This window comes from Lentzea pudingi, assembly GCF_014646255.1.
GTDB classification, from domain to species: domain Bacteria; phylum Actinomycetota; class Actinomycetes; order Mycobacteriales; family Pseudonocardiaceae; genus Lentzea; species Lentzea pudingi.
Window position 1 is genome coordinate 55,625 of record NZ_BMNC01000005.1, and the last position, 112,421, is coordinate 168,045.

112 protein-coding genes, 1 pseudogene and 2 riboswitches are annotated in these 112,421 nt (G+C 69.1%); of the genes and pseudogenes, 51 read left to right on the forward strand and 62 right to left on the reverse strand.

Annotated elements, in window-relative coordinates:
• Window positions 1-77 precede the first annotated feature (77 nt).
• The 4 genes from IEY88_RS19100 to IEY88_RS19115 form a co-directional block, all read right to left on the reverse strand.
• Window positions 78-1,676, reverse strand: coding sequence for an AMP-binding protein (locus tag IEY88_RS19100; RefSeq protein ID WP_189156149.1), 1,599 nt, complete (start codon window positions 1,674-1,676; stop codon window positions 78-80).
• Window positions 1,677-1,690: 14 nt separating this feature from the next.
• Window positions 1,691-2,476: a metallophosphoesterase gene (locus tag IEY88_RS19105; protein WP_189156628.1), complete on the reverse strand. Its 786-nt coding sequence runs from the start codon at window positions 2,474-2,476 to the stop codon at window positions 1,691-1,693.
• Window positions 2,477-2,546: 70 nt separating this feature from the next.
• On the reverse strand, window positions 2,547-3,110 hold the full coding sequence (locus tag IEY88_RS19110; protein ID WP_189156150.1) for an HD domain-containing protein: 564 nt from the start codon (window positions 3,108-3,110) through the stop codon (window positions 2,547-2,549).
• Window positions 3,111-3,126: 16 nt separating this feature from the next.
• A complete protein-coding gene (locus tag IEY88_RS19115) occupies window positions 3,127-4,188 on the reverse strand; it encodes a helix-turn-helix domain-containing protein (RefSeq protein ID WP_189156151.1) in 1,062 nt (353 codons plus the stop codon).
• 174 nt (window positions 4,189-4,362) lie between these two features.
• On the opposite strand from IEY88_RS19115, the gene IEY88_RS19120 reads away from it, so the two are divergent.
• Window positions 4,363-4,959: a hypothetical protein gene (locus IEY88_RS19120; RefSeq protein ID WP_189156152.1), complete on the forward strand. Its 597-nt coding sequence runs from the start codon at window positions 4,363-4,365 to the stop codon at window positions 4,957-4,959.
• On the opposite strand, the gene IEY88_RS19125 is transcribed toward IEY88_RS19120, so the two are convergent.
• Entirely contained in the window at window positions 4,956-5,747 is a 792-nt protein-coding gene (locus IEY88_RS19125; protein WP_229693543.1) for an HAD-IIA family hydrolase, read from the reverse strand. The two genes, IEY88_RS19120 and IEY88_RS19125, sit on opposite strands and share 4 nt — an antisense overlap.
• A 4-nt stretch (window positions 5,748-5,751) precedes the next feature.
• The gene (locus IEY88_RS19130) at window positions 5,752-6,198 is read right to left on the reverse strand and encodes a MarR family winged helix-turn-helix transcriptional regulator (protein WP_189156153.1); all 447 of its coding nucleotides are present in this window, start codon (window positions 6,196-6,198) and stop codon (window positions 5,752-5,754) included.
• Window positions 6,199-6,313: 115 nt separating this feature from the next.
• On the opposite strand from IEY88_RS19130, the gene moaA reads away from it, so the two are divergent.
• Complete coding sequence (gene moaA / locus IEY88_RS19135) at window positions 6,314-7,372, forward strand: GTP 3',8-cyclase MoaA (protein ID WP_229693546.1); 1,059 nt, start codon at window positions 6,314-6,316, stop codon at window positions 7,370-7,372.
• The gene (locus tag IEY88_RS19140) at window positions 7,369-7,635 is read left to right on the forward strand and encodes a MoaD/ThiS family protein (protein WP_189156155.1); all 267 of its coding nucleotides are present in this window, start codon (window positions 7,369-7,371) and stop codon (window positions 7,633-7,635) included. The genes moaA and IEY88_RS19140 overlap by 4 nt, the downstream gene beginning before the upstream one ends.
• On the opposite strand, the gene IEY88_RS19145 is transcribed toward IEY88_RS19140, so the two are convergent.
• Window positions 7,599-9,932, reverse strand: coding sequence for an ATP-binding protein (locus IEY88_RS19145; RefSeq protein WP_189156156.1), 2,334 nt, complete (start codon window positions 9,930-9,932; stop codon window positions 7,599-7,601). The two genes, IEY88_RS19140 and IEY88_RS19145, sit on opposite strands and share 37 nt — an antisense overlap.
• 608 nt (window positions 9,933-10,540) lie before the next feature.
• Here IEY88_RS19145 and IEY88_RS19150 point away from each other — a divergent pair.
• Window positions 10,541-11,188 (forward strand): transglycosylase family protein, encoded by a 648-nt coding sequence (locus tag IEY88_RS19150; RefSeq protein ID WP_189156157.1) that lies wholly within the window; start codon window positions 10,541-10,543, stop codon window positions 11,186-11,188.
• 609 nt (window positions 11,189-11,797) lie between these two features.
• On the opposite strand, the pseudogene IEY88_RS45530 reads toward IEY88_RS19150, so the two are convergent.
• The 4 genes and pseudogenes from IEY88_RS45530 to IEY88_RS19175 form a co-directional block, all read right to left on the reverse strand.
• Window positions 11,798-12,690 (reverse strand): annotated as a pseudogene (locus IEY88_RS45530) (molybdenum cofactor biosynthesis protein MoaE).
• Window positions 12,687-13,160 (reverse strand): cyclic pyranopterin monophosphate synthase MoaC, encoded by a 474-nt coding sequence (gene moaC / locus IEY88_RS19165; protein ID WP_189156159.1) that lies wholly within the window; start codon window positions 13,158-13,160, stop codon window positions 12,687-12,689. Before moaC ends, IEY88_RS45530 begins: the two are co-directional and overlap by 4 nt.
• A gap of 47 nt (window positions 13,161-13,207) precedes the next feature.
• Window positions 13,208-14,590: an NAD-dependent malic enzyme gene (locus tag IEY88_RS19170; protein WP_189156160.1), complete on the reverse strand. Its 1,383-nt coding sequence runs from the start codon at window positions 14,588-14,590 to the stop codon at window positions 13,208-13,210.
• 102 nt (window positions 14,591-14,692) lie between these two features.
• Entirely contained in the window at window positions 14,693-14,878 is a 186-nt protein-coding gene (locus IEY88_RS19175; RefSeq protein ID WP_090065798.1) for a hypothetical protein, read from the reverse strand.
• Window positions 14,879-14,964: 86 nt separating this feature from the next.
• On the opposite strand from IEY88_RS19175, the gene IEY88_RS19180 reads away from it, so the two are divergent.
• Entirely contained in the window at window positions 14,965-17,211 is a 2,247-nt protein-coding gene (locus IEY88_RS19180; protein WP_189156161.1) for a helicase-associated domain-containing protein, read from the forward strand.
• 169 nt (window positions 17,212-17,380) lie between these two features.
• Entirely contained in the window at window positions 17,381-17,647 is a 267-nt protein-coding gene (locus IEY88_RS19185) for a hypothetical protein (RefSeq protein ID WP_189156162.1), read from the forward strand.
• Between the two features lie 94 nt (window positions 17,648-17,741).
• Here IEY88_RS19185 and IEY88_RS19190 read toward each other — a convergent pair whose 3' ends face one another.
• The 4 genes from IEY88_RS19190 to IEY88_RS19205 all read right to left on the reverse strand — a co-directional run bounded on the left by IEY88_RS19190 (window position 17,742) and on the right by IEY88_RS19205 (window position 22,910).
• On the reverse strand, window positions 17,742-18,347 hold the full coding sequence (locus IEY88_RS19190) for a GTP-binding protein (RefSeq protein ID WP_030470877.1): 606 nt from the start codon (window positions 18,345-18,347) through the stop codon (window positions 17,742-17,744).
• Window positions 18,328-18,951: a DUF742 domain-containing protein gene (locus tag IEY88_RS19195; RefSeq protein WP_373294138.1), complete on the reverse strand. Its 624-nt coding sequence runs from the start codon at window positions 18,949-18,951 to the stop codon at window positions 18,328-18,330. The genes IEY88_RS19190 and IEY88_RS19195 overlap by 20 nt, the downstream gene beginning before the upstream one ends.
• Before the next feature lie 201 nt (window positions 18,952-19,152).
• Window positions 19,153-19,572 (reverse strand): roadblock/LC7 domain-containing protein, encoded by a 420-nt coding sequence (locus IEY88_RS19200; RefSeq protein ID WP_030470879.1) that lies wholly within the window; start codon window positions 19,570-19,572, stop codon window positions 19,153-19,155.
• A complete protein-coding gene (locus tag IEY88_RS19205; protein WP_229693552.1) occupies window positions 19,569-22,910 on the reverse strand; it encodes a sensor histidine kinase in 3,342 nt (1,113 codons plus the stop codon). Before IEY88_RS19205 ends, IEY88_RS19200 begins: the two co-directional genes overlap by 4 nt.
• Before the next feature lie 484 nt (window positions 22,911-23,394).
• On the opposite strand from IEY88_RS19205, the gene IEY88_RS19210 reads away from it, so the two are divergent.
• On the forward strand, window positions 23,395-24,372 hold the full coding sequence (locus IEY88_RS19210; protein ID WP_189156165.1) for an ABC transporter substrate-binding protein: 978 nt from the start codon (window positions 23,395-23,397) through the stop codon (window positions 24,370-24,372).
• 67 nt (window positions 24,373-24,439) lie between these two features.
• Here IEY88_RS19210 and IEY88_RS19215 read toward each other — a convergent pair whose 3' ends face one another.
• The 4 genes from IEY88_RS19215 to IEY88_RS19230 form a co-directional block, all read right to left on the reverse strand.
• On the reverse strand, window positions 24,440-25,264 hold the full coding sequence (locus tag IEY88_RS19215; RefSeq protein ID WP_189156166.1) for an LppU/SCO3897 family protein: 825 nt from the start codon (window positions 25,262-25,264) through the stop codon (window positions 24,440-24,442).
• Window positions 25,265-25,346: 82 nt separating this feature from the next.
• Entirely contained in the window at window positions 25,347-25,904 is a 558-nt protein-coding gene (locus tag IEY88_RS19220) for an LppU/SCO3897 family protein (protein WP_189156167.1), read from the reverse strand.
• Window positions 25,905-26,162: 258 nt separating this feature from the next.
• Complete coding sequence (locus IEY88_RS19225; RefSeq protein WP_189156168.1) at window positions 26,163-26,645, reverse strand: LppU/SCO3897 family protein; 483 nt, start codon at window positions 26,643-26,645, stop codon at window positions 26,163-26,165.
• 50 nt (window positions 26,646-26,695) lie between these two features.
• A complete protein-coding gene (locus tag IEY88_RS19230) occupies window positions 26,696-27,283 on the reverse strand; it encodes an LppU/SCO3897 family protein (RefSeq protein WP_189156169.1) in 588 nt (195 codons plus the stop codon).
• Window positions 27,284-27,392: 109 nt separating this feature from the next.
• Here IEY88_RS19230 and IEY88_RS19235 point away from each other — a divergent pair, with 109 nt between their 5' ends.
• The 6 genes from IEY88_RS19235 (at window position 27,393) to IEY88_RS19260 (ending at window position 33,401) form a co-directional block, all read left to right on the forward strand.
• Window positions 27,393-29,033, forward strand: a complete 1,641-nt coding sequence (locus IEY88_RS19235) for a DNA repair helicase XPB (protein WP_189156170.1) — start codon at window positions 27,393-27,395, stop codon at window positions 29,031-29,033.
• Window positions 29,030-29,458: a hypothetical protein gene (locus IEY88_RS19240; RefSeq protein WP_189156171.1), complete on the forward strand. Its 429-nt coding sequence runs from the start codon at window positions 29,030-29,032 to the stop codon at window positions 29,456-29,458. Before IEY88_RS19235 ends, IEY88_RS19240 begins: the two co-directional genes overlap by 4 nt.
• Window positions 29,459-29,534: 76 nt before the next feature.
• Window positions 29,535-30,215: a response regulator gene (locus IEY88_RS19245; RefSeq protein ID WP_189156172.1), complete on the forward strand. Its 681-nt coding sequence runs from the start codon at window positions 29,535-29,537 to the stop codon at window positions 30,213-30,215.
• On the forward strand, window positions 30,212-31,588 hold the full coding sequence (locus tag IEY88_RS19250; protein ID WP_189156173.1) for an ATP-binding protein: 1,377 nt from the start codon (window positions 30,212-30,214) through the stop codon (window positions 31,586-31,588). The genes IEY88_RS19245 and IEY88_RS19250 overlap by 4 nt, the downstream gene beginning before the upstream one ends.
• A gap of 446 nt (window positions 31,589-32,034) precedes the next feature.
• Complete coding sequence (locus tag IEY88_RS19255; RefSeq protein WP_189156174.1) at window positions 32,035-32,472, forward strand: GerMN domain-containing protein; 438 nt, start codon at window positions 32,035-32,037, stop codon at window positions 32,470-32,472.
• 8 nt (window positions 32,473-32,480) lie between these two features.
• The gene (locus tag IEY88_RS19260; protein WP_189156631.1) at window positions 32,481-33,401 is read left to right on the forward strand and encodes an o-succinylbenzoate synthase; all 921 of its coding nucleotides are present in this window, start codon (window positions 32,481-32,483) and stop codon (window positions 33,399-33,401) included.
• Here the strand turns inward: IEY88_RS19260 and IEY88_RS19265 are convergent.
• The 9 genes from IEY88_RS19265 to IEY88_RS19305 all read right to left on the reverse strand — a co-directional run bounded on the left by IEY88_RS19265 (window position 33,391) and on the right by IEY88_RS19305 (window position 42,402).
• The gene (locus IEY88_RS19265; RefSeq protein ID WP_189156175.1) at window positions 33,391-33,921 is read right to left on the reverse strand and encodes a Uma2 family endonuclease; all 531 of its coding nucleotides are present in this window, start codon (window positions 33,919-33,921) and stop codon (window positions 33,391-33,393) included. The genes IEY88_RS19260 and IEY88_RS19265 overlap by 11 nt on opposite strands.
• Before the next feature lie 28 nt (window positions 33,922-33,949).
• On the reverse strand, window positions 33,950-35,062 hold the full coding sequence (locus tag IEY88_RS19270) for a CapA family protein (RefSeq protein WP_189156176.1): 1,113 nt from the start codon (window positions 35,060-35,062) through the stop codon (window positions 33,950-33,952).
• Window positions 35,063-35,067: 5 nt separating this feature from the next.
• Window positions 35,068-35,664 (reverse strand): SRPBCC family protein, encoded by a 597-nt coding sequence (locus IEY88_RS19275; RefSeq protein ID WP_189156177.1) that lies wholly within the window; start codon window positions 35,662-35,664, stop codon window positions 35,068-35,070.
• Window positions 35,661-36,482 carry an FAD binding domain-containing protein gene (locus IEY88_RS19280; RefSeq protein WP_189156178.1) on the reverse strand — a complete coding sequence of 274 codons (822 nt, stop codon included), beginning with the start codon at window positions 36,480-36,482 and terminating at the stop codon, window positions 35,661-35,663. The genes IEY88_RS19275 and IEY88_RS19280 overlap by 4 nt, the downstream gene beginning before the upstream one ends.
• Window positions 36,479-38,905, reverse strand: coding sequence for a xanthine dehydrogenase family protein molybdopterin-binding subunit (locus IEY88_RS19285; RefSeq protein WP_189156179.1), 2,427 nt, complete (start codon window positions 38,903-38,905; stop codon window positions 36,479-36,481). Before IEY88_RS19285 ends, IEY88_RS19280 begins: the two co-directional genes overlap by 4 nt.
• A complete protein-coding gene (locus IEY88_RS19290; RefSeq protein WP_189156180.1) occupies window positions 38,902-39,435 on the reverse strand; it encodes a (2Fe-2S)-binding protein in 534 nt (177 codons plus the stop codon). The genes IEY88_RS19285 and IEY88_RS19290 overlap by 4 nt, the downstream gene beginning before the upstream one ends.
• Window positions 39,436-39,516: 81 nt before the next feature.
• Entirely contained in the window at window positions 39,517-40,608 is a 1,092-nt protein-coding gene (locus IEY88_RS19295; RefSeq protein WP_189156181.1) for an XdhC family protein, read from the reverse strand.
• Window positions 40,601-41,575 (reverse strand): vWA domain-containing protein, encoded by a 975-nt coding sequence (locus IEY88_RS19300; protein WP_189156182.1) that lies wholly within the window; start codon window positions 41,573-41,575, stop codon window positions 40,601-40,603. Before IEY88_RS19300 ends, IEY88_RS19295 begins: the two co-directional genes overlap by 8 nt.
• Window positions 41,572-42,402: an AAA family ATPase gene (locus IEY88_RS19305; RefSeq protein WP_189156183.1), complete on the reverse strand. Its 831-nt coding sequence runs from the start codon at window positions 42,400-42,402 to the stop codon at window positions 41,572-41,574. Before IEY88_RS19305 ends, IEY88_RS19300 begins: the two co-directional genes overlap by 4 nt.
• A gap of 29 nt (window positions 42,403-42,431) precedes the next feature.
• Between IEY88_RS19305 and IEY88_RS19310 the strand changes: the two genes are divergently transcribed.
• Together IEY88_RS19310 and IEY88_RS19315 are read left to right on the forward strand one after the other, a co-directional pair.
• Complete coding sequence (locus IEY88_RS19310; protein WP_189156184.1) at window positions 42,432-42,815, forward strand: VOC family protein; 384 nt, start codon at window positions 42,432-42,434, stop codon at window positions 42,813-42,815.
• 85 nt (window positions 42,816-42,900) lie between these two features.
• Window positions 42,901-43,131: a PspC domain-containing protein gene (locus IEY88_RS19315; protein ID WP_189156185.1), complete on the forward strand. Its 231-nt coding sequence runs from the start codon at window positions 42,901-42,903 to the stop codon at window positions 43,129-43,131.
• On the opposite strand, the gene IEY88_RS19320 is transcribed toward IEY88_RS19315, so the two are convergent.
• The 5 genes from IEY88_RS19320 to IEY88_RS19340 form a co-directional block, all read right to left on the reverse strand.
• Window positions 43,132-44,502 (reverse strand): beta-N-acetylhexosaminidase, encoded by a 1,371-nt coding sequence (locus tag IEY88_RS19320; RefSeq protein ID WP_189156186.1) that lies wholly within the window; start codon window positions 44,500-44,502, stop codon window positions 43,132-43,134.
• Window positions 44,499-45,332: a carbohydrate ABC transporter permease gene (locus tag IEY88_RS19325; RefSeq protein WP_229693554.1), complete on the reverse strand. Its 834-nt coding sequence runs from the start codon at window positions 45,330-45,332 to the stop codon at window positions 44,499-44,501. The genes IEY88_RS19320 and IEY88_RS19325 overlap by 4 nt, the downstream gene beginning before the upstream one ends.
• The gene (locus IEY88_RS19330) at window positions 45,329-46,213 is read right to left on the reverse strand and encodes a carbohydrate ABC transporter permease (RefSeq protein ID WP_189156187.1); all 885 of its coding nucleotides are present in this window, start codon (window positions 46,211-46,213) and stop codon (window positions 45,329-45,331) included. Before IEY88_RS19330 ends, IEY88_RS19325 begins: the two co-directional genes overlap by 4 nt.
• 2 nt (window positions 46,214-46,215) lie before the next feature.
• Window positions 46,216-47,493 (reverse strand): extracellular solute-binding protein, encoded by a 1,278-nt coding sequence (locus IEY88_RS19335; protein WP_189156633.1) that lies wholly within the window; start codon window positions 47,491-47,493, stop codon window positions 46,216-46,218.
• Between the two features lie 82 nt (window positions 47,494-47,575).
• Window positions 47,576-48,235 (reverse strand): copper homeostasis protein CutC, encoded by a 660-nt coding sequence (locus IEY88_RS19340; protein ID WP_189156188.1) that lies wholly within the window; start codon window positions 48,233-48,235, stop codon window positions 47,576-47,578.
• Between the two features lie 354 nt (window positions 48,236-48,589).
• Between IEY88_RS19340 and IEY88_RS19345 the strand changes: the two genes are divergently transcribed.
• On the forward strand, window positions 48,590-49,195 hold the full coding sequence (locus tag IEY88_RS19345) for an RNA polymerase sigma factor (RefSeq protein ID WP_189156189.1): 606 nt from the start codon (window positions 48,590-48,592) through the stop codon (window positions 49,193-49,195).
• A gap of 5 nt (window positions 49,196-49,200) precedes the next feature.
• Complete coding sequence (locus IEY88_RS19350; protein ID WP_169746023.1) at window positions 49,201-49,677, forward strand: carboxypeptidase regulatory-like domain-containing protein; 477 nt, start codon at window positions 49,201-49,203, stop codon at window positions 49,675-49,677.
• A gap of 809 nt (window positions 49,678-50,486) precedes the next feature.
• On the opposite strand, the gene groL is transcribed toward IEY88_RS19350, so the two are convergent.
• The 4 genes from groL to IEY88_RS19370 all read right to left on the reverse strand — a co-directional run bounded on the left by groL (window position 50,487) and on the right by IEY88_RS19370 (window position 54,564).
• A complete protein-coding gene (gene groL, locus IEY88_RS19355; protein WP_189156190.1) occupies window positions 50,487-52,106 on the reverse strand; it encodes a chaperonin GroEL in 1,620 nt (539 codons plus the stop codon).
• Window positions 52,107-52,331: 225 nt separating this feature from the next.
• Entirely contained in the window at window positions 52,332-53,558 is a 1,227-nt protein-coding gene (locus tag IEY88_RS19360; protein ID WP_189156191.1) for a serine/threonine-protein kinase, read from the reverse strand.
• A gap of 69 nt (window positions 53,559-53,627) precedes the next feature.
• Window positions 53,628-53,834 carry a cold-shock protein gene (locus tag IEY88_RS19365; protein WP_189156192.1) on the reverse strand — a complete coding sequence of 69 codons (207 nt, stop codon included), beginning with the start codon at window positions 53,832-53,834 and terminating at the stop codon, window positions 53,628-53,630.
• Window positions 53,835-53,922: 88 nt separating this feature from the next.
• Complete coding sequence (locus IEY88_RS19370) at window positions 53,923-54,564, reverse strand: AIM24 family protein (protein WP_189156193.1); 642 nt, start codon at window positions 54,562-54,564, stop codon at window positions 53,923-53,925.
• Between the two features lie 70 nt (window positions 54,565-54,634).
• Between IEY88_RS19370 and moeA the strand changes: the two genes are divergently transcribed.
• The 6 genes from moeA to IEY88_RS19400 all read left to right on the forward strand — a co-directional run bounded on the left by moeA (window position 54,635) and on the right by IEY88_RS19400 (window position 62,081).
• Window positions 54,635-55,831: a molybdopterin molybdotransferase MoeA gene (moeA, locus tag IEY88_RS19375; protein WP_268241251.1), complete on the forward strand. Its 1,197-nt coding sequence runs from the start codon at window positions 54,635-54,637 to the stop codon at window positions 55,829-55,831.
• A gap of 25 nt (window positions 55,832-55,856) precedes the next feature.
• Complete coding sequence (locus tag IEY88_RS19380; protein WP_189156195.1) at window positions 55,857-57,281, forward strand: M48 family metallopeptidase; 1,425 nt, start codon at window positions 55,857-55,859, stop codon at window positions 57,279-57,281.
• Between the two features lie 204 nt (window positions 57,282-57,485).
• Window positions 57,486-58,181 (forward strand): phosphatidylserine decarboxylase, encoded by a 696-nt coding sequence (locus tag IEY88_RS19385; protein ID WP_189156196.1) that lies wholly within the window; start codon window positions 57,486-57,488, stop codon window positions 58,179-58,181.
• A complete protein-coding gene (gene pssA, locus IEY88_RS19390; RefSeq protein WP_189156197.1) occupies window positions 58,181-59,149 on the forward strand; it encodes a CDP-diacylglycerol--serine O-phosphatidyltransferase in 969 nt (322 codons plus the stop codon). The genes IEY88_RS19385 and pssA overlap by 1 nt, the downstream gene beginning before the upstream one ends.
• A gap of 80 nt (window positions 59,150-59,229) precedes the next feature.
• Complete coding sequence (locus IEY88_RS19395) at window positions 59,230-59,850, forward strand: hypothetical protein (protein ID WP_189156198.1); 621 nt, start codon at window positions 59,230-59,232, stop codon at window positions 59,848-59,850.
• A gap of 71 nt (window positions 59,851-59,921) precedes the next feature.
• Window positions 59,922-62,081: an AAA family ATPase gene (locus IEY88_RS19400; protein ID WP_189156199.1), complete on the forward strand. Its 2,160-nt coding sequence runs from the start codon at window positions 59,922-59,924 to the stop codon at window positions 62,079-62,081.
• A gap of 363 nt (window positions 62,082-62,444) precedes the next feature.
• On the opposite strand, the gene IEY88_RS19405 is transcribed toward IEY88_RS19400, so the two are convergent.
• On the reverse strand, window positions 62,445-63,065 hold the full coding sequence (locus tag IEY88_RS19405) for a LytR C-terminal domain-containing protein (RefSeq protein WP_189156200.1): 621 nt from the start codon (window positions 63,063-63,065) through the stop codon (window positions 62,445-62,447).
• Window positions 63,065-63,343: a DUF3263 domain-containing protein gene (locus tag IEY88_RS19410; RefSeq protein ID WP_089910320.1), complete on the reverse strand. Its 279-nt coding sequence runs from the start codon at window positions 63,341-63,343 to the stop codon at window positions 63,065-63,067. Before IEY88_RS19410 ends, IEY88_RS19405 begins: the two co-directional genes overlap by 1 nt.
• 108 nt (window positions 63,344-63,451) lie before the next feature.
• On the opposite strand from IEY88_RS19410, the gene IEY88_RS19415 reads away from it, so the two are divergent.
• The gene (locus tag IEY88_RS19415) at window positions 63,452-64,033 is read left to right on the forward strand and encodes a peptide deformylase (protein WP_189156201.1); all 582 of its coding nucleotides are present in this window, start codon (window positions 63,452-63,454) and stop codon (window positions 64,031-64,033) included.
• On the opposite strand, the gene IEY88_RS19420 is transcribed toward IEY88_RS19415, so the two are convergent.
• Window positions 64,030-64,974, reverse strand: a complete 945-nt coding sequence (locus IEY88_RS19420) for an aldo/keto reductase (RefSeq protein WP_229693555.1) — start codon at window positions 64,972-64,974, stop codon at window positions 64,030-64,032. The two genes, IEY88_RS19415 and IEY88_RS19420, sit on opposite strands and share 4 nt — an antisense overlap.
• 72 nt (window positions 64,975-65,046) lie before the next feature.
• On the opposite strand from IEY88_RS19420, the gene IEY88_RS19425 reads away from it, so the two are divergent.
• The 4 genes from IEY88_RS19425 to thiD all read left to right on the forward strand — a co-directional run bounded on the left by IEY88_RS19425 (window position 65,047) and on the right by thiD (window position 68,940).
• Window positions 65,047-65,649: a LysE family translocator gene (locus IEY88_RS19425; RefSeq protein WP_189156203.1), complete on the forward strand. Its 603-nt coding sequence runs from the start codon at window positions 65,047-65,049 to the stop codon at window positions 65,647-65,649.
• A 96-nt stretch (window positions 65,650-65,745) separates the two neighbouring features.
• Window positions 65,746-66,111: a hypothetical protein gene (locus tag IEY88_RS19430; protein WP_189156204.1), complete on the forward strand. Its 366-nt coding sequence runs from the start codon at window positions 65,746-65,748 to the stop codon at window positions 66,109-66,111.
• Between the two features lie 247 nt (window positions 66,112-66,358).
• A riboswitch (TPP riboswitch) is annotated at window positions 66,359-66,481 on the forward strand.
• Complete coding sequence (gene thiC / locus IEY88_RS19435; RefSeq protein WP_189156205.1) at window positions 66,473-68,128, forward strand: phosphomethylpyrimidine synthase ThiC; 1,656 nt, start codon at window positions 66,473-66,475, stop codon at window positions 68,126-68,128. Its footprint overlaps the riboswitch before it by 9 nt.
• A complete protein-coding gene (gene thiD, locus IEY88_RS19440) occupies window positions 68,125-68,940 on the forward strand; it encodes a bifunctional hydroxymethylpyrimidine kinase/phosphomethylpyrimidine kinase (RefSeq protein WP_189156206.1) in 816 nt (271 codons plus the stop codon). Before thiC ends, thiD begins: the two co-directional genes overlap by 4 nt.
• A gap of 61 nt (window positions 68,941-69,001) precedes the next feature.
• Here thiD and IEY88_RS19445 read toward each other — a convergent pair whose 3' ends face one another.
• From IEY88_RS19445 to IEY88_RS19460, 4 genes are all read right to left on the reverse strand, one after another.
• Window positions 69,002-69,445: a MarR family winged helix-turn-helix transcriptional regulator gene (locus tag IEY88_RS19445; RefSeq protein WP_229693556.1), complete on the reverse strand. Its 444-nt coding sequence runs from the start codon at window positions 69,443-69,445 to the stop codon at window positions 69,002-69,004.
• A gap of 76 nt (window positions 69,446-69,521) precedes the next feature.
• Window positions 69,522-70,277: a thiazole synthase gene (locus IEY88_RS19450; protein WP_189156207.1), complete on the reverse strand. Its 756-nt coding sequence runs from the start codon at window positions 70,275-70,277 to the stop codon at window positions 69,522-69,524.
• A 1-nt stretch (window position 70,278) separates the two neighbouring features.
• A complete protein-coding gene (gene thiS / locus IEY88_RS19455; RefSeq protein WP_189156208.1) occupies window positions 70,279-70,479 on the reverse strand; it encodes a sulfur carrier protein ThiS in 201 nt (66 codons plus the stop codon).
• Window positions 70,476-71,594 carry an FAD-dependent oxidoreductase gene (locus IEY88_RS19460; RefSeq protein WP_189156209.1) on the reverse strand — a complete coding sequence of 373 codons (1,119 nt, stop codon included), beginning with the start codon at window positions 71,592-71,594 and terminating at the stop codon, window positions 70,476-70,478. Before IEY88_RS19460 ends, thiS begins: the two co-directional genes overlap by 4 nt.
• A riboswitch (TPP riboswitch) is annotated at window positions 71,589-71,700 on the reverse strand. Its footprint overlaps the gene before it by 6 nt.
• Window positions 71,701-71,726: 26 nt before the next feature.
• On the opposite strand from IEY88_RS19460, the gene thiE reads away from it, so the two are divergent.
• Window positions 71,727-72,365 carry a thiamine phosphate synthase gene (gene thiE / locus IEY88_RS19465; RefSeq protein ID WP_189156210.1) on the forward strand — a complete coding sequence of 213 codons (639 nt, stop codon included), beginning with the start codon at window positions 71,727-71,729 and terminating at the stop codon, window positions 72,363-72,365.
• Between the two features lie 31 nt (window positions 72,366-72,396).
• The gene (locus tag IEY88_RS19470) at window positions 72,397-73,158 is read left to right on the forward strand and encodes a dioxygenase family protein (RefSeq protein WP_189156211.1); all 762 of its coding nucleotides are present in this window, start codon (window positions 72,397-72,399) and stop codon (window positions 73,156-73,158) included.
• Here the strand turns inward: IEY88_RS19470 and IEY88_RS19475 are convergent.
• Window positions 73,141-73,704, reverse strand: coding sequence for a TetR/AcrR family transcriptional regulator (locus IEY88_RS19475; RefSeq protein WP_229693557.1), 564 nt, complete (start codon window positions 73,702-73,704; stop codon window positions 73,141-73,143). The genes IEY88_RS19470 and IEY88_RS19475 overlap by 18 nt on opposite strands.
• Window positions 73,705-73,753: 49 nt before the next feature.
• Here IEY88_RS19475 and IEY88_RS19480 point away from each other — a divergent pair, with 49 nt between their 5' ends.
• A complete protein-coding gene (locus tag IEY88_RS19480) occupies window positions 73,754-74,653 on the forward strand; it encodes an NADP-dependent oxidoreductase (RefSeq protein ID WP_189156213.1) in 900 nt (299 codons plus the stop codon).
• 53 nt (window positions 74,654-74,706) lie between these two features.
• On the opposite strand, the gene IEY88_RS19485 is transcribed toward IEY88_RS19480, so the two are convergent.
• Both IEY88_RS19485 and IEY88_RS19490 read right to left on the reverse strand, forming a co-directional pair.
• Window positions 74,707-75,858: a S1 family peptidase gene (locus tag IEY88_RS19485; protein WP_189156214.1), complete on the reverse strand. Its 1,152-nt coding sequence runs from the start codon at window positions 75,856-75,858 to the stop codon at window positions 74,707-74,709.
• 360 nt (window positions 75,859-76,218) lie between these two features.
• Window positions 76,219-76,701, reverse strand: coding sequence for a hypothetical protein (locus IEY88_RS19490; RefSeq protein WP_189156215.1), 483 nt, complete (start codon window positions 76,699-76,701; stop codon window positions 76,219-76,221).
• Between the two features lie 63 nt (window positions 76,702-76,764).
• Here IEY88_RS19490 and IEY88_RS19495 point away from each other — a divergent pair, with 63 nt between their 5' ends.
• Both IEY88_RS19495 and IEY88_RS19500 read left to right on the forward strand, forming a co-directional pair.
• Window positions 76,765-77,694: a threonine ammonia-lyase gene (locus IEY88_RS19495; protein WP_189156216.1), complete on the forward strand. Its 930-nt coding sequence runs from the start codon at window positions 76,765-76,767 to the stop codon at window positions 77,692-77,694.
• Window positions 77,691-78,599: a threonine ammonia-lyase gene (locus IEY88_RS19500; protein WP_189156217.1), complete on the forward strand. Its 909-nt coding sequence runs from the start codon at window positions 77,691-77,693 to the stop codon at window positions 78,597-78,599. The genes IEY88_RS19495 and IEY88_RS19500 overlap by 4 nt, the downstream gene beginning before the upstream one ends.
• Here IEY88_RS19500 and IEY88_RS19505 read toward each other — a convergent pair.
• Both IEY88_RS19505 and IEY88_RS19510 read right to left on the reverse strand, forming a co-directional pair.
• The gene (locus tag IEY88_RS19505) at window positions 78,573-80,033 is read right to left on the reverse strand and encodes an MFS transporter (protein ID WP_268241252.1); all 1,461 of its coding nucleotides are present in this window, start codon (window positions 80,031-80,033) and stop codon (window positions 78,573-78,575) included. The two genes, IEY88_RS19500 and IEY88_RS19505, sit on opposite strands and share 27 nt — an antisense overlap.
• Complete coding sequence (locus tag IEY88_RS19510) at window positions 80,030-80,785, reverse strand: GntR family transcriptional regulator (RefSeq protein ID WP_030480591.1); 756 nt, start codon at window positions 80,783-80,785, stop codon at window positions 80,030-80,032. Before IEY88_RS19510 ends, IEY88_RS19505 begins: the two co-directional genes overlap by 4 nt.
• 224 nt (window positions 80,786-81,009) lie before the next feature.
• On the opposite strand from IEY88_RS19510, the gene IEY88_RS19515 reads away from it, so the two are divergent.
• Genes IEY88_RS19515 through IEY88_RS19535 form a run of 5 tightly spaced genes read left to right on the forward strand, consistent with a single transcriptional unit; the run spans window position 81,010 to window position 86,573 of the window.
• A complete protein-coding gene (locus tag IEY88_RS19515; RefSeq protein WP_189156218.1) occupies window positions 81,010-82,284 on the forward strand; it encodes an extracellular solute-binding protein in 1,275 nt (424 codons plus the stop codon).
• A 10-nt stretch (window positions 82,285-82,294) separates the two neighbouring features.
• The gene (locus IEY88_RS19520; RefSeq protein ID WP_189156219.1) at window positions 82,295-83,293 is read left to right on the forward strand and encodes a carbohydrate ABC transporter permease; all 999 of its coding nucleotides are present in this window, start codon (window positions 82,295-82,297) and stop codon (window positions 83,291-83,293) included.
• Window positions 83,293-84,111: a carbohydrate ABC transporter permease gene (locus IEY88_RS19525; RefSeq protein WP_189156220.1), complete on the forward strand. Its 819-nt coding sequence runs from the start codon at window positions 83,293-83,295 to the stop codon at window positions 84,109-84,111. Before IEY88_RS19520 ends, IEY88_RS19525 begins: the two co-directional genes overlap by 1 nt.
• Before the next feature lie 3 nt (window positions 84,112-84,114).
• Window positions 84,115-85,533 (forward strand): glycoside hydrolase family 3 protein, encoded by a 1,419-nt coding sequence (locus IEY88_RS19530; RefSeq protein WP_189156221.1) that lies wholly within the window; start codon window positions 84,115-84,117, stop codon window positions 85,531-85,533.
• The gene (locus IEY88_RS19535) at window positions 85,530-86,573 is read left to right on the forward strand and encodes an SIS domain-containing protein (RefSeq protein ID WP_189156222.1); all 1,044 of its coding nucleotides are present in this window, start codon (window positions 85,530-85,532) and stop codon (window positions 86,571-86,573) included. The genes IEY88_RS19530 and IEY88_RS19535 overlap by 4 nt, the downstream gene beginning before the upstream one ends.
• Window positions 86,574-86,703: 130 nt before the next feature.
• Here the strand turns inward: IEY88_RS19535 and nagA are convergent, their stop codons facing one another.
• Window positions 86,704-87,915 (reverse strand): N-acetylglucosamine-6-phosphate deacetylase, encoded by a 1,212-nt coding sequence (gene nagA / locus IEY88_RS19540; RefSeq protein ID WP_189156223.1) that lies wholly within the window; start codon window positions 87,913-87,915, stop codon window positions 86,704-86,706.
• A gap of 188 nt (window positions 87,916-88,103) precedes the next feature.
• On the opposite strand from nagA, the gene IEY88_RS19545 reads away from it, so the two are divergent.
• The gene (locus tag IEY88_RS19545; RefSeq protein ID WP_189156224.1) at window positions 88,104-88,778 is read left to right on the forward strand and encodes a FadR/GntR family transcriptional regulator; all 675 of its coding nucleotides are present in this window, start codon (window positions 88,104-88,106) and stop codon (window positions 88,776-88,778) included.
• On the opposite strand, the gene IEY88_RS19550 is transcribed toward IEY88_RS19545, so the two are convergent.
• Window positions 88,764-89,618: a LysR family transcriptional regulator gene (locus IEY88_RS19550; protein ID WP_229693558.1), complete on the reverse strand. Its 855-nt coding sequence runs from the start codon at window positions 89,616-89,618 to the stop codon at window positions 88,764-88,766. The genes IEY88_RS19545 and IEY88_RS19550 overlap by 15 nt on opposite strands.
• Before the next feature lie 95 nt (window positions 89,619-89,713).
• Between IEY88_RS19550 and dapA the strand changes: the two genes are divergently transcribed.
• Window positions 89,714-90,571: a 4-hydroxy-tetrahydrodipicolinate synthase gene (gene dapA, locus IEY88_RS19555; protein WP_189156226.1), complete on the forward strand. Its 858-nt coding sequence runs from the start codon at window positions 89,714-89,716 to the stop codon at window positions 90,569-90,571.
• Here dapA and IEY88_RS19560 read toward each other — a convergent pair.
• Genes IEY88_RS19560 through IEY88_RS19600 form a run of 9 tightly spaced genes read right to left on the reverse strand, consistent with a single transcriptional unit; the run spans window position 90,568 to window position 99,116 of the window.
• Window positions 90,568-91,398: an amidohydrolase family protein gene (locus IEY88_RS19560; RefSeq protein WP_189156227.1), complete on the reverse strand. Its 831-nt coding sequence runs from the start codon at window positions 91,396-91,398 to the stop codon at window positions 90,568-90,570. The two genes, dapA and IEY88_RS19560, sit on opposite strands and share 4 nt — an antisense overlap.
• Window positions 91,395-92,354: an aldo/keto reductase gene (locus IEY88_RS19565; RefSeq protein WP_189156228.1), complete on the reverse strand. Its 960-nt coding sequence runs from the start codon at window positions 92,352-92,354 to the stop codon at window positions 91,395-91,397. The genes IEY88_RS19560 and IEY88_RS19565 overlap by 4 nt, the downstream gene beginning before the upstream one ends.
• Window positions 92,351-92,662: an L-rhamnose mutarotase gene (locus IEY88_RS19570; protein WP_189156229.1), complete on the reverse strand. Its 312-nt coding sequence runs from the start codon at window positions 92,660-92,662 to the stop codon at window positions 92,351-92,353. Before IEY88_RS19570 ends, IEY88_RS19565 begins: the two co-directional genes overlap by 4 nt.
• A gap of 3 nt (window positions 92,663-92,665) precedes the next feature.
• Complete coding sequence (locus tag IEY88_RS19575; RefSeq protein ID WP_229693559.1) at window positions 92,666-93,682, reverse strand: ABC transporter permease; 1,017 nt, start codon at window positions 93,680-93,682, stop codon at window positions 92,666-92,668.
• Entirely contained in the window at window positions 93,679-95,154 is a 1,476-nt protein-coding gene (locus IEY88_RS19580) for a sugar ABC transporter ATP-binding protein (protein ID WP_189156230.1), read from the reverse strand. Before IEY88_RS19580 ends, IEY88_RS19575 begins: the two co-directional genes overlap by 4 nt.
• Window positions 95,154-96,188 (reverse strand): sugar ABC transporter substrate-binding protein, encoded by a 1,035-nt coding sequence (locus IEY88_RS19585; RefSeq protein WP_189156231.1) that lies wholly within the window; start codon window positions 96,186-96,188, stop codon window positions 95,154-95,156. The genes IEY88_RS19580 and IEY88_RS19585 overlap by 1 nt, the downstream gene beginning before the upstream one ends.
• A 14-nt stretch (window positions 96,189-96,202) precedes the next feature.
• Entirely contained in the window at window positions 96,203-96,955 is a 753-nt protein-coding gene (locus IEY88_RS19590; RefSeq protein WP_189156232.1) for an SDR family NAD(P)-dependent oxidoreductase, read from the reverse strand.
• Window positions 96,948-98,258, reverse strand: coding sequence for an enolase C-terminal domain-like protein (locus IEY88_RS19595; RefSeq protein ID WP_189156233.1), 1,311 nt, complete (start codon window positions 98,256-98,258; stop codon window positions 96,948-96,950). Before IEY88_RS19595 ends, IEY88_RS19590 begins: the two co-directional genes overlap by 8 nt.
• Window positions 98,259-98,261: 3 nt before the next feature.
• Window positions 98,262-99,116 carry a fumarylacetoacetate hydrolase family protein gene (locus IEY88_RS19600; protein ID WP_189156234.1) on the reverse strand — a complete coding sequence of 285 codons (855 nt, stop codon included), beginning with the start codon at window positions 99,114-99,116 and terminating at the stop codon, window positions 98,262-98,264.
• Between the two features lie 112 nt (window positions 99,117-99,228).
• Here IEY88_RS19600 and IEY88_RS19605 point away from each other — a divergent pair, with 112 nt between their 5' ends.
• Together IEY88_RS19605 and IEY88_RS19610 are read left to right on the forward strand one after the other, a co-directional pair.
• A complete protein-coding gene (locus IEY88_RS19605) occupies window positions 99,229-102,045 on the forward strand; it encodes a S8 family serine peptidase (RefSeq protein ID WP_189156235.1) in 2,817 nt (938 codons plus the stop codon).
• A 63-nt stretch (window positions 102,046-102,108) separates the two neighbouring features.
• Entirely contained in the window at window positions 102,109-103,020 is a 912-nt protein-coding gene (locus tag IEY88_RS19610; RefSeq protein WP_308426000.1) for an N-acetylglucosamine kinase, read from the forward strand.
• On the opposite strand, the gene IEY88_RS19615 is transcribed toward IEY88_RS19610, so the two are convergent.
• Window positions 103,015-103,923, reverse strand: coding sequence for a LysR family transcriptional regulator (locus tag IEY88_RS19615; RefSeq protein WP_229693617.1), 909 nt, complete (start codon window positions 103,921-103,923; stop codon window positions 103,015-103,017). The genes IEY88_RS19610 and IEY88_RS19615 overlap by 6 nt on opposite strands.
• 205 nt (window positions 103,924-104,128) lie before the next feature.
• Here IEY88_RS19615 and IEY88_RS19620 point away from each other — a divergent pair, with 205 nt between their 5' ends.
• Genes IEY88_RS19620 through IEY88_RS19660 form a run of 9 tightly spaced genes read left to right on the forward strand, consistent with a single transcriptional unit; the run spans window position 104,129 to window position 111,711 of the window.
• A complete protein-coding gene (locus IEY88_RS19620) occupies window positions 104,129-104,923 on the forward strand; it encodes a 2-amino-3,7-dideoxy-D-threo-hept-6-ulosonate synthase (protein ID WP_189156238.1) in 795 nt (264 codons plus the stop codon).
• Window positions 104,920-105,984: a 3-dehydroquinate synthase II family protein gene (locus tag IEY88_RS19625; RefSeq protein WP_189156239.1), complete on the forward strand. Its 1,065-nt coding sequence runs from the start codon at window positions 104,920-104,922 to the stop codon at window positions 105,982-105,984. The genes IEY88_RS19620 and IEY88_RS19625 overlap by 4 nt, the downstream gene beginning before the upstream one ends.
• Window position 105,985: 1 nt before the next feature.
• Window positions 105,986-107,368 carry a class I adenylate-forming enzyme family protein gene (locus IEY88_RS19630; protein ID WP_189156240.1) on the forward strand — a complete coding sequence of 461 codons (1,383 nt, stop codon included), beginning with the start codon at window positions 105,986-105,988 and terminating at the stop codon, window positions 107,366-107,368.
• A 24-nt stretch (window positions 107,369-107,392) separates the two neighbouring features.
• Window positions 107,393-108,229 (forward strand): helix-turn-helix domain-containing protein, encoded by an 837-nt coding sequence (locus tag IEY88_RS19635; RefSeq protein ID WP_189156241.1) that lies wholly within the window; start codon window positions 107,393-107,395, stop codon window positions 108,227-108,229.
• Window positions 108,226-108,399, forward strand: a complete 174-nt coding sequence (locus tag IEY88_RS19640; protein WP_189156242.1) for a DUF397 domain-containing protein — start codon at window positions 108,226-108,228, stop codon at window positions 108,397-108,399. Before IEY88_RS19635 ends, IEY88_RS19640 begins: the two co-directional genes overlap by 4 nt.
• 42 nt (window positions 108,400-108,441) lie before the next feature.
• Window positions 108,442-108,957, forward strand: a complete 516-nt coding sequence (locus IEY88_RS19645; protein ID WP_189156243.1) for a YbaB/EbfC family nucleoid-associated protein — start codon at window positions 108,442-108,444, stop codon at window positions 108,955-108,957.
• Window positions 108,957-109,283 carry an FH2 domain-containing protein gene (locus IEY88_RS19650; protein WP_189156244.1) on the forward strand — a complete coding sequence of 109 codons (327 nt, stop codon included), beginning with the start codon at window positions 108,957-108,959 and terminating at the stop codon, window positions 109,281-109,283. The genes IEY88_RS19645 and IEY88_RS19650 overlap by 1 nt, the downstream gene beginning before the upstream one ends.
• A gap of 53 nt (window positions 109,284-109,336) precedes the next feature.
• Window positions 109,337-110,536 carry a hypothetical protein gene (locus tag IEY88_RS19655; RefSeq protein ID WP_189156245.1) on the forward strand — a complete coding sequence of 400 codons (1,200 nt, stop codon included), beginning with the start codon at window positions 109,337-109,339 and terminating at the stop codon, window positions 110,534-110,536.
• A complete protein-coding gene (locus tag IEY88_RS19660; RefSeq protein ID WP_189156246.1) occupies window positions 110,533-111,711 on the forward strand; it encodes a hypothetical protein in 1,179 nt (392 codons plus the stop codon). Before IEY88_RS19655 ends, IEY88_RS19660 begins: the two co-directional genes overlap by 4 nt.
• Before the next feature lies 1 nt (window position 111,712).
• On the opposite strand, the gene IEY88_RS19665 is transcribed toward IEY88_RS19660, so the two are convergent.
• Window positions 111,713-112,360 (reverse strand): DUF3159 domain-containing protein, encoded by a 648-nt coding sequence (locus tag IEY88_RS19665; protein WP_189156247.1) that lies wholly within the window; start codon window positions 112,358-112,360, stop codon window positions 111,713-111,715.
• Window positions 112,361-112,421: the final 61 nt, after the last annotated feature.

Here is a 112,421-nt window from a genome sequence, read left to right on the forward strand (position 1 = left end):
GCGCCTCCTTCGACGGAATCCATCGATGCTGCGCTCGTCGCACCGCTCTGACAAGGGCTTTTTCGGTCACGCAGGGGTCACTGGGCGTGGCCGGCGCCGTCGTCGAGGCCGAGCAGTTCCACCGACCGCGCCCGCATCTCCACCTTGCGGATCTTGCCGGTGACCGTCATCGGGAACTCCTCCACCACGTGCACGTACCGCGGGATCTTGTAGTGGGCGAGCTTGCCGGCGCAGAACTCGCGGACGGCCTCGGCGGTCAGCCCTTCCACGCCCTCGCGAAGGCGCACCCATGCCATCAGCTCCTCGCCGTACCGGGCGTCGGGCACGCCGATGACCTGGGCGTCGAGCACGTCGGGGTGCGTGTAGAGGAACTCCTCGATCTCGCGCGGGTAGATGTTCTCGCCGCCGCGGATGACCATGTCCTTGATGCGGCCGGTGATGTTGACGTAGTCGTCGTCGTCCATCACCGCCAGGTCGCCGGTGTGCATCCAGCCGGCGCTGTCCACGGCCTCGGCGGTCTTCTCCGGCTCGTTCCAGTAGCCGAGCATCACGGAGTAGCCGCGCGTGCACAGCTCACCCGGTTCGCCGCGCGGCACCGTACGGCCCGTCTCCGGGTCGACGATCTTCACTTCGAGGTGCGGGCCGACCCGCCCAACCGTCCCAACACGACGGTCGAGGGAGTCGTCGGCGCGGGTTTGTGTTGACACCGGGGAGGTTTCGGTCATGCCGTAGCAGATCGAGACCTCACGCATGCCCATGCGGTCGACGACCTGCTTCATCACCTCGACCGGGCACGGCGAGCCCGCCATGATGCCGGTGCGCAGGCTGCTCAGGTCGTAGTCGTCGGCCAGGTCGAGCATCGCGATGAACATCGTCGGCACGCCGTAGAGCGACGTGCACTTCTCTTCCTGAACGGCCGCAAGGGTTTTCGCCGGGTCGAACGCGGGCGCCGGGATCACGACGCACGCGCCGTGGCTGGTGGCGGCCAGGTTGCCCATGACCATGCCGAAGCAGTGGTAGAACGGCGGCACGACGCAGATCCGGTCGTGCTCGGTGTAGTTGATCAGCTCGCCGACGAAGTAGCCGTTGTTGAGGATGTTGTGGTGCGAGAGCGTCGCGCCCTTGGGGAAGCCCGTCGTGCCGGACGTGTACTGGATGTTGATGGGGTCGTCGCGGTCCAGCTCGACGTCCGGCAGCTCGTCCCCGGTCCACTGTGGATCGTCGGTGAAGACGACGTGCTCCAGCCCGGGACAGCGCGGCCGGACCTCGTCGATCATGGCCGCGTAGTCCGACGTCTTGAACGACCGCGCGGACACCAGCGTGTGGACGCCGGCCTGGTTCAGCACGTACTCCAGCTCGTGCACGCGGTACGCCGGGTTGACGTTGACCAGGATCGCGCCGATCCGGGCCGTCGCGTACTGCACGAAGACCCATTCGGCGCAGTTCGGCGCCCAGATCCCGACCCGGTCGCCCTTGCGCACGCCGAGCGCGTGCAGTCCCGCGGCGGCGCGGGAGACCTCCTGCGCGAGCTCCGCGTACGTCCACCGTCGATCTGTGGCTTTGTCGACAAGTGCCTCGCGATCACCGAAGCGCGCGACCGTCGCCGCGAGGTTCGCGTGGATCGTGTCGCCCAGCAGCGGGGCGGCGGACGTGCCCGAGGAGTAGCTGGCGGTCATCCCCCTGACGGTAGTCAGGCCTCGCGGTATGGCAAGGGGACGACCAGGCACGGACCACCGCTGTAGAGGCCCGCGTCGATCGCCAGCACCTTGTCGTCGGCGTAGACGAGGGGCCCGTCGATCTGGTCCGGCGGCACCCCCAGCTGGTCGGCGATGACGCTGTGCCCGTGCACGATCTTGCTGCCGCCGAGGGTCGCGAGCAGCTCATCCGCGATCTCGGGCCCCTGCGGACCCCGGAACGCGTACCGGGTCGTCATCTTGCGCCAGCACTCCCACCAGTCGACGAGGTCGTCGCCCTTGAGCACCTGCCGGACGGACTCGTTGACCTCTTCGATCGAGGCCCCCCATTCGAGGTAGGCCACGGTGTCGGAGTGCATCAGCAGGTGGTCGTCGCGCAGCTTCAGCACCGGCCTCGACGTCAGCCACTCGACGTGCTCGTCGGTCAGCCGGTCCTGGTCGCTGCGCAGCCCGCCGTTGAGCAGCCAGCTCCGCGCGAACGACCGCGGCCCGAGGCTGTCGGGCACCTGCTCGTCCCCGAACCGGTACATGCCGAGCAGCAGCACCTCGTGGTTGCCGATCAACGAGCTGACCGACCCACCGGCCTCCGCCGCCTCGTCGCCGAGGCGCATGACCAGGTCGATCACGCCCACCCCGTCGGGCCCGCGGTCCACGAAGTCGCCGAGGAACCACAGCTCGGCCTCGCCACCGATCCAGTGCCCTTCCTCGTCGCACAGTTCGGCGACGTGCAGGGCTCTGATCAGTTCCGAGAGGTGCCCGTGCACGTCACCCACGACGTACATCGGGCGTCGATCCGTGTCCACCTCCGCGACGATAGGTGATGAACCCTCGCGCGTCAGTGGTCAGTCCAGATCAGCGTTCCCGCCAGGCGAGCGGGGAGATCGTCAACGCGGCCTCGGCGATCTTGCGGGCTGTGTCCGTCTTGACGCCCTTGAGCGCCGAATCGATCCACCCGTCGACCCGGTTCACACCGATGTCCCGGTACTCGACGGCCTGCAACAGCATCTCCAGTTTGTCCGCGTCCTTCGCGCACAACGCCTCGACGGACTCCTGGCTCTCATATTCGTCGACGGCCGCACGAACCACATCACGCGAGGCTTCGGGCAGGTGCGCGGTCTGGTCAGCGGTGATCTGACGTGGATCGGGCTTGGTCACGTACCCGCTGATCGTGTGTGGCAGATCACCCGTTCGCGTCTCCTGGGTGTCGTGCCACAGCGCGAGGAACGACGCACGCGCCGGATCCGCTCCTTCCTCGGCCGCGAGGAGGGCAGCGAGCTGAGCCACTCGCATCGTGTGTTCGGCCACGGACTCAGGGTCACGCACGCCCGCGTGCCACCAGCCGGCTCGCCGGATGCGCTTGAGGATTCCGAGCTCGTAGCCGAAGGCGGCGAGTGCGGCGGCTGCCTGGTCTGACACGTCTGTCGGTCCTCTCTCAGCGGTCGGCGATGCGCGACGCGTACCGCAGTCCTGCCACTTGATCACAGCCTGCGCGGGTCAGGTCGCCGCTCGACGCAAGGCCGTCGAGCACGCCACCGAGCCGTTCGCGGGCACCAGCTCGGTCCGTCAGGAGCACCGGACGTGACGCGACAAGGGCATGCAGAGTGTGGAGGTTGAGCGGCAGATGCGGTGAAGCCGGATCGAGTCGGTCCATGAGGTGGTGCAGCAGGCGAGTCCCGCCCCACGACCGGGTGTCCTCGTTCAACATGAACGCGTCGTTCGTCTGCTCGTCACTCAGATCGCCGATCCAGTACGCCCAGTAGTTCAGGTTCGCGGTCTCGGCACGTGACTCGGTCATCTGACCGACGAAGTCATGTAGCTGCGCGGAGTCCCCCGCCGAAGCAAGCGCGACAGAGGCGGATCTCGCTTCGAGCAGACCGGTGACGTCTCCATCGCGCACCGGTCGGCGCCCTGTGCGCCGCCACTCGTCCCGCAGCCAGTTCACCACTCGAGGCCGGCCGTCGAACCCCAGCAGGTACACCGCCTGCCGCCGTAGCAACGCCTCTTCTGGACGAGTGCTCTGCTCGGAAATCGCGATCAAGTGATCGAAGAAGCGGCCCCGTTGATCCATCGGCAACGACGGGTGCGCAGCGACTGGGCCACGTCGCGGCACTCTGGACACGAACTCCCTCAGCTGGTGAGGCAACGTGCCCGTGATCGGCCAGGTGATCAGGTTCGTGATCGTGCGTCGATGCACTCCGGCGGACAGCGGATGGCGGTCAGCTCTGACCACGGCGCCTCCCGCGGCAACGCCGGTGGCCAGCACCTGATCGGCCTCGATCGCCTCTGTGAGGTGGCGGCGCGTCGATGCCGGAGCGCCCAACCCGGTCAGCCGCGAGGTCAGGCGGAGGAAATCACCCGCGTTCATGGCGGCGATTGGACGCCGGCCCGACTCCCACCCCTGGATCGTCGTCACGTCAACAGGAAGTTCCCGTGCCAGCCGCTCCTGTGTCAGTCCTGCGGACTGCCTGGCGAGCTTGAGCACGAATCCCGACACGACCCCTGTCGAATGCCCACCCTGACCAACGGTCGGTGTTGCTGCTCCTCGGCTCATCGCGCCTCCCTCGTCGGCAGGGCTGCCGACGAGCCCGCACTCGCACTGCTGGTCAGTTCAGCGAAGCCGGATCCAATCGTAGCGTCATGTATCCGAGCGACTACGGAAAGTTGGAACATGAACGACGGGATCCATTCCGCGCTGAACGCACTTCCGCCACAGGGATTGGCACTCAAGCGTCACGTGTTGAGCAAGCTTCTCGACAACTTTCCGAGACAACTGACCGCCGCCGAGGTCGCGGAAGCCGGACCACGTCGAACCGACGCTTCCGTTCGCGGTGCGCTGAAAACGCTCGATCGCATCGGCGTGATCAGGTTCGTCTCGGCGGAGGAGACCGGGAACGTCGCTCGCTGGCACCTCGCGTCAAGCGCGCAAGAGGCGGTCCGCGCTTTCCTGCTGCGACAGGACGAGGACTCGCGCCCCTTGTCGCCACTACCTCCTCGACGGGCATATCAGCAGGTGCTCAGGGCCATGTACGAGGAGCCCGCGCGCACGTTCACCCTCAGGGCGTTGCTCGACAAAGTTTGGGGCGAACGCACGAGCGTGCGAACGCCGTTGGTCGAACTGTTCGAAGCGGGCTATCTACTGCGCAGCCTCACCGACGAGAACTGTCCCGGGCGCCCGCAGTTCGCCTATCGGCTGAACCCGGACGCCCAGGAACACGCGGACGCGCTGCTGTGCGCGCCCACGTGCTCGCCGCAGCGGAGGAACTAGACGGCGGCCCACTCGCCGAACGGGTCCGCGGAGTGACCGACGAGCTCTGCGATCGACTTCAGCACGCGCGTCGGCCGGTACGGGTACATCTCGGCGGTCTCGGCGCTGAAGACCCCGGACAGCACGAGGATGGTCGACAGGCCCGCCTCCAGGCCCGAGCGCACGTCGGTGTCCATGCGGTCGCCGATCATCAGCGCCTGCTCGGAGTGCGAGCCGAGGGCGCGCAGGGCCGAGCGCATCATCAGCGGGTTCGGCTTGCCGACGTAGTAGGGCTCGCGGCCGGTGGCGCGCTCGATCAACGCCGCCACGGCGCCGGTCGCGGGCAGCGAGCCCTCACGCGACGGGCCGGTGGCGTCGGGGTTGGTCGCGATGAACTTCGCGCCCTCCTCGACCAGGCGGATGGCCTTGGTGATGGCGGTGAAGCTGTACGTGCGGGTCTCGCCGAGCACGACGTAGTCCGGGTCGCGGTCGGTCAGCACGTAGCCGATCTCGTGCAGCGCCGTGGTGAGGCCGGCCTCGCCGATGACGAACGCCGAGCCGTTCGGGCGCTGCGAGTCGAGGAACCTGGCCGTGGCCAGCGCGGAGGTCCAGATGGACTTCTCCGGGATGTCGAGGCCGGTGCGCTGCAGACGCGCGCGCAGGTCCCGTGGCGTGTAGATGGAGTTGTTCGTGAGCACGAGGAACGGGGTCTCCGACGCCCGCAGCTCCGCGACGAACTCGTCCGCTCCCGGGATCAGGTGCTCCTCGTGCACGAGGACGCCGTCCATGTCCATCAAGTAGTGCCACATGGGCCTAAGTATCGATCACGCGCTTGCGAAACGTCTCGTTCTGGAGCTGGAGATAACGCTCGATCACCTGGAGCTCGGCGTCGTCGAAGTGCCCGAGCACCTCGACGAGGCTGTCGCGGGCCTTCTCGAACGGCGCGCCGAACTTGTCGACGTCGCCCACCGCGACCTCGACCAGGACCTTGCGGCGGTCGTGCGGGTCGCGGACACGACGGACATATCCGGCGCGTTCGAGGCGGTCGATGACGCCCGTGACGGCACCGGTGGAGAGGCCGGAGAGTTCGGCGATCCGGCCGGCGGTGAGCGGGCCCTCCGCCCGCATGGCGAGATCGAGGCACTTCTCGTCGGTCGCGGACAGGCCCATCTGCTCGGCGACCCGCGCGTGGAACATGACGGTGAGCGCGCTCTGCTCGCGCATGTAGAGCGTGAACCTCTCCAGCACCTCTGGTTCCATGTCGAACATCTTAGCGAGTAAGACAATTCCTTGTCAGAGTGCTCCAAACGGGCGGAACGTGAGAAACCTCGTTTGTGGAGTCACCTACAAGGGGTTGTTCATTAAGCTAAATAAGGTGACAGCAGTGGAGTTGGGACTACCGGTCGTGCGCGGCACACCGGACGCGTCCGCGCGCCCGGACTCGCCCCTGCTCGTCGACAGGTTCGGGCGGGTGGCGAAGGACCTGCGGGTCTCGCTCACCGACCGGTGCAACCTGCGCTGCACCTACTGCATGCCCGCCGAGGGCCTCGACTGGTTGCAGAAGGACGAGCTGCTCACCGATGCCGAGCTGATCCGGCTCATGCGCATCGCCGTGGTCGACCTGGGCGTCACGGACATCAGGTTCACCGGCGGCGAGCCGCTGCTGCGGCGCGGCCTGGAGCAGGTCATCGCCGCGACGGCCGAGCTCGAACCGCGTCCGCGCATGTCGATGACCTCGAACGGCATCGGGCTCGCCCGGCGCGCGCGGTCGTTGAAGGACGCCGGCCTGAACCGGATCAACATCTCGCTCGACACCCTCGACCCGGAGAAGTTCGCGACGCTGACCAGGCGCGACCGCATCACGGACGTGCTCGACGGTCTCGACGCCGCCCGCGAGGCAGGGCTCGAGCCGGTGAAGGTCAACTCGGTGCTGATGCGCGGCATGAACGAGGACGAGGCCGTCCCGCTGCTGCGGTTCTGCGTCGAGAACGGCTACCAGCTGCGGTTCATCGAACAGATGCCGCTGGACGCGCAGCACGGCTGGACGCGCACGAACATGATCACGGCCGACGAGATCCTCACGAAGCTCACGTCCGCCTTCACCCTGACGCCGTCGGAGGTCCCGCGCGGTGGTGCCCCGGCCGAACGCTGGCTGGTCGACGGCGGCCCCGCGGTCGTCGGCGTGATCGCCTCGGTGACCAGGCCGTTCTGCGCCGCCTGCGACCGCACCCGGCTCACCTCGGACGGCCAGATCCGCAACTGCCTGTTCAGCAACGGCGAGACCGACCTGCGCGCGCTGCTGCGCGACGGCTCCCCCGACGCCGCGATCGCCGACGCCTGGCGGGCCACGATGTGGGCCAAGGCGGCCGGTCACGGCATCAACGACGCGGGCTTCTCGCAGCCCGACCGCCCCATGAGCGCCATCGGAGGATGACAGTGAGCACCGCCGTGAACATCCGCTACTTCGCGGGTGCGCGGGCCGCGGCCGGGGTGGCCGACGAGGACCTGCTGCTCGACGCCACCGAGCCCACCGTGGCGCTCGTGGTCAGCACCATCGGCGAACGCCACGGCTCGAAGCTCGGCAAGGTCCTCGCCGCGTCGAGCTTCCTGCTGGACGGCGTCGCGGTGCGCGACACGTCGACGCGCGTGCCCGCCGGGTCTCAGCTGGACGTGCTGCCGCCGTTCGCGGGCGGCTGAGCGGCCAGGAACGCCTCCGCGCGGGCCACCACGGCACCCTGTTCACGCGACCGGGCCAGCTCCAGCGCTTCCCCGGCCAGGACCACGTCGCCGGTCACCTCGGCCAGCACCAGCACTGCCTGGGCCTCCAGCAACAGGTCACCGTTGTCCCGCACGTCCCGCACCAGCTCTTCGGCGAGTTCCCGATCGTGCCTGGCGAGTTTCAGCTGCGCGCTGCGCCGCGCCACCGGGTAGCCGATCCGGTTCGCCAGCTCGACTGCCCCCTGCAGGTCCTCCAGCACGACCAGCGCATCGGCCTCGATCCGGAGCTCGCCGAACTTCCGCGCCGTTTCGAGGCTCCGCAGCGCCAACGCCCTGGCCTGCTCGGGGTCACCCGTTTCCGCGGCCACCACAGCGAGGTTGAAGAGCACGTTCGGCTCGCCTTCCGCCGCCCCGCCGTCCTGGTAGCCGGCCAGCGCGGCCTCCAGGCAGCGCCGTGCCTCGGCGAACTCCCCGAGCTCGCGGTGGGCGATGCCGATGCCCTCGACGGCGGTGGCCAGGTTGATCGTGGAACCGGTCGCCTCCGCGATCTGTCTGGCCTCCTCGAAGTACGTGATGGCCGTGCGGAGCTCGGCGCGGGCACCGTGGATCGTGCCCAGGTTGAACAACATGGCCGCGAGGACGCCGGGCTCGTCGGGGCCCAGGCGCCACAGTCGTACCGCTTCTCCCAGGTCTGCCAGCGCACCGGTGAGATCACCGGTGTCCCGCTTCACCAGCCCCCTGTTGTTGAGCACCGAGGCCCTCGAACGATCCGAGGTGGTCAGCTCGACCGCCTCGCCGAACGACGCCAGCGCCTCGTCGAACTCTCCCAGCATCCACCGGAGGTGGCCGCGTCCGTTGTGCATCGCCGCCTGGCAGACGACATCGCCCGCCGCGCGTGCCGACGCGAGCCCCGTCGCCAGCAACATCTTCAGCTCCGGCCGGTAGCCGCCGTAGTAGAGGTAGCCGCGCAACGAGTCGGTGAGATGACTCGCGAACGGGTGCGGCGCGACCTGCGCCGCCGCCACGAGCACCGCGCGTTTCGCGTCGAGCCACGCTCGTGCTTCGTCGGCAGTGGAGAACGCGAGTCCGTCGACGTCCAGCGGTAGCCGGTCCAGCCGTTTGACCGCGGGGGTGGCGAGGTCGGCGGCGGTGCGCGCGGTGGCCAGGTAGAAGGACAACAGCCGACGCAACGCGGCGGGTCCATCGGCACCGACCTGCTCCGAGGCGAAGAGCCGGATCAGGTCGTGGAGCTGAAATCGCTCTCCCGCCTGCTGCACGAGCCCTGCCCCCACCAGCACGCCCACCTGTCGCGCACTGTCCTCAATGGACAGATTGCCGAGCACGGCAGCGTCCCGCACGTCGAAGTCCACGCCAGGATGCACGCTGAGCAGTCCGAACAACCGGCGCGCGTCGTCCGGCAAAGCGGTGTTGGACAGCTCGAACGCCGCCCGCACCGCCGCATCTCCCTCGATCTCCAGCGCGTCGAGCCTGCCGTCACCGCGCAGTTCGGCCAGATAGTCAGGCAGGTGCCGGTCGACGAGGTGCGCGCCCGCGATGCGCAGCGCGAGCGGCAGATGCGCACACAAGCGGATCAGCTCGGCGCGCTCCTCCGGCGAGCCGTCGACCTCCATCCGGTTGAGCAGCGCCTGCGCCTCCTCCTCGGCCAGCACGTCCAGCCTGACCTGACCCTCAAGGTCGTTTCGGCTGGTCACAACGGCCGCGCAGCCCTCCACCCCCGGTACGAGCGGACTCAGTTCCGTGGCGTTGTCGAGCACCACGAGCACGCGGCGGCCACGCAGCTTCGACCGGTAGAGCTCGATCTGCTCGTCGAGGTCGACCGGTACCCGCTCCGGCGGCACTCCGAGAGCACGCAGGAACCGACCGAGCGCCTGGTCGACGGTCACCTCCGAACCCGTCGAGAACCCGCGCAGATCGACGTGCAGCTGACCGTCCGGGAACCGGTCGCGGACACGGTGCGCGAGCTTGATCGCGAGCGCGGTCTTGCCGACCCCCGGCGGCCCGGTGATCACGACGACCGGCGCGTCCGTCGTGGACAGCGAGGCGAGTTCCGCTTCCCGGCCCACGAAGTCCGGCAGGTCGGCGGGCAGCTGCGACGGACCGGGCGCACGCACCACGAGCCGGTATCCGGTGGCGTCCGTGACGATCTCGTCGTCGACGGACTGCCGCAGCCGGCGCATCAGCGTGCGCAGTGCCGGCAGGGGCTTGCCCGGCGGCTCGTCACCCCAGACCGCCAGGACGAGGTCCCCGAACAGCACAGGTTCTCCCGCACGGGCGGTCAAGGCCCGATGCAATGCCGCCAACCGCGATCCACCGCTCACAGGAGGTGATCGTAGAAGCGGCGCTCCGTCTCCAGCGCGGCTCGGACGGCCTCATCGGACTTCTTGCCCATGACCTCGAGCAGTCCCCGCGCGCACAGATCGCGATCCCGGAGAGGGGTTCATGAGGCCGGTTCCGCCCGCCCGCGAGGCGATCGCCCAACCGTGGACAGCCGCCCCCGATGGCCCGACACGCGTGAGCCACGCCTCACTTTCCGTAATAGATCTCGGCCGATATCGGAATGGAAACGGACCGATAACGAAGCCTTTGAGCTGCTGTTTTGTAGGGTTCCAACAACGTTCCGAACCGTTACTGTGACACGCGTCACAGCTCGAAACATTTGGAGGGGCTGCCGATGGTTACGTACGGTCGCTCCTCGGCTGGCCCGAACCAGCCGCAAGCACTACCGGAGGACCGAACACCGAACCCAGTCCGAGGGTTCTCCGGCACATACCCCGAGCGAGAGAAACCGCCGGACTGGGACGCAGGAACGCACCGGGCCCCGAACCCGAGTTCCTGACCGCAGGTGAGGTGGACCGAGAGGCAAATGGCTTTCAACCGTGGCAGCAAGGGCAAGCAGGGTTCCACCGCCGCTCGCACTATCGCCAAGGTCGCGGCTGTCGGCATCATCGCCGGCGCCCCTCTGGGCCTGGCCGTTGGCACCGCCAACGCCGCCCCTGGAATGAACTGGGACGCACTCGCGCAGTGCGAGGCCAGTGGCAACTGGGCCGCCAACACCGGCAACGGCTACTACGGCGGTCTGCAGTTCAGTCAGCAGACGTGGAACGGCTACGGCGGCGTGGGCAACCCCGCCAACGCGTCCCGCGAGCAGCAGATCGCCGTCGCCGAGCGAGTGCTCGCGGGCCAGGGCCCCAACGCCTGGCCGTCCTGCAGCAAGCGGATCGGCAACTACACGGGCGTGGCCCCGAAGGCCGCTCCGGCCCCGCAGCAGCAGCGCAAGGCCCCCGTGCAGCAGCGCCAGGCCGCTGCCCCGGTGCAGCAGGCGCCGGTCGTGCAGCTCGAGGGCTCGAAGACGAACCCGAACGGCAACTACGAGATCAAGGCAGGCGACACCCTGTCGAAGATCGCGGACGCCAACAAGGTCGAGGGCGGCTACCAGGCCATCGTCGAGAAGAACAAGGGCTTCATCACGAACCCGGACCTGATCTTCCCGGGCCACAAGATCCAGATCTGAGCCTCCCCGGCTCACGCCACGGATCAGCACGACGCATGATGGCCAGCCCCTCTGACGTGGGCTGACACAGGACCAGGGATCTCACCGTCACCCCCCGACGGTGAGGTCCCTGCCTGCGTTGGCGGGTACGGCAGGGCAGGCGGGAGATCCGGCGGGCAGCGCCAACGGGCAAAGTGGGCAGAGCCAGCGGGCGAGTTGGGGCTGGCGAGGAGAGGCGGGCCACGAACGCAGGCCGACCGCTCACGGGTCTCGGGTCTTGGCGTGGGATCGGAGCGAGGCGGGGACCTGACGGACCGGGTTCGCCAGGCAGCCGCGATGCGAAGCGAGCCGTGTGAACCTCGTGCACCCAGGTTCCGGTGAGCGCCTCACATGGCGATTGGGGCTTTACCTTGAGGGGGCGGGATGCCACCCTCACGGGCACGGCCGGGCGCTTCTCAGCCCGGCCTTTCCGGCCGTCACGCATCCCGCCAGAGGCTCAAGGTCAAGCCCCAATCGCAGCCCCTTGATCCGTCATGACCTACGCGCCCACGCACGCAACAGAACTCGCCACCACAGCAAGGCGACCACCCCGCTGGAACAGGAACAGGTCAACGCAACAGCACCCGCACATCAGGGGCAGTTGACCCACTCATCGTCGCCCTCAGCGAAAACCTGCCGCTTCCACACCGGCAACCGAGCCTTGACCTCATCAACCAGGTCAGCACAAAGGGAAAACGCCTCCCCCCGATGCTCAGCGGCGACAGCACAGGCCAACGCCACATCCCCGATCTTCAACGGCCCAACCCGGTGCGACACAGCGATCCCGTGCACCCCGGAGTACTTCTCCGCAAGAGAAGCAACCACCTCAGCCACCACATCGGAAGCAGACGGATGCGAGTGGTACTCCAACTCGAGCACCGACCGCCCACCATCGTGATCCCGGACCACACCGGAAAAGGTGACCACCGCACCGGCCTGGTCAGACGAAACCAGCGCGGCGTGCTCCTCCACCGACAACGGCTCCGAAGTGACGACGGCCCGCAGCACCACGCTCATCGATGGTCACCCCCACGCAGTTGGTCGAGCGCGTGCTCGACAACAGACGACAGCACTTCCAGTCCATCCCGAACCCCACCGGTGGACCCCGGCAGGTTCACGATCAACGTCCGCCCGGCCACCCCGGCCACACCACGGGACAACACGGACCCGGGAACCCGCGGCCACCCGGACATCCGAATGACATCAGCCAGCCCAGGCACCTCGTAGTCCACAACGGCACGGGTGGCCTCGGGCGTCCGATCAGTGGGATTGATCCCGGTACCGCCAGTGGTCAGCACCAGGTCAGCACCACCACTAACGGCAGCGACCAGAGCCTCACGAACCGGCTCACCATCCGGCACGACAACAGGATCAGCGACCGAGAACCCGCGCGCCACGAGCCACTCGACGATCAACGGGCCGCTGCGGTCCGCGTACACCCCGGCCGCGGCGCGGTTGGACGCGGTGATCACCACCGCCTTCACGGGCGTTCCCACAGGCCGGACTTGCCGCCTTCCTTGCGCTCCACCCGCACCGCGTCCAGGGACGCCGCGGGGTCGACCGACTTCACCATGTCGTGCAGCGTCAGGCCGGCCACCGAGACGGCGGTCAGGGCCTCCATCTCCACGCCGGTGCGGTCGGTGGTGCGGACGGTGGCCGTGATCAGGACGGAGTCCGGGGCCAGTGCCAGGTCGACCACCACCGACGACAACGAGATCGGGTGGCACAGGGGTACCAGTTCCCAGGTGCGCTTCGCGGCCATGATGCCCGCGATCCGGGCCGTCGCCAGGGCGTCGCCCTTGGGCAGGCCGTCGGCGCCCAGCAACTCCACCACCTCGGCGGTCGTGTGCAGGACGCCGGTCGCCACGGCGGTCCGGGTGGTCTGCTCCTTGCCGGAGACGTCGACCATCCGGGCCGCGCCGTGGGAGTCCAGGTGGGTGAACTGCTTGGTCATACAGGGATCGTATGCCTGGACCCACCTCTGCTGCCTGTGCGAAAGACCTAGGAAGTGGCGGCCTTGCGGACTGCTTCGGCGACGGCCGGGGCGACGGTGTTGTCGAAGACCGACGGCACGATGAACGACGCGTTCAACCGGTCGCCGTCCACCACGTCGGCGATGGCCTGCGCGGCGGCCAGCAGCATCGCGTCGGTGATCGTCCTGGCGTGCGCGTCCAGCAGGCCGCGGAAGACGCCGGGGAACGCCAGCACGTTGTTGATCTGGTTCGGGAAGTCCGAGCGGCCGGTCGCGACGACGGCGGCGTGCTGCTGGGCCTCCATCGGGTCGATCTCCGGGTCCGGGTTGGCCAGCGCGAACACGATGGCGTCCTTGGCCATCGTGGCGACCTGGTCCGCGCCGAACAGGTTCGGGGCCGAGACGCCGATGAACACGTCCGAGCCGACCAGCGCGTCGTGCAGGCGGCCCGCCTGGTTGTCCTTGTTCGTGGAAGCTGCGATGGACTTCAGGTTCGAGTCCAGGCCCGGACGGTCGCGGTGCACGATGCCGTCGACGTCCACGGCGATGATGTCGCCCGGCGTCTGCGCCTGCAGCAGGCGGATGATCGCCGAACCCGCGGCACCGACGCCGCAGACCGTGATGCGGCAGTCCTTGATGTCCTTGTTCACGACGCGCAGAGCGTTGCGCAGAGCGGCGACGACGACGATGGCCGTGCCGTGCTGGTCGTCGTGGAACACCGGGATGTCGAGCTTCTCGCGCAGGCGGGCCTCGATCTCGAAGCAGCGCGGCGCGGAGATGTCCTCGAGGTTGATGCCGCCGTACACGGGAGCGATGAGCTCGACCGCGCGGATGATCTCCTCGGTGTCCTGGGTGTCCAGGCAGACCGGCCAGGCGTCGACGCCGGCGAACTTCTTGAACAGCGCGGCCTTGCCCTCCATCACGGGCAGGGCGGCGGCGGGGCCGAGGTTGCCGAGACCCAGCACGGCCGAGCCGTCCGTCACGACGGCGACGGTGTTGCGCTTGATGGTCAGGCGGCGCGCGTCGTCCGGGTTCTTGGCGATCGCCTCGCACACGCGGGCGACACCCGGCGTGTACGCGCGGGAGAGGTCGTCACGGTTGCGCAGCGGCACCTTCGACGCGATCTCGATCTTGCCGCCGAGGTGCACTAGGAACGTGCGGTCCGAGACCTTGCGGACGACGATGCCGGGCAACGTCTCCAGCGTGTCGGTGATGTCCTTGGCGTGGTTCGCGGAAAGCGCGTTGCACGTGAGGTCGATGACGACGCGGTCGTTGTGCGACTCCACGACGTCGAACGCCGTGATCACACCACCCGCGCGGCCGACGGCCGAGGTGAGGTCACCCGCGGCGCTCGCTGACGGCGGCGCCTCCAGACGAACGGTGATCGAGTAACCAGGGCCGGGGACCGGCATCGTCGTCCTCCCACGAAGTACAAGCGGGAAACGAGCCTATCCCCGAGCCCTTTGCGGTACGCACGCGACTCGACCAGTCTTAAGACCGGCCTGACAATCCACTCAGGACTTGTTGATCTCGGTCACCGGGTGCTTGTACGGGAGGTCCTCCGACGGCAGCGGGAACGTCACCGTGCCGAACGGGGAGAGCGCACCCTGCAGGTCACTGGTCAGTTCGGTGACGGGATGGCTGCCGTCCGCGCCCTCCGGCCAGTGCGGGTCGACCCGTCCCGGGCGTCCTTTCGCCACGTTCTCCTCCTCAGTGGTGCCTGCTGACGGGCACAAGTGTGACAGAGCACGATGTGTTCTCCAGCGACCCATATACCGTGGTGAGAATGTCCGGCATCACACTCGCCGACTGGCTGCGCGCCCAGGACGACGCTGCTCTCGTCGCGCTGCTGCGTGCGCGACCCGATCTGGCAACGCCCCCACCTGCCGATATGTCCGTGCTCGCGACACGGGTCGGCACGCGGGCGTCGATCGCGCGTGCCTGCGAGGACCTCGACACGTTCACGCTGGCGGTGCTCGAGGCCCTGGTGGTGGAGGGTGCGGACGCCGCGCCCGTGGCGTTGCCCACAAAGCTCCTCGGGCCGGACGTGAAGCCCAGGCCGCTCAAGCAGGCGGTCGCGAGACTGCGGTCCCTCGCACTCGCCTGGGGCGACGACGACGCGCTGTCGGTCCCGCCCGTCACCAGGGAGGCGTTCGGCTCGTACCCCGGCGGGCTCGGCCGGGGCACCGGGCAGACGTACGACCTGAGCGGCATCACCGAGGGCGAGCAGCGGGTGCTGCAGAAGCTCGCCGCCGGGCCGCCCATCGGCGACACCAAGGACGCCTCCCGCGTCGTGCCGCTCGAGAAGGCCGAGACGCCCGTGCAACGACTGCTCGCCCGCGGTCTGCTGCTGCGGCGCGACCCCGGCACCGTCGAGCTGCCGCGCGAGATCGGCGTCGCGCTGCGGGGCGACCGCCCGCTCGGCCCGATCCAGGTCACCGAGCCGAAGCCGAAGACCACCGCGCTCCAGCAGACCAGCGTCGACGCCACCGGCGGCGGCGAGGCCCTGGAGCTCGTCCGGCACGTCGAGAACCTCATCGCGAGCTGGTCGGCCGAGCCCGCGCCGGTGCTGCGGACGGGCGGGCTGGGCGTCCGGGAGCTGCGCAAGGTCGTCAAGGACCTCGACGTCGACGAACGCCGTGCCGCCCTGCTGATCGAGCTCGTGGTCGGCGCCGACCTGGCCGCGAACACCGAGGCCACCGAACCCGAGTGGGTCCCGACGACCAAGGCCGACGTGTGGCTCGCCGCCACCACCGAGGTCCGCTGGGCCACGCTCGCGCACGCCTGGCTGGACCTGCCACGCCTGCCCGCGCTGATCGGGCGCCGCGACGAGAAGGACAGGCTCTTCAACCCGCTCGCGGACGAGATCCGCCGTGCCCAGGCCCCGCGCGACCGCCGATGGGTCCTCGAGACCCTGACCGCGTTCCCCAAGGGCACCGCGATCGCGAACCCCGCCGACCTGGCCGCCCTGCTCGGCTGGCGCGCACCGCGCCGGGGCGGGCGCCAGCGGGACGAGCTCGTGCGCTGGACGGTCGAGGAGGGCACCGCCGTCGGCGTGCTCGCCCTCGGCGCGATCACCAGCGCGGGCCGCGTGCTGCTCGACGAGGGCCCCGGCCACGCCGCGAAGGCCCTCGGCGACGCCCTGCCCGCGCCGCTCGACCACGTGCTGGTGCAGGCCGACCTCACCGTCGTCGCCCCCGGCCGCCTCGAACCCGAGCTCGCGGACGAGCTGGCGCTGGTCGCGAACGTCGAGTCCGCCGGCAGCGCCACGGTCTACCGGGTCAGCGAGGCCACCGTCCGCCGTGCCCTCGATGCCGGACGCACCGCCGAGGAGCTGCAGGAGATGTTCAAGCTCCGGTCGCGCACGCCGGTCCCGCAGTCGCTGACCTACCTCATCGACGACGCCGCGCGCCGCCACGGCCGGTTGCGCGGCGGGGCGGCGGGCTCGTTCCTGCGCTGCGACGACCCGGTGCTGATCAGCGAGGTCCTCGCGCACCCGGAGGCGGGCCGCCTGGAGCTGCGCCGGATCGCACCGACCGTGCTGGTCAGCCCGTTGCCGCTGGCGGACGTGCTGGACGGGCTGCGGTCGGCCGGGTTCGCCCCGGCCGCGGAGGGCCCGGACGGCCAGGTCCTCGACCTGCGGCCGGGCGGTCGCCGGACCACTCCCAGGCAGCGCAGCGCCCGCAAACCGGCGTCACCCGCTGTGCCCGCCGACGAGCGGCTGGGTGAACTCGTTCGACTGGTCCGGGCCGGTGATCGCGCCGCGGCGACACCAAGGGGTGAACGCGTGGCCGTTCCCAGCAACCTCGGCGCGGGCCCGTCCGCGACCTTGTCGCTGCTCCAGCAGGCCGCACGAGCGCGCCGCAAGGTGCTCGTCGGGTTCGTCGACTCCCACGGCACGGCGGCACAGCGAGTGATCGAGCCCCATGTGGTCGGGGGTGGCGTGCTCGAGGGCTACGACCACAGCTACGGAGAGGTGCTGAGGTTCCCTCTTCATCGCGTCACGTCCGCCGCATTGGTGGACGAGGACTGACAGTCGGTCATCCCCCGGTAGGGGATCCGGATCACCCTTGCGTGGGCGTTGCGCGACCTTAGCGTCGATTGACGTGGACGTACCCGAGACACGTCCACATCGACCGAGGAGGACTCCCACAATGGTCAGCTCAAGGCCGGCGCTCCAGACAGCCGGCGTTTTCACAGCCATGGCTTTCGCACTGATGTTCTCGTCCGGCACGGCGTCAGCCGAGCCGATCCAGGACACCGACCGAGCGCAAGCCGAGACCGTCGTCGCCTCCGACGCCACCGGACGGGACATCGGGCTCGGCATCGGGCTCGGCATCGGCGTCGGGCACGGGCACCACTGGAACCACTGGCACGACTGGGACGACGACTGGGACCACTGCCACCACCACGGCCACCACCACGGCGGCCTGTTGATCGGCCTCGGTCTCGGCCTGCACATCGGCTAGCCGCCTGCGGACACGACAACGAGGCGAGCGCCGTCCCCGAAGGTGGCGCTCGCCTCGTTCAGTCGTGTAGCGGTCGTACTCCGGCGGAAGGAGTTCAGCCCGCGCGGACGGACATCCACTGGCGCATCGCGTGCTCCACCAGCGTGATGAGCGTCTGCTTCGTCGACTGCCGGTTGCGCGCGTCGCACGTCACGATCGGCACCGACTCGTCGATCGTCAGCGCTTCGCGGACGTCCTCCAGCCTGTGGTGGAGGAGGCCGTCGAAGCAGTTGACGCCGACGACGTACGGCAGCTGCCGGTCGTCGAAGAAGTCGATCGAGGCGAACGCGTCGGCCAGGCGGCGGGTGTCGACCAGCACGATGGCACCGATGGCGCCGCGTACCAGGTCGTCCCACATGAACCAGAACCGGTGCTGACCCGGTGTACCGAAGAGGTACAGGATCAGGTCGCTGTCGAGCGACACACGGCCGAAGTCCATCGCGACGGTCGTGGTGACCTTGTTGGGCGTGGCGGAGAGGTCGTCCACCCCCGCGCTGGCCTCGGTCATCACCGCCTCGGTGGTCAACGGGACGATCTCGGACACCGAGCCGACGAACGTCGTCTTGCCCACACCGAAGCCACCCGCCACCACGATCTTGGCGGACGTCGTCGGCTTCCGTGCGCCCTCGGCGCCCTGGGGACTAGAGCCTGCGAAGCCCACTGAGCACCCTCTCCAGGAAATCCATGGAAGGCCGGTCCCCCACGACCAGACCGCCCTGGTGAATCAAAACCAAACCCATGCTTGCCATGTCGCCGATCAGCACCCGCACGACGCCAAGTGGCAAGCGTAGGAGTGCCGCGACCTCGGCCACCGACCGCGTGTCCACACACAACCCGCAGATCGACCTGTGCTCGGGAAGCACTGCCGCATCCCGTTCGAGGCCCTTCTCGCTGGTCGAGATCAGCGCCTCGATCGCAAGATCGTAGTCAGGTCGTGTGCGTCCACCGGTGCGTGTGTAAGGCCGCACCAATGAACCCGAGTCCGCGGAAGCATTCTCCTCCGGACGCACTTGAGGCTGCGCACCGGTGCTGTACGCCGGTTGACCACCGGTGTTGTACGCCGGTTGACCGCCGGTGGTGTACACCGGATGCGAACCGGTGGTGTACGGCAGCTGTTCCGGCACCGCGTCCGGCATCTCGTGCTGGCCGAACAGGTCCGCCCCCGGGCCGCCGAACAGCCCGGAACCGTACCCGTCTATGTCGAATCGGTTCGGCACGTCGTCGTACGGATACGACGACGAGTCGTCCACCTCACGCTGAGACATATCGCCTAGCCCTTGCCCTGTAACCCGCTCATCGAGGGGTGCGTCCTCAGCTTCCTCTGGTTCTTGGGGTATCGCGTCAGGCTCTTCGAACTGGAACCCACCAGAAGCCCACTCCTGGTAGTTGAAGTTCCTACCGAAGCCCCGGCCTCTAGCGCCAGATCTACCAGCCATTGGTTCTCACCCCTGAACTCCAGATGAGGTCTAGCGACGGACCACGCCCTGAAGCTGCGCGCGCAGCTCAGGGGTGAGTTGTTGACCGACTCTCTCCACCAACAGCGTCATCTCGTAGGCCACGAGGCCGATGTCGCAGTTGGGCGCCGCCAGGACGGCAAGGCAAGAACCGTCACTGATCGACATGAGGAACAGGTAACCCCGCTCCATCTCGACGACCGTCTGGTTGACCCCGCCTGCCTCGAAGCAGCGGGCAGCACCCTGGGTGAGGCTGACCAGTCCGGACGCGACCGCGGAAAGCTGTTCCGCGCGGTCCCGGGGCAAGCCCTGGGAACCGGCGAGCAACAGCCCGTCCGCGGACACCACAACGGAATGTGCCACTCCGGGCACCCTCCGCACGAAGTCGGTGATAAGCCAACCAAAGCTGCCTGGCTGCGCTGCGGTCGTCACTCCTGCTCCTCGTTCTGCCGGCTCGACTGGTCACCAGCGTATGCCTCGATCAATGCGTGCCGGCCTCGCTTGACACCACTCTGCAGGCTCGACATCCGTCCGCGCACCGCGTCTGCGGTGCGGGGCGGCAGCGGCGGGCGCTGCGCTGTCGACGTCAGGGACTGCGGCTTGGGTGCTGCAGATCCTGGCACGAGCTGAGCCTTCGGTGTCCGTTTCGGCAATCCTGCCGTGGTCTTCGTCTCCGGCGCCTTGTTCAACAACGCCTGAGCCGCGTGCCATCCCTCATCGGCCGGCGATTGCCAAGCCGACTCGGAAGTAGCTGCCGCCGCTGGAGTCTCCTCCACAACGGGCTCGGGTTCCACAACTCGCTCCTGCTCGGCGGGTGCGGGTACTTCCTCGGCCGCCGGCTGGACCTTCGAGCGCGGCGTGCGCACCGGAAGACCAGCGGCCGACGTGGTGGTGGGTGCCACCGCCGGTACAGGCTTGCGCGATCGGGTCGGGAGCTCCGGTTCCGGCCCGTCCGAGAGCGGCGGGACGGTCGGCGGTTCGTCGATGTACTCGACCGAGCCCTTGCCGGTCCCGCCGAGCCTCGACTCGACGTGCCCGTTGGTGGCGGCCGGTGCGTCGTCCTCGGAGCCCGCAGGGACCGGCTGAGCGGTCGAGGCGGACGTCTCGCTGCCCACGGCCTGGAACCACTGCGACAGGACCGCCTCGTAGATCGGCAGGCGTTCCGTCGGTGCGTCCAGGTCGTGCTCGATCTTCTTGCGCGAGGCTTCCGAGGTGCCGTTGCGGTGCCCCATCCCGATGTCGAGCCGGCCCTCGTCGACCGAGGCGCGCGAGACGCCGTTGGACGAGGCGGGCTCGTCCTCGATCGGGGGGATCGGCACGAACTGGGTGGTCTCGTATCCGGGCTCGAACGAGATCTCGCCGGCCTCTTCGTTGCGGTCCTCGTAGGCCGTGAAGAGGGTGGGCTCGCCGAACGAACCCTCCGGCTCGACCGCGGCGAGCTGGTCGCGGCGCCACCGCTCGGACGGCGTCACGTCCTCGATCGGCGGGTCGTTGTAGACCGGGATCGCCGTCGCGCCCGCACCGGTGTCGGTGATCGAGCTGGGCACGAAGTTGACCGGGATGCTCGGGCTCGACTCGTCGATGCGCGGCTGGACACCGGTCGCACCGCCGAAGGCGCCGGCGATGCCGCTGGCCCTCGTCGCGGTGGTGCCGATCTCCGTCGTGTGCTCGGCCGGTGCCATCGGCATCGACACGGGCGGCATCGACGGGACCGACGAGTTCGGCGACATGCCGAACGCGGAGGCGAGACCACCGGAGCCGGACGGCGGGGTCGACATCGGCGCCTGGCCGGGGATCGCGGTGAGCGTCTCCGGCACGATCACCAGTGCCGTCGTGCCGCCCTCGATGTCCTCGTTGCCGCGCAGGCGGACCTTGATGTCGTGGCGCTTGGCGAGCCGCGCGACCACGTACAGGCCCATCCGGCGGGAGACGGCGACGTCGACGTCCGGCGGGTCGGCCAGACGCTCGTTGGCGTCGATGATCTCCTGCTCGCCCATGCCCACGCCGCGGTCCTGGATCTCGATCGCCAGCTCGCCCTTGCGGGTCTTGGCCGTGCGAACGGTGACCTTGGTGACCGGGTCGGAGAACGCCGTGGCGTTGTCCAGCAGCTCGGCGATGAGGTGCACGAGGTCGTTGACCGCGCGGCCCTGGACCGTGAGGTCCGGGGTCTGGCCGACCTGCACGCGGGCGTACTGCTCGACCTCGGAGACCGCGGCGCCGAGGACCTCGGCGGCCGGGACGGGCCGGGTCAGGCGCCGCGAGAGGTCCGTGCCCGAGAGGACCAGCAGGTTCTCCGAGTTGCGGCGCATGCGGGTCGCGAGGTGGTCCAGCTCGAACAGCGAGGCCAGCTGGTCCGGGTCCTGCTCGTCCTGCTCCAGCCGGTCGATCAGGTTCAGCTGGCGCTCGACCAGGGCCTGAGAGCGACGCGACAGGTTGACGAACATCGCGTTGACGTTGTCACGCAGGAGGGCCTGCTGGGCAGCCAGTCGCACCGCTTCACCGTGCACCGCGTCGAACGCGCGCGCCACCTGACCGATCTCTTCCCGCGTGTGCACCGGCACCGGCTCGACGGCGGTCTTCGCCGCGTCCTCCGGGTTGGCGTCCGCGAGGATCCGCTCGACCGCGTCCGGGAGACCGTGGTCGGCGACGTCGAGGGCGGTGCGGCGCAGCGTGCGCAGCGGGTTGAGGATCGAGCGGGCGACGAACAGCGCCATCAGCAACGCGAGCGCGAGGATCGCGAGGACGATGCCGGACTCGACGTACGCCCTGGCGCGCGTGTCGCCTGCCAGGTCGTCCGTCTTGTTCTGCAGCTGCTCGACCAGCAGGTTTTCGACGTCGCGCGTCAGGTTGACCGTCAGCGTGGCGGCGATGTCCCACTTCTCGGGCGTGACCTGCGTGAAGTCCTTCGCGCCCGACTGCTGGTTGATCGCCGATTCCTGCATGTCGTTCGCGTTGTCGACGATGAGGCCGGTGACCGTGTCGTCGTAGATCTTGGCCTGCTCGGGCGTCGCGGCCTTGCGGAAGTCGTTCCGCGCGGCCTCGAGCTCGGCGTCCGCCGCCTGCAGGGACCGCAGCTGGGACGGCGTGAACGCCTTGCGCTGGAAGACGTCCAGGAGGATCGCCCGCTTGAGCGATTCCTGCTCCTTGATGCGCGCGATGGCGTTCGTGGTCAGGTGCAGTCGCACCAGTTCCGGGTCGTTGATCTCGGAGATCGTCTGCTCACCGAGGTTGATGAGCGTCTCGATCGACTCCGAGTAGGTGCGCTGGACGGCCTCGGCGGGGTACTGCGTGTCGCGCACCGAGTTGCGGAGGCTGTTCAGGCGGTTGAGCTGGTTGAACGCGACCTGGAACCGCTCCACGGCAGAGGGGTTCAGGTCGGAGCTGAGCTCGGCGATCCTGTTGCTGAAGGCCTCGCTGGTGTCGTTCACGCGGCGCAGCTGGCGCTCCAGGACGACCCTGTCGACCTTCTTGTTCGACGCGACGTAGCTGACCGACAGGTCGCGCTCGCGCTGCAGCTGCTGCACCAGGTCCGCGACCGCGGTCTCGAGGCGGATCTGGTTCGCGAGGTTGTTGAACTCCGTGGCGTCCTGGAGGTCGGTGCGCACGCGCAGACCACCCAGGGCGAGCGCACAGATCGTCGGGATGAGCAGAACGGCGAGCAGCTTGGTGCGCAACCGCCAGTTCCGCAGGCGCCACCCCGCGGATCGGGTAGATCCTGAACCAGGTCCGGCACCGACCTCGTGCTTCACCGGGTCCGGTGTCACGTTCATCGGTCCGTTACCCAGCGCAGCCAGTCCGTCACCCGATTCGGGCCTTTCGGAGCGTGTGGTGTCACCCACGCCAAACTGGCTGGGACCTCTCTCACGTCGGGCCACTCTGGGCTTCCTCTTCCAGCAGCAGTGTCCCGGTCTCTCCCCAGGACCGAGCATGGACTCGTCAAACGGGCCGAATTGCAGCACAGAGGTTGTTCGCCCGGTGAGGCGCCCTACCCCGTCTGAAGACACGTCGGTCTACTACGACCAGTGCCACCCGAGCCGGAAGGGTAATGGGCACCCCCTGTGTTGGGGAAGTCTCCAGAAGCACTCACCGTATCGAGATGGGGTGTCGTTTCATACGTTCAGGTGGTTAACATCCCCGGTTGTCGGTACACCCCAAGTCCGTCCGAACTCGCAGTTCGGACTGCGGACGCCCTGGTCTGTGGCGACACTCACTGATCAATTCGAAGCTACCCAAGCCCTACCGGCGAGAGGTGCCATGGCTACCCGAGCCACAGCTCTGCGGCTTGTCGCAGTGCTCACAACGTGCGTCCTGACCGCGAGCTGCGGCCTGTTCGGCGGTTCGTCGAACGGCGGCAACGCGGACGTGGAACGCAACGTCATCCGCATCGGCGTGCTGCCGGTCGTCGACGTCGCCCCGCTGCGGATCGCGCTGACCGAGAAGCTGTTCGAGAAGGCCGGCCTGCAGGTCAACCTGGTCACCCAGCCCACCGAGGCAGAGGCCATCAAGCAGCTGGACACCACGCTCGACCTCACGTGGGCGACGCACGTCAGCCTCTTCCGCGCGGTCGCCGAGGGCACCGAGCTGCAGCTGCAGGGCGAGGCCTACCAGGCAGGCCCCAACTCGATGGCGCTGGTGGCGAAGGCCGACTCGGACTACGACGACCCCGGCAAGAAGAACGCGCCGCGCATCGCCGTGAACAGCGAGACCGACATCGGCGCGCTGACCACGCGTGCCGTGCTGGACACCGCCGCGGTCGAGAAGCAGAAGATCAAGTTCACCTCCATGGCGTTCGCCGACATGGAGAACGCGCTGACCTCAGGCACGGTCGACGCGGCGTTCATGATCGAACCGTTCATCACGAAGGCGCAGCGCAAGATCGGTGCGAAGATCGTCACCGACACCGCCCGCGGCCCGACGCTGGACTTCCCGATGTCCGGCTACGCGTCGTCGAAGAAGTTCGCCGAGGCGAACCCGAAGACGCTGAAGGTGTTCCGGGACGTGCTGCGCCAGGCGCAGCAGCGCGCGCAGGCCAACAAGCTCGCCGTGCAGGACTCCCTGACCAGCTACGCGGACGTGGACGCACCTACCGCGGCCCTCGTGTCGGTGGGCACGTTCCCGCTGTCGCTGAACCCGATCCGGCTCCAGCGCGTGGCCGACATGATGGACACCGAGGACGTGCTGTCCGGGCGTCTGGACGTGCAGCAGCTACTGCCGCCGGGTACGACGAATTAGTTGCTCGATCGCATGAGAAATGGCGGGCCGGAAAACCGGCCCGCCTTTCTCGTTCGTCACTGCTTCGTCACTGTCCGCCGATGGCGGAGATGCAGTAGGTGATGCCAGGGGCGGGTTCCGCGTACGAGATCGGAGTCGCCTCACCACACTCCGCGGTGGCCGCCTTGACGACCTTTTCGACCTTCAGGGTCTTCTGGACGGCGAACTCGTTGCCCCCCTTGGCGCAATCGATGATCTTCATGCCCTCCATGTTCATCTTCACGAGTTCTTCCTGGTAGCACTTGCCCTCTTCGAGCTTCTCGACCAGGCAGAGCTTCAGCGACGACGAACGCCGGCCGGACTCGGTGTACTCGGCGTAGTCCTCGCTCGGGCACGCCTCGGACGTGGACTTCATGGCCTTGGCGATGAAGTAGTTCGCCTCGGCGGAGGAGCAGTCGACCTTCTTGTACTTCGGGCTGAACGTGGTGCCCGTGACGCTCGCGCAGTCGCCCGGCTTGGCCGACGGCTCGGTGATGGCGCTCAGGCCGCCGCCGATCAGGACCTTGACCAGGATGCCGACGCCGACGAGCACGACGATGGTGACGATCGAACCGATGACCTTGCCGGCGGCGCTCTTCTTGGGCGGGGGGCCGTAGGGCATCGGCTGACCCAGCGGCTGGCCGGGCACCTGGCCGGGAGGCGGGCCGTACGGGTTCGGCGGCTGCTGGGCGTACGGGTCGCCGGGCTGGCCGTACGGCTGGCCGGGCTGGGCGTACGGGTCCGCGGGCTGACCGGGGTAACCCTGCTGGGGCGGCTGACCGTAGGGGTTCGGCTGGCCGTAGGGCTGCTGCGGCTGTCCACCGGGAGGCGGCCCGTAGGGCCCTGGCTGCTGGGGGTGGTTGGGGTCGGTCACTGGATTCTCCTCGGATGAGTCACGCGGAAGACAGCGAAACCGGAGCCGTGGGACACGACTCCGGTTTCGCGGTTCAAGCCTGTTACGCGGGCGCGCCGACGCAGTAGTGCAGCTTCGCCTCGGGGAAGGACTGCGCTTCCTCACCCTCGGGGCACTGCGGTGCGGCGGAGTCCTTGACGACCTTCGTCACCTTGAAGGCGGCCGACCCGGTGCACTCCACGGCCTTCGCGCCGACACCGCCGACGTTCTCGGCGTAGCACTTGCCCTCGGCGAGAAGCGGCGCGAGGCACAGCTTCGTCTTCGGGCCGCGGCGCTGCGTCTGCGTGTACTCGTCGTACCCGTTGCCGCACACCTCGCTGGTGCCACCGGTCTTGCCGATGGTGTAGTTCGCGTCGGCCGCTCCGCAGTCGGCCGCCTTGTACTCCGGCGCGGTCGAGGTGCCGCTGACGACGGCGCAGTCACCGACCTTGGCCTGCGCGACGTCGCTGCTGAAGTAGTTGAACGCGTAGAACGCGCCGGCCACCACGATCAAGCCGACGATGTAGGTCAGGATCCGCTTGCCGATGCCGGACTTCTTCGGCGCGGGCTCCTGCGCGGGCTCCGGCGCGGACGCGGGCGAAGCGGATTCAGTCGTGCTCATGCTCGTCTCTCATTTCCCAATACCCCAGACGGCCCATGCCCCCCGACACGGCCGGAGCAGACAGTGCCATGTGGAGCGGGAAACTTCTCGGGCTTTACGGAAACGTTACGGCGGCTTGGATCACCTGAGAGGTCGTGGTGCGCAGCGTTCCACGTGGACGGTCGCGAGTGGAGCGCTTGCCGGAGGATCACTCCTGTCAGCCCGGCGAGGACCGGTGAACCCCTTCCCGGTCCGCTGCGAGGCCGGCGCGGCGGCCGGTCACTGCTTCTGGTCGCCGCGCTCCAGGCAGAAGGTGATCGCGGGCTCCGGGAAGACCGCCGCCCGTGAGTTCGGGCAGGCCGCCTGGTCGGCCTTGCCGCTGACCACCTTGGCGACCTTGACCGAGTCCTTCGTGACGCAGTCGACCCTGGCGATGCCGCTGTCGGAGTCCTGGCCGTAGCAGGCGCCCTCGACGAAGTTCGGCATGAGGCACAGCGTGGCGTCACCCGTGTACGTCGAGTAGTCCATGCCACCGGACGGGCAGGTCTTCTCGTTCCAGCCGAGCACCTTCGCGATCTTGACGTTCGCCTGCTCGGAACCGCAGTCGAGCGCCTGGTAGCGCGGGTTGTCGAACGCGCCGGTGATCCGCGCGCAGTCGCCGGCCCGCGCCGCCTTCGCCGCGTCGCCGAGCTGGTTCAGCACGAACCCGCCGAGCAGCACGAGCGCGAGGACAACGGCGATACCCAGGCCGACCTTCTTCATGGCCTGGGTATCGGCGCCGCACCGGGGGCGACTCAACCGAGTTCACCCGATCAGGATCCTTCGTGGACACCCATGCAGTAGACCGAGGCGGGCTCGGCGAACCGCAGCTCGCTGGAGCCCTCGGGACACACCGTGCCCTCCTCGGGCAGGCCGTCGATCTTCTTCACGATCTTGACCGGGGACTCGGTCGTGCACGCTTCCTTCTGGAAGGCGCCGTCGTCGTTCGACGTGTAGCAGTTGCCCTCGGCGAGGTTCGGCATCAGGCACACCGACTCGCTGCCGGACTTGATCTGCTCGTAGATGCCCTCGGTCGGGCACTGGTCCTCGTCGTCGTTCTGCAGCACCTTGACGACCCGGTGGGTGGCGCCGTTGTCGCCGCAGCCCTTCGAGGAGAGGTTCCAGTCGCCGTCGGGCTTGTCCACCTCCTTCGGCGAGGCGCTGACGCAGTCGCCGGCCTTCGTGCCGCCGAGCGACGTGAGCGCCCACACGCCACCGCCGACCAGGACGACCGCCAGCACGCCGACGATGACGAACTTCAGCCAGTTGTTGTTCTTGGGCGACTCGCCGGTCTCGGCCTCTTCTGGAGCCGGTGCCACCGTGGCCGGTGGCTCGACGGGATCAGTCGACTCGGTGCTCATGGGCGAGAAACTACGACACGGGGTGTTGGCTGCGTGTGTCGCCTCACAGTTGTCGTCACCAGTTGACGCAGGTCGAACGCATTTGGCGTCGTCAGGGAGACTTGTAGGCGTGACCGATGGCCCTTTGATCGTCCAGTCGGACAAGACCCTGCTGCTCGAGGTCGACCACCCGCTCGCCGACGACGCGCGCACGTCCATCGCGCCGTTCGCCGAGCTGGAGCGGGCTCCGGAGCACGTGCACACGTACCGCGTGACGCCGCTGGCCCTGTGGAACGCGCGCGCGGCCGGGCACGACGCCGAGCAGGTGGTCGACGCGCTGGTGCGGTTCAGCCGCTACCCGGTGCCGCAGCCGTTGCTGGTGGACGTGGTCGACACGATGAGCCGGTTCGGCCGGCTGGTGCTCGCCAACAACCCGGCGCACGGGCTGGTGCTGCACACCAACGACCGAGCCGTGCTCGAAGAGGTGCTCCGCAACAAGAAGATCGCGCCGATGTTCGGGGCCCGCATCGACGACGACACCGTCATCGTGCACCCGAGCGAGCGCGGGCGGCTCAAGCAGCTGCTGCTCAAGGTCGGCTGGCCGGCCGAGGACGAGGCCGGGTACGTCGACGGCGAGGCGCACGCGATCTCGCTGGAGGAGAACGGCTGGAAGCTGCGCGACTACCAGCGCCTGGCCGCGCAGACGTTCTGGGCGGGCGGTTCCGGCGTGGTCGTGCTGCCCTGCGGCGCGGGCAAGACGCTGGTCGGCGCGGCGGCGATGGCCGAGGCCCAGGCGACCACGCTGATCCTGGTCACGAACACCGTGGCGGGCCGGCAGTGGAAGCGGGAGCTGATCGCGCGCACGTCGCTGACCGAGGAGGAGATCGGCGAGTACTCCGGTGAGCGCAAGGAGATCCGGCCGGTCACGATCGCGACCTACCAGGTGATCACCCGCAAGTCGAAGGGCGAGTACAAGCACCTGGAGCTGTTCGACTCGCGCGACTGGGGCCTGATCGTCTACGACGAGGTCCACCTGCTGCCCGCGCCGGTGTTCCGGATGACCGCCGACCTGCAGTCGCGCCGGCGCCTGGGGCTGACGGCGACGCTGGTCCGCGAGGACGGCCAGGAGGGCGACGTCTTCTCGTTGATCGGCCCGAAGCGCTACGACGTGCCGTGGCGCGACATCGAGGCGCAGGGCTGGATCGCGCCCGCCGAGTGCACCGAGGTCCGGGTGACGCTGACGGACAACGAGCGCCTGCAGTACGCCACGGCCGAACCCGAGGAGCGCTACAAGCTCTGCTCGACGGCCCGGACCAAGATCCCGGTGGTCCGCCGCGTCCTCGAGCGCCATCCCGACGAGCCGACTCTCGTGATCGGTGCTTATCTGGACCAGCTCGACGAGCTTGGCGAGGAACTGGGGGCGCCGGTGATCAAGGGATCCACGAAGAACAAGGAACGTGAGGAACTGTTCGACCGGTTCCGCCGCGGCGAGATCCGCACGCTGGTGGTCTCGAAGGTCGCGAACTTCTCGATCGACCTCCCCGAGGCGTCCGTGGCCATCCAGGTGTCCGGCACGTTCGGCTCCCGGCAGGAGGAGGCCCAGCGCCTCGGCCGGATCCTGCGTCCCAAGGGCGACGGCCGGCAGGCGCACTTCTACTCGGTCGTCTCGCGCGACACCCTGGACACCGACTACGCCGCGCACCGCCAGCGGTTCCTCGCGGAGCAGGGCTACGCCTACAAGATCGTCGACGCCGACGACCTGGTCGGATGACGTCCTGGTGGATGTGGAACCCGGCCGGGACCGTGCCGACGCGGCGGTTCCGGTCGGAGGAGTCGCTCGCGCGCTCCGCTTCCGAGGTGGAGGTCGTGCGGGCCGACGACTTCACGTGCCCGGTGCAGCGGCGGCGCGCCACGGCCGTGCGCGCGGACTTCCTGCGCGTGTCCGGCGACCCGGTGCAGGTGGCGCTGGTCGAGCAGCGGCTGTGGACGTTGCTCGTGGCGTTGCGGCGGGCCCAGCCCCTGCGTGACGCCCTGGCCACCGCGGTGCCCAGGGCCGGCCGGGCGGCGCTGGTGGCCGAGCCCTCGCGCGAGCTGGCCGAGTTCGACCGGCGGTTCGACCAGTTCGCGGACGCGTTGCGGGTGCTGGTGGCGGAGCCGACTCCGGAGCAGCTGCGCCACACCGCCGCTCTCGACTAGCGCGGCTCGGTCGTCGTTACGCAACGATGACGTCGCACGAACGTCCCCATGAGACCCGTCGGGAAGGCTGGAGGGCATGCCGCGCGTACTGCTGATCGAGGACGACGAGGCGGTCCGCGAGGGACTGTCGCTCGCCCTGACCTACCAGGGACACACCGTGGACGCGGTGCGCACGGGTGAGGAAGGCCTCGAACTGCTGGGCAGCGTCACGCCCGACGTCGTCGTGCTGGACCTGATGCTGCCCGGCGTGGACGGGTTCGAGGTGTGCCGCCGCATCCGGGCCGGCGGAGACCTCCCGATCATCATGCTGACCGCGCGCAACGACGACATCGACGTGGTCGCGGGCCTCGAGGCGGGTGCCGACGACTACGTGGCCAAGCCGGCCCAGGCCCGTGTGCTGGAGGCGCGCATCCGGGCGGTGCTGCGCCGCTCGACCGCCTCGGTCGCCGAGGTCGTGGCCGAACGCCACGGCGACCTGACGATCGACCGCGAGGGCCTCGTCGTGACGCGGTTCGGCAGGCCGGTCTCGCTGGCACCGACGGAACTGCGGCTGCTGCTGGAACTCTCCTCGTCGCCCGGCCGCGTGATGTCGCGCCAGCAACTGCTGAGCTCCGTGTGGGACCAGGGCTACCTCGGCGACTCACGGCTGGTCGACGCGTGCGTGCAGCGGCTGCGGTCGAAGATCGAGGACGACCCCGCCGCACCCGTGTACGTCCAGACCGTCCGGGGCTTCGGCTACCGCTTCGGGCCGCTGTGACGCTGCGCCTGCGACTGCTGCTCGCGTTCGCCCTGCTGACCATCGTCACCGCCGCGGCCGTCGCCGGCGCCGGGTACGTGCGGGCGCGCGACGCGATCGTGCAGCGCGCGCAGGACAACGCCGTCATCGAGACCACGAACCGCGTCGAGCAGCTCTACCCGCTGCCGACGCGAGCCGTGGACACCAGCGTCCTGGAACGGGTCGCCGCGCGCGTCTCTGGGCGTGAAGGCTCGGCTTTGGCTTACGGCAACGGGTTCGCTGCGGGCGGTATGCCCCCGTCGGTGATCACGGCGGAGCTGCGCGCGCTCGTGTCCACCGGCCGCGTCGGCTGGCAGCGCGTCTCGTACTCGGACGGCGTGTGGCTCGTCGTCGGCATGCAGCTGCGGACGTCGTCCGGCGGTCCGTCGGGCATCGAGGTCTACGTGCTGCGGCCGTTCACGTCGGAGATCGCGTTCGTGGAGGAACTCGCGCGCAACGCGTGGCTGATCGGCGGCGCCGTGCTGGTCCTGGCTCTGGGACTGGGTTTCCTCGCCGCGCGCGGCGTGCTGCGGCCCGTGCGGGAGCTGCAGCTCGCGGCCTGGCAACTCGGGCAGGGCGACCTGTCCGCACGGGTGCCGGTGCGCGGGCGCGACGAACTGGCTTCCGTCGCGTCGACGTTCAACAGCACGGCGTCCTCCCTGGAACACCACGTCGGTGAGCTGCGACGGATGGAGGCCGACGCACGGCGGTTCGTCGCGGACGTGTCGCACGAACTGCGCACCCCGCTGGCCGCTATGACCGCCGTGACCGATGTGCTGGACGCCGAGACCGCGTCCCTGCCCGGTGTGGCCGGGCAGGCGGCGCGGCTCGTGAACCGGGAGACGCTGAACCTGACGCGCCTGGTGAACGACCTGATCGAGGTGACGCGCTTCGACTCCGGCACGGCGGCGCTCGCGCTGGACGACGTCGACGTGGCCGAGGTGGTGCGGACCTGCCTGCGGATGCGCGGCTTCTCGGACGTGTCCGCGTCGCTGCCGGACGGCGTGCGCGCGCGGCTGGACCCGCGCCGGGTGGACGTGATCGTGGCGAACCTGGTCGGCAACGCGCTGCGCCACGGTGCGCCGCCGGTGTCGCTCGTGCTGTCGGTGACGGGATCTTCGCTGGTGATCGAGGTCGCGGACTCCGGACCGGGTTTGCCGTCCGAGGTGCTGCCGCACGTGTTCGCGCGGTTCTACAAAGCCGATTCGTCGCGGGGGCGGTCGGAGGGGTCCGGGCTCGGGCTGGCGATCGCGTGGGAGAACGCGCGGCTGCACGGGGGCACGCTGGTGGCGGCGAACCGGCCAGGGGGCGGGGCGTTGTTCACGCTCCGGTTGCCGCTGGGGGGTGGGGTGTGAGGCCGAAAACTGTCGGTGCTGCCTGGGAGAATGGAATCAGGGGGACCCCCTGGAGGGGACCCCTGCGCGAGCGTGGGTCGGCAGCGCGAACTCCTCAGCTTGAGCGTGGGCTCGCAGCGCGAGACCCTCAGCGCGAGCGCGCACCGGCAGCGGGAAAACCCCTGCGCGAACGTGCACCCGCAGTGCAACAACCCCTGCGCGAACGCGCACCCGCAGCGCAACAACCCCAGCGCGAACATGCACCCGCAGCGCAACAACCCCAGCGCGAACATGCACCCGCAGCGCAACAACCCCAGCGCGAACATGCACCCGCAGCGCAACAACCCCTGCGCAAGCACGCACGCGCAACGCGAACTCCTCAACGCGAGCGTGGACCGGCAGCGCGACACCCTCAGCGCGAGCATGCACCCGCAGCGCGACGACCCTCGCGCAAGCTCGGGCCGGCGGTGCTCGTCCTCTCCGTCCTCGCCCTCCTCACCGCGTGCGGCATCCGCCCCACCGACCCGATCCCCGGCCTCGAAGCCCCCAGCGGCCCCGTCGAGAACGCCTCGCCGTCGCTCTTCTGGGTCTCCGAGGGCCGGGTGGTGCCGGTCAGCCGGTCGCAGGGCAGCCTGAGCGGCTTCGACGTCGTGGCGCTGCTCGCCCAGGGCCCGACCAACGCCGAGCAGGCCCGCGGGCTCAGCACCGAGGTGCCGTTCGACGCCGCGCCCGCCACGGTGGACCGCGTCGCGAGCGGACTCGACGTGAACCTGTCGAGCGACGTCTCGCAGCTCAGTGGCGCTGCCGTGCAGCAGATCGTGTGCACGTTGCTGGCCGTTCAGCCCGTCGGCTCGGTGAACCTGCGCGGGGGCGGGCATTCGCTGGAGCTGCGGAAGTGCGCTTGAATCTGGCCGTGCACGTCTACTCCGTTCCGATGCGCGTCCGGTTCCGCGGCATCACCCAGCGCACCGGACTGCTGTTCGAAGGTCCGGCCGGGTGGGGCGAGTTCTGCCCGTTCGAGGAGTACGACGACGACGAGGCCGCGGCCTGGCTCGCGTGTGCGCTGGAGGCCGCCAACGAGGGCTGGCCGACGCCTCTTCGCGACCGCGTCCCGGTCAACTGCACCGTGCCCGTGGTGAGCCCCGAGAAGGCGCACGAGATCGTGGCGCGCTCCGGCTGCTCCACGGCCAAGGTGAAGGTCGCCGAGTCGACGCTGGAAGAGGACTGCCTGAGGCTCGAGGCCGTGCGGGACGCGTTGGGGCCACAAGGGTTCGTTCGCGTGGACGCGAACATGTTGTGGGACGTCGACACGGCCGTTGCGGCGATCAAGGCCATGGACAAGGCAGCCGGCGGGCTCCAGTACGTGGAACAGCCGTGTCACACGTTGGACGAGCTGGCGGCGGTGCGGCGAAAAGTGAACGTGCCGATCGCCGCGGACGAGTCCATCCGCAAGGCCGAGGACCCGTTGAAGGTGGCGGTGTCGGGGGCCGCGGACATCGCGGTGATCAAGGTGGCGCCGCTCGGCGGGGTCAGGAAGGCCCTCGAAGTGGCTGAGGCGTGCGGGTTGCCGTGCGTGGTGTCGTCGGCGCTGGAGACGTCCGTGGGCATGGCGGCCGGGGTGGCGTTGGCGGCCGCGTTGCCGGAGCTCGACTACGCGTGCGGGCTGGCGACGCTGTCATTGCTGGACGGTGACGTCACGAGCGACTCGCTCCTGCCGAAGGACGGCTATCTGCCCGTGCTGACGAAGGCACCGGTGCCGGACCGCATCGAGGAGTTCGAAAGCCCCGCACCGAAAGCCTGGGTCGACCGGTACGAGAGGGTGCTCAGTCGATGAGCTGAGCCAGCTCGACCCGCACGGGAAACGGTTCCGAGGACTCGTGGACCTCGGTCGCGGCGACCAAGTCCTCGTACTGGCGGTCCTGCCCCAGCCGCAACGGAGTCAGCGACAGCGGCGCCAGGTCTACGATCCAGTAGAACGGGACACCGGCCTCCGCGTAGTCGAGGCGCTTGGCCCGGCGGTCCGTGTAGCGCGAGTGCGGCGACACCACCTCGACGGCGATCACGACCTCGGCCGCCCTGAGCAGGCCCTGGGAACCGCGGTGGCACACGACCACGTCCGGGCGCCGGACGAAACCGGGGGCGTCCGGCGGTGCCAGCTCCAGGTCCACGTCCGGCCCGTACACGACCTCGAGGTGGGCGGGGAGCTGGCCCGCGAGCTGCATGATCAGGTTGCCGCAGGCGAAGTTGTGCGGGGAGAGCCCGGCGGGCGACGTGATCAGCCTGCCTTCGACGAGCTCCGTGCACCCGGCTGCGCCGAGCCGGGCGTACTGGGCGACGGTGAGCAGATCGGTCATGCACGGCACCGTCGCACATGGAGACGATCTAAGGCTTGGCCCGCTTCAAGCCCTGCTCGGCGGCGCCCATGCTGAACACGATCCCCTCGGTCCGGGTGATCGCCTCGGTCCGGCGCGCGGACGCGGGCACCCGGGTCAGGTCCACCAGCCGGATCGGCGGTCCCAGCTCCACCAGCGTGGGCGTGTAGGACGCGTCGACCACGGACCACCCCGACGGCCCCTGCTCGAACTTGAACCGCGCGATCGCCCCCTCCTCCGTCACGCCACGGGGCTCGGCGTGCCGGGCGACCTCGTTGCCGAGGCCGTAGGCGACCCACTTGCCGCCGATCTTCTCGAACGGCTGCACGACGTGCACGTGCGTGCCGATGATCAGGTCCAGCGCCGGGTCGGCGAGGAGCCGGCGGGCCAGGGCCTTCTGGTCCTCGGTGGCCTCGTGCTGGTACTCGTTGCCCCACTGGATGGACAGCACGACGACCTCGGCGCCGGCGGCACGGGCGGCGCGGGCGTCGGCGAGGATCTTCGTGGCGTTGATCTGGTTCGCCCGCCACGGCTGGGGCAGCGGGATGCCGTTGAAGCCGTAGGTGAAGGACAACTGGGCGACGCGAACCCCGCCCGCGTCCAGGATCAGCGGGGCGGCCGACTCCTCCTGCGTGCGGAACGAGCCGGTGTGCTTGAGGCCGACGGCGTCCATCGCGTCCAGCGTCGTGGTGATCGCGGAGACGCCCCGGTCGAGGGTGTGGTTCGAGGCGGTCGAGCACGAGTCGTACCCGACGTCGACCAGGCCCTTCGCCACCTCGGGCGGCGCGAGGAAGGCCGGGTAGCCGAAGAACGGGCCCTCCTTCGGGCCCAGCGGCACCTCGAGGTGGCACAGCGAGAGATCGGCCTTCAGCGCGTCCTTGATGCCCGCGAACAGGGGCAGGAAGTCCCGGCCCGCCGCGCCTCCGTCGGCCACGGCCTGGTCGGTCAGCGCGGGGTGGATCAAGATGTCGCCGCCCGCGGTCAGCACGAACGACCGCGGCGGGGGCGGGCCCTGGGAGGTCGCCGGCGGTGGCACGGGCGTCGAGGTGATGACGACCGGCGAACCGGTGCACGCGGACAGCAAAAGACCGGTGGCCAGCACGAGTGCCGGCCACCGGACCACACGCTTCAGTGCTGCCGCCGGCGTCGCAGGACCACTAACAGGGCGACCGCCAGCGCTGCGGCCGCAAGGGGCAGCACGCGCTTCAACACCGGAACGCCTGCCGTGTCGATCAGGTCGATCGGCTCGTCGGGAACCACTCGGAGATGCTGCTGTTGCGCCACCTCGTCAGGATCCACGGATCCCAGCGTGCTCGCCAGGCATTCCGCGAACTGGGCGACGAGCTTGCCGCTGACCTCGGCGATCAGGCCGCGGCCGAGTTGCGCCGGACGCCCCGTGACCGCCAGGTCGGTCTCCACCTCGACCGAGTCGCCGACGACGAAGATGACCACCGCCGACGCCGTGCCGTTGCCACGGGTGTCCTTGCCCGCGGCTTTCATGACGGCACGGCGCAGCACCGGGTCGACCTCGACGAACTCGCCGGTGCCCCGGTACAGCAGTTGCACCGGGCCGAGCTTGACCTTCACCTCCCCTCTGAACGTCTTGCCGTCCACCGAGGTCAGCGTGGCACCGGGCAGGCACGGCGCGACCCGTTCGGGGTCGAGCAGCGCCTCCCACACCTCCTCGGCGGGCCCGGGCGACTCGAACGAATGCGTCAGCTTCATCCGACGGCCGCCGTCAGCGCGCGACCGGTCAGCACCCTCGCCAGGTTGTCCTTGTAGCCGTCACCGGTCGACGCCCGCCCGGCGGCCGCCGAGATCGACTCGGCGGTGGCGGGCAGCCCGACCAGGGCCGACTCGACCTCGACCGCGCGGACCGGCCCGGACCCCACGTTGGTGAGACCGACCCTGGCCGCGGCGATCACGCCGTCGCTGACCCGCACGGCCGCCGCGACCGCGACGATCGACCACGCCTGCGCGACCCGGTTGAGCTTCTCGTAGTGCGCGCCCCAGCCGGTGTACTTCGGCACGCGGACGTCGAGCAGGATCTCGTCGGGGGCCAGCGCCGTCGTGAAGTAGTCGACGAAGAACTCCGACGCGGACACCTCCCGGCGTCCGGACGGCCCGGCGATGATCATCACGGCGTCCAGCGCCAGCGCGGGGGCCAGCAGGTCGCCCGCCGGGTCCGCGTGGCACAGCGAGCCGCCGAACGTGCCGCGGTGCCGGATCTGCGGGTCGGCCACCGTGTCCGTGACCAGCTTGAGCAGCAACGCGTGGTCGTGGATCAGATGGTCGCGCTGCACCTCGTAGTGCGTGGTCATGGCACCGATGAGCAACGAGTCGCCGTCGTCGCGCACGCCCGTCAGCTCGGTCAGGCCACCGATGTCGATCAACGCGGTTGGCGCCGCCAGCCTCATCCGCAGCACGGGCACCAGTGACTGCCCGCCCGCGATGACCTTGGCGTCCTCGCCCTCCTCGGCGAGCATCCGCACGGCTTCGTCCACAGTGGACGGAAACAGGTACTTGAACTCCGCCGGGATCACGACTGCCCTCCCTGCGCGTCGATCGAACCGAGTCCGCCCGCGGCCACGTCACCGGCACCGGGATCCGGCCGGCCCTGCAACGCGGTCCACACGCGCTCCGGCGACATCGGCATCTCGATGTCCCGCACGCCCAGGTGCCGCACGGCGTCCAGCACGCTGTTCACCACGGCCGGTGTCGAGGCGATCGTGCCCGCCTCGCCGACTCCCTTGGCGCCCAACGGGTTGGACGTCGCCGGGGTCGTGGTGCGGTCCGTGAGGAACGCCGGCAGGTCGGCCGCGCACGGCACGAGGTAGTCGGCGAACGTCGCCGTCGTCAGCGTGCCCATCTCGTCGTGCGTTGCCTCTTCGTACAACGCCTGCGCGATGCCCTGCGCCAGCCCGCCGTGCACCTGTCCGTCGACGATCAACGGGTTCACGACCGTGCCGACGTCGTCCACGGCGACGTACCGCACGATCTTGACCATGCCGGTCTCGGTGTCGACTTCTGTTGCGCACAAATGGGTTCCGTGCGGATAAGAGAAGTTGTCCGGGTCGAACGTGGCGTCGGCGTCCATGCCGGGTTCCATGCCCTCGGGCAGGTCGTGCGCGACGTGCGCGGCCAGCACCACGTCACCCAGCGCACGGACCGTCGACGTGCCGCGGACGGAGAACGAGCCGGAAGCGAACTCCACGTCCGCCTCGTCGCACTCCATCATGTGCGCGGCCAGCGTCCGTGCCTTGGCCAGCACCTTGTCCGCGGCCTGCACCAGCGCCGTGCCGCCGACCGCCAGCGACCGCGATCCGTAGCTGTCCATGCCCTTGTGCGACGTCGCCGTGTCGCCGTGCAGCACCTCGATGTCCTCGAACGGGACGCCGAGCCGGTCGGCGACGATCTGCGACCAGACCGTCTCGTGGCCCTGCCCGTGCGGCGAGGTCCCGGTGATCACCTCGACCTTGCCGGTGGGCAGCATCCGGATCGACGCGGTCTCCCACCCGCCCGCGCCGTACCGCAACGCGCCCAGCACTCGCGACGGCGCGAGGCCGCACATCTCGGTGTACGTGGAGATCCCGATGCCGAGCTGGACGACCGAACCGTCCGCACGACGCCGCGCCTGCTCCTCGCGCAGGTCGTCGTACCCGAACAACTCCATCGCGCGAGCCGTCGCGGCCTCGTAGTTGCCGGAGTCGTAGGTCAGGCCGGCGACCGTGGTGAACGGGAACTCCTCGTGCTTGATCCAGTTCATCTCACGGATCTTCATCGGCTCCATGCCGAGCTCGACCGCGAGCTCGTCCATCATCCGCTCGATCGCGAACGTCGCCTCTGGCCTGCCGGCGCCGCGGTAGGCGTCCGTGGGCACCTTGTTCGTGAACACGTTGGTGCACTCGAACCGGTAGCCGGCGAACTTGTAGATCGAGTTGAACATGAACGCGCCCAGGATCGGCACGCCCGGCGTGACCAGGCGCAGGTAGGCGCCCATGTCGGCGAGCAGTTCGACCTTCAGGCCGGTCACGGTGCCGTCGCGGCGGGCGGCCAGCGTGATCTTCTGGACCTGGTCGCGGCCGTGGTGCGCGGCCAGCATCGACTCGGTGCGCGTCTCGGTCCACTTCACCGGACGCCCCATGCGGCGGGCGACCAGCAGGCACAGCAGTTCTTCCGGGGTGACCTGGAGCTTGCCGCCGAAGCCACCCCCGACGTCCGGCGCGATCACGCGGAGCTTGCTCTCGGAGATGCCCGTGACGGCCGAGAGCATCCACCGCAGGATGTGCGGAATCTGCGTAGCCGACCAGACGGTGAACATGCCCGCGCTCGAGTCCACGACGACCGACCGCGGTTCCATGAACGCCGGGATCAGCCGCTGCTGCCGGAACGTCCGCTCGATCACGACCTCGGCGGCCGCGATCTCGTCCTCGACGTTCGTCCCCGCCCCTGCCTCGGCGGAGTCGAAGATCCACGTCGCGCACCTGTTCGTGCCGAGGTCCGGGTGCACCAGATCGTTGTCCCGCAAGGCTTCTTCCATGTCGAGCACGACCGGGAGGTCCTCGTAGTCGACGTCGATCGCTTCCAGCGCGTCCGCGGCGTGGTACGCGCTGTCGGCGATCACCAGCGCGACGGCCTCACCGGCGAAGTTGACCTGGTCGACGGCCAGCGCGGGTGCGGGCGGCGACTTCATGTCCTCGGTGATCGGCCAGGCGCACGGCAGGGAACCCTGTTCGGCGGCGAAGTCCTCACCGGTCAGCACCACGGCCACACCGGGCATCGCCGTCGCGCGGCTGACGTCGACGCCGGTGATGCGGGCGTGGGCGACGGGGCTGCGCAGCACCGCCATGTGCAGCATGCCGGTCAATTGGAGGTTGTCGGTCCACCTGGTCTCACCGGTGATCAGGCGCGCGTCCTCCTTGCGCAGCCTGGCTTTGCCGACCTCCGGCTCCGCTGTGGCGGTCATTCGCCACCTACCGGCTGCTGGGACGGGACGTGCTCGTCGCTGTGCTGTTCCTGCTTCGGGCCCGCGCCGGGCTTCATCCGCTGGGCGGCGTCCTGAACGGCGCGCACGATGTTCTGGTAGCCCGTGCAGCGGCAGAGGTTGCCCTCGAGGCCCTTGCGCACGGTCTCGTCGTCGGGGTCGGACTCGTCCGCGAGCAGGTCGATGGCCTGCATGATCATGCCGGGCGTGCAGAAACCGCACTGCAACGCGTGGTTCGAGTGGAAAGCCTCCTGCACCGGATGCAGCTTGCCGTCGCGAGCGAGGCCTTCGATCGTGGTGACCTCGTGCCCGTTCGCCTGCACGGCCAGCATCTGGCACGACTTCACGCTGTGGCCGTCGAGGTGAACGGTGCAGGCGCCGCAGTTGCCGGTGTCGCAACCGACGACGGTGCCGGTCTTGCTCAATCGCTCTCGTAAGTAGTGCACGAGCAGGAGGCGGGGTTCGACCTCGTCGGCGTATGTCACTCCGTCGACGTTGACCGAGATGTGCATTGAAACCCTCCCAGGGTGGTGGGCATGCAAGTGACGAGGGTCACTCCAGCTTGCTCCCTGTTTGCGGGTTCAACAACCCGATCACCGATGAATCGGCATCTCGATCTCCGTCAACCGGCGTCCGGTTCCCTTCCACCGCAAGGAAATGATCTCAGCAGCAATCGCAACTGCGGTCTCTTCCGGCGTTCGACCGCCGAGATCGAGCCCGATCGGCGACGACAACGCCGCAAGCTCGGATTCGGTCAATCCCGTTTCCCGCAACCGATCCAGTCGATCTTCGTGCGTGCGCCGGGATCCCATCGCACCGACGTAGCCGACCTTGAGCCGCAACGCGACCTCCAGCAACGGGACGTCGAACTTCGGATCATGCGTCAGCACCGCGATCACCGAGCGTTCGTCGAGCTTGGACGCCTCGCGCTGGAGGTACCGGTGTGGCCACTCCACGACGACCTCGTCGGCTTCGGGGAACCGGCTGCGCGTCGCGAACACCGGGCGCGCGTCGCAGACCGTCACGCGGTAACCGAGGAACGCGCCGAGGCGAGCCATCGCGGCGGCGAAGTCGATCGCTCCGAACACGAGCATGCGCGGCGGCGGTTCGAACGAGTTCACGAAGACGCTCATGCCCTCCCCGCGCCGCTGACCGTCCGGCCCGTACTGGAGCACACCACTTCGGCCCGAGGCCAGCATGCCGCGCGCGTCGTCCGCGACGGCGTCGTCGATCCGCGCGCTACCCAGGCTGCCATCGCGTCGATCCGGCCAGACGACCATGCGGCGCCCGATGCCGGACGGGTGCTCGACGACCGTCGCGACGGCCACCGGTTCCTCGGCTCGCACGGTCTCCACTACCTCACTGAGCTGCGGGAACGTCTCGGCGTTGATCTTCTCGACGTAGATGTCGATGATCCCGCCGCAGGTCAGCCCGACCGCGAACGCGTCGTCGTCGCTCACCCCGTACCGCTGCAGCACCGGGGCGGGGAGCGACTGCGCCAGGTCGTAGACGGCGCCCTCGACGCACCCGCCGGACACGCTGCCGACCGCCTCGCCGTCCTGCGTCACGAGCATCGCCGCACCGGCGGGCCGCGGCGCGGAGCTGAAGGTCGCGACCACCGTGCCGACCCCGACCGTCTCCCCGTTCGCCACCCGTTCGGCGAGGTCGTAGAGGACATCACGCACGGCGCACCTCCTTCAGCAGTTCTTCCAAAGCGTGCACGCTGTGCCCGACCACCATCGCATCGACGTGCGGGAGCGCGGCCCGCACTCCTCGCTGGACTGGCCGGTAGCCGGACTTGCCGGCGTGCGGGTTGGCCCAGATGACCTTGTGACTCACCCGTCGCAGCCTCGCCAACTCGGTCGCCAGCAGGCTCGGGTCGCCCCGCTCCCAGCCGTCGCTGAACAGCACGACCACCGCACCCCGTTGCCGCCACTGCTGGTTGAACCGCCGCAGCGCGTCACCGAGCCGGGTGCCGCCCTCGTAGTCCGGGATGGCCCGCCCGGCGGCTCGGATAGCCCGTTCCGGATCGCGTTCGCGCAACTGACGGGTCACGCGGGTCAGCCGGGTGCCGATCGTGCGGACCTCTACGGGCATGGCGTGCGCAAGGACGTGCGCGAACCGCAGCAACGCGTCCGAGTAGGCGGCCATCGAGCCGGAGACGTCGATCAGCACCACCAGCCTGCGCGCTTTCACACCCCGGCGGCGGTGGCGCGGCAGGGCGATCTCGCCGCCGGTCTCGATCATCGCGCGCACCGTGCGGGGCAGGTCCATCCGCCCGCGACGGGCCTTGCGGAGCCGACGCGACCGTCTGCGGGGAGGGAGCGGCTTCAGCCGGGCGATCAGAGGCGCGGCGTTGAACTCGGAGATGTCCTTGTGCTTCAACACTTCCACGTCGGACGCGGCGACGCCGACGGTGAGCGAGTCGAGTTCGGCCGTGGTGCGTGGACGGGGCGGGGTGCCGCCGAAGTACGCCCGGTACGCGGCGTCGTAGCGCGGCAGGTCGTCCGGGTCGGCGCACAGCGTGAGGCGCCCGGCCCAGTAGAGGCCGACGTGCTCGGTGGCCCGCAGGAACGCCTGGACGCGATCGGGCCCGCACTGCAGTCCGGCGCCCCGCAGGACGCGGGTGAACCCCACGCAGGCTTCCGTCACCCCACGATTGTGCTCCCGATCACGCGTTCCGCGTCCTCCCGGTACTTCAGCACCGCGCCCAGGGTCTCCGCGTCCGGCTCAGTGCGCCCCAGCGCCTGCAACGCCCGAGCCCAGTCCAGCGACTCCGCGACCCCCGGCGGTTTGAGCAGGTCGAGGCCGCGCATCTTCTGCACGGCCTCCGCGACCTTGTGCGCCAGCCGTTCGTCGAGACCGGGCAGGGTGCGGCGCAGAATCGCGATCTCGCGGTCCAGGGACGGGTGCTCCAGCCAGTGGTAAAGGCAGCGGCGCTTCAACGCGTCGTGCACCTCTCGGGTCCGGTTCGAGGTCAGCACGGTCAACGGCGGTGTCGCCGCCCTGATCTCGCCGAACTCGGGGATGCTGACCGCGTTCTCGGACAGCACCTCCAGCAGGAACGCCTCGAACTCGTCGTCCGCCCGGTCGATCTCGTCGACGAGCAGCACGCACGGCGCGTTCTCCAACGCCTGCAGCAACGGCCTGGCCAGCAGGAATCGTCGCGTGTAGAGGGAGGCGTCGTCCACCTCGCCGCGCGTCTCCAGCACGCGCAGGTGCATGAGCTGACGCGGGTAGTCCCAGTCGTACAGGGCCTGCGTGGCGTCGATGCCCTCGTGGCACTGCAGGCGGATCAGCGGCACGTCCATCGACTTGGCGAGCGCCAGTGCGAGCGAGGTCTTGCCGGTACCGGGTTCGCCTTCGAGGAACAACGGCCGGCCCATCGCTACCGCGAGGAACGCCGCCGTGGCGATCCCGCCATCCGGCAGGTAACCCGCGCGGTCGAGCCCTGACGCCAGTTCCTCGGGCGACTCCATGAGCCAGAGCGTACGACTACGGTGGGCGAATGGCTTCGATCAAGAAAGTCCAGGTCACGTTCGACTGCGCGGAACCCGTGCGCGTCGCTGAGTTCTGGAGCCAGGTGCTCGGTTACGACGCGCCGCCGGAGAGCGACGGTTCGTGGTCCGCGGTCGCCGACCCGACCGGTGAGGGCCCGCGGTTCTTCTTCCAGCGCGTTCCCGAGAGCAAGGTCGTCAAGAACCGGGTGCACGTCTGCGTGCGGGCCGGCACCGGGCTCGTGGGCGCCGAACGCCTCGCCACGCTGCAGGCCGAGCGCGCCCGGCTGGAGGCGATCGGCGCGACGCTGGTGCGTGTGATGGAGGCCGACGAGGAGAACGAGTCCTGCATCGTCATGCAGGACGTCGAGGGCAACGAGTTCTGCCTCGACTGAACCCTGGGGGTCACCACCCCGGATCAGGGTCGGGTTCGGGGTGGTCACCGATGTGCCGTGCTCTGGTTTCGACGACTCTTGAGCCATGACGAACAACGTGCTCAACGAAGCCACCGACCAGGTCAAGAAGCTCCGCAGGAGTCGCAGCGACAAGATGCTCGCCGGCGTCTGCGGCGGCGTCGCCAAGATGATCGGCGTGGACGCCGCGATCCTGCGGATCATCCTCGTGGCGGCGACGCTGCTCGGGTTCGGCACCGGAGCGATCCTCTACGTCGCCGCCTGGATCCTCATGCCCGAGGAAGAGCCGGCCGTGTGATCACCGTGGGAACCCGGGAACACCAGGTAGCCGTTGCCAGGGGTGGGGACCGGTGAGGGGCCGGTACTCCACCCCCAGGGCGTCGAGCCTGGGCAGGTGGTGCTCCTGGAGTCGTTGCAGGAACTCAGGATCTTTCTCCGCCGGGGACCACACGACCTCGGCGAACGCGGCCAGCCTCGGGAACGCCGCGTAGTCCACCCGCCGGGCCGAGTCGAGGTGCTCGGTCCAGATGTTCGCCTGCGCGCCCAGCAGCCGTCCGGGCTCCTCGCCCGTGAGGCCTTCGGGCACCGGGTCCCACGCGTAGACGTCCTCCAGCGTCGTCACCGTTCCCACCGGAATCGGTTCGTCGGGCGAGTCCGACTGCCGGTAGTCCAGGTAGACGTGCGGCTCAGGGCACATGACCACGTCGTGACCCGCGCCGAGCGCCGTGACGCCGTTCTCGACCCCGCGCCAGGACGCGACGACCGTGTTCGAAGGCAGCGGACGGGCGTCCAGGACCTCGTCCCACCCGTACGGCCGCCGTCCCCTGCTCGCGATGTGCTCCGCGATGGCCCGGACCAGCACGCCGTCCTCGTGACCGGGCGCCTCGTCGCCGCCGAGTCCGATGATCTCCGCGGGGAAGACGTCCATCAGCTCGTCGAACACGTTCCGGTAGAAGTCCACTGTGGACTCCCCGGTGGTGAGCACGCGTTCGTTGACACCCCAGTCGGTCCAGACCCCACCGCCGTGCGCACCCAGTTCGGGGTACGCCGCGATCGCCGCCTGCGAGTGCCCGGGAATGTCGATCTCCGGGATCACCGTGATGTGCCGTGCCCGCGCGTAGTCGACGATCTCCCGCAGGTCGTCCTGCGTGTAGAAACCGCCGTGTGGACGGCCTTTCAGACCTCCGGAGCGCCGGTCGCCGAACCGCGAGTCCTCCCGCCACGACCCGACCTCGGTGAGCTTCGGGTAGCGCTTGCACTCGAAGCGCCAGCCCTGGTCGTCGGTGAGGTGCAGGTGCAGGACGTTGAGCTTGTGCACCGACAACAGCTCGACGTACCGCAGCACCTCCCGCTTGGGCAGGAAGTGCCGCGAGACGTCGAGCATCACGCCACGCCACGCGAACCTCGGGTAGTCCACGACCTCGCACGCGGGGATGACCGACGGCTTCTCCCCCGCGGCCCGGAACGACCGCACGCCGAGGAGTTGCCGCAGGGTCTGCAACGCGTTCATCTCACCGGCCGCGTCGTTCGCCTCGATCAGCACGCCGTCGTCGGACGACAGCAGCCGATAACCGCCGGGAGGCCCTTCCACGAGGACGGTCTCCCAGCCCTGGTACTCGCAGAGCTTCCCGCCGTCCACATAGGACACCGGGCGTGGCAGCAGGTTCATCCCTTCACCGCCCCCGCGAGGCCGGACACGAGCCGGCGTTGCACGAGCACGAAGAAGATGAGCACAGGGATGGTCATCAGGGTGGAGCCCGCCATGATCGCGCCCCAATCGTTCTGGTCGGGTTTGACGAACACCTGGAGCGCCAGAGGCAGGGTCTGGTTCTCCACGGCCGAGATGATGAACGTCTTGGCGAACAGGAAGTCGTTCCAGGCGTGGATGAACGACAGCACGCTCGTCGCCACCAGGCCGGGCGCGACGAGCGGGAACAGCACCTGCCACAGGAACCGGAACCGCGAGGCGCCGTCCAGGGTGGCGGCCTCCTCCAGCTCCACCGGCACCGCGGCGACGAAGCCCCGCAGCATCCAGATCGCGAACGGCAGGCTGAAAGCCAGGTGCACCAGCACGAGCGAGCCGAGGTGGTTCAGGCCGAAGGCCGGAACGCTGTCCCCCACGGACCGCATCAGGAAGAACAGCGGCACGGTCAACGCCTCGACCGGCACCATCTGCACGACCAGCAGCATGATCAGCAGCGTCGTGCGGCTGCGAAACCGGAACCGGGTCAGCGCGGTCGCCGCGAGGAACGAGATCAAGATGCTCAGGAACACCACGACCAACGCGACGATGATGCTGTTCATGAAGTAGCGCCCGAAGTTCGCGACGGTCAGCGCCCGCGTGAAGCTGTCGAGCGTGGGCCGCGTCGTCCACGGCACCGGGTCGGCCGAGATGATCTCGTCCTCCGGCTTGAAGGCGCTGAGCACCATCCAGAACAGCGGGAACGCCACCACAGCGGCGATGACGAGGACGAAGCCCTCGGTCAGCCAGCGCCTCACAGGACCTCCCCCGACCGCTTGAGCGCACGCAGGTAGAACATCGTGATTCCCAGCAGCAGCACGGTCATCACGACACCGATGGCCGCGCCCAGTCCGTACTCCGACGCCGCGAACGCCTGTTGGTAGGCGTAGACGTTGAGCACGAGGTTGCGCCCGGCGATGCCGCCGCCGTTCGTCATCACGTAGATCTGCGTGAACACCTTGAAGTCCCAGATGATCGACTGGATCGTCACCACGAGGATGATCGGCCGCAGCAACGGGAGCATGACGCTCCACGCCGTGCGGAACGCCGACGCGCCGTCCAGTGCGGCGGCCTCCAGCACCTCGCCCGGGATCGCCTTGATGCCCGCGTAGAGCGTCACCATGACGAACGGGAACGAGCACCAGATCACCTGTGCCGCAACGAGTCCGAAGGCCGTCCACTTGTCGAACGTCCAGGAGAAGCCCTGGATGCCCAGGACCTCGTTCACGAACCCGAAGTTCGCGTCGAACAGGAAGAGCCAGATCGTCGAGCCGGCGACGGCGGGCGTGGACCACGCGCCGAGCGCCGCCAGGAACAACGTCATGCGCACCCACGTGCGTACGCGGGTGGCGAGGATTGCGAGGAACGCGCCCACAAGCAACGTGCCGACCACGCAGACCGCCGCGAACGCGACGGTCTGCCCGAGCACTCCCCAGAACTGCTGGTCTCCCAGCAGGTTCTGGTAGTTCCCGAGACCGAGGAACTCGAGCGGCGCGCCGCCGCTGACCTGTTCCTGGCCGTAGTCGTAGAGCGAGATGAGCACCAGCTGGTAGATCGGGTAGGCCAGCAGCCCCCCGAGGATCAGCAGCGCTGGAGCCAGGTAGGCGAACGCGGTCCGCCCCTGGCCTTTGGCCGTCATGCTCACGACGTGAAGGCCGCGTTCATCGTCTTGGCGGCGTCCGCGGTGGCCGTGTCGACGTTCTTCGCGCCGGTGACGATCTCCTGGAGCATCGTCGGCACCACGGCCTGCGCCTCGATCTTCGCCCACGCCGGCGTGACGGGGACGAACTTCGTGCCGGACTGCAGGGTCTTCGTGAACGGCTCCAGGAACTTGTCGGAGTCCGCGACCTGCTTCTGCACGTCGGTGAACGTCGGCAGGTTGCCCATCGCCGTGTACATCTTCTGCTGGTACTTCTTCGACGCGAGCAGCTGCGTGAACTCGGTGGCGAGCGTCTTGCGCTGCGTGCCCTTCATGACGCCGAGCAGGTTGCCACCGGCGAACGCGGGCGCGATCGAGCCCTTGTCCTTTCCGGGCAGCGGCACGACGCCGTACTTGCCCGCCGCTGACGAGGCGTCGACGGACTTGCGGTTGAAGTCACCGCCGATGGTCATCGCGGCCTTGCCCGCGCGGAACGCCTCGACGCTCGCGTCACCGCCGTTACCCGCGCAGGTGGCGGGCGGGCAGATGTCGTCCTTGATCAGCTCGGTGTACTCGGCGACACCGGCCTTGGCCTCGGCGCTGTCGATCGCGGCGGTGAACTTGCCGCCGTCGGACTTCGCGAGGTCCCCGCCCTGCGCCCAGATGAACGGCAGCGCGGCGAACAGGTACTTGCCACCGGCCGAGATGCCGATGAGCTCCGGCTTCTTCTGCCTGATCTCACGGGCCGTCGTCGCGATCTCGTCCAACGTCGTCGGCGGCTTGAGGCCGAGCTCGGTGAACACGTCCGTGCGGTAGTACAACGCGCGCACGCCGACGAACCACGGCACGCCGTACGTCTTGCCGTCGACCTTGGCCGTGTCGAGGATCGTCGGGACCAGGTCCTTCGACTCGTCCCACTTGCCCAGGTCGAGCTCGGAGAAGCCGCCCGCGGACACGTAGCCCGCGAGGTCGGTGTTGCCGAACTCGGCGACGTCCGGTGCGCTCTTCGGGTCGCTGAACGCGGCCTTGAAGCGCTCTGCCCGGCTGGACACCTGGATGTACTGCACGTCGACGGTCACGCCGCTGTGCTTGCCCTGGAACTCGGAGATCGCCTCCTTCACGACGGCCTCCTTGGGGCCGCGGTTGACCTCATCGAACAGCCAGACCCGCAGCTGTCCCGTCTGTTCGTCCGTGCCCGAGCTCGTCGGTCCCGACTGCACCGGCGCGCAGGCGACCACCGCGCCCACGCCCAGCACCGCCACAAGTGTCTTCAGCCGCATCGTCGCGCCCTTCACGTTGCGTATGTTGCAACAGCTATTTCACAGGAAGCAACGTGACTGTAGAACGGACCAGGGCAAGGGTCTAGACCAGACGATTGACCCATTCCCGAACTGATGCCGAATCGACCGGGGAGTCCCATCCGGACGGACGGACCGCGCTTCCGAGGTGAAACCCGTTCACGCCCGCTGCCAGCAACTCCGGTACGTGTCGAGCCTGCAGACCGCCGCCGACGAGCAGCGCGGGCGGGGCCTGGGTGACGAGCTTCTTCAGGTTCTCGATGCCGTCCTCGACGCCTTTCGCGCTGCCGGCGGCGAGCACGGTGTCGCAGCCGAGGGTCTTGATGACCTCCCACGAGCGGAAGACGTCGGTGGAGTTGTCGAGCGCACGGTGGAAGGTCCAGGCGCAGCCCTCCAGTTCGGCGACGAGGTTGAGGGTGACGCCCTCGTCGATCTCGCCGCCCGCGTCGAGGAAGCCGAGGACGAACTCGGTGGCACCGGCCTCCCTGAGGTCGCGCGCCCGCCTGCGCAGTTGCTTGAGGTCACCGGGCGCGAAACCCTTGGCGTCCCTGAGCATCACGCGGATGGGGATGTCGACGGCCTGCTGGACCTCCTTGAAGGTGGAGACCGACGGCGTGAGGCCGTCACTCGCCATGTCGGCGACCAGTTCGAGCCGGTCGGCGCCGCCCGCCTGCGCGGCCTCGGCGTCCTGCGCGTCCAGTGCGATCACTTCGAGAATCGGCATGGTCTAGACCATAACGGTCTTTGACGTGTGCTTTCGGGAATCGGGAGCGCATGAACCGTTCGGTGCGTCAGAGGGTGTATCTGCTCGCCTGAGTTCCGCTCTTCCACGATGAGCGCTTTGTTCAGGCGTGGAGCTAGCGTCAGCCGGTTCGAGGGGTGCCGGCCGGCGCGAGCTCCCACCACTGGCGGCCCGTGACTCGGAGGGGGATTCACGGGCCGCTGGCGTGCCCGGAGGAAGATGAGGGTCACTTGGCGGCAATACTGCTCCAATCGAGTGAATTTGGTATCTACCGCCCAGTTAGCCCTTCATGAGTTGGCGGACGGCGCTGACAGGGCGGCCGATCGGAGGTGCTGCATGGACGAGCTGCACACGGCGGATGACCGTCCGCCGTGGGACGGGCTTGAAGGCACCGAACGGCACGCGGTCTGCGTGGCGGCGGCACGCGAGGGCAACCGCCACGCACTGGACGTCCTGGTGACCGAGCTGACCCCGCTGCTGTGGCACGTGGCGCGAGGGCAGGGACTGGACCGCGCGGCGGCGGAAGACGTCGTGCAGACCGTGTGGCTCGCGTTCTTGAAGAACATCGAGAACATCAACGAGCCCAAAGCCCTGGTCGGCTACCTGGTGGTCACGACGAGGCGTGAAGCGCGCCGAACCTGGACACCCAACAAGCGTGAAACGCACCTGTCCGACGAATACGCCGAGCAGCTCGAGTCCGACACCGGCCTGCCCGAGGACGTGACGCTGATGGACGACCGCGACCGCCGCCTGTGGCTCGCGTTCGGCCGCCTGACCACGAGGTGCCAGGAACTGCTCCGACTCACCGTGCTCGCGGGCCGCGCGGAGTACCGGGCAGTCGCCGAGGCACTGGCCATGCCCCACGGCAGCATCGGTCCGACCAGGGGACGGTGTCTGACACTGCTGCGCAACTACCTGGAGACGGAAGGAGGATCGCGGTGAACGAGATCGACCCGCGCGACGACCGCAGGGGCCCCGAGGACACCGCAGTCCTCTCCGAACTGAACAGGCTCGTCGACGAACTGGACCCGCCACCCGCCGACCTGGTGGACCGCGTGAAGTTCGCGATCGCACTGGAGTCGCTGGACGTGGAAGTGGCCCGGTGGGAACGCGCAGGGTCGTTCGCCGGGGTCCGGGGCGGGCAGACCGGCACGATCACCTTCACCGTCGACAACCTGACGCTGATGGTGAACTTCACGTCGACGGGGTCTCGGCACCGGATCGACGGGTGGCTGGTTCCGGCTGGGGAGCACGAGGTCGAGGTTCGAGTGGCTGATCATCAGTCGTCGTGTACTCGGGCTGATGATGGTGGGCGGTTTGTTCTTCCCGATGTGCCGGCTGGGACCACGCAGATTCTGGTGCATTTGGTCAATTCTCGTGGTGAGCCTGGGCGGACCGTTGTCACGCCCACGATCATGCTTTGATTTTGCAGGGGTTAGTCGGCGCTTTCTGGGGTTCTGGGGATTGGTCACCTTGCTCGACTCGTGGTCACCTTGCGCAGGTGGCTGGGTTGGTCATGACGAGCCGGGTCATTTCATCGCCGCTTCGCGACGATCGCGATTGGGGCTTGACTTCGGGGCCCTTGCGAGGCCTTCCTCGGCCTTTTAAAAGCCGGGCATGTGAAGCCCGGCCGAGTGGTCAAGTTTAAGGCCTCGCACCCAAAGTCAAGCCCCAATCGCCGTCGTGGTTGCGACACCGCTTGCTCGTGTGGAAGAGGTTCACACGCCTCGGCTTCGCCATTGCGTTGGGGTGGAGGGCGGCTCGCCATCCTCGCAGCGGAGCTGTCCAGCTCGTCGCCACGTCCCGCTGCCACGTCCCACGGCCGCCACGTCCCAGGCTGGGGTCCGTCGTCGCGTCCCACGGCCGCCGTGTCCCACCTCACCGCGCCTCCACCACGCCGCGTCCCATCCACCCCTGCGCTCTGCGCCCTTCCTCCTCCCCCTCCCTCTGGCCGCCGTGCAGCCGTCTTCCCGCACCCCGCACCCCGCACCCGCCGCCGCTCGTCCCCGCAGCCCGAGCAAGCCGCCCGTCCGCGTCGAGTGGCCCGAGGCCCGCGCCGGCACCTCCCCCGTCCCCCACTGCGCTCTCTCCACCCGCGGCTCTCCCCACCACTCGCAGCTCCCGCCCACTCGCAGCTCCCGCCCACCCCGCCGCCCGTCACCCCGGAGATGCCGAAAGGCCCGGCTCGCCGAAGCGAACCGGGCCTTTCAGAGGTGGTGCGAGGCGGCTGGACTCAGAAGTCCATGCCACCGGCGTCCGGCGCGGCCGGAGCGGCGTTCTTCTCCGGCTTGTCCGCGACGACGGCTTCCGTCGTCAGGAACAGCGCGGCGATGGACGCGGCGTTCTGCAGCGCGGAACGCGTGACCTTGGCCGGGTCGATGATGCCCGCCTTGATCAGGTCCTTGTACTCGCCGGTCGCGGCGTCGAGGCCCTCGCCCGAGGGGAGGGACTTGACGCGCTCGACCACGACGCCGCCTTCGAGGCCGGCGTTGACGGCGATCTGCTTCAGCGGCGCCTCGACGGCGACCTTGACGATGTTGGCACCGGTGGCCTCGTCGCCCGTGAGCTTCAGGCCCGCGAAGGCAGCCTCGGCGGCCTGCAGCAGCGCGACGCCACCACCCGCGACGATGCCCTCTTCGACGGCCGCCTTCGCGTTGCGAACGGCGTCCTCGATGCGGTGCTTGCGCTCCTTGAGTTCGACCTCGGTGGCCGCGCCCGCCTTGATGACGGCGACGCCGCCGGCGAGCTTCGCGAGGCGCTCCTGGAGCTTCTCGCGGTCGTAGTCGGAGTCCGACTTCTCGATCTCGGCGCGGATCTGGTTGACGCGACCCTGGATCTGGTCGGCGTCACCGGCACCCTCGACGATGGTCGTCTCGTCCTTCGTGACGACGACCTTGCGGGCCTTGCCCAGCAGCGAGATGTCGGCGTTCTCCAGCTTCAGGCCGACGTCCTCGGTGATGACCTGGCCACCGGTGAGGGTGGCGATGTCCTGGAGGATGGCCTTGCGGCGGTCACCGAAGCCGGGCGCCTTGACGGCGACGGACTTGAAGGTGCCACGGATCTTGTTGACGACCAGGGTCGCCAGGGCCTCGCCCTCGACGTCCTCCGAGATGATCAGCAGCGGCTTGCCGCCCTGCATGACCTTCTCGAGGAGCGGGAGCAGGTCCTTGACCGTGGAGATCTTGGAGCCGAACAGGAGGATGTACGGGTCCTCCAGCGTGGCTTCCTGGCGCTCGGGGTCGGTCACGAAGTAACCGGAGATGTAGCCCTTGTCGAAGCGCATGCCTTCGGTGAGCTCGAGCTCGAGACCGAGGGTGTTGCTCTCCTCGACGGTGATGACGCCTTCCTTGCCGACCTTGTCCATCGCCTCGGCGATGAGCTCGCCGATCGTGGGGTCAGCGGCGGAGATGGACGCGGTAGCAGCGATCTGCTCCTTCGTCTCGATCTCCTTGGCGTTCTTCAGCAGCTGCTCGGCGATGGCTTCGACGGCCTGCTCGATGCCGCGCTTGAGGCCGAGCGGGTTCGCACCCGCGGCCACGTTGCGCAGACCCTCGCGGACCAGAGCCTGGGCGAGCACGGTGGCGGTGGTGGTGCCGTCACCCGCGACGTCGTCGGTCTTCTTCGCGACCTCCTTGACGAGCTCGGCCCCGATCTTCTCCCACGGGTCCTCGAGCTCGATCTCCTTCGCGATGGAGACGCCGTCGTTGGTGATCGTGGGCGCGCCCCACTTCTTCTCAAGCACGACGTTGCGGCCCTTGGGGCCGAGCGTCACCTTGACGGCGTCGGCGAGGATGTTCATCCCGCGCTCGAGACCGCGACGGGCTTCCTCGTCGAACGCAATCATCTTGGCCATTGCGGTGTGTTCCTCCGCCTATGTGAGTTCCTGGGCCACTGCGGGCACACGCCCACAGCGGAACACGGTGCGAGTGGCCAGGCTCGGTGCCCGCGACGGACGACCCCGGAGGGCCTCACCGTCCCAGCCTCACTGTTCTGGCACTCGGACGAGCCGAGTGCTAGTTCGTGTTTAGCACTCGGGCACGGCGAGTGCAAGCGAACCCGGACGACTCCCAGGCGACTCTCAGCGAGATGTGCGCACCGGCACAGAGGTCGGCAGCGGCTTCCTCGACGTCGTCGGTTCGTCACCGATGTTCAGCGTCGGCGAGGAGTTCGTCTTCGGCTGCCGCGCGGGCTCGTCACCAGGCGAGAGGATCACCACCAGCACGACGATCACCACGATCGCGAGCGCGGCGGCGATGACCGGCGCGAACCACGCCGGCCGTTCCTTCCTGCTGGAGGACGTGAAGGCGCTCGCGCCCACCTGGTTCGGCGGGCGCAGCCGGACGGGGTCCTGCAACTGCTGCTGGTAGCCGCCCTGGTACTGCCCCTGCTGCGCCGGCACCGGACCGGAGACCGGCGCCTGAGCGGGGAACGAGCCGGACTGCGGCCCGAGTTGAGCGGGAGCCGAGCCCTGCGCGACCCCGGCCAGGGCGACGCGGGCGGCGTTGATCAGCTCGGCGCAGTTCGCGAACCGCTGCGCCGGGTCCTTGGAGGTGCCCTTGCGGATGACCTCGTCGATGGCCGGCGGCAACGCCACGACCTGGGACAGCGAGGGCACGACGTTGCTGAGGTGGCCCGCGATGACCTCCTGCACGCCGCCCTGGAACGGCGGACGGCCCGACAGGCAGGCGAAGAGCATGCACGCGAGCGCGTACTGGTCGGTGCGGCCGTCGACGGGCTCGCCCCGCAGGTGCTCCGGCGCCGCGTAGGTCGGCGAGCCGAGGAAATCACCCGTTCGGGTGCGGTGGCCGGTGGCGCCGCGGCGGGTCAGGCCGAAGTCGGCGACGTAGACGTGCTCGCGCACGCCCTCCTTCTGCGTCACCAGCACGTTCGCCGGCTTCACGTCGAGGTGCACGAGGCCCTTGCCGTGCAGCATGTCGAGCGCTTCGGCCACCTGGGCGAGCAGCGTCAACGTGCGCGCGGGGGTGAGCGGCCCCTCCTTGATGTGCCCGGCCAGGTCCTGGCCGTCCACGAGCCGCATGGCGATGTAGAGCAGGCCGTCGACCTCGTCGAAGTCGTACAGCGGCACGATGTTCGCGTGGTCGATCGCGGACGTGTTGCGCGCCTCGTCCACGAACCGCTCGCGGAACTCCGCGTCGGGCGCGAGGTGCTCACCGATGACCTTGAGCGCGACCTTGCGGCCGAGTCTCACGTCCGTGGCCCGATACGTCACGCTCATGCCACCACGACCGAGCACACCGTCGATCCGGTAATGCGCGATTCGCCGTCCGCTCAGGTCCTCCGACACGCGAGGCAGCCTAACGTCCGGCCGGACGTGCTTGTCCCGGGTTGGCCGAAGGCGTGATCGAAGTGATCTCTAACCCGCGCGGCGCACCTCCGACGCCTGGCTGCGCCCGTCCCGTCCGGCCTGCACCTCGAACTCCACCCGGTCGCCTTCCGAGAGCGTCCGGAAGCCCTCCATCTGGATCGCCGAGTAGTGCACGAACACGTCGGGCCCGCCATCGGTCGCGATGAAGCCGTATCCCTTTTCGGAGTTGAACCACTTGACGGTACCGAGAGCCAAGACGTCCTCCTTCAGATCACGCATCTCACGCAAAGCGCAGAGAGCAACGCTAAAAGAAGAAATCTCACTCGGATACCTCCTTACGGAGTCATGAACGGGAGCTGACTCCGTTGGCGCGCAACCAGGTGGTGAGTCGGCGGGGGCCGCGCGCCTGGGTCAGCACGGCGCCGGGACCAGCGAAGTCGAACACCAGCCCCTCACCCGTCTGAATGGATTGCACGCCATCGGGTACCGACGGCCGAAGACGGCATTGCACGGTGTCCGCGAACGCCACGACGTGATCGCTGCTGATGGTCACCGCTTCTCCCGCTTCCAGCGTCACGAGGTCGAGTGCGCCGTAACAGGCGAGCACCACCGCGCCCTGCCCGTGCGCGTAGTTCAGGAAGCCCTCGGCGCCCCCGAAGATCGCCTGCATCGGCGGTGCCTCCGGGTTCATCGCCACCGTGCTGCTGGACGCGATCCAGCTGTGCCGGGCGAGGCACCAGCCGTGCGTCCCGTCGAGCTCGATCTGGTGCAGGTCGCCGGGCAGCACGGGGGCCGCGTCGATCCAGCCGCCCTCCGCACCCACCGTGCACAGCGCGACGGCCTTCGCGCCCGCGCCCTTCACCTCGACCACGAGCCCGTAGCTGGTGGCCGCGATGGTCAGCGGGTCGGCCAGCACCGCCTCGCCGGGCGCGAGGACGAGTCTCGCCACGCCGAACGTCGGTGTGTGCCTGGTCCGGACCTGCACGAACAACACCTCCGGGAGGAAACCGGGAAAGCGATCGTCACGATCGGCGCGACGTTGGCAGTATGCAGTCGTGCCCCCCACCACTGTCGCCGAACACCGCCGTCGCGTCGCGGAGCTCGTCGGGTCGATGCCCGTGCTGCAGCTCCCGCTCGAGGAGTGCCTCGGGCTCGTGCTCGCCGCCGACGTCATCGCGCCGCTCGCCCTGCCGCCGTTCGACAACTCGGCGATGGACGGGTACGCGGTGCGGGCGGCGGACCTGAACCGGGACGAGACGTCTCGTCTCGTCGTGACCGACGACATCCCGGCCGGCCGCACCGAGCTGAACCCGCTGGCCCCCGGCACCGCGCAACGGATCATGACCGGCGCGCCGATCCCGCCCGGCGCGGATGCGGTGGTCCAGGTCGAGTGGACCGACGGCGGCACGGAGACCGTGACGATCAACCGGCCCGTGGAGCCCGGCCAGAACATCCGCATCGGCGGCGACGACGTGCGGAAGGGCGACGCGGTGCTGGCCGCGGGCACCGTGCTGCGCCCGTCCACGCTCGGCCTCGCCTCCGCGCTCGGCCTGCCAGAACTGCCCGTGCGCCGCCGTCCCCGCGTGCTGGTTCTGTCGACGGGCTCCGAGCTGGTCGAACCCGGCCGGCCGCTGGAGCTCGGCCAGATCTACGAGTCGAACGGCATGATGCTCGCCTCGTCCGTGCGGGACGCGGGCTGCGTCGCCGTCCAGCTGCGGTTCGTGCCGGACGACGTCGAGGCGTTCCACCAGGCGTTGAAGCCGTACCTGGGCGCGGTGGACGTGATCGTGACGTCCGGCGGGGTCAGCGCGGGCGCGTACGAGGTGGTCAAGGACGCCTTCGAGGACCACGACGTGCAGTTCACCAAGGTCGCGATGCAGCCGGGCGGACCGCAGGGCTCCGGCCGGTACGAGGGCGTGCCGGTGCTGTCGCTGCCGGGCAACCCGGTGAGCGCGCAGGTGTCGTTCGAGGTGTTCGTGCGGCCGGCGCTGATGGCGTCCATGGGGCACGCGCAGACCGAACGCCGCAGCGCGCGAGCGAGGATCACGTCCGCGCTGACGTCCCCGGCGGGCAAGACGCAGTTCCGGCGCGGCCTGCACGACCCGTCGTCCGGCGAGGTCGTGACGCCGGTCGGTGGTCCGGGTTCGCACCTGCTGTCGGCGCTCGCGTTGTCGAACTGCCTGATCGAGGTGCCGGAGGACGTGACCGAACTGCCTGCGGGGGCCGAGGTCACCGTGAGATACCTGCAGTAGTCACGGATCTGGGGGAAGCGGGGAGATGAGAGCGGCATTCGCGCTGGCGCTGCTGGCGGGGTTCTTCGTGCTCGCGGTGGGACTCGTCGCGGGACTGGGCGTGCTCGCGGCCGTCCTCTTCGGCCGCGGCGACGACGAAGGGGGCTGGTGGCTCCTGGCGCTGGCGCTGGTCGTGGGTGGCCCGACGCTGTTCGCGGCGGTCACGGCGATCTGGGCACGCCCGCGGGCGGAGGGGATCGAGCTGCCGCGCCCGGCGCACCCGGAGCTCTGGCGGCACGTCGACGAGCTCGCGAGGATCGCGGGCACCCGCAGCCCCGACGAGATCCGGCTCGTCGACAGGGCGAACGCGGGCGTCTGGGAACGCCGCGGCACCCGGTACATGGAGCTGGGCCTGCCGTGGCTGGCCGGGATGACGATCGGCGAACTGCGGTCGGTGCTCGCGCACGAACTCGGTCACTACGGCGGTGGGCACACACGGCTGTCCGCGCTCACTTCGCGCGCTCAGACCGCCCTCGGGATGGCGTCCAGGCAGGACTTCGCCTTCTTCGGCGTCCTCTACGGGTGGTCGAGGCTGTACGCGCTGGTAGCGGCCTCGGAGAGCCGGAAGCACGAGCGGTTCGCCGACGAGGTGTCCGTCGCGGCGGCCGGGCGCGAGGCGTCGATGCGGTCGTTGCTGCGCGGCGGCCCGCTGGGCGTCGCGTGGGAGGACTACAAGCGCTGGTACGTGTCGCTGGCCGTGGCGGCCGGTCGCACGCCGCCGTTGCTGGAGGGCTTCCGCGCCTACCTCGACCACCCGCGGCGCGTGCACCAGTTGCGCGAGATCGAGCCGCTGCTGGCCGCGGAGGAGCCGACGTCGGTGTTCGACAGCCATCCGCCGATCCGGGAGCGGGTCGCGACGATCGCGCGGTTCTCGCAGATCAGCGGCAGCGTGGCCGAGGCCATCGACGAACGCTCCTCGTGGCCGTTGCTCACCGGCCTGCCGCCCGAGCAGGTCGCGGCGCTCGTCGAGGTGCAGGGGCCGCCGATCGCCTGGGAGGAGCTGGCCCCGCTGGCCGGGCCGGCCCTCGTCCGGCGGCACGCCGACCTGCTGCGGCACGCGGGACGGGTGAGCAAGGTCGGCGACACGATCGCGGACGTGCTCAGGGCACTGGAGAGGGCTCAGCTGCACAAGCTCACGGGAGCGCCCGTGGACGCGTCGCTGACCCAGGCGGAGGTGCACGACGCGGCCGTCGAGGCCGTGACGGAACTGCTCGGGTGCATGGTCGCTGACCTGCTCGTGACGGCCGGCCGCGCCACGCTGGAACTCAACTGGGGCGGGCTGTTCGTGCTGCGGATGCCGGACGGAGCTGCGGTCTACCCGGACGACCTGGTCGCACCGGCCGTGCGGGACGCCTGCCGGGTGCCCGAGGTGAGGTCCAGGCTGCAGGCCATCGGCGTGGACGGACTGTGACGGAACGCTCACCGAGCGACGTTGTTAACGCCATGTGACGGGGATTACACTGCCCGCAGGTGCCGGTGGGCCCGCGCATTCGTCGGGGGATGCACGGGCCCACCGGCCACTTGTCTTTCCGGCAGTCCCGGTGGGCGGTTCGGGTCGTTGCCGTAGCGTGAAGCCTCCCGACAAACCACCGAAGCTACGGAACCCACAGACACGATGAGCAGCGAGAAGCCCGTCTCCCACTTCCTCGAACTCGCGCGCGGCATGGTGCCGCCGATGCACCCCGCAGGGCGCCCGTTCGTCGCCGGTGCGGCGATCGCGACCCTCCTCGTCCGGCTGCGCTCCAAGCGCCTGGGCGTCGTCCTCGCGCTGGTCACGGCGTGGGTGGCGTGGTTCTTCCGCGAGCCGAAGCGCGTGACGCCGACCCGTCCGAACCTCGCCGTGGCCCCGGCCGACGGCACCGTCTCGCACGTGGTCGACGCCGTCCCGCCGGCCGAGCTCGGCCTCGGCTCCCAGCCGATGACGCGCGTCAGCGTCTTCCTCTCCGTGTTCGACGTGCACGTGCAGCGCGTGCCCGCCGACGGCGAGGTCGTCCAGGTCTCGTACCACCCCGGCAAGTTCCTCTCGGCCGACCTCGACAAGGCCTCCGAGGAGAACGAGCGCAACACCGTGTGGCTGCGCACCGTCAACGGCCACGACCTCGTCGTCGTGCAGATCGCCGGCCTGGTCGCCCGCCGCATCGTGTGCGAGGTCGCCGAGGGCGAGAAGGTCACCGCCGGTCAGACCTACGGCCTGATCCGCTTCGGCTCGCGCGTGGACCTCTACGTGCCGCGCGGCAGCCGCGTCCTGGTCGAGGCCGGCCAGCGCACCATCGGCGGCGAGACCGTTCTCGCCGAACTCCCGGAAGCCTGATGGCACCCAGCGGGCCCGGCGTTCGCCTCCTGCCGAACGCGATCACGGTCCTCGCCATGTGCTCGGGCCTGTCCGCCGTGCACTTCGCGAACGTCGGCATGTGGGGCGCGGCCATCGCCTCGATCGCGGCGGCAGCCGTCTTCGACGGCCTCGACGGCCGCATCGCCCGCCTGCTGGACGCGACGTCGAAGATGGGCGCGGAGCTGGACTCGCTGGCCGACGCCATCTCGTTCGGCGTCGCGCCCGCCCTCGCGATCTACCTCTGGAAGTTCGAGGGCAACCGCGCCGGCTGGGTCATCGCGCTGATCTTCGCGGTCTGCATGGTGGTCCGCCTGGCCCGCTTCAACACGTTGCTGGAGAAGGAACAACCGCCGTTCGCGAAGGAGTTCTTCGTGGGCGTGCCTGCCCCGGCAGGCGGCCTGTTGCTGCTGCTGCCCCTCATCATCGAGGAGCAGGTGCGCACCGACGGCTGGTGGAACAACTCCTACGTCGTGGGCGTGTGGACCGTCCTGGTCGCGATGCTCCTGGTCTCCCGCATCCCGACGCTGTCCGTGAAGACGGTGAAGGTGCCGCCGCGCTGGGCAGCCCTGCTGCTGGTCGTCGTCGGCCTGCTGGCGGCCGCGATCATCACGTACCCGTTGGTGGCACTGATCATCGCGATGGTCGCGTACCTGGCGCACCTGCCCTACTCGGTGCGGCGGTACCTGTGGCTGTCGAAGCACCCGGAGGCGTGGACCGTCACCGGTGCCGACCGCCGCGCCATCAAGCGGGCGCACGGTGTCGCGGCTCGGCGGCTCGGTCTGCGGCAGCCGTTGCGCGGCCGTGTCGCAGGTGCGGCCATGCGGGCGGTGCGCCGCCCTCGTCGTGACGCGACCACATCTTCTTCGGAGATGCCCGCGTCACGTGCCAACGGCAGCGGGCGGCGATCTTGGCGGCAGATCGGCCTGCGCAGGCACGACAAGCCGTGAGTGCGGCGGACTCACTGCGGGACCTGGCCGAGAAGACAGTGCATCTGCCAGAGCCACCCGGCTCTGGCAGATACCACTACGTGCACACTTCCAGCGCTTACCTGCACACCGTCCGCAAGATCACCCGCACCGGCGAGACCACCTCGCTGACCGGCAGCGTCAAACGACTGGAACGACGGCAGTGGATCGCCGCCGACGACTCCGGCCGGCTGCTGGTCACCGAGGACGGCGAGGCCGTGCAACCGACCGGCGACTACCCGCCGGGACGGCTGCCGGCCGGCTTCATCTCCTCCACCGATCCCGCCGCCGTCACCGCCGAGCTGCGCAGGAGGAACCCGAAGGGTTCCACCGCCGCGGCGATGAGGACGTTCGGCAAGATCTGGCACGCTCAGGTCGTCCCACCGGCGCTGCAGCGCCTGCTCCTGCTCGACCTCGCCACCTGGCCCGACATGTCGGCGGCGACCACGTCGTGGGGAGCCAGGCCAAGCGAGTCGGTCACGCACGTCGAACGAGAACGCCACCTGCGCCACGTCCTGGTCTTCGATCCCCACACCGGCGCGCTGATCGGCGAGGAGACGACCGCCCTCGACGGGGCCAACGTCCCGATCCCCACCCCCGCGATCATCAGCAGCACCGAGTGGCTGCTCTCGGGTTACTCCGCAACGACCGCAGAGCCTCCGCAGCAGCACACGAACACCTGACGAACGTGCCTCCGACCTGGTCGGCCATCACGTCCGCATCCCGGGCGCGGGGAGGAACTAGAGTCGTCGGGGTGATCACGCTGACGGCTCGCCTGTCCCCGTCCGCTCTGGACACCCGGCGAGGCGTAGTCCGCCTCCACCCCGAGGTGCTCGACGCCCTGGGCCTGCGCGCCTGGGACGCCGTGAAGCTGACCGGCGCCCGCGTGAGCGCCGCGCTGGCCGCCTCGGGCGAGCAACCGCCGGGCGTGGTCCTGGTGGATGACGTGACGCTGACCAACCTGGGCGTGGTCGAGGGCTCGGAGATCGTCGTGGCCCCGGTCCAGGTGACCGCCGCCCGCTCCATCACCGTCGCGGGCTCCCGCCTCGCCACCACGGCCCTCACGCCGGAGCACGTGCGCATGGCGTTGACGGGCAAGGTCCTCACGGTCGGCGACAACGTCTCGCTGCTCCCCCAGGACCTCGCGCCGCCGCCCGGCGCCAACGTCTCCGAGACGCGCCGCAAGCTGTCCAACGCCATCGGCATGACGTGGACCAACGAGCTCATCACGATCACCTCGACCGACCCCGCGGGCCCGGTCGCCGTGCAGCCGTCGAGCGTCGTGGGCTGGCGCTCGGCCCAGGCCCCGGCCGCCGAGGTCACGCCCGTCGTGGTGCAGGAGAAGCACGAGGCGCTCCCGGTGGCCGACCTGGTGGGCCAACGCGACCAGGCACGTCGTCTGGCCGAGTGGCTCGAACTGATGTTCCGCCAGCCCGACCTCCTCACGAAACTGGGCGCCTCCGCCCGCCTCGCGGCCATGGTCAGCGGCCCGGAAGGCGTCGGCAAGGCAACGCTGGTCCGCGCGGTGGCGCGTTCCCTGGACGCCTCGATCGTAGAACTGGCCGCCCCCAGCATCGCGGTCCTGGAACCGGGCGCGATGGCCAAACAACTGGGCGACGCCATCGCCACCGTGCCCGAGCAGCCCACGATCCTGCTCATCACCGACATCGACGCCCTGCTCCCGACCACCCCACCCCCGGTGGCGACCGTCGTCCTGGACATCCTCCGCACAGCGATCTCCCGCCCCAACCTCGCACTGGTAGTCACCTCGGCAAGAGCAGAATCCGTAGACGCCCGCCTACGAGCCCCGGACCTGGTGGACCGCGAACTGTCACTCCCCCTCCCAGACACCACAGGCCGCACCGAACTCCTGCGAGTACTGCTCCGAGACGTCCCCTTGGAGTCCGATGTGGACTTCGGCGAGGTAGCAGCCCGCACACCAGGTTTCGTGGCAGCAGACCTCTGCGCACTACGCCGAGAAGCAGCGGTCAGGGCAGCCCTGCGCCAACGCGAGGTAGCAGAACCCCGAGTGGGCCAAGAAGACCTGCTGGCCGCCCTGAACACGGTCCGCCCGATCTCCATGTCAGCCTCGGACACAGTCCAGACAGGCGGCCTCACACTCGAAGACGTGGGCGACATGAAGGAGGTCAAACAGGCCCTCACCGAGGCAGCCCTCTGGCCCCTCCGCTACCCGGACTCCTTCGCCAGGCTAGGAGTAGAACCCCCACGAGGCGTCCTGCTCTACGGCCCACCGGGATGCGGCAAGACCTTCCTGGTCCGAGCCCTGGCAGGCACGGGCCAACTCAACGTCCTGACGGTCAAGGGCGCAGAACTGATGGACAAGTTCGTAGGCGAGTCAGAACGAGCAGTCCGAGAACTCTTCCGCAGAGCAGCAGACGCAGCCCCAGCCCTGATCTTCCTGGACGAGGTGGACGCCCTGGCACCACGCCGAGGCCAGTCCTCAGACTCAGGCGTAGCAGACCGAGTAGTAGCAGCCCTCCTGACAGAACTGGACGGCGTAGAACCCCTACGAGACGTAGTGGTGATCGCAGCAACCAACCGCCCAGAACTGATCGACCCGGCACTACTACGCCCAGGCCGCCTGGAACGCCTCGTCTACGTCCCACCACCAGACGCCGAGGCGCGCACAGAAATCCTCAAGGCGTCCTCCCGCAACACCCCACTGGCCAATGACGTGGACCTGCAAACCCTGGCAGCCGAACTGGACATGTACTCGGCAGCAGACTGCGCAGCCCTAGTACGAGAAGCAGCCCTAACAGCAATGCGCGAATCACTAGAAGCAGCAGAAGTAACACAAACCCACCTGGCAAAGGCACGAACAGTAGTGCGCCCATCCCTGGACCAAGCACAACTGATGTCACTAGCCACATACGCAGCAAACAGAAACACATAACCCAGCGACGCCGAAGGCGAGCCGTCCTTCCACAAGGGAAGGGCGGTGGGGTCCCATCACGAGTCGCGCCATAGCACTTGCTGCATGCAGGTAGGGGTGTCAACTCGACACGCTTTTCGTCGAGTTGACACCCCTACCTGCATGTGGCCCGCTCTTGGTGCGGCTTGTGATGGGACCCCACCGCCGACGCCACCAAACTAAGCAACCGGCAGCCGCTCAAAGCAACAGGCGTGCCATCTACCTACGGGCAGCGCGGGCCCCCTGATCAGATTGCCGGGGGTCTGGGGGCAGCGCCCCAGGGGAAGCACGCAACCGCAACCCCGCCAACGCAACAGCGGGAACCCAACCAAACCGACGCGCCCCTCACTTGCTCTTAGAAGGCCCCTGATAATCATTGGTAACAATCAAAATGATCCCAGGCGCCGAAGACTGGATCCCGTCGAACCGAGGCTCAACCCGAGCCCGCAAAACCGCCGCCAACTCCTTGGCAGAAGCTTCCTCATCAGTCCCAGGCCGAAAATAAACAGTAGTAGTGGGAATAGTCCCAGCGGAGTAGTTCCCAGTCCCCTCCACCGCCCACCCATTGGCCCGAATCTCATCAGAAGCCTTGGACGCCAACCCAGAAATTGTCGAGTTGTTGTAAACCCGAACAGGAGTCTTGGCAACCCCAGGCTGGGTAACAGGCGGAGGCGGCACGACAGCACTAGCCGGCGCGGACGACGGCACGGTAGGCGACCCAGTAGTGGTACCAGGAGCAGCAGACGACGACGGCGGCGACGCAGAAGCCGAAGACTGCTCAGCAGCAGTAGTAGTAGCCACAGGCGGAGCGGTAGACGACCCCTCAGCAGCAGGAGGCGTATCAGACCCCCCACCACCGAACAGCGAAACAACTCCGATCACCAACGCGACAGCGGCGACGCCGAGCAGGGCGAAGCCGGCGGCCTTGGCCGGACGGGACGGGCTTGCGGACTCGGGGGAGGTCATCAGTCCTCGGTGCTCCTGGCGCGGGCGCGAACCCTTTGGCGGCCTGTCCGGACTCCGCGCAGCCGTTTGACGAGCATCGGATCGGCAGCCAGGGCGGCTTCGGATTCAACGAGCGCGTTGAGCAGCTGGTAGTAGCGGGTCGCGGACATGTCGAACAGTTCCCTGATGGCCTGTTCCTTGGATCCCGAGTACTTCCACCACTGACGCTCGAACGCGAGCATCGTGCGTTCGCGGCTGGTCAGCCCGTCAGCGGAGGTGAGCGTCTCGGCGTGATCCATCTGGCTCCCCACGGTCGCCACACCATCTCAGGTGCGGGCAATTCAATCACGTGATCGTTCCAACCTACCGCGCGACACCGACAGTTTTGGACCGCATAAAGTTCAGCCATGGCCGTCCACCGCATCCGCATCGCCGGCGACCCCGTGCTCCACAACCCGACGCGCGAGGTCACCGAGTTCGACACCGAGCTGAAGACCCTCGCCGCCGACATGTTCGAGACGATGGCGGCGGCTCGCGGAGTGGGGCTCGCGGCCAACCAGATCGGTGTCGACCTGCGGCTCTTCGTCTACGACTGCCCGGACGACGAGGGTGTCCAGCACCGGGGCGCGATCGTGAACCCCACGCTCGAGACGTCCGAGGTCCCGGAGACCATGCCGGACCCGGACGACGACTTCGAGGGCTGCCTGAGCGTGCCCGGCGAGGCGTACCCGACCGGACGCGCCCGATGGGCGAAGGTGACGGGCCTGGACCTCGACGGGCAGCCGTTCGAGGTCGAGGGCACCGGTTTCTTCGCCCGCTGCCTGCAGCACGAGACGGACCACCTCAACGGCTACCTCTACACCGACCGCCTGATCGGCCGGTACCGCAAGGAAGCCAAGCGGATGCTGCGCGACAACGAGTGGAACCAGCCGGGCCTCTCCTGGGACCCGACCGATCCCGCGAACTTCGACGAGGACGACGAGGACTAGGACTGGGGCCGGAGCACCGCCTCCACCTGCTTCAACTCCACCTCGCTCAACGGACCGAACTCCAGCGCACGAGCGTTCTCCTCGACCTGGGCCACCGTCCGGACCCCCGGAATCGGGACCAGGCGGGGAGAACGCGCCCAGAACCACGCCAGCGCACCCTGCACCAGCGTCCGGCCACCCGACGTCAGCACGTCCCGGACGGCCTCCCGCGCCTCGAAGTACGCGGGCGACGGCCGCCCGTCGACGAAGAACCGCAGCCACGACGGGTTCGTGACGCGCACGTCGTCCGCCGGCAACACGCCGAACGTCTCCCGCGCCAGCAACCCCATCGCCAGCGGACGACGGCACAGCACCGCGAACTCCTCCGCGTACATCGACGGGTTGTCGAAGAGCAGGTTGATGTCAGCCTGCGCCGCGATCCCGTGCTCGCCCTCGCAGAAGAACCGCGCCCGCTCGACGTCGTCCGTGCTCCACCCGTAGGCGCGGATCTTGCCCGCGGCCACCAGCGCCTCGCACTCGTCGCGCAGCAGCGCCGCCTCCTCCAGCGCCAGGTCTCCGACGTGCAGCTGGTACAGGTCGATCCGATCGGTCCCGAGCCGCCGCAACGACCCCTCGACGGCGCGGCGCAGATAGGCAACCGACCCCTCGTTGCCGGTCATCCGCTTCGAAGCAGCGTCGAACCCGCAACCCCACTTCGTCGCGATCAACACCTGGTCACGCATGCCCGCAAACGCTTGCCCGACCACGGTCTCCGCGTGCCCGCAGCCGTAGACGTCCGCCGTGTCGAACAGCGTCACGCCCAGCTCGACCGCCCGCCGCAGCGCCTTGACCGACTCACCGTCGTCGGCGGGTCCCCAGCCGACCGGCAGCCCGTCCGGGCCGGAGAACGGCCCACCCATGGCCCACGTGCCGAATCCCAACTTCCCCAGTTCCAAGGTCATGGCGACAGCGAACATCCTGGAGCGCGCTCCAGGTCAAGAAACTGGTTGCGAGGACCAGCGACCATTCAAGGCATGCCCATCGAAAACATCGTCGCCTTCGTCGCGGCCTCGTTCCTCATCGCACTGTCGCCCGGACCTGGCACGGCCATGGTCCTGCGACAGTCGGTGCACGGGCGAAAAGCCGCGCTGGCGACGGTGTTCGGCATGGAGGTCGGCGTCGCCTGCTGGGCCGTCGCCGCGGCTCTCGGGCTCAGCGTCCTGCTCACGGCATCCGAGATCGCCTACCACGGGCTGCGCATCGCCGGCGCGGTCTTCCTGATCTACCTGGGCGTCAAGGCCCTGATCAGCAAGAGCCTGCCCGACGCCGAACCACCGCCCGCGAGCCACGCGTTCCGCAGCGGGTTGATCGTGAACCTGGCCAACCCGAAGCTCGGCGTGTTCGCGATCTCGTTCCTACCGCAGTTCGTGCCTGCCGGGGAGGCCGGCCAGGGGGTTCTGCTCTTCCTCGCCGTCGGGTGGGTTCTCATCGACACCGTCTGGTACCTGGTCATCGTGTCGATCCTGCACACGATCAGGGGCTGGCTCGGCAGGCCGCGGGTCCGTCCCGCGCTCGAGAAGCTGTCGGGCGGCGTGCTGCTGGCGCTCGGAATCCGCCTGGTACTCGACCCGCGTTGAGATCGGGTCGCCCCGGCGCCAGAAGAGCTCGGGCAGCCCGGCCAGCTCGGCGAACGTGTGGCAGGCGGCCATCGACGCGTACCCGCCGGCCAGCACGTGCGCACGGATCCTGTCCAGGCGGCCGAACTCGATCACCTCACCGGCGATCAGGAACGGCAGCACCAGCTGCCAGGCCCGCACGACGGCCGGACGACGCCGGTGAGGTGCGCGCAGTGCCGCGCGGGCGACGCGGAGCAGGTGCTCGTTCGCGCTCATCGTGTACGGGTGGGCCGAGTGGTCCCAGCTCCACCGGCGCTCTTCGGTGACCGCGCACCGCACGCATTCGACCGGCCCGGTGCCCAGTTCGGCACCGCAGCGCGAGCACGCCAGCAGCGTCATCGCCCAGTCGACGCACGTCCACGGGTGCTGGCCGACGTCCGCGGAGGTCACCAGTTCGGCCAGTTCCCGGTCGGCGAGCTGTGACGACGTTCTCAGCGCTTCCCAGTCCGCGAGCCAGAACTGGTCGAGCAACTCGGCGCAGAAACCGCAGTCCGGGTAGCCGCGACCTGCGAGTTCTCCGCAGGAAGGGCATGCCGAGACCACGGCGGGACGCTGGCCGCGTCGCGCGCCGGGCGGGAACGGCTGGTGATCAGCCACGAGGAAGAGATTAGGGGCAAACGACGCCCTTGGCAGCAGCGGCGCGCTCTGACTATGGTCGGTTCTCGACAACTCAAGAAAACGCGGGAGCTCGCGCCAGAGCGGGCTGAGAGGGTGACTGGCAGTGGTGCCGGTGTCACCGACCGCCTGAACCTGACCGGGTAATGCCGGCGTAGGGAGGAATGTCGTGACGGCACTTGACGACCGTTCGGTCAAGCCCAGTGTGACCACGGGCCCGATCTCGGGATCCCGCAAGGTGTACCGCGAAGTCGCTCCTGACATCCGGGTGCCCTTCCGCAGGGTGGAACTGACCAACGGCGACCATGTCGATCTGTACGACACTTCCGGTCCGTATACCGACGACAACGCGACGATCGACGTCCACAGTGGACTGCCCGGCCTGAGGTCGGAGTGGATCGCCGCACGGGAACCGATCAACGGAGCTGTCAGCCAGCTCGCGTACGCGAAGGCCGGGATCATCACCCCGGAGATGCGCTACATCGCGGTGCGCGAGAACCTCGACGCGGAGTTCGTGCGCGGCGAGGTGGCCATCGGGCGTGCGGTGATCCCGTTGAACCGCAAGCACCCCGAGGCCGAGCCGATGATCATCGGCAAGAAGTTCCTCGTGAAGATCAACGCCAACATCGGCAACTCCGCGGTGTCGTCGTCGATCGAGGACGAGGTCGACAAGATGGTGTGGGCGTCCCGCTGGGGTGCCGACACGATCATGGACCTGTCCACCGGCAAGCGGATCCACGAGACGCGCGAGTGGATCCTGCGCAACTCGCCCGTGCCGATCGGCACCGTGCCGATCTACCAGGCGCTCGAGAAGGTCAACGGCGACCCGGCCGCGTTGTCTTGGGAGGTCTACCGCGACACCGTGATCGAGCAGGCCGAGCAGGGCGTCGACTACATGACCGTGCACGCGGGCGTGCTGCTGCGGTACGTGCCGCTGACGGCCGGGCGCGTCACCGGCATCGTCTCGCGCGGCGGGGCGATCATGGCCGCCTGGTGCCTCGCGCACCACAAGGAGAGCTTCCTCTACACGCACTTCGAGGAGCTCTGCGACATCCTGCGCGCCTACGACATCACGTTCTCGCTGGGCGACGGGCTGCGGCCGGGTTCCATCGCGGACGCCAACGACGCGGCGCAGTTCGCCGAGCTCAAGACCCTGGGCGAGCTCACGCACATCGCGCGGGCCAAGGACGTCCAGGTCATGATCGAGGGCCCCGGCCACGTGCCGATGCACAAGATCGCCGAGAACGTCCGGCTCGAGGAGGAGTGGTGCGGCGAGGCGCCGTTCTACACCCTCGGGCCGCTGGCCACGGACATCGCGCCGGCGTACGACCACATCACGTCCGCGATCGGCGCGGCGCAGATCGGCTGGCTGGGCACCGCGATGCTCTGCTACGTCACGCCGAAGGAGCACCTCGGCCTGCCGAACCGGGACGACGTGAAGACCGGCGTGATCACGTACAAGATCGCGGCGCACAGCGCTGACCTGGCCAAGGGCCACCCCGGCGTCCAGGACTGGGACGACGCGTTGTCCAAGGCGCGCTTCGAGTTCCGCTGGGAGGACCAGTTCAACCTGTCGCTCGACCCGGACACCGCGCGCTCGTTCCACGACGAGACGCTCCCCGCGGAACCGGCGAAGACGGCGCACTTCTGCTCGATGTGCGGGCCGAAGTTCTGCTCCATGAAGATCACGCAGGACGTGCGGCGCTACGCCGAGGAACGCGGGCTGTCCACAGTGGAGGCGATCGAGGCGGGCATGGCGGAGAAGTCCGGCGAGTTCGCCGACACGGGCAACAAGGTCTACCTCCCGGTCGTGGAGACTTCGTGACCGAGGCACCTCCGAGGGTCCTCACCATCGCCGGAAGCGATTCCGGCGGTGGTGCGGGCATCCAGGCCGACCTCCGCACGCTCTTCGCGTGCGGGGTGCACGGCTGCGTGGCGCTCACGGCCGTGACGGTCCAGAACTCGTTGGGCGTCACGGGGGTCTCCGAGATCCCGGCGGACGTCGTCGCGGCGCAGATCGTCTCGGTGGCCGAGGACATCGGCGTGCAGGCCGCGAAGACCGGCATGCTCGCGTCGGCGCGGATCATCGAGGCAGTCACCCCGGCCCTGGACCGCGTCGGCATCGGCTCCGGCAAGACCCCGTTCGTCGTCGACCCGGTCTCGGCGTCCATGCACGGCAACCAACTCCTGGCCGACAACGCGCTGGACGCGTTGCGCGGCCTGCTGTTCCCGCGCGCGACCCTGGTGACGCCGAACCTCGACGAGGTGCGGCTGATCACCGGGATCACCGTGAAGGACCGCGAGGACCAGCGCGTGGCGGCGGAAGCGTTGCACGCCATGGGCCCGGAGTGGGTGCTGGTGAAGGGCGGCCACATGTGGGACGACCCGGAGTGCCTCGACCTGCTCTACGACGGCCGTGAGTTCATCGAACTCCCAGGCCCGCGCTACGACACCGAGAACACGCACGGCAGCGGCGACACTCTCGCGTCGTCGATCAGTTCGGCCCTCGCCCGGGGTGCCTCGGTGCCGGAAGCCGTGCGGTTCGGCAAGGACTTCATCGTGAGGTCGGTGGCCGCCGCCTACCCGCTGGGAGCAGGCTCCGGGCCCGTCTCGCCGTTCTGGCGGCTCGACGGCTGACACCTCGGGGTGGCGATCGGAGACGTTCTCCGGTCGCCACCGCCGGCAAGAGCCGTTGGCTCTACTTCGGCTCTTCGCCGACGAGGGTCTCCAGCGCGTCCAGCGCACCGACCAGCGCCGAGATGTGTTCCGGCGTCAGCTGTTCGATCCGCCGCTGCAGCTCGCGCACCCGTGCGGACCGCACGCCGGACACCATCGTCTCGCCCTCGGGCGTGGGGGTGGCGAGCCAGGCGCGGCCGTCCTGCGGGTCGGGTTCGCGCTTCACGTACCCGGCCTCGACCAGGGCGGCGACGATGCGCGACAGCGTCGGGGGTGCCACGCCCTCCTTGTTCGCCAGGTCTCCCAGGCGCATGGGGCCGCAGCGCGCGAGGGTGGCCAGCGCGGAGACCGCGCCGGGGCCGAGTCCGGGGGAACCGGTGCGGCGCAGCAACCGGGCGAGCCGGCCGATCGCCAGGTACAGGCGCGCGGTCGCGTCCTCGACCTCGGCGTCAATGGGGGCCGTCACGGCTTGTCGTCCTCCTCGGCGGGAATTCAGGTAGTGGTCGATCATCCCCCAACACGTGAGTACCCAAGGTAGCGACTCAGAGGCCCGGCGAAGACGCTTGGGCCCAAAAGCGCTGCGGAATTCGTCCGGCCAGGCGCGCCAGCCGTCCGCCCTCGACCGCACAACGCATGGCGGCGCCCATCCGTTCCGGGTCCTGGGCCCGTGTGACCGCGGTCGCCAGGAGCACCGCTGAGCAGCCGAGTTCCATCGCCAGCGCGGCATCGGACGCCGTGCCGATGCCCGCGTCGAGAACTACCGGAACAGAGGCACGAGAAGTGATCAGCTCGATGTTGTGCGGGTTCCGGATGCCGAGTCCCGTGCCGATGGGAGAGCCCAGCGGCATGACCGTCGCACAGCCGATGTCCTGCAGCTTCAAGGCCAGCACCGGATCGTCGCTGGTGTAGGGCAGGACGACGAAACCGTCGTTCACGAGCCGCTCGGCCGCGTCGAGCAGCTCGACCGGGTCCGGCAGCAGGGTCTCCTCGTCGTGCACGACCTCGAGCTTGACCCACTTCGTCTCCAGCGCCTCGCGCGCCAGCTGGGCGGTCAGCACCGCCTCGGCGGACGTGCGGCAGCCCGCGGTGTTCGGCAGCACCTCGATCCCCAGGCGCCGCAACAGCTCCAGCACACCGGTCTGGCCGGCCGCGTCGACGCGGCGCATCGCCACGGTCGTCAGCTCGGTGCCGGACGCGACCAGGGCCCGTTCCAGCACCGAGAGGTTGGCGGCACCGCCGGTGCCGGTGATGAGCCTGGACCGGAACTCCCGGCCCGCGATGATCAGCGGATCGTCCACGTCAGCCTCCCTGGACCGCGGTCAGCACCTCGACCACGCCGCCGTCCGGCACGATCGTCCTGTCCCACAACGCCCTCGGCACCACGGCGCCGTCCAATGCCACGGCGACTCCGGACGAGGGTGCTCCCACCAGCGTCACGACCGCGGCCACCGACGTGCCCTCGGCCAAGTCGCGGGAGGTCCCGTTCACCTGTGCCTTCACGAACTTCCTCCCTCGGCGTCACGACCGGCGGCCTTCGCCCCGTTTTCGGCGCTCAGACGGGTGCATTGCGGTGCCGGCCCCACGTCCTCGTCCTGGTTGGCTGCGGGCGTGGGGCCGGTGCCGCGAGGCGCCCTGCTGAGCGCCGAAGACGCGGTGGAGGTCGCCGGTCGTGACGCCAGCAGCTCGACCACGAGACGAGCGGTGTGCGGGGCCAGCAGCAGGCCGTTGCGGTGGTGGCCCGTCGCCGCGATCACGCCCGGTTCGAGCCACCGCACGACCGGCACGTTGTCGGGACTGCCCGCGCGGAACCCCACGGCGGCCTCGGTCAGCGCGTACTCGGCGATGCCCGGCAGCACGGTTTCCGCGTCCCGCAACAGGTCCCGCACGCCCGCGACGGACACGTCGGTGTCGAACCCGGCCTCGTACTGGGTCGCGCCGACGACCAGTCCGTCGTCGCGCGGCACCAGGTACACCGGGCGACCGGAGACCAGCGCGCGGATCGTGTGCCGCGGGGGCGGCAGCGCGCCGGGCCGGTGGGTGAGCCGCAGGATCTCGCCCTTGACCGGCCGGATCACTCCGCGCAGCGCCGGGTGCAGCTGCCCGCTCCACGCCCCGGCCGCGATCACGGTGACCCGTCCGTCCACATCGGACGACACCCCGGCGTCCCGGCAAGCCTTCCGCAGTGCGGAAAGCAGCACCCTGTTGTCGACGGCCAGGTCGCCCGACGCGTTCACGCCTCCGCGCACCGCCGGACCCAGCGAGGGTTCGAGGGCGCGGATCTCCCGTGACGTCAGCAACTCCCCGGCGTGCCGCAGGTCGGCGAGGTCACCGGGCTGCGTCCCGACCGCCAGCGTCCCCGCCTCGAACAGCGGCACACCGATCGACGAGGCGAACGCGGGCCACATCGCCAGGGCCTCGACCCCCTGCGCCACCACGGCTTCCTCACCGGGCCAGGCCTCCGTCAACGGGGCGAGCATCCCGCCCGCGACCCGCGACCCGGCGTGCGGCGACCCGTGGTCGGACACGGAGACCGAGAACCCGGCCCGTGCCGCGGCGAGAGCCACGGACAGCCCGATGACACCGCCACCCCGGACGGCCACTTCCACACTGCTCAAGGCATTCACGCTCCCTGCGCCGGCATGACCCGGATCAGGTTCGACGGTCGGAGCGAACCACGCTCCCTCTCAGCCCGGTGTTCTCCGGGCTCCCGTGCGGACCGACATCAACATAACGGTTAACGTGCGTACGTGCCAGGACTCGACGGAAACCTGATCAGGCAACGACTCGCCGACGCGACCCTCTACCTCTGCACGCCGAACAGGCCTGATCTGGCCGAGTTCGCGGACGCGGCGCTCGCGGGCGGCGTCGACGTCATCCAGTTGCGGGACAAGTCACTGGAGGCGAAGCAGGAGATCGAGGCGATCGAACTGCTCGCCGAGGCCACCGAACGCCACGGCAAGCTGCTCGCCGTCAACGACCGCGCGGACATCGCCCACGCCGTCGGAGCCGACGTGCTGCACCTCGGCCAGGACGACCTGCCCGTCCCGCTCGCCCGCCGGATCATCGGTGACGACGTGGTGATCGGCCGGTCCACCCACGACGTCGGCCAGATGACCGCGGCGGCGCGGGAGCCCGGCGTGGACTACTTCTGCACCGGCCCGTGCTGGCCGACCCCGACCAAGCCGGGCCGCCCGGCACCGGGACTCGACCTCGTCCGGGCCACGAGGACGGACCGCGTGTGGTTCGCGATCGGCGGCATCGACCTCACCAACCTCCACGAGGTCAAGGAAGCCGGAGCCACCCGAGTGGTCGTCGTGCGGGCCATCACCGAGGCCGAGGACCCCCGCAAGGCCGCCGAGTCGTTCAAACTCGAACTTACTAGTTGAAATTTGAACTAACAGGCGTACTCTCGGGGACGTGAGCGCACCTGTGCTGTACCTGAGCCACGGGGCTCCCCCGCTGGCTGACGACGAGACGTGGACCAGAGAGCTCAAGGACTGGTCCGCCACCCTCCCGCGCCCGGAGGCCGTGCTCATGGTCTCCGCGCACTGGGAGGAGGCGCCGACCACCATCGGCGCGACCACCACCGTGCCGCTGGTCCACGACTTCTGGGGCTTCCCGCAGCGCTACTACGAGGTGGAGTACGAGGCTCCGGGCGCACCAGAGCTCGCGAACGACGTCCGCAAACTGCTCGGCGGCCACGTCGAGCAGGACGAGCAGCGCGGGCTCGACCACGGCGCGTACGTGCCGCTCAAGGAGATGTTCCCGGACGCCGACGTGCCGGTGCTGCAGATGTCGATGCCCACGCTCGACCCGCGCGAGCTGCACGAGATCGGCCGCAGGCTCGCGCCGTTGCGGGACCAGAACGTCCTGATCGTCGGCAGCGGGTTCATGACGCACAACCTGAGCTGCGTGAACTTCCCCGCCGGACCGGACTACGAGCCGCCGTCGTGGTCGAAGGAGTTCGACGACTGGGCGCACCAGCAGCTCGCGAACGGTGACGTCGACGCGTTGCTCGACTTCCAGGCGAAGGCGCCGGCCGCCGGGATCGCACATCCGAGGACCGAGCACTTCGCCCCGCTGTTCGTCGCGCTGGGCGCGGCCAGCGACGAGAAGGCCGCCAGCACCGTCGACGGCTTCTGGTACGGGCTGTCGAAGCGGTCAGTGCAGTTCAGCTGAGCCTTCCAGGAACAGGGTGGCGAGCCGCCGCGCGACGGCGGGCGTCCCGTTGCGGACGCCCGAGCTCGCCATCAGCAGCAGCACCACGTCGTCAACCGAGAAGTCGGCCCGCAGCCGTCCGGCCGCCTTCGCCCGGCGGATGAGTTCGGCGAGCGCGCGGAACGACGTCTCGCGCACCGCCGCGAAGTCGATCGCCTTCGGGTAGGCGCTCGTGAACGCCGCCGCGAACCCGCGGTCGAGCACGTGCAGCCGGCAGACCTCCTCCACGGTCCGGCGGAACCCCTCCCACGGGTCCGGGTGCGCGAGCCCCTCCTCCACCACGGCGGTGCAGGCCTCCATCTGCTCCGAGAAGGCCTCCACCACCAACGCCTCCTTGGTCGGGAAGCGGCGGTAGAGGGTGGCCGGACCGACGCCGGCGCGGCGGGCGATCTCGCGCATCGGCACGTCCAGGCCCTCCGCCGCGAACACCTCGCGCGCGACCGCCATGATCCGGTCGCGGTTGTCCCGGGCGTCCGAGCGCAGGTTGTGAGTCAGATTCGCCGTCACCGTCTCAGTTTCGGCTAAGTGGACGCCCTGTTCCACTAATTTCGCCGCCATGCGAGCTCTTCAGTTCTCCGAATACGGCCCCGCCGACCTGCTGCACGTGGCCGAGGTCGCCGAACCGCACGCGGGTCCCGGCCAGATCCGCATCGCCGTCCGCGCCTCCGGGGTCACGCCGGGCGACGCCTACCTGCGCTCCGGGATGTTCGGCGACCGGCTGCCGCTGCCGCACGTGCCCGGCATGGACGCGGCCGGTGTCGTCGACGAAGTGGGCGAGGGGGTCACGAACGTCCGTGAGGGCGACGAGGTGTTCGGCATGGTCGACCTGGCCCGGCTCGGTGGCGCCAACGCCGAGCACGCGGTGCTGGCGGCGTGGGCGCCCAGGCCGGCGGCGCTGAGCTGGGAGCAGGCGGGCGGCGCGGCAGGCAACGTGGAGACCGCCACCAGGACGCTGGACCTGCTCGGGGTGGGTGACGGCACGACGGTGCTCATCGCGGGTGCGGCAGGCGGTGTCGGCACGGTGGCGATCCAGCTGGCCGTCGCGCGGGGCGCGAAGGTGATCGGCACCGCCGGACCGGCGACCCAGGACTTCGTCGGGGAACTGGGTGCGATCCCGGTCGTCTACGGCGAGGGCCTGGCCGATCGGGTCGGCGCTGTCGACGCGGTCCTGCACTGCGCGGGCACGGTGGCCGACCTGGTCGCGATCGCGGGCTCACCGGACCGCGTGGTGACGATCGCGGACATGTCCGGCGAACACGGAATCCGGTTGTCCCACACGGCAGGAGGTCCCGGCGCCGACCCGCAGGCGCTGCACGGTCTCGCGATCGCCGCCGACCTCGCCGAGCGGGGCTCGTTCACCGTGCCGCTCGCCGGGGTCTTCCCGCTCTCCGAAGCCGCCGCCGCGCACAGGCTGATCGAGACCGGCCACGCCCACGGCAAGATCGTGCTGGTCTGAGAACGCGAAAGCGCCGCGACACCAGGAGGTGCCGCGGCGCTCTCAGCTCAGGACTAGCCCCGCGTGAGGGTCAGGCCGTAGCGCGACAGGATCGGGTTGAGCGGCTGGAAGTACGTGGTGCCGCCGGACGAGCAGTTGCCCGAACCGCCGGACGTCACGCCCTGGGCCTGGCCGAAGCCGGAACCCGCCACCCACGAACCACCCGAGTCGCCACCCTCGGCACAGGCGTTGGTGCGGGTGAGACCCCGGACCGAGCCCTGCGGGTAGTTCACGGTCTGGTTCTTCGCCTGGACGGTGCCGCAGCGCCATCCGGTCGTCGAACCCGAGCGGCAGATCTGGGCGCCGACAGCGGCCTCGGTGTTGCCGCGGACGATCACGTTCGCGCCGCCGTAGCGGTTGACCCACGGCCGCGGCGTCCAGTTCGCGTTCGTGCGCACCCAGGCGTAGTCGTTGCCGGGGAACACCGAGCCGGCGAACGTGCCCTGCGCGACCCGGTTGAACCCGGAGACCGCGGTGCCGGTGCGGCCGCAGTGACCTGCGGTGACGTAACCACCGGTCACGGAGAAGCCGAGCGAGCAACGGCCGCCGCCCATGTAGATGGCGTCACCGCCGCGCAGGTCGTACAGCGGGGTCGGGCTCTCGGTCACCTCGGCGACCTTGACCGCGCCGCTGATGGACTTGGCCGTCGCGATCCACTGGTCCGCGGCGGCGTCGCGCACGTTCTTGTTGACCTCGACGACGACGCTGTTCGACTGCTCGTCGACGCGCCAGCTCGTGATCGCCGCGGGGGCGGTCATGAGGTCGAGGACCGACTTGGTCCCGCTCAGCTGGGTCAGCGAGTTCGAGACGACCTTGGTGTCCGCGCCGGTCACGGAGAGTCCCGGCTTGGTCACCGCCACGGTCAGTCTGCCGCTCGCCTGGTCGATCCAGGCTCCGCCGAACGCGTCGCCCAGGGAGGACTTCGCGGACTCCGCGACTTGGCCTGACTGGGCGTCATTGGCCAACCGGACGCGTGCCTGGTCTGCGTTCAGGCCCAAATCACGCTGGACCGCTTGGAGCAATTCGGCCGGGTAGCTCTCCGTATCGGAACCGGATGAGGCGACCGGTGCGGCAGGGGCGCCAAACGCCGGTACGCTGAGAGCAGTGACGACTCCGGTGGCGAGCAACACGGCACCGGTTACACGGGCCGCACTCGTGCGGTTCATCAGACGTCTCCCTCACTTTCGGGTGCAGGGGAACCCGAGAGATCGGTTGCAGGGACCTCTCTCGGGGGCTCTAGGGGGACGGGTGGTGGGGCGGCGGCAGGGGTCGCCCCACCCCTCCCATCCCTTGTTGCCTCTGGAAACCAGTGCCGGCGCCGGGCTCAAGCGGCCGTGCCACGAGCCTCATCGCGCCTCCTCACGGTCTCTTTCGGCCAGAATCTTTACGCCCGTTCGAGTGAAGTTGCGGGCCTCTTGGCTATGACGCCCCGCCTCGAACGTGAACGAAGTGTGTCACAGCTCACGACAGATCAACTGCGGCGCGTAGCAATTGACAGTTAACTATCGCTCAACGTAGTGACGTGATCACCGAATGGGGTCAGGCGTGGACGACGGCGTCGAGCTGTCCGTCGGCTGTCGGGATTCTGTCGTCGACGAGGGCGCGGTCGTGGTCGTGCTGTCCGACGACTGAGGGGTCGAGCTCGGGGGAACCGTGACGGTCTCCGTCTCGGTCTTCGTCGTCTCGGTGTGCGTCTCGGTCCGGGTGCTCGTGGACGGTGCGCCCGGATCGGCCGTGACGGGTCTGCCGGTCACGAGCTGGACGCTCGTCATAGTGAGGACGGTCACCACGAACACGAGCACTCCGCCGACAGCGATTACCTGCCAACGCTTCTCGCGTTCCATCGACCGTTGGTAGAACACGGCGCCGAGAGTGGTCACGACGCTCGCGAGAACGGCACCCACGATGGTGCCGACGAGGTTGAGGCGAAGGCTCAGCACGGCCGCGGTGGCGGCGGCGAGCACACTCGCGATGAGCTTGACGGGGGTGATCTTCTCCTTCTCAGACATGACACACGTAGGACGTTGGGCACAGTTCACCGGTTGTGCGCCGGTGACGTGCATCATCGACACATGCGCCTGGTGACTCTCGAAGACGTCCAAGCGGCCGCCGCCGCGATCGCCCCGCATGTCGTCCGCACCCCGTTGCTGTCGTTCGACTCACGACTGTGGATCAAGCCCGAGTCACTGCAGCCGATCGGCGCGTTCAAGCAGCGCGGCGCGGTGAACGCGTTGTCCCGCATACCTTCCGAGGACCGGCCGCGCGGTGTCGTGGCGTACTCGAGCGGTAACCACGCGCAAGCGGTCGCCTACGCGGCCAAGATCCTCGGCATGCCGGCCGCGATCGTCGTGCCGGAGAACACGCCGCAGCTCAAGATCGACGCGACGCGGGCGCACGGCGCGGAGGTGTTCGTCGTCGGCATCACCGAACGCGAGTCACGCGCCTACGAACTGGTCGAGGAGCGGAAGGCGACGCTCATCCCGCCGTTCGACCACGAGGACGTGATCGCGGGGCAGGGCACCATCGGCCTCGAAATCTGCGCAGACCTCCCCGACGTGGCGACCGTCCTGGTGCCGGTGAGCGGCGGCGGACTGATCTCCGGGGTTGCGGCGGCCGTGAAGTCGTTGCGCCCCAACGTTCGCGTGATCGGTGTCGAGCCCGAGCTGGCCGGCGACACGGCCGCGTCGTTCGCCGCCGGTGAGCGCGTCCACTGGGACGCGCACGATCGCGCCCGGACCGTCGCCGACGGACTGCGCGCCGAACCGTCCGAACTGACGTGGGCGCACATCCAGGAGTACGTGGACGACGTCGTGACCGTCTCCGAGGACGAGATCCGGGACGCGGTGAAGCAGATCGCCCGCCGCACGCGGGTCGTGTCGGAGACGAGTGGAGCCGTCGCCGTCGCCGCCCACCTGAACCGTGAACTGCCGGCCGGTCCGGCCGTCGCGATCGTCTCCGGGGGCAACATCGAGCCGGCCCAGTTCGCGTCGATCCTCGGATGATCGCGCTCCCAGAGATCCGTTCGGCCGCGAAGGTGATCGCGCCGCACGTGGTGCGCACGCCGTTGCACCCGTTCGGTGCTGGATGGATCAAGCCGGAGAACCTGCAGCCGATCGGCGCGTTCAAACTCCGGGGTGCGCTCAACGCGTTGGCACGCCTGGAGAACCGCGCCAACGGCGTAGTCGCCTACTCCAGCGGCAACCACGCGCAGGCCGTGGCGTTCGCCGCGCGCCTGCACGGTGTGCCCGCCGCGATCGTGATGCCGGACAACACCCCGGCGGTCAAGATCGAGGCCACGAAGGCGTTGGGGGCGGAGGTCTTCATCGTCGGCATCACCGAACGCGTCGAGCGTGCGGAAGCCCTGGTCGCCGAGCGCGGCGCCGCGCTGATCCCGCCGTTCGACCACCCGGACGTGATCGCCGGTCAGGGCACCATCGGCCTCGAGATCCTCGAAGACCTGCCGGACGTCGAGGCCGTCGTGGTGCCGATGTCCGGCGGCGGGCTGATCTCCGGCGTCGCCACGGCGATCAAGTCGCTGCGCCCGGACGTCCGCGTGCTCGGCGCGGAACCCGAACTGGCCGCCGACATCGCGGAATCGCTCAAAACGGGCGAACTGGTGCGCTGGGACCCCCTGAAACGGGCTCAGACGGCCGCTGACGCGTTGCGGGACGAGCCCTCGGCGCTCACCTGGGCCCACATCGAAGCGCACGTGGACGACGTGATCACGGTGTCGGAGGACGAGATCCTCACCGCCGTCGTCGATCTTGCCCGCCGGGCGCGGCTGGTCGCCGAACCGAGCGGGGCCGTCGCGGTGGCCGCGCAGCAGAAGGTCGGCGGTGCGGGTGTCGCCATCGTGTCCGGCGGCAACGTCGACCCCGGCCTACTGGCGCGCCTTCTCGCCACCTGAGCGGATGTGCGTGGGCGGCCCCTCCACCCCGCAGTGCAGGCACTCCCCGGGGTGCGGGGCGTCCTGCTGCTCCGGCGCCGCCGAGAGCACGCCGTTGTCCACACCGAACGCCAGCACCCCGCCGACGATCGCCGCGACCGCGCACAGCACGAGCGCCATCTGCCACCCGGCGGTCATCACGGCGGGGTTCGCGTAGTCCTCGCCCACCAGCCCGACCGCCGCGGGCAGCACGGCCATCGCGAGCAGGCTGCCGGTGCGGGCCACGGCGTTGTTCACGCCGGACGCGACACCCGCGTGGTGATCGGGGGCGGCGGCGAGCACCGTGGCCGTCACCGGGGCGACCACGATCGCGAGGCCGATGCCGAACACGAGCACTCCCGGCAGCACGCCGAAGACGTACGAGGCGCCGGGAACGGTGTTGCGCAGCAACAACATTCCGACGCCGACGAGGATCGGCCCCACGATCAGCTGGAGCCGCGGCCCGTAGCGCTGGGCGATCTTCCCCGACGTCGAGGACGCCAGCAGCATGATGATCGTGATCGGCACGCTGGCCAGGCCCGACGCCGTCGGCGAGTAGCCGAGCGAGATCTGGAGCTGCAGCACGAGCAGCACCATCACGCCGCCGAGCGCCGCGTAGACGAGGAACGTCAGAACGTTGGAAAGCAGGAACGTTCGATTGTTGAACAATTCAACGGGCACGAGCGGGTCGCTGGACCTCTTCTGCAGCACGCCGAAAGCGATCATCGCGAGCAGTCCGAGGATTGTCACAACGTAGGATTGTTCAACAATCCCACCAGTCAACAAAGCCAGGCCCAAGGCCCCGACCAGCGCGGACAGGTAGTTCGGGTGACCGGACGACTCGTCGCGCGACTCCGGCACGAACCGCAGCGCGAGAAATACGCACAACGCCGCCACCGGCAGGTTCACCAGGAACGCGAGCCGCCACGACCAGGCCTGCACGAGCAGCCCACCGACCAGAGGCCCGATCGCGGTGGCCACACCGGACAGACCCGACCACGCGCCGATCGCGCGGGATCGGTCCTCCCGGTTGAACGACGACTGCAGGATCGCGAGCGCTCCCGGCGTCAGCAACGCCGCGCCCACGCCCTGCAGCATCCGTGCCGCCACCAGCACCGGGACGTTCCACGCGGCACCGCACAGCAGCGACGCGAGGCCGAACCAGATCACGCCGACGACGTAGACCCGGCGCCGCCCGAACCTGTCGCCGAGCGAGCCGGCGACCAGGATCAGCGAGGCCAGCGCGAGCAGGTACCCGTTGAGGATCCACTGCAGGTCGGTGACCGACGCGCTGAACTCCGCGCCGATCCGGGGCAGCGCCACGTTGACGATCGTCCCGTCGAGCATGGCCATGCCCGACCCGAGGATCGTCGTGGTGAGCACCAGGCGCGCACGCGGCGTGCCCCAGGCGATCAAGACGGCCGGTTCAGCGTGGCGACGAACTTGTAGCGGTCGCCGCGGTAGACCGAACGCACCCACTCGATCGGATTGCCCTCGGTGTCGAACGAGTGCCGCGACAGCAGCAGCATCGGCAGGCCGATGTCGGCCCCGAGCAGCTCCGCCTCCTCCGGCGAGGCGAGCGCTGTCTCGATCGTCTCCTCGGCGTGTCCCATCTCGACACCGAACCGCTCGGACAGCACCTGGTAGAGCGAGGCACCGGGCGCGAGGTACCGGCGCAGCCCGCGGAAGCGGCCCAGCGCGAGGTGCGTCGTCTCGATGGCCATCGGCTCGTTGTCGGCCAGGCGCAGCCGGTGCAGGCGCAGCACTTTCGCACCGGGACGCACGCCCAGGTACCGGGCGAGCTCCGCCTCCGCCGGCATCTCCGAAGCCTCGATCAGCTTCGACGACGGCACACGCCCCTGGGCCCGCATGTCCTCTGTGTACGAAGACAGCTGCAACCTCTGGGCGACCTTCGGTTCCGCCGCGAAGGTGCCCTTGCCCTGCACTCGGAGCAGCCGGCCTTCGACCGTCAGCTCGGCGAGCGCCTGGCGGACGGTCGTCCTGGAGACGTCGAACTCCGCGGCCAGCGACCGTTCCGTGGGGATCGGCGAACCGGGCGGCAGCGCCCTCAACAGGTCGAGCAGGTGCCGCTTGAGACCCCAGTACTTGGGTTCGCGTTGTGCACGCGTCCTGGCGTCCACGCCTGATGCAGGCGTCGTCTCCAGCATGGCCTCCTCCTCGCACTCCACGTCACGCACCACAAGGATGCCTTGTCCGTGTCGATTCGTGCGTCCGAACCCCCGACATCGGCCCCGAAATTCGTCCGATGACTTCGCAACGTCTTGGCAACGCGCTTGACAGACGCGGTGACGCAGCACACGCTGTTCCGCATTGGTCTACACCACTTGGACGTTCCGGCCGGTGTGCCGGGCTTGGTGAAAGGGCGCGAACTGTGAAGGGCTGGAGAGGACTCGCTGCTGGTGCCGCCGCACTGGCAGTGGCCGTGTCAGGCTGTGGCACGAGCACGAACAGCGGTAGCGGCACGGAGACCAAAGAGATCACCGTGTGGCTCATGGACGGCTCCGCGCCGACGACCCTGACCGACGCCTTGAACAAGGAGTTCGAGTCGGCGAACGGGATCAAGGTCAAGTACGAGGTCCAGAAGTGGACCGGCATCCAGGAGAAGCTGACGACCGCGCTGGCGAGCAGCACGCCGCCGGACATCATCGAACTCGGCAACACCCAGACGGCGAGCTTCGCCGACCAGGGCACCCTCGCGGACGTCACCGCGGACTCGGGTCAGTTCAACGGCGGTGAGTGGCTGGGTGGCCTCAAGGACTCGCTGACGCTGAACGGCAAGCAGTACGGCGTTCCGTTCTACGCCGCGAACCGCACCGTCATCTACCGCACGGACCTGCTGCAGGCCGCGGGCGTCTCGGCGCCTCCGACCTCGCGTGCCGAGTGGATCGACGCGATCAACAAGCTCAAGGCCGCCAACGCGTCCAACCCGGACTTCCAGGCCCTGTACCTGCCTGGCCAGTCCTGGTACTTCCTGCTGTCCCTGATCTGGGACGAGGGCGGCGACATCGCCAAGCAGGACGGCGGCAAGTGGACCGGCTCGCTCGACACCCCGCAGGCCAAGGCCGGCTTCGAGGCCTACAAGGCCCTCTACGACGCGTCGGCCACCAAGAAGGCGCCGGCTGACATCGACGAGGCGAAGCCCCAGCAGATGGAGGTCTTCGGCACGGGCAACGTGGGCATGATGGTCGGTCTCCCGTGGGAGCTCGCCGGTGCCGTGAAGGCCAAGCCGGAGCTCAAGGACAAGACCTCGGCGTTCCCGATCCCGTCCAAGAAGGCCGGCTCGGCCTCCCCGGTGTTCCTGGGTGGCTCGAACCTCGCCATCCCGGCGTCGTCCAAGAACACCGACGCCGCGAAGAAGTACCTGGCGCTGCTGTCGTCCAAGAAGTACCAGGACATGCTCGCCGAGGGCGGCGCGGTTCCCGGCACGTCGAAGGACACCGCCAAGCTGGCCACCAACGCGGTCGGCAAGGCCATGGCGGCCTCCTCCCCCAACGGCAAGGTCACCCCGGTGACGCCGAAGTGGGCGGCCGTCGAGGCGGGCCAGAACCCGCTCAAGGACGCGCTCACCGCGTACCTGACCGGCGCGAAGACGCTGGACCAGGCGACGAAGGACGCGAGCGACGCCATCACCAAGGCCATGGCCTAGCCAAGCTGAGATGACGGCCGTCAAAACGACCGAAACGGCAGCGCCGGCAGGGGACATCCCTCCGGCGCTGCCGCCTGCCGTGACGGGCGGGGCGCGCAAACGCCGCCGCCGGGGCAGCTCCTTCGACAGGATGCTGCCCTACCTGCTGCTCGCTCCCGCACTGATCGCGATCCTCTGGCTGATCGGCTGGCCGGTCGTCTCGGTGTTCGTGACGAGCTTCCGCCAGCTCAACCTCGGTGAACTGGTCCGCGGCGAGATCGTGTGGACCGGGTTCGACAACTACGTGACGGTACTGCAGGACGAGCGCTTCTGGGACGTCTCGGTGCGCACCCTGGTGTTCACCGTCTCCGTCGTCGTCGCCTCGGTCGGCATGGGTCTCGGGATCGCACTGCTGATGCGCGTGCTCACGCCGTGGGTGCGAGTCGCGTTGCAGGTCGCGATGCTCTGCGCCTGGGCCATGCCGATCCTCGCGTCCACCACGGTCTACCAGTGGATGTTCGACCAGAACTACGGCATCTTGAACAAGACGCTGGTGCAGCTGGGTTTCGACTCCTTCGCGGGCTACTCGTGGTTCTCCTCCGGCACGTCGACGCTGTCCGTCGTCGGCTTGCTGATCATCTGGCAGGCGATCCCCTTCCTCGCCTTCTCGCTCTACGCCGGGCTCGTCGGCATTCCGCGCGACCTCTACGAGGCCGCGGGCATCGACGGCGCGACGGGCTGGCAGACGTTCCGCGCGGTGACGTGGCCGGAGATCCGGACGCTGCTGATGATGGTGACGTTCCTGTCGACGTTGTGGGACTTCAAGGTCTTCGCCCAGATCTGGGTGTTCCGCGAGGGCGGTCCCAGCGGTGAGAGCACGACCCTTCCGGTGCTGCAGTACCTCGAGGGCATCGCGAAGAGCCACTTCGGCGTCGCGGCCGCGATCTCCGTGCTGATGATGGTCATCCTCGGCCTGATCACGTTCCAGTACCTGCGCAAGCTGCTGCAGACGGAGGAGGGGAAGATCTGATGCTCAAGAAATCAGCCGCGAACATCGCCGGCATCGTGCTCGCGCTGTTCTTCATCTTCCCGACGTACTGGATGGTCACGTCGGCGTTGAAGCCCAAGGGATCGACGATCACGTCGGACTACGACCTGATCCCGTTCTCCGTGACGCTCACGAACTTCGTGACGGCGTGGACGAAGCCGGGCTTCCTGTCCTCGCTCGGCAACAGCCTCCTGGTGACGCTGACCGCGGTCGTCGCGGCGATCGTCATCGGCATCACCGCCGCGGTCGCCATGTCGCGCTTCGCCTTCCGCGGCCGCAAGAGCTTCGTGCTGCTGATGCTGGTCGCGCAGATGGCGCCGTTCGAGGCGTTGCTGATCCCGATGTTCCTGATGATGCGGGACCTCGGGCTCTACGAGCACCTCACGTCGCTGATCCTCGTGTACTTCGCGGTGACGCTGCCGTTCTGCGCGTGGACGTTGCGCGGGTTCGTCAACGGCATCCCGGCGGAGCTCGAAGAGGCCGCGATGGTCGACGGCTGCGGCCGTTGGGGCGCGTTCCAGAAGGTGACGCTGCCGTTGCTCGGACCGGGTCTCGTGGCCACCTCGGTGTTCGCGTTCATCACGGCGTGGAACGAGTTCCTCTTCGCCAAGGTGCTGATCCGCAGCCAGGACAGCGAGACGCTGCCCGTGTGGCTGTCCGGGTTCCAGACCGCGTTCGGCACCGACTGGGGTGGCGCGATGGCCGCGTCCGCCCTGTTCACCGTGCCCGCGCTGGTGTTCTTCCTCATCGTGCAACGCAAGATGGTCGCCGGCGTCACCGCCGGTGCTGTGAAGGGATGACGCGTGGATCAGTTGGCCGCTGCCGTTCTGCTTCCCGGCTTCACCGGAACGACCGCCCCCGACTGGTTGCTGCGGCGGGTCGCTGACGGCCTCGGCGGCGTGGTGCTCTTCGGGCGCAACGTCGTCGACGACGCCCAGGTGACCAAGCTGTGCACCGAGTTGCGTTCGGTGCGCCCGGACGTGGTGATCGGCATCGACGAGGAGGGCGGCGACGTCACGCGTCTCGACGCGGGCCGCGGCTCCGAGGTGCCGGGCAACCACGCCCTGGGCGCGGTGGACGACCTCGACCTCACGCGCTCGGTGGCCGCGTCCATCGGCGCGCGGCTGGCGAAGTGCGGGATCTCGCTGAACCTCGCGCCCTCCGCGGACCTCGTGCTGACACTCGACGACCCGATCATCGGCGTCCGCGCGTTCGGCTCGGACCCGGTGCTCGCCGCGCGGCACGTCGCCGCGTGGGTCGAGGGACTGCAGGCCGTGGGCGTCGCCGCCTGCGCCAAGCACTTCCCCGGCCACGGAGCGTCCACTGAGGACTCCCACGAGCAGCTCCCGGTGCTTCCCCGCACCGAGGAACAGCTCCGGGCCGTGGAGCTCGTCCCGTTCCAGGCGGCCGTGCACGCGGGCGTCCGCTCGATCATGACCGGCCACCTCGTGATCCCCGAGTGGGGTCCGGCGCCGGTGACGCTGAACAAGCACGCGATCGACCTGCTGCGCACCGAGCTGGGCTTCACCGGCGCGGTGATCACCGACGGCCTGGACATGAAGGCCGTCGGCGGAGACCTGGCCGTTGGCGCCGTCCGCGCGCTGGCCGCGGGCGTCGACTCGTTGTGCCTGGGCGGCATGTCCCTCGACGACGAGGACATCCAATGGCTGATCGACTCGATCGTCGCGGCCGTGAAGGCCGGCGACCTGTCCGAGGAACGCCTGACCCAGGCAGCCGCGCGCTCCCTGGCCCTGGGCCTTCCGCCCACCTCCGTGGACGCCCACGACGCCGAGATCGGTCTCACAGCCGCTCGACGCGCGATCGAGGTGCGTGGCCGGGTTAGTGTCGGTCCGGACCCGGTCGTCGTCGACCTGGTGGTGGACCCGTCGATCGCGGTCGGCGACGTCCCGTGGGGCCTCGGCCCGTACCTCAGCGAGGTGCTTCCGGGCACGGAAGTGGTCGCGGCTCGCGACATCCCCGCGGAAGAGGTTGCGAAAACCGCGGGTGACCGCACGATCGTGGTCGTGACCCGGGACGCCCACCGCCACACTGCCGCTCGACAACTGGTAACAAACTTAACTAATCTGGGCAAGGACGTCGTGCACGTCGAAACCGGCGTGCCTGGTCCAGACCTGGGCAGCGTCGCCCGCATCGACACCCACGGCGGTTCTCGGGTGAGCCTCCGAGCCGCGGCCGAGCTGATCCTGAAAGGCACGACATGACCACGCCCCAGCCAGGCCGGCACATGGCCGCGGAGATCGCCGCACAGCCGTCGATCTTCGCCGACCTCTACGACTCGCGGTCCACGATCGCCGAGGTGGCGGCCGTCATCCGGGAACGGGCCCCGCGCTTCGTCCTCTTCGCGGCCCGCGGTTCGAGCGACCACGCCGCGATCTACGCCAAGTACCTGACGGAGATCCTGCTCCAGCTCCCCGCGGGCCTGGTCTCGGCGTCGACCACGACGCTGTACGGCGCCGAGCCGGACCTCCGCGACGTCCTGCTGGTCACGGTGTCCCAGTCGGGCGGCTCCCCCGACCTGCTGGAGGTCACCGCCTCCTACCGCAGGCGCGGCGCCCTGACGGTGGCCGTCACCAACACCGCCTCCTCGCCCCTGAACGCGGCCGCCGAGCTCTCGGTGGACGTCTCGGCGGGCGTGGAGCACGCGGTGGCCGCCACCAAGACCTACTCGGCGACGTTGCTGGCGCTCTACCTGCTGATCGACGCCGTCCGCGGCGGCAACGGCGAGGCCGCGGCGTCACTGGGCGAGCTGGCCCAGGTGACCCTCGACCAGTCGGCCCCGACCGTGGACGAGGCGGTCCGCCGGTACCGCTTCGTGGACCGGGTCCTCACCACGGGCCGCGGCTACTCCTACGCCACCGCACTGGAAGCGTCGCTGAAGCTGGCCGAGACCTCGTACCTGGCGGCCCGCGCGTACAGCGGCGCGGACCTCCTGCACGGCCCGGTCGCCGCGGTGGACGGCGAGACGGCGGTCCTGGCCATCACCTCGCTGGGCAAGGGCGGCGACTCGATCCGCGACGCCCTCGACGTGGTGCACCAGCGCGGTGCGGACGTGGTGGCCGTCGGCTCGGCCTCGGAGAAGGTCGGGGCGACGTTGTCGATCGGGATCCCGGAGACGGCTGAGGAAGTGGCGCCGGTGCTGGAGATCCTGCCCGTGCAACGCCTGGCGCACGGCCTGGCGCTCGCCCGCGGCGGCGACCCGGACAGCCCGCGCGGCCTGAACAAGGTCACGCGCACGCGCTGATCCGCACGAGTCGGAGAGCCCCGCCCGGTCCCCCCGGGCGGGGCTCTTTTCGTTGCTCAGCCGAAGACTTCCTCGACGACGAAGGGCGCCTCCCCACGCGCGGTGGAGGAGGCGCCCTTCGTCGTTCGTACTACTGACCCGCGGTGGCGTATCCGGCCGCGACGGGCACGGCCGGCACCGGCACCGGCACCTCCGCGTCGAACACGACCTGACCGTCGACCCAGACCTTCCTGGGCCGCAGGTCGTCGTCCCACCACACCAGATCCGCGACGGCACCCGGTGCGAGACGACCGAGACCGGACTCGCCGATGACCTCGGCGGGCACGATGGTCGCCGAGGCGAGAGCGTCCGCCACGGGCACACCCACGGACACGATGTTGCGCACGGCGCGGTCGAGCGTGAGCGCCGAACCCGCGATCGTGCCCTCCGGAGACCGCGGCACGCCGTCCTCGGTGAGCAGCACGTCCGCACCACCGAGGTGGTAGCGGCCGGGCGGCATCCCCGCGGCGGCAACGGCATCGGTGACCAGTGCGACTCGCGCCCCTGCGGCGTTGAACACGAGACGGCACACGTCAGGACCCACGTGAGCGAGGTCCGCGATCAGCCCGAGGGTGAAGCGCTCGTCGACCAGAGCCACGCCGGGCACACCGGGTTCCCGGTGTCCCAACGGCCTTTGGGCGTTGAACAGGTGCGTCACCATGCGGGCACCCGCATCGGCGGCGGCGCGGGTCTGCTCACCCGTGGCATCGGAATGACCCACCGCGACGAGCACGCCGGCCTCGACGAGACGGCGGACCGCCTCCAGACCACCGGGCTGTTCGGGAGCCATCGTCACCATCCGCAGGGCGCGGCGGATCAGCTCGTCGTCGAGGAGCGCCGAGATCTGGTCGGGACCAGGCTCGACCATGAACGACGGGTCGTGCACCCCAGCCCGTTTGGGCGACAGGAAGGGGCCTTCGAGATGTACGCCCAACGGCCGGGCACCCACCCCGTCCGGCAGGGCGGCGGCAGCGGCGAGCACTGCCCTGGCCTGCCTCAGCACCACGTCGACAGGTGCGGTGATCAACGTGGGCAAGAACCGGGTCACACCGGTGGACGGGAGTGCTTCGGCCACGGAACGCATTCCGGCGGCGTCCACCTCGGCGAAGTCGACGCCCACGGCGCCGTTCACCTGCACGTCGACCAGGCCCGGTGTCAGCAGGCCGTCGGACAGGACCTCCGCGCCGGGTGGTGCTTCACCGGTGGTCACCTCGACGATGCGGCCGTCCCTGATCCGCACCGAGGCAGGACCGACGATCGTGCGACCGAGCAATGCGCGCGGTGCTGCGACAACGGCGTCCAAGATCCCTCCTTGAATGGTCCAGACCATTATGGCCACAACAGGGGTTCACGTCACGCGTCGTTACTAGATAACCATCTCACAAATCACTTGGTGAATGAGGTCCGAAACGACCGGGGTGCCACGAAGATGACCATCCGTGGCGCATACTGTGCCCAGACATCCGAGGTCTACGACGAGTTGAGGGTGCCGTGGCAGTCACCGACGATGCGATTCTGCGCGTCAAAGAGATGATCGTTTCGGGCGAGCTCAAGCCCGGCGATCGCCTCCCGCGTGAGGCTGACCTGGCAGAACGTCTTGGTCTGTCACGCAACTCGCTGCGCGAAGCGGTGAAGGCACTGTCACTCGTCCGAGTGCTGGACGTCCGCCAGGGCGACGGCACGTACGTCTCGTCGCTCAGGGCCGACGACCTCCTCGGCGCACTCTCGTTCGTGCTCGACCTGCACCGGGGCGAAGATTCGGTGCTGGAAGTCCTCCAGGTCCGCCGCATCCTCGAACCGGCGGCAGCCGCCATGGCTGCCCAAAGGGTCGATCCGGACGAGATCGTCAAGCTCCGCGCGCTGTGCGACGCCGCCGAGGGCGCCAAGTCCGTGGAGGAACTGGTCGAGCACGACCTCGAGTTCCACCGCGCCATCGCCCAGTGCTCGGGCAACGCCTACCTGGCCCAGTTGCTGGACACCCTGGCCGGTCCCACCGTCCGGGTGCGGATCTGGCGCGGCATCACGCAGTCGAACGCCGTCGATCGGACCGTGGCTGAACACCGGGCGATCGTGGACGCGCTGGCCGCCCATCAGCCGGAGCTCGCGCGCAGCTGGTCCACGGTGCACGTGGCCGGCGTGGAGCAGTGGCTGTCAGACCTGGCGTAGCTGCTCCAGCACCACCCGCACCGCAGGCTGCCCATCGGCCCGGTTCCGCACCACCGCCGACACGGTCCGGAACACCTGCTGCGTCAACGGCCGCAACGCCACCCCGGGCCGCCGCGCCACGGACGGCACCAACGCCACCCCGAGCCCGGCCTCGACCAGCCCGCACATCACCCCGAAGTCGTCGCAGTACGCCTGCGCCCGCGGCACGAACCCGGCAGCACCACACGCGCGCTGGGTCAGCTCGTGGCACGAGGCGTCGGTGCGCGGCATGATCCACGGCCGGTCGGCCAGCACCGCCAGGTCCACGGAGTCCTGCTGCACCAACGGGTCCGAGAGCGGCAGCGCCACGTTCACGGGTTCCACGAACAGCTCGAACGACTCGCAGGACTCGGGCAGCGACCGGGGCATGATGTTGTACGAGTGGATCACGGCGATGTCGATGTCCCCGCGCCGCAAGGCAGGCAGCGAGGCTTCCGGCTCCATCTCGTGCACGAACAGGTCCACATCGGACCCGTGCGCCTGCCGCAACACCTGGATCACGCGTGGCAGCAGGGCGGCAAAAGACACGAAGGCCCCCACCCGCACCACGCCCGACACCGAGGTCCGCAGCGAGGCCAGGTCGGCTTCCGCCGCGGCCAGCTGGTCCAGCACCAGCTGCGTGTGGGCCGCCAGCACGTGCCCGGCGCGCGTCAACGCGAGCCGTCGCCCGTTCCGTTCGACCAGGGCTACCCCGGCCTCGCGTTCCAGGGCGGCGAGCTGCTGGGAGACGGCCGGGGAGGTCACGTGCAGGGCCTCCGCGGCGGCCGTGACCGTGCCGTGGACCGACAGAGCGTGGAGCAATCTCAGACGCCGCACATCCAACACAAAGCTCAGCTTAACGTTCCGAGCAGAACTTCTAACTGGAACTTTGCGAAGACTAGAGCCACGCTGGAGTCATGTTCGGACGAGTGCTGGTAGCGATGGTCACCCCGTTCACCCCCGACGGTGACCTGGACCTCAAGGGTGCGCAGGAGCTGGCGGCGCACCTCGTCGACAAGGGTGGCGCGGACGGGCTGGTCGTCAACGGCACGACCGGCGAGGCGCCCACGACCACCGACGCCGAGAAGACGCAGATCATCAGGGCCGTGCAGGAGGCCGTCGGCGACCGCACGCAGATCCTCGCGGGCGTCGGCACCAACTCCACGCGGCACACCATCGAGCTGGCCCACCAGGCGGAGACCAGCGGCGCGGACGGCCTGCTCGTCGTCACGCCGTACTACAGCAAGCCCACGCAGGAAGGCGTCGAGAACCACTTCCGGCAGGTGGCGAACGCGACCGGCCTCCCGGCGCTGCTCTACGACATCCCCGGCCGCACGGGCACCGCGATCGACACCGAGACGCTGCTGAAGCTGTCGGAGCACCCGCGGATCGTCGGCGTGAAGGACTGCAAGGTCGACCTGCTCGCGACCGCCCGCGTGATCGCCGAGACCGGCCTCGACTACTACTCCGGCAACGACGAGCTGATCCTGCCGCTGTACTCGATCGGTGGCGTCGGCACGGTCAGCACCGTCGGTCACGTCGTCGGCAACGAGATCAAGGCGATGCTCGACGCCTACGACGAAGGCGACAACAAGGAAGCCCTGCGCCGCCACCAGGCGCTGTTGCCGGTGATCACCGCGATCATGACCCGCGAGCCCGGCGCGGTCGCCGTCAAGGCCGCTCTGAACCTGCTCGGCCTGCCCTCCGGACCGGTCCGCGAACCACTCGCCGGCGCGACCCCGGAGCTGATCAACGAGCTGAAGGCGCTGTTCTAGAGCCCGTAGACCCGGCGAGCAGTGCCCGAGAAGATCGCGGCCTGCTCGTCGGGTGACAGCTCGGAGACCAGTTCCCGAGCAGCGTCCAGCCACTCGTCGTAGGTGGCCGCCAGCAGGCACACGGGCCAGTCCGAGCCGAACATCAGCCGCCCGGGCCCGAACGCGTCCAGCACGACCTCGAAGTACGGGCGCAGGTCAGCAACGCTCCACGACTCCCAGTCCGCCTCGGTGACCAGTCCGGACAGCTTGCACGTCACGTTCTCGTGGGCGGCCAGCGAGCGGATCGACGCGGCCCACTCCCCCGGATCCGTTCCGATCGCGGGCTTCGAGCAGTGGTCCACCACGAACCCCACCTGCGGCAACGCCGCCACGGTCCGGCGCGCGGCCGGCATCTGGTGCGGCAACGTCAGCAGCTCGTAGACCAGCCCGTGCGCCCCGACCGCCGCCAGCCCGTTCCACACGTCCTTGCGGCACAACCACTCCGGGTCGGGCTCACCCTGCACCTGGTGGCGGATCCCGCGCAGCCACGAGCCGTCGGGCGAGTCCACCAACGCGGTCAACGCGTCACCGACACCCGCAGACGTCAGGTCGACCCAGCCCACCACGGCACCGACGACGTCCGAAGAGGCCGCGACGGCCAGGAACTCCGGCGTCTCCTCCGGTACGCACACCGTCTGCACCAGCACGGATGCGGACACCTCCGAAGCCACGGCGACGAAGTCGGGTTCCAGGAACGACCGCCGGATCACGCCCATCGGTGGATCGGTGATCCAGTCCTGGTCCCGCACCGACAGGTCCCACAGGTGGTGGTGAGCGTCGACGATCACGGCGTCGGAACCTCCTCACCCAGCAGTCCCAACGACTTCAGCTCCTCCCACAGCCCGGCGGGGATCGACGCCGAGAAGGAGGCGGCGTTCGAGGTCATCTGCGCGGCGTTGCGCGCCCCGATCACGACCGACACCACCGCCGGATGCCCGAGAGCGAACTGGATCGCCGCCTCCGGCAACGTCGCCCCGTGCCGCGTGCACACCTCGGCGATCGCGCGAGCCCGCGCCACCAGGGCGGTGGGCGCCTCCTCGTAGTCGTACTTCGAGTCGGCGGCGACCACTGGCTTCGACAGCAGCCCTGAGTTGAACACCCCGCACGCCACAACGGAAACACCGCGCTCAAGGCACAAAGGCAAGAACGAGGGCAGCGAAGGTTGCTCCAGCAACGTGTACCGCCCGGCCAGCATCACCACGTCGACGTCGGTCTCGCGGACGAACCGCTCCGGCATCTCCCACTGGTTCATGCCGACACCGATCGCGTCCACGACGCCCTGCGACCGCAACGACTCCAGCGCCGGATAGGCCTCGGAGAACGCCACGTCCCAGTAGTCGTCGGGGTCGTGGATGTAGACGATCTCGACCCGGTCGGTCCCGAGACGCTCCAAAGAGGACTCAAGCGACCGCTTCACGCCGTCGGCCGAGTAGTCCCGGACACGGCGGAACGAACGAGGCACCGCGAAACCCTCGTCGTCAAGAAGCCCTTCGCCGTCGAACGGTTCCAGCACCCGCCCGACCTTCGTGGAGATCACGTACTCGTCGCGAGGCCGTCCGGCCAAGCCCAGCCCCACCCGGCGTTCCGACAGCCCGAGCCCGTAGTGCGGCGCGGTGTCGAAGTAGCGGACGCCCGCCTGCCACGCCGCCTCGACCGCACCCAGGGCCTCCTCGTCGGACACCTCCCGGTACAGGTTGCCGATCGGCGCACCACCGAAGCCAAGACGAGACACAGCGACCTTCACGGCAGCTCCCACACGAGTCGCACATCGGGTTCGGCACCGGAGTAGTCGTCCTCGACCTCCAGCAGTTCCGCCATCTGAGCCTGCCACGGAACGTTGGCGGGGTGCGCGGCCAGATGCGCGCGCATCGCGCGGTAGTCATCCACCTCGACGAGGTGGAAGAGCTCGCGCCCAGAACGCCAGATCCGCCACGACCACACCCCGGCCTCGCGCAACGCCGCGTCCAGCTCCTGGGGAATCGTCGCGTGGATGCGGTCGTAGTCGGCCTCGCGTCCCTCGCGAAGCCGGGTGTGCAGCGCAACGGTCTCCAACGCTCACTCCTGCTTCTGCCCGGTGGCGAACCGCGTCACGATCAGCGCGAGGATGATCACCGCACCGTACGACGCCTTGATGTAGAAGCCGGACACGCCCTGCAACCGCAGGATCTGCTCCACGAGCCCCAGCATCAGCACGCCGGACAGCGCACCGAACAGCGTGCCCTTGCCGCCGTTCAACGAGATGCCACCGATCACCGCGGCCGCGAAGACCTGGAAGATCATGCCCTCGCCCTGCGTGGCCGCCACCGAGCCGAGCCGTCCGGTCATCAGGATGCCCGCGATCACGGCCAGCACCGAACCGATGATCAGCACGATCCACACCACCCGGTCGACCCGGATGCCGGCGGCCCGCGCGGCCTCCGAGTTGCCGCCGATCGCGTACAGCGAACGTCCGGCGCGCAGGTACTTCAGCACGAAGATGCCCACGGCGTAACAGACGATGCAGATCCACACCGCCGCCGGCAGCCCGAGCCACGTCGTGGAACCCAGGTACAGGAACGACTCCGGCACGTCGATCAGCGACTTGCCCTCGGTGATCGCGAGCTGCAGACCGCGCAGCATCGTCAGCATGCCCAGCGTCACCATGAACCCGGACAGCCCGACCTTGAGGATCAGGAACCCGTTCAGGCCACCGATCGCGACGCCGATCAGGACGCACAACGGCAGCGCGAGCCACGCGGCCAGACCGACGTCCAGCCCGCCGGCCGACGACGGGATGATCAACGCGACGGCCAGCGCGGGCGCGAGACCGACCGTGGATTCCAGGGACAGGTCCATCTTGCCGACGATCAGGATCATCGCCTGGCCCAGCACCAGCAACGACAGCTCGCTCTGCTGGGTCAGCACGGCGATCAGGTTGTTCGGCGTCAGGAAGATCGGCGAGAGGACCGCCCCGACGACCAGCAGCAGGATGATCACCGGGACCAGCGCGAGGTCCTGGTAGCGCGCCAGCCGGAACTTCTGCTTCTCCGAGGGCGCGGTCGCCGCGACCGGCGGAGTCATGGCCTTGGTCATTCCGTGCTCATTCCCTCGATCGCCGAAATCAGTTCCTGATCGCGCCAGCCGCGGCTGAACTCCTTCACGACCTGGCCGTGGAACAGCACCAGCACGCGGTCGCAGACCCGCAGGTCGTCCAGCTCGTCCGAGACGACGATCGCCGCCTTACCCCGCCGCGCCTGCGCGTCGACGACCCCGAGCAGCGACTCCTTCGACTTCACGTCGACACCCGCGGTCGGGTTGATCAGCACCAGCACGGACGGGTCACCTGCCAGCGCACGGGCCATCACGACCTTCTGCTGGTTGCCGCCGGACAGGTCGGACACCGGCTGGTCCGGCCCGGCGGCCTTGACGTCGTAGGACGCGATCGCCGTGCCGCCCGCCGCCCGCTGAGCCGACGGCCACACGAACGCACCGGCCGTGCTCATCGTCGCGTTCTCCGCGATCGAGAGGTCCAGCACGAGCCCCTGGTGGTGCCGATCCCGCGGCACACAGCCGATTCCGGCTCGAAGAGCAGCCGGAACGTCACCGCCGCGCACCGCGGCACCGTTCACCGAGATCGTGCCGAGAGACGGCTTGCGCAGCCCGTACACGGTCTCGGCGAATTCGTGCTTGCCCGAAGACGCACTGCCCGCGAGCCCGATGACCTCGCCGCGGGTCGCCGACAGCGAGATGTCCGAGAAGTGGTCGCCGCTCAACGAAGCGACCGTCAGCACCTCTTCGGCCGAGGAGGGCCGGCCGTCGCCGCTGGGCACGTTGAGCCCACCGGCCTCACCGGTCATCGCCTCGATCAGGTCGGGCTTCGACATCTCGGCCACCGCGGCGGTGACGATGTGCCGCGCGTCGCGGTAGACCGTCACCGTCTGGCAGACCTCGTAGACCTCCTGCAGGTGGTGGGAGATGAAGAGGAACGTCACTCCCCTGTCCTGCAACGACCTCATCCGGTCGAACAGCCGCTCGATCGCCGGGCCGTCGAGCTGCGCGGTCGGTTCGTCGAGGATCACGAACCGCGAGCCGATCGACAACGCCCGCGCGATCTCGACCAGTTGCCGCTGTTCCACGGTCAGCGTGGACACCAGCGCGTCCGGCCGCACCGCGACGTCGTAGGTCTCCAGCAAGGAAGAAGCCTCCGAACGCAGCTTCTTCCAGCTGATCAGCCCGCCGCCGAGGTCCTGCCGGTTGATGAACAGGTTCTCGGCGACGGAGAGCTCCGGCACGACCGTCGACTTCTGGTACACGCAGGCGACGTGCCGGCGCCAGGCCGCGCTGTCCGCGACGGGCGGCGCGGGTTCGCCGAAGAACGTGACCTCGCCCGCGTCCGGCGCCTGCATGCCGGTGAGGACGGAGACCAGCGTCGACTTGCCCGCGCCGTTGCGACCGACGAGCGCGTGCGACTCACCGGCACGGATCTCGATGCCCACGTCGTCCAACGCGAGCGTCCGCCCGAACCTCTTCGTCACGCCACGCGCGACAGCCGCGAATTCGTTCATCAGATCTGGTTTCCCCAGAACGCCTTGTCGTCGACGTTCTCCTTGGTGATCAGCGGGGCCGGGAGCTGGTCCTCCAGGCGGCCGCCGCCGGTGTCGACGATGGTGGAGTCGTGGTCGGTCTTGCCGGGCTGGAACGTCTTGCCCTCGACGGCGGCCTTCGCGTAGAAGAGCGCCCACTGCGCGTACAGGTCGGCCGGCTGCGAGACGGTCGCGTCGATCTCGCCCTTGCGGATCGCCTCCAGCTCCTGCGGGATGCCGTCGTTGGAGACGATGAAGATGTGCTTCGGGTCGGTCGGCGGGACGATCAGGTTCTTCTGCCGCAACACCTGCAGCGTCGGCGTGAGGAACGCGCCACCGGCCTGCATGTAGATGCCGTTGATGTCAGGGTGCTGGTTCAGCCTGGTCTGCAGGGCCGCGGACGCCTTCGGGCCCTCCCAGTCGGTCGGCTCCTCGAACACCGTGATGCCGGGGTAGTCCTTCTTCATGCAGGCGGCGAACGCCTCGGAGCGGTCACGGCCGTTGACCGACGCCAGCGCGCCCTGGAACTCGACGACCTTGCCCTTGCCACCCAGCTTGTCGCCGAGGAACTTGCAGGCCTTCTCGCCGTACGCCTTGTTGTCCGCGCGCACGACCATGTAGGTCTTGCCCTTGTCGGGACGGGTGTCGACGGTGACGACGGGGATGTTCGCCTTCTCCAGGCGGTCCAAAGTGGACGCGATGGCGCCGGTGTCCTGCGGCGCCATGATGATCGCCTTGGCCCCCAGCGACTGCAGCGACTGCGCGTTGGCGACCAGGTTCTCCACCTTGTTCTGCGAGTTGGTGGGGTTCAGCAGGTTGATGCCGAGGTCCTTGGCCTTGTCCGGGAAGTACTTGATGTAGGAGTTCCAGAAGTCGGTGTCGGCGCGCGGGTGGTCGGCACCGATCGGACCGACGCCACCGGCTCCGGCACCCGTTGTCCCGCCACCACAGGCGGACAGTGCCAGTGCACCGGCGAGCGCGAGGCACACCGCGGCGGTGAGGTTGCGACGCTTCATCGTTGTCTTGCCTTTCATGACTGCTGGGGACGCAAGCGCAGGCCGTGCATGCCACCGTCGACGGCGAGGACCGTGCCGGCGGTGGAACCCGAAAGCGGGCTCGCCAGGTAGGCGATGGCTCCCGCGACCTCATCGGCGGAGACGAGCCGGCCGTGCGGCTGGCGTGCCTCCAACGCAGCCCGCTCGGCGGCGGGGTCCGGTGCCGAGTCGAGCAGGCGGCCCACCCACGGGGTGTCCGCCGTGCCGGGGGCGACCGCGTTGACGCGAATGCCCTCGCGGACGTGGTCGGCGGCCATGGCGAGCGTGAGCGAGTACACCGCGCCCTTGCTGGCCGAGTAGAGAGCACGCTGCGGGAGCCCGGCCCAGGCAGCGATGGAGCAGGTGTTGACGATCGCCGCGGCCGGCGAGTTCCGCAGGTGCGGCAGCGCGGCCCGCGAGACGCGGACCATGCCCAGCACGTTGACGTCGAGCACCTTCGACCACTGGGCGTCGTCGTTGGCCGTCACGTCGCCCTGCGCGCCGATGCCCGCGTTGTTGACCACGACGTCGAGCCGTCCGAACCGCTCGACGACCTCGTCGATGGCGGCCTTGACGCTCTCGTCGTCCGACACGTCCGCGCGAATGCCGGCCAGTGGATCCTTGACGTCCGGGTTGAGATCGAGCGCGACGGCCGTGGCACCCCGCGACGCCAGCAGGTTCGCCGTCGCGAGGCCGATGCCGGACGCTCCGCCCGTGACGACGGCGACGAGTCCTTCGAAGTCAGTCATCCTCGCCCTCCAGTGCCGTCCACACAGGACCGCCGGGGTAGACGTAGTCGGTCAGCGTCTGTTCCCTGAGCTGGGCGGAGAACCCCGGCTCGGTCGGCGCCAGGTAACGACCGCGTTCGACGACGGCCGGGTCCAGGAAGTGCTCGTGCAGGTGGTCGACCCACTCGATCACGCGGTCGCCGACCTCCCCGGACACCGCGACGTAGTCGAAGAACGACAGGTGCCTGACCAGCTCGCACAGGCCGACGCCGCCGGCGTGCGGGCACACCGGGATGTCGAACTTCCTGGCCAGCAACAGGATCGCGATGTTCTCGTTCACGCCCGCGACCCGGCAGGCGTCGAGCTGGAGCACGTCGATGGCGCCTGCCTGCAGGAGCTGCTTGAAGATCACGCGGTTCTGCACGTGCTCGCCGGTGGCGACCCGGATCGGGGCCAGCGCGTCGGCGATCGCGCGGTGCGCCAGCACGTCGTCCGGCGAGGTGGGCTCCTCGATCCAGTACGGGTCGTACGGCGCCAGTTCGCGCATCCAGCGGACGGCCGTGTCGACGTCCCAGCGCTGGTTCGCGTCGACCGCCACGCGGGTGTCCTCGCCGACGACCTCGCGGGCGAGCTTCATCCGGCGGACGTCGTCGTCGAGGCTGCCGCCGACCTTGAGCTTGATCATGTCGAAGCCGTCGGCGAGGGCCTGGCGGGCGAGTCCGGCGAGCTTCTCGTCGGAGTAGCCGAGCCAGCCCGGCGACGTCGTGTAGGCCGGGTAGCCGTCGCGGGCGATGGTGTCCGCGCGCTCGGCCTTGCCGTGCTCGACCTCGCGCAGGATCTGCAGCGCCTCGTCCGGCGTCAACGCGTCGCTCAGGTACCGGAAGTCGACGAGGCTGACGATCTCCTCGGGCGTCATCTGGGCGAGGAACCTCCAGACCGGCAGCCCGGCGCGTCGGGCGGCGAGGTCCCAGGCCGCGTTGACGACGGCGCCGATCGCCATGTGCGCGACGCCCTTCTCGGGGCCGAGCCAGCGGATCTGCGAGTCGCCGATGAGCTCGAAGTACAGCTCCGCCAGCGCTTTCGCGTTCTCCGGCACGTCCTTGCCGACGACGTGCGGCGCCAGTGCCTTGATGGCGGCGGCCTGCACGTCGTTGCCGCGGCCGATGGTGAACGCGAGCCCGTGGCCCTCCGGTCCGTCGTCGGTCCGCAGCACGACGTAGGCGGCCGAGTAGTCCGGGTCCGGGTTCATCGCGTCGGAGCCGTCGAGCTCACGTGACGTCGGGAACCGGATGTCCAGGACGTCCAGTGCGGTGATCTTGGGCATGGGTCAGGCCTGCCCGAGGGTCTGGCGTTGCTTGCCGAGGCCTTCGATCTCCAGCTCGACCACGTCGCCGGCCCGCAGGTACGGCTTGGGCTCCGGCTGGCCGAGCGCGACACCAGCGGGTGTACCCGTGTTGATGACGTCACCCGGACGAAGGACAAGGAACTGGCTGAGGTAGCGCACGATCTCCGCGATCGGGAAGATCATGTTCTTGGTGGAGGAGTTCTGCTTGATCTCGCCGTTCACCCAGAGCCGCATTTCCAGGCTCTGCGGGTCGGCGATCTCGCCGGCGGGCACGAGGAAGGGGCCGAGCGGGTTGAACGTCTCGCAGTTCTTGCCCTTGTCCCACGTCCCGCCGCGTTCGATCTGGAACTCGCGCTCGGAGACGTCGTGCGAGAGCACGTACGCGCCGACGCACGCCAGAGCGTCCTCTTCGGACTCCAGGTAACGAGCGGTGCGCCCGATGACGACGCCGAGCTCGACCTCCCAGTCGGTCTTCACGGACCGGCGCGGGACGAGCACCTCGTCGTACGGGCCGACGATCGTGTCCGGCGTCTTGAGGAACATCACCGGCTCGCCGGGGATGTCCGCGCCGGTCTCCTCCGCGTGGTCGCGGTAGTTGAGGCCGATGCAGATGACCTTGCCCGGATGCACGAGCGGCGAACCGACGCGCAGGCCGGCGGTGTCCAGGACCTCCAGCTCACCGGCTTCGAGGGCGGCACGCACGCGCGCCACGCCGTCGTTCGCGAGGAAAGCTCCGTCGATGTCCGGCGTGATCGGCAGGAGGTCGTACGTGGTCCCGTCGCCGGTCCTGACCGCAGGACGCTCGTCACCGACCGGCCCCAGACGCAAGAACTGCACGGCCGTTCCTCCTCTGCTCACACCTACGAAATACATCGGATGTATAGCCCCGCGACACCGTCCGCGTCTAGGGCTCAGCCTGAAGTCGTCCGATGAATAGGAGGAGTTGATCATGAATTTGCTGGCCGCGTCACTGCTGGCGGGCGCACTGCTCGCACCGGTGGCCCCGGTCGAGACTGTAACCGTTTTCGTGGAGCTGACCTCGGGCGCAGCCGTTGATTCGGGCACGGCGGCGCAGGCCCGTTCAGCCCGGGATCAGACCTCGGAGCACACGTCCCGGGTCGTCTCCCGGTCCGGCGGCCGGGAAGTCGCCCGAACGACCAACGCGGTGCCCGGCGTCGTCCTCGCGGCGGACCGGTCGCGCCTGTCCACCCTGGCGCGCATGCCCGAGGTCAAAGCGGTCCACCGGATGGTCCCCAAGAAGCTCGCGAACGCGCACGCCGTCCGGCTCACCCGGACGTCCGACGTGTGGAAGTCGCTGGGGAGGTTCGGTGACGGCGTGCGGATCGGTGTGATCGACACCGGCATCGACTACCGGCACGCGGACTTCGGCGGCGGCACGTTCCCGAGCGCCAAGGTCGTCGGCGGCTACGACTTCGCGGGCGACGCCTACACCGGCACGCCCGAGTCGATCCCCGAGCCCGACGCCGACCCGGTGGACTGCGGGGGCCACGGCACGCACGTCGCCGGCACCGCGGCCGGGTACGGGGTCAACGCCGACGGCACGACCTACCGCGGTTCCTACTCGTCGGTCGACCTCGACTCACTGAAGATCGGCCCTGGTACGGCCCCTCGCGCCTCGCTCTACGCGTTGAAGGTGTTCGGCTGCGAGGGCGGCACGAACCTGACGGCGCGGGCGCTCGACTGGGCGCTCGACCCCGACGGCGACGGCGACTTCTCCGACAAGCTCGACGTCGTGAACCTGTCGCTGGGCGGCGACTTCGGCGCCCCGGACGACCCGGACTCACTGTTCGTGCGCAAGCTCGTGGAGCACGGTGTGGTGGTGGTCGCGGCGGCCGGCAACGGTGGCGACTTCTACGACGTGTCCGGATCTCCCGGCAACTCGCCCGAGGCGATCTCCGTGGCGAACAGCCGCGACTCGTTCTCGATGCTGGACGGGCTCGAGGTCGCCGGGAAGCAGTACGCGGGCCAGTACAGCCAGAACTTCAAGGGCTCCTTCGACCTGACGTTGCCCGTCGTGCGGCTTTCGTCCGATGTGGACGGCTGCAAGCCGATCCCGGAGGCGCTCGCCGGGAAGATCGTCTGGCTGGAGTGGGACGACAACGACGCCACGCGCGCCTGCGGTTCGGGTGCCCGCACGGACAACGCCTGGAACGCCGGGGCCGCCGGGGTGCTGCTGCCGACCACGTTGCCGGTGTTCGCGGCCGGAATCGCCGGAAACGCGCACATCCCCGCGTTCCAGCTGACGGCGGCGGCGTCCGCGGCGCTGCGTCCGGCGCTGGAGGCCGGCACGCTGACCGCGCACCTGACCTCGGCGTTGAAGGTCGCGGTGCCGTTCGTCGAACCCGCGATCCAGGACACCATCACGCCCTCGTCGTCGCGCTCGCGTTCGTCGATCGCGGTGGCCGCGCCCGGCGACACGATCTTCTCCGCCGCCACCGGAACGGCCTCCGCAGGGGTGTCGATGGGCGGCACGTCGATGGCGTCACCGCACGTCGCCGGCATCGCCGCGCTGCTGCGCGAGGTCCATCCGGAGTGGACGGTCGCGGAGGTCAAGGCCGCGCTGATGAACACCGCGTCCGGCGTGATCAGGGACTCGAAGGGCGTGCGGGAGGCCCCGATGCGGGTCGGCGCGGGCCGGGTCGACGGACTCGCCGCCCTGTCGGCGGACGTGCTGGCGCTGGGCGACGCGTCGTTCGGCACGGTCGAGGTGGGCGGTGCGGTGCGGATGAGCCGCACTCTCGAGCTGGTCAACAAGGGCTCGCAGACCGTCCGCCTGCGTGCTCGGTACGAGCCGATCACCAGCGTGCCCGGGGTGTCCTTCCGAATCACCGAGCCTCATGTCGTGCTGCCGCCGGGTGGATCGGCGTCGGTGCCCGTGCAGCTGCGGATCTCGAACCTCGCCGCGTTGCGCAAGACGCCCGACCCCACGGTCTCGCTCGACGAGGGGCGTCAGTTCCTGGCGGAGGCGTCCGGGCTGGTGACGTTCACGGGTGACCGCTCGCTGCACGTGCCCGTCTACGCGGCGCCGAAGCCGGTGTCCCGCCTGAGCGTGTCCGGGGACAGGGTCGCGGGCCGTGGCCTCGACCAGCCCGGTTACCAGTCGCGGATGACCGTGCTGCAGCTCGGCGCGCGTTCCGGCCGGCTGCCTTCGTGCGGTCCGGAGGTGCAGGACGACTGCGCCGTGAACCGCACGGCCCGCGGCGGCGACCTGCGGTACGCCGGTGCGACGGCGACCCCCGACCTGCTGGCGTTCGGCGTCGCGACCTGGGACACCTGGGCGAACATGGGCAGCAACACCAAGCCGCAGGTGCGGTTCTCGGTGGGTGGCAAGGAGTTCGTGACCACGGCCGTGAAGCCGACCAACGCCGGCGGTGACGTGACCGCCGACGTCTGGCTCGCGCGGACGAAGGTGGCCGGTTCGGACGAGGTCCTGGACGAGCAGCCGTTGAACGGGTTCGACGGCTCGACCGACACGAACGTGTTCGACAGCGACGTCGTGGTGCTGCCCGTGTCGCGGTCGGTGCTGCCACCCGGTCCGGTGACCTACACCGTCGGCGTGCAGAGCCGTTACACCGCGCCGGCGGACGAGGACGACCTGGTCGACGTCGTCCCCGCGGCCACGTTCGACTACGGCCTGATCGTCCCCTCACTGTCCACAGTGGTACGTCCGGGTGATCTGGTCCCGCCCGGTTCGCTGGTGTTGTTCCACCACAACGCGACGGGTGACCGGGCCGTCGTGAGGTGACACCCGGTTGGGCGTGCCTCAGCTGGGCGTCTCTCGGCATACTCGGTCGTTATGGATCTGGTCGTGGGACTCGACGCTGGCGGCACGTCCACCAGGGCACTGGTGCTCGGACTCGACGGCGCCCGCCTGGGCCAGGGCCTGGCGGGCGGCGCGAACCCCAACTCGCACCCACCCGCCGTGGCCGCCGCCCACATCGGCGAGGCGCTGGCGGAAGCGTTGGACGGCCTCGACTCCCGCAGGGTCCGCTCCGGCGTCCTGGGCATGGCGGGGGCCTCCCGGATGACCGACCCTGCCGTCTTGGAGCTCTTCCAAGCAGCCTGGGAACGCGCGGGGCTGCACTGCCCGATGCGCGTGGTCACCGACTGCGAGGCCGCGTTCGCCACGGGCACGTCCGCCCCCGACGGCACGGTCCTGGTGGCGGGCACCGGTTCCATCGCGGGCCGCATCACCGCCCACCGCATGGTCGGCCAGTCCGGCGGCTACGGCTGGCTGATCGGTGACGACGGTTCGGCGTTCTGGCTGGGCCGCGAGGCCGTCCGCGCCACGGTGAAGCTCCTCGACCTGGACGCGCCCCTGGAAGGCCTGGCGACCGCCGTGCTGACCACCGCCGGTGCGCGCAACCGCGGCCAGCTGATCACCGCGGTCAACTCGCAGCCGCCGATCACGCTCGCCCAGTTCGCGCCCCTGGTGAGTTCCGCCTACCACCACGGCGATCCGGAGGCGCTGGCGATCGTGGCCTCCGCCGCCCGCCTGCTCGCCGACACGGCCACCGCCGTGCGCGAACCGTCCGACACGTCACCGATCGTGCTGGTCGGCAGCCTGATCAAGACGCCCGTCGGCACGCACCTGAAAGAAGAACTGGTCGCGCGGTGCAACGCTCCGGTGATCATGGCGACGGAGGGTGCGGCGGGCGCGGCCTGGCTGGCGGCGGTCGACGTGCTGGGGCCGGAAGCGCCGAGGCCCAGCAGGTCATGACGCCAGCAGCCGGCCCGAGTGCGGCGTCCGCTCGTGGTAGGCGCGCAGCAGGCCGGCGTGCACGTCGTCCACGTGCTCGGCGGCGTCGGCGTGCCACACCAGCGAGATCCGCCGGTGCAGCGGGTTGCCGATGATCGGCTTGAGCAGCACGCCCGGCAGTTCGTGACCGGGGAAGAACCCCGCCACGGCACCGGTGGAGCGCACCAGTTCCGCCGCCTGGGCCAGGTCGACACCGAAGTGCGCGCACCGGGGCGTGAACCCGACGGCCTCGCAGGCGAGTTCGAGGTTCAGCCGTCCGCCGTGGTTCTCGTCCGGCACGACCCACTCCTCTCCGGCGAGCTCGGACAGCAACACCTCGCTGCGCCCGGACAACCGGTGGCCTGCCGGGACACCGACCAGCATGCGTTCCGTGACGAGGCCACGGAGGCCGACGGTCTTCGGGAACCGCAACGGACGGCGCGGGAACTCGACCACCAGGGCCAGGTCGAGGTCGCCCGTGCGCACGAGTTCCAGCACGGCGTCACCGCCGCGTTCGATGTGCGTGGTCTGCGGCAGGCCCGGCAGCACCTCGCGGACCACCCCGACCAGCAACGCCGTCGGTGAGCCGGCGACCCCTCCGAGCCGGATGCCGCAGTCGCCGCGTTCGGCCAGCTTGCGCGAGGTGACGAGCAGGTCGTCGAACCGTTCGACCAGGTCCTGGGCCCGCAGCACGACGTGGCGGCCCAGCTCGGTCAGTTCGACGCCTTCGGTGCTGCGCAGGAACAACGGGCCGCCGAGACTCGCCTCGATCCGCCTCACCTGGGTGGTGAGCCCGGCCTGGGCGATCTTCATCTGAGAGGCGGCGCGGCTGATGCTGCCCGCCCGCGCCACGGTCAGCACCACGTGCAGATGCCTCAGCTCCATTCGCACCGAGGAAGCCTAAAGCAGTTGTTTGGCAACGAACACGGCCACGCGGGTGTCACCAGATCACGCTCTGTCGCCGTAGCAAGGGTGATTGCTCTGTCCGGCCGATAACTCCGCAGTTATCGACAGCTCACACCTGCCGCTGCGCGCTCGGGCTGCCCCAGGCTCCTGTTGACCACCAAACGACCGCAGGGGTGTGAGCGCCATGAGGAAAGCGTTGCGGCTGCGACGCCTTTCCCGTCCGCACGACGACAGGTACCTCTTCGTGCCGTTGGACCACAGCGTGTCGGACGGACCGGTGGTGCCGCGGGACCGGTGGAACGAGCTCATCCGCGCCGTCGTGCAGGGCGGCGCCGATGCCGTCATCGTCCACAAAGGACGAGTGCGCACCATCGACCCGTTGGTGCTGGGCGGATGCGCGTTGATCGTGCACCTCAGCGCCGGCACCGCGCACATGGCCGATGCCAACGCCAAGGTGATCGTCGGCGAGGTCGACGAGGCGTTGCGGCTCGGCGCCGACGCGGTGAGCGTGCACGTCAACATCGGCTCCGACACGGAAGCGCGCCAGCTCACCGACCTCGGCAGGGTCGCGGCGGCGTGCGACTCGTGGAACGTCCCGTTGGTCGTGATGGCCTACGCACGCGGGCCACGTGTCGGCGACCCTCGCGACCCCGCTCTCCTCGCGCACGTCGTCAACATCGCGGCGGACCTGGGCGCGGACATCGTCAAGACGAACCTCGCGCACCCGGCCGAGGACACGGCCGACGTGGTGGAGAGCTGCCCGATTCCCGTGATCGTCGCGGGCGGCCCGGCCTCCGCGCACAGCCTCGCCGGACACGCCCGCGTCGCGATGGCCGCGGGCTGTGCGGGCCTCGCCGTGGGACGACGGGTCTTCACCTCACCGGCACCGATGCCGCTGGTGGCGGAACTGGCGTCGATCGTCCACGCGCCCACCGACGCAAGTCTCATCCATGCACTGACAGCTTTGGAGAACCGGTGAAGTTCGCCTGGATCGACCTCAGAACCGTCGCCGAGGAGCACCGGACCGCGGTGATCGACGCGGCCGTGCACAGCCGCGTCGCCGGAGTCGTCGCGGACGATCCCGCACTGCTGGACGGCCTGCCCCCGACGATCACCCGAGTGCTGCTGGTCTCCGAGCCGACCGACAGCCCCCATCTGGTGATCACGCCGGTGGACGACCTCGACCGGTTGCCTTCCGGCTCCGCTTTCGTGACGGTCAGCGACGACCGCACGCTCAAACTCGCCTGTGCCGCAGCACAACGGCTCGACCACACCGTCGTCGCGTTCACCGACCCGACGAAGATCCCCCTCGAGATCGTGATCGCGGCCGCGGACGGCGCACCGGGCAAGCTGATCACCGTCGTCTCCGACCTCGTCGAGGCCGCGATCGTCCTGGAGTGCCTGGAACACGGCTCGGACGGTGTGTTGCTCGCACCCTCCGATGCTTCGGACGTGTTCCAGCTGGCCCGCCTGCTGGAAGCGGCCTCTCCGCCGTTGGAACTGACCACCTTGACCGTCGAGTCGCTGACCCACAACGGCCTCGGCGACCGCGTCTGCGTCGACACCGCCTCGCACTTCCGCGAGGACGAAGGCATCCTCGTCGGCTCGTTCTCCTCGGGCTTCATCCTCTGCTGCAGCGAGACGCATCCGTTGCCATACATGCCGACCCGCCCGTTCCGGGTCAACGCGGGCGCACTGCACTCGTACGTGCTGGGCCCGGCGAACCGCACCAACTACCTGTCCGAACTGCGCTCCGGCAGCAAGGTCCTGGCCGTGGACTCCGAGGGACGCACCCGCGAGATCACCGTGGGCAGGGCGAAACTCGAGTCCCGCCCGATGCTCACCATCACCGCACGATCGCCGGAAGGCGTCGTGGTCGACCTGATGGTCCAGGACGACTGGCACGTCCGCGTCCTGGGCCCGGGCGGCAAGGTGCTGAACGTGACGGAGCTCCGCCCCGGCGACCAGTTGCTCGGGTACGTCACGTCCGAGCAACGGCACGTGGGCCTGCCGATCGGCGAGTTCTGCAAGGAGTCCTGACATGCGCGCGTTCATCACCGGCCTCCTGCACCGCCACGGCGACGAGGTGCCGATCTTCAGCCACCGCAACACAGTCACGCACGGCCTACTCCGCGCCGACGTGGCGGCGCACGCCCTTCGTTTCGCCGCAGTGGGAATCGGCGACGGCAGCACCGTCGCCGTCCAGGTGCCGCCGAGCTTCAGCCACCTCGAAGCCGTGCTCGCGTTGTGGAGCCTCGGCGCCCAGGTCATCTCGATCGACCACCGCCTGACGCCGTCCGAGGCCCACGTCCTGCACTCGTTGACCCGCCCGGAGTTCCTCGTGCACCCCAGCGGCGAGGTCGCTCCCGGCTTCCAGGAGCGCTACGGCCTCGTGGCTTCTCCTGTGGACGGCCTCCCCGCAGCCACCCCGCACCGCCTGGTGCAGTTCAGCTCCGGCTCGACCGGCCGCCCGAAGGTGATCGGCCGCACCACCCAGTCGCTGGTCGACGAGGTAGCCCGCTTCTCCGCCTCCGCAGGTATGCCACACCACGGCGAACGCCTGCTGCTCCTCAACTCCCCGGCCCACAGCTTCGGTCTGATCGGCGGCCTGCTGCACTCCCTCGCGGCAGCCGTGCACCTGGTGTTCGCCGCAAGCCCTGCGGCGTCAGACGTCCTGCACCAGGCACGTGTTCACAAGGTCGACTTCATCACCGGCCTCCCGTTCCACTTCGACCTGCTGGCCTCCTCCCCCGACCGCTCCGCGCTGAGCACCGTGCGGGGCGCGTTCGCCGGCGGCGAGCTCATGCTGCAGGACGTGGCCTCCCGATTCCTCGACGTGTACGGCTTCCCGGTGGGCGAATGCTTCGGCACCACCGAAACCGGCGCGCTGACCATGGCCGTCTCAGGCACCCTGCGCCCGTCCGTAGGTCGGCCGATGCCCGGCATCACAGCCCGAGTGCGGGACGGCCTGGTCGAGGTGGCGCTGCCCTGGTCGCCCTACCTGTACGCGAACGACCCGGCACGCTTCTCCGGCGGCTGGTTCCGCACCGGCGACCGAGGTGAGTTCACGACCGACGGCGAACTGCGCCTGCTGGGCCGCGCCGACTCGCTGGTCGTGGTGCGCGGCAACAAGGTGGACCTGACCGAGGTCGAACAAGTCCTACGTGGACACCCGCACGTCACCGAGGCGGTGGCCGTGGGCCCGGAGATCCGAGCCTACGTGGGAACTCCGAGCGACACGCTCACCGCGCAGGCGTTGTCGCAGTGGTGCGCCGAAAGACTCGCGGAGTTCAAGCTCCCCCAACACATCCACGTGATGGACACGCTTCCCCGTACCCCGACCGGGAAGATCATCCGAAACATGGAGCCGCTCCACGCGTCCTACCTTCAGGCACATTCGGCCGGAAACATTGGCGAGGAATGACCTGCCAGGCCTAGCTTTCCCTTCATGCCCAAAAGATCGTCCAGCGTGGTGGGCCGGGAGTTCGGTGGCAGCGTCCGCGCCATCATCGCGAGGACCGGCCACACCCACCGCAGGCTCGCCGAACTGCTCGGCTGGCAGGAAGCCAAGATCTCGGACATGACGCTCGGCAAAGGCGGCGTGACCGAGCAGGACGTCATCCTCCTGCTCGGCTACTGCCAGGCCACGGTCGAGGAACGAGAACACCTGCTGGCGTTGTTCAGCGAGTCGGGCAACGCCTGGCTGCGGATGCCGAAAGACGTCGTACCGGACCAGGTACGCACGCTGATCGAGCACGAGCAGGACGCTGATGAGGTCACCACCTGGTCGATGATCCTCGTGCCCGGCCTGGTGCAGACGCCCGAATACGGTTACGTCGTCACCGCGAGCTCGCCGGTGATCGACGCCGAGGACGTCCCTGCGGTCGCCGCCGCCAGGGCGGCCCGCGCGGACATCCTCGAACCCGGCCGGAAGTTCGTCTTCCTCGTGCACGAACAGGCGCTCGAACTCCAGGTCGGCAGCATCGAGGTGTGGCGCGAACAACTGGCCCACCTGCTCAGGATGTCGGTGCGGAAGTACATCAGCATCCGGATCGTTCCCCGGTCGGCAGGCGTGCACGCGGGCACCTGCGGTGACTTCTGCCTGATGAAGTTCCCGAAGTACCCACCGGTGGTCTACGCGGACAGCGTCAACTACTGCCTCTTCTTCGACGATCCGGAGACCATCAAGATCCACGAGGACATCCTGTCGGCGCTCGCGGCCGTAGCCCTGAGTGAGGAAGAATCGAGGGCGGTGATCGACAACATCTTGGAGGGCCTCCAATGACCGCCTGGCGCAAGAGCAGCTACAGCGGGAGCAGCAACAACTGCGTCGAGGTCGGCCACGGCGTGGGCCTCCGCGACAGCAAGTCGCCCGCCACCCACCTCCCGCTCTCCGCCGACGCCTGGTCAGCGTTCCTGCGCCACCTCCCCCGTTTCCCCAGCGCAGCGCAGTAACCCTCGGTAGCGTCCCTTTCACGCACGTGCAAGGGGGGCCACATGACCGATCCGAACCAGCTCGTCGAGGACTACGAACAGCGCACCGCCGCACTCCTCGAACAGGCCGAAGAGGCCAAGTCCCGAATCGCGAACCTGACCGGCGCCGCCACCAGCACGGACGGCGCCGTGACGGTGAGCGTCAGTGCAGGGGGAGCGCTGCTCAGCCTGTCGTTCGGCACCAAGACCGACGACATGCCCAAAGACCGCCTGGCCGCACTCGTGATGTCGACGGCGAAACGCGCCCAAGCCCAGGCCGTGGGCCAAATCTCCACGATCATGGCGCCACTGATCGGCGACAACAGCGAGGCCATGCAGTTCGTCCAGTCCCAGATCCCACCGATCGACGTCCCGGACGAACCGGAACCCGCAGCACCGCACCAGTTCGTGGTGAACGAGGAACAGCAGGACGCGGCCGCGTCCCAGCCGCCCGCACCTCGCCCGGCCCGCCGTCCCGTCGAGGACGACGATACCGACTACGACCAGCGCAGCCTCTTCAAGAAGGAAGGTGGCTGGTGATGACGGGCTTCCAGGTGGACCTCAAGGTCCTGGAGGCCCACGAGCGAGAGCTCAAAGCTCTCCTCGCGGGCCTGCCCTCCGCCGCCGATGCCGGCGCTGACTACGTCGGCAACCCGCAGGCCTGGGGCATCGTGGGCATGTTCTTCGCCCAGGTCATGGAGCGGTGGACCAACGACGCACGCGAGTACGTCGACACGGTGAAGGCCGCAGGTGACGACGTGGTCGAGCGGTTCGCCGACATGCGCCAGACCTACGCCGAGAGCGACGAGGCGATGGCGGAGTCCTTCAAGAAGCTCCGCCAGGGCCTGGACGAGGTACAGCCGTGAGTGAGGAACCGCAGAACCCTCTCAACGCCACCGAGGGGTTCGACCCTGCGAGCATGGCTGGGCCATCGAACTTCGACAGCCCCACACAGGCCTGGGACGCGGCGGGCATCTTCAGCAGTTCCGCCAACCTCATCTACGACGGCGTCAAGGGCGACTGGGGCGCCATGGCGGGCGACGCGGCGGCGTTCGGCATGGACCTGCTCGGCTTCGTGACGAACCCGATGGGCAGCCTGCTCTCCGCAGGCATCGGCTGGCTGATCGAACACATCGGGTTCCTGAAGGAGGGTCTCGACTTCCTCGCGGGCGACCCCGACGCGGTGAACGCGATGGCGCTGACGTGGAGCAACATCGCCAAGCGCATGCAGGAGACGGCCGACAAGTACATGAGCACTCTCGACGCGCTGAGCCAGTCGCAAGGCGCCGCGGTCGACGGCTACCGCAAGGCCGTGCAGGACTTCTCCAACGTGGTGGCGGGTGGTGCCGGGCACGCCACTTCGGCGGCATCGGCCATGACGGTCGCAGCCTCGGCGGTCGGCGTCGTCAGAGGTGCCGTCCGCGACGCTATCGCGAGCTTCGTCTCCAACGCGATCATCAAGTTCGCGGCAGCCAGTGCCCTGACCCCGATCACCTTCGGTGCCTCGCAGGCGGCGTTCATCGCGGACACCGTCGTCCAGGGCACGATCACCGCCGGCAAGAACGCCAAGAAGATCAGCAAGGTCGTCAAGCAACTGGAGAAGGTGGCCGACGACGCGAAGAGGTCGCGCGACACGATCAAGGGCACGACCCGCAACCTCGACGGTGCCGTCAAGAAGTACAACCAGGACGCCGTCAAGCAGTCGCAACAAGCCCTCCACATGGCGAAGAAGGCTCAGGCGGGCAAGCTCGACGCCGGCGACGTGGACAAGTTGAAGGAGATCGGCAAGCGCGGAGACCAGCTGGACAAGGACTACAGCAAGGTCAAAGCGGACCTGGGCGACAACGTCAACCGCAACCTCCGTGACAGCCTGGGCATCGGCGACCGGCGCCTCGACCACGCGAACGACGTGCTCGACGGCGGGTGGACCCCCAAGTTCAGGGGCAAGGAGTATCCCGAGGTCTCCTTGCCGCTCGCTCCGAAGATCCTCGGCAACGCCATGGCCCAGGAGTGGAGCGACCAGTCCCACCGAGAGGCCGACGCGCAGGTGAAACAGAACGCGCGGAACCAGGAGTGGCGCGAGTACTGGGAGAAGCAGCGAATGGCGGGCGAGCTGTGATCGAGCGGCTCCTCCGCCGGACGGCAGGACTCGCGTTGCTCGCGTTCACCGCCCTCCTCACCCTGGTCTCCGCCACGCATCTGGACGCCTGGGAGAACACCCTCGCCGCGCGGAAGTCGGTGCAGCCGAACAGTCTCGGCGAACTGGCAGCCGGAGCCGTGGCGTTCTGGGTGATCACCGTCGTCGGCCTGGTGTGGCACTGGCGCCGCCTGCCGATGTGGAGGGTCTGGTGCCGCTGGGCCGCGTTCCCCGGAGTGTTCACGGGGATCTTCCACAGCATGCAGATTGCCGGTGATCACGGCCGGCCGGTCGGCTGGGTGATCACGGTCGGGCTGGTCGTGGTGCCCTGGGCGTTGAGCGAGCTGGTGGTGCTGGCGATGACCCGTCCGGTCACGTCCGCGCTGATCCGGTCGAAGCTGGAGATTCCGTTCCCCACCCGAGGACTCAAGGTCCGGCTGTGCGTCCGCGAGGACCGGTTGGTGCTGGACAGCCTGGTGTCACTCCGGAAGCGGTCGCGGGACGTCGTGGCGGTGCCGTGGACGGCGATGCGGTCGATCGAACTGATCGAGGTCGAGCAGGAGATGACCTGTCAGGTGATCGTCTACGCCGGCGGTGACGTGGGCAGGCCACGCACGTTCGACGTCAAGCCAGGACCCGCGCTGCACGTCATCGGTACCGCCCGCGAACTGTTGATCCCGGTGACGGAGGAAGTCGGCAGGACGGCACTCGCGATGGTCCAGGCACGATCGGCCGGAGTCGAGGTCGGCGAACGGCCATTGTGGTCCTACCGTCCGTTGAGGAAGCACGAGCTTCGTCCGGCGAACTGGGAGTTTCGGACCGACAGCCGTCCGTACATCCTGCTGCTCGTCGGCGCGTTCCTGCTCATGCCGCTCTACATCCTGACGATGATGACCTTGTCCCTCGTCACCGGCTCGCCCGAGTTGCAGAAGGACTGGGGCACCACCGGCGGGCTGGACGAGCAGGAGCGAGTGATCGTCGCAGGCCTCGGAGTCGTCGCGGTGGGCTTCTTCTACCTCGCCTACCGGTTCTGTTTCAAGGCTTTCCTCGACTTCATGGAGGGCCAGGACTCCATCGAGGCGTTCCCCGAGGCCCCACCTTTGCCGCCCAAGACCGGCACGGTGCCCGGCTCCGGCAAGAAGCGGAAGCGGCGCTGACCTAAGAGGCAGACTCCGGCACCTGAGGATGCCGGAACCCAGGGTGGTCGGCAGGCAAAGCCCGCCGCAGCATCCACCCCGACACCAGGATGCAGACGATCTGCAACGGCCAGGACATCGCCACCCGCAACGTCGCCAACCAGAACACCTGCGCGTCCAGCCACAGTGGAGTGAACACGGCGACACGCAGCACGTACTGCCCAACCCACGCCCACGAAGCGATGGAGTAGGCGCGCAAAAGGGCAGGATCTCGCCGCCACCGGGTCTTCTGACCGAGAAGCGTGCCCACCACCACGCCGAGCAGTGGCCAGCGCACGGCGATGGAGCCTGCCCACGCCAGTGCGGAGGCCACATTGGACAGCAGTTGGATCAGGAAGAAGTCCTCGACACGGCCTGTATACAAAGCCACGAGCGCTGCGGCCACCACGAGTAGGACTGAGAACACGACGGCACGGGGTTTCTCGCCTCGCACGAAGCGGAAGATGCCGATCGCCACGCCGCACAGCACGGCCACCACCGCGCCGGCGCCGATCGAGTGGCCGAAGAGCAGCCAGCCTGCGACGAACGCGAGCGGAGGCAGGGAGGCGTCGAGGGCGCCGCCTCGGCCTCCCAGGAGCGATGCGAGTGACTCCTGGCGCACGTCCGTCATGGTTCCAGGGTGCCTTAGGCGAACCTAACTCAGGTAACGGACCCATATCGGGGATTGACCC

What these genes read in the sequence shown, in the direction of transcription:
- IEY88_RS19100 (WP_189156149.1), bottom strand. Translation starts at nt 1,676, where the DNA reads ATGACCGCCAGCTACTCCTCGGGCACGTCCGCCGCCCCGCTGCTGGGC.
- IEY88_RS19105 (WP_189156628.1), bottom strand. Translation starts at nt 2,476, where the DNA reads ATGTACGTCGTGGGTGACGTGCACGGGCACCTCTCGGAACTGATCAGA.
- IEY88_RS19120 (WP_189156152.1), top strand. Translation starts at nt 4,363, where the DNA reads ATGAACGACGGGATCCATTCCGCGCTGAACGCACTTCCGCCACAGGGA.
- IEY88_RS19125 (WP_229693543.1), bottom strand. Translation starts at nt 5,747, where the DNA reads ATGTGGCACTACTTGATGGACATGGACGGCGTCCTCGTGCACGAGGAG.
- IEY88_RS19130 (WP_189156153.1), bottom strand. Translation starts at nt 6,198, where the DNA reads ATGGAACCAGAGGTGCTGGAGAGGTTCACGCTCTACATGCGCGAGCAG.
- IEY88_RS19140 (WP_189156155.1), top strand. Translation starts at nt 7,369, where the DNA reads ATGACAGTGAGCACCGCCGTGAACATCCGCTACTTCGCGGGTGCGCGG.
- IEY88_RS19150 (WP_189156157.1), top strand. Translation starts at nt 10,541, where the DNA reads ATGGCTTTCAACCGTGGCAGCAAGGGCAAGCAGGGTTCCACCGCCGCT.
- moaC (WP_189156159.1), bottom strand. Translation starts at nt 13,160, where the DNA reads ATGACCAAGCAGTTCACCCACCTGGACTCCCACGGCGCGGCCCGGATG.
- IEY88_RS19170 (WP_189156160.1), bottom strand. Translation starts at nt 14,590, where the DNA reads ATGCCGGTCCCCGGCCCTGGTTACTCGATCACCGTTCGTCTGGAGGCG.
- IEY88_RS19180 (WP_189156161.1), top strand. Translation starts at nt 14,965, where the DNA reads ATGTCCGGCATCACACTCGCCGACTGGCTGCGCGCCCAGGACGACGCT.
- IEY88_RS19185 (WP_189156162.1), top strand. Translation starts at nt 17,381, where the DNA reads ATGGCTTTCGCACTGATGTTCTCGTCCGGCACGGCGTCAGCCGAGCCG.
- IEY88_RS19195 (WP_373294138.1), bottom strand. Translation starts at nt 18,951, where the DNA reads ATGTCTCAGCGTGAGGTGGACGACTCGTCGTCGTATCCGTACGACGAC.
- IEY88_RS19205 (WP_229693552.1), bottom strand. Translation starts at nt 22,910, where the DNA reads ATGAACGTGACACCGGACCCGGTGAAGCACGAGGTCGGTGCCGGACCT.
- IEY88_RS19210 (WP_189156165.1), top strand. Translation starts at nt 23,395, where the DNA reads ATGGCTACCCGAGCCACAGCTCTGCGGCTTGTCGCAGTGCTCACAACG.
- IEY88_RS19220 (WP_189156167.1), bottom strand. Translation starts at nt 25,904, where the DNA reads ATGAGCACGACTGAATCCGCTTCGCCCGCGTCCGCGCCGGAGCCCGCG.
- IEY88_RS19225 (WP_189156168.1), bottom strand. Translation starts at nt 26,645, where the DNA reads ATGAAGAAGGTCGGCCTGGGTATCGCCGTTGTCCTCGCGCTCGTGCTG.
- IEY88_RS19230 (WP_189156169.1), bottom strand. Translation starts at nt 27,283, where the DNA reads ATGAGCACCGAGTCGACTGATCCCGTCGAGCCACCGGCCACGGTGGCA.
- IEY88_RS19240 (WP_189156171.1), top strand. Translation starts at nt 29,030, where the DNA reads ATGACGTCCTGGTGGATGTGGAACCCGGCCGGGACCGTGCCGACGCGG.
- IEY88_RS19245 (WP_189156172.1), top strand. Translation starts at nt 29,535, where the DNA reads ATGCCGCGCGTACTGCTGATCGAGGACGACGAGGCGGTCCGCGAGGGA.
- IEY88_RS19265 (WP_189156175.1), bottom strand. Translation starts at nt 33,921, where the DNA reads ATGACCGATCTGCTCACCGTCGCCCAGTACGCCCGGCTCGGCGCAGCC.
- IEY88_RS19275 (WP_189156177.1), bottom strand. Translation starts at nt 35,664, where the DNA reads ATGAAGCTGACGCATTCGTTCGAGTCGCCCGGGCCCGCCGAGGAGGTG.
- IEY88_RS19285 (WP_189156179.1), bottom strand. Translation starts at nt 38,905, where the DNA reads ATGACCGCCACAGCGGAGCCGGAGGTCGGCAAAGCCAGGCTGCGCAAG.
- IEY88_RS19290 (WP_189156180.1), bottom strand. Translation starts at nt 39,435, where the DNA reads ATGCACATCTCGGTCAACGTCGACGGAGTGACATACGCCGACGAGGTC.
- IEY88_RS19305 (WP_189156183.1), bottom strand. Translation starts at nt 42,402, where the DNA reads ATGGAGTCGCCCGAGGAACTGGCGTCAGGGCTCGACCGCGCGGGTTAC.
- IEY88_RS19310 (WP_189156184.1), top strand. Translation starts at nt 42,432, where the DNA reads ATGGCTTCGATCAAGAAAGTCCAGGTCACGTTCGACTGCGCGGAACCC.
- IEY88_RS19315 (WP_189156185.1), top strand. Translation starts at nt 42,901, where the DNA reads ATGACGAACAACGTGCTCAACGAAGCCACCGACCAGGTCAAGAAGCTC.
- IEY88_RS19320 (WP_189156186.1), bottom strand. Translation starts at nt 44,502, where the DNA reads ATGAACCTGCTGCCACGCCCGGTGTCCTATGTGGACGGCGGGAAGCTC.
- IEY88_RS19330 (WP_189156187.1), bottom strand. Translation starts at nt 46,213, where the DNA reads ATGACGGCCAAAGGCCAGGGGCGGACCGCGTTCGCCTACCTGGCTCCA.
- IEY88_RS19335 (WP_189156633.1), bottom strand. Translation starts at nt 47,493, where the DNA reads ATGCGGCTGAAGACACTTGTGGCGGTGCTGGGCGTGGGCGCGGTGGTC.
- IEY88_RS19340 (WP_189156188.1), bottom strand. Translation starts at nt 48,235, where the DNA reads ATGCCGATTCTCGAAGTGATCGCACTGGACGCGCAGGACGCCGAGGCC.
- IEY88_RS19345 (WP_189156189.1), top strand. Translation starts at nt 48,590, where the DNA reads ATGGACGAGCTGCACACGGCGGATGACCGTCCGCCGTGGGACGGGCTT.
- groL (WP_189156190.1), bottom strand. Translation starts at nt 52,106, where the DNA reads ATGGCCAAGATGATTGCGTTCGACGAGGAAGCCCGTCGCGGTCTCGAG.
- IEY88_RS19380 (WP_189156195.1), top strand. Translation starts at nt 55,857, where the DNA reads ATGAGAGCGGCATTCGCGCTGGCGCTGCTGGCGGGGTTCTTCGTGCTC.
- IEY88_RS19385 (WP_189156196.1), top strand. Translation starts at nt 57,486, where the DNA reads ATGAGCAGCGAGAAGCCCGTCTCCCACTTCCTCGAACTCGCGCGCGGC.
- pssA (WP_189156197.1), top strand. Translation starts at nt 58,181, where the DNA reads ATGGCACCCAGCGGGCCCGGCGTTCGCCTCCTGCCGAACGCGATCACG.
- IEY88_RS19405 (WP_189156200.1), bottom strand. Translation starts at nt 63,065, where the DNA reads ATGACCTCCCCCGAGTCCGCAAGCCCGTCCCGTCCGGCCAAGGCCGCC.
- IEY88_RS19410 (WP_089910320.1), bottom strand. Translation starts at nt 63,343, where the DNA reads ATGGATCACGCCGAGACGCTCACCTCCGCTGACGGGCTGACCAGCCGC.
- IEY88_RS19415 (WP_189156201.1), top strand. Translation starts at nt 63,452, where the DNA reads ATGGCCGTCCACCGCATCCGCATCGCCGGCGACCCCGTGCTCCACAAC.
- IEY88_RS19420 (WP_229693555.1), bottom strand. Translation starts at nt 64,974, where the DNA reads ATGACCTTGGAACTGGGGAAGTTGGGATTCGGCACGTGGGCCATGGGT.
- IEY88_RS19425 (WP_189156203.1), top strand. Translation starts at nt 65,047, where the DNA reads ATGCCCATCGAAAACATCGTCGCCTTCGTCGCGGCCTCGTTCCTCATC.
- IEY88_RS19480 (WP_189156213.1), top strand. Translation starts at nt 73,754, where the DNA reads ATGCGAGCTCTTCAGTTCTCCGAATACGGCCCCGCCGACCTGCTGCAC.
- IEY88_RS19485 (WP_189156214.1), bottom strand. Translation starts at nt 75,858, where the DNA reads ATGAACCGCACGAGTGCGGCCCGTGTAACCGGTGCCGTGTTGCTCGCC.
- IEY88_RS19490 (WP_189156215.1), bottom strand. Translation starts at nt 76,701, where the DNA reads ATGTCTGAGAAGGAGAAGATCACCCCCGTCAAGCTCATCGCGAGTGTG.
- IEY88_RS19495 (WP_189156216.1), top strand. Translation starts at nt 76,765, where the DNA reads ATGCGCCTGGTGACTCTCGAAGACGTCCAAGCGGCCGCCGCCGCGATC.
- IEY88_RS19500 (WP_189156217.1), top strand. Translation starts at nt 77,691, where the DNA reads ATGATCGCGCTCCCAGAGATCCGTTCGGCCGCGAAGGTGATCGCGCCG.
- IEY88_RS19510 (WP_030480591.1), bottom strand. Translation starts at nt 80,785, where the DNA reads ATGCTGGAGACGACGCCTGCATCAGGCGTGGACGCCAGGACGCGTGCA.
- IEY88_RS19520 (WP_189156219.1), top strand. Translation starts at nt 82,295, where the DNA reads ATGACGGCCGTCAAAACGACCGAAACGGCAGCGCCGGCAGGGGACATC.
- IEY88_RS19525 (WP_189156220.1), top strand. Translation starts at nt 83,293, where the DNA reads ATGCTCAAGAAATCAGCCGCGAACATCGCCGGCATCGTGCTCGCGCTG.
- IEY88_RS19535 (WP_189156222.1), top strand. Translation starts at nt 85,530, where the DNA reads ATGACCACGCCCCAGCCAGGCCGGCACATGGCCGCGGAGATCGCCGCA.
- dapA (WP_189156226.1), top strand. Translation starts at nt 89,714, where the DNA reads ATGTTCGGACGAGTGCTGGTAGCGATGGTCACCCCGTTCACCCCCGAC.
- IEY88_RS19575 (WP_229693559.1), bottom strand. Translation starts at nt 93,682, where the DNA reads ATGACCAAGGCCATGACTCCGCCGGTCGCGGCGACCGCGCCCTCGGAG.
- IEY88_RS19580 (WP_189156230.1), bottom strand. Translation starts at nt 95,154, where the DNA reads ATGAACGAATTCGCGGCTGTCGCGCGTGGCGTGACGAAGAGGTTCGGG.
- IEY88_RS19585 (WP_189156231.1), bottom strand. Translation starts at nt 96,188, where the DNA reads ATGAAGCGTCGCAACCTCACCGCCGCGGTGTGCCTCGCGCTCGCCGGT.
- IEY88_RS19590 (WP_189156232.1), bottom strand. Translation starts at nt 96,955, where the DNA reads ATGACTGACTTCGAAGGACTCGTCGCCGTCGTCACGGGCGGAGCGTCC.
- IEY88_RS19595 (WP_189156233.1), bottom strand. Translation starts at nt 98,258, where the DNA reads ATGCCCAAGATCACCGCACTGGACGTCCTGGACATCCGGTTCCCGACG.
- IEY88_RS19605 (WP_189156235.1), top strand. Translation starts at nt 99,229, where the DNA reads ATGAATTTGCTGGCCGCGTCACTGCTGGCGGGCGCACTGCTCGCACCG.
- IEY88_RS19615 (WP_229693617.1), bottom strand. Translation starts at nt 103,923, where the DNA reads ATGGAGCTGAGGCATCTGCACGTGGTGCTGACCGTGGCGCGGGCGGGC.
- IEY88_RS19620 (WP_189156238.1), top strand. Translation starts at nt 104,129, where the DNA reads ATGAGGAAAGCGTTGCGGCTGCGACGCCTTTCCCGTCCGCACGACGAC.
- IEY88_RS19630 (WP_189156240.1), top strand. Translation starts at nt 105,986, where the DNA reads ATGCGCGCGTTCATCACCGGCCTCCTGCACCGCCACGGCGACGAGGTG.
- IEY88_RS19635 (WP_189156241.1), top strand. Translation starts at nt 107,393, where the DNA reads ATGCCCAAAAGATCGTCCAGCGTGGTGGGCCGGGAGTTCGGTGGCAGC.
- IEY88_RS19640 (WP_189156242.1), top strand. Translation starts at nt 108,226, where the DNA reads ATGACCGCCTGGCGCAAGAGCAGCTACAGCGGGAGCAGCAACAACTGC.
- IEY88_RS19645 (WP_189156243.1), top strand. Translation starts at nt 108,442, where the DNA reads ATGACCGATCCGAACCAGCTCGTCGAGGACTACGAACAGCGCACCGCC.
- IEY88_RS19650 (WP_189156244.1), top strand. Translation starts at nt 108,957, where the DNA reads ATGACGGGCTTCCAGGTGGACCTCAAGGTCCTGGAGGCCCACGAGCGA.
- IEY88_RS19655 (WP_189156245.1), top strand. Translation starts at nt 109,337, where the DNA reads ATGGCTGGGCCATCGAACTTCGACAGCCCCACACAGGCCTGGGACGCG.
- IEY88_RS19665 (WP_189156247.1), bottom strand. Translation starts at nt 112,360, where the DNA reads ATGACGGACGTGCGCCAGGAGTCACTCGCATCGCTCCTGGGAGGCCGA.